Origin of the sequence: Streptomyces sp. NPDC048172 (assembly GCF_043202595.1) — a bacterium.
In the GTDB taxonomy this organism is placed as follows: domain Bacteria; phylum Actinomycetota; class Actinomycetes; order Streptomycetales; family Streptomycetaceae; genus Streptomyces.
On sequence record NZ_JBIDAT010000003.1, the window covers coordinates 168,673 to 281,762 of the forward strand.

Annotated in this window: 101 protein-coding genes and 2 pseudogenes (2 of these 103 only partly in view); 45 read left to right on the forward strand and 58 right to left on the reverse strand. The window is 73.8% G+C overall.

Annotation, left to right across the window (positions count from 1 at the left end; translation table 11 throughout):
• Positions 1–97, forward strand: the final stretch of a protein-coding gene (locus ACGF3A_RS14270) for an FAD-dependent monooxygenase (protein WP_393729404.1). 1,043 nt of this gene lie to the left of the window's left edge; only the last 97 of its 1,140 coding nucleotides appear in the window; the start codon falls outside the window, past its left edge; its stop codon occupies positions 95–97.
• A gap of 77 nt (positions 98–174) precedes the next feature.
• Here ACGF3A_RS14270 and ACGF3A_RS14275 read toward each other — a convergent pair whose 3' ends face one another.
• Positions 175–1,017 (reverse strand): enoyl-CoA hydratase/isomerase family protein, encoded by an 843-nt coding sequence (locus ACGF3A_RS14275; RefSeq protein WP_393729406.1) that lies wholly within the window; start codon positions 1,015–1,017, stop codon positions 175–177.
• A gap of 106 nt (positions 1,018–1,123) precedes the next feature.
• Here ACGF3A_RS14275 and ACGF3A_RS14280 point away from each other — a divergent pair, with 106 nt between their 5' ends.
• Positions 1,124–1,519 (forward strand): winged helix-turn-helix transcriptional regulator, encoded by a 396-nt coding sequence (locus tag ACGF3A_RS14280; RefSeq protein ID WP_393729407.1) that lies wholly within the window; start codon positions 1,124–1,126, stop codon positions 1,517–1,519.
• On the opposite strand, the gene ACGF3A_RS14285 is transcribed toward ACGF3A_RS14280, so the two are convergent.
• On the reverse strand, positions 1,516–2,091 hold the full coding sequence (locus ACGF3A_RS14285) for a TetR/AcrR family transcriptional regulator (RefSeq protein ID WP_393729409.1): 576 nt from the start codon (positions 2,089–2,091) through the stop codon (positions 1,516–1,518). The genes ACGF3A_RS14280 and ACGF3A_RS14285 overlap by 4 nt on opposite strands.
• Positions 2,092–2,277: 186 nt before the next feature.
• Here ACGF3A_RS14285 and ACGF3A_RS14290 point away from each other — a divergent pair, with 186 nt between their 5' ends.
• A complete protein-coding gene (locus tag ACGF3A_RS14290; RefSeq protein ID WP_393729411.1) occupies positions 2,278–3,171 on the forward strand; it encodes an NAD(P)-dependent oxidoreductase in 894 nt (297 codons plus the stop codon).
• On the opposite strand, the gene ACGF3A_RS14295 is transcribed toward ACGF3A_RS14290, so the two are convergent.
• The 5 genes from ACGF3A_RS14295 to ACGF3A_RS14315 form a co-directional block, all read right to left on the reverse strand.
• Positions 3,164–4,756, reverse strand: a complete 1,593-nt coding sequence (locus ACGF3A_RS14295; protein ID WP_393729413.1) for a nitroreductase family protein — start codon at positions 4,754–4,756, stop codon at positions 3,164–3,166. The genes ACGF3A_RS14290 and ACGF3A_RS14295 overlap by 8 nt on opposite strands.
• 23 nt (positions 4,757–4,779) lie before the next feature.
• Positions 4,780–6,876, reverse strand: a complete 2,097-nt coding sequence (locus ACGF3A_RS14300; RefSeq protein WP_393729415.1) for a YcaO-like family protein — start codon at positions 6,874–6,876, stop codon at positions 4,780–4,782.
• Positions 6,873–9,137: a TOMM precursor leader peptide-binding protein gene (locus tag ACGF3A_RS14305; RefSeq protein WP_393729416.1), complete on the reverse strand. Its 2,265-nt coding sequence runs from the start codon at positions 9,135–9,137 to the stop codon at positions 6,873–6,875. Before ACGF3A_RS14305 ends, ACGF3A_RS14300 begins: the two co-directional genes overlap by 4 nt.
• A gap of 49 nt (positions 9,138–9,186) precedes the next feature.
• Positions 9,187–9,936, reverse strand: coding sequence for an MIP/aquaporin family protein (locus ACGF3A_RS14310; RefSeq protein ID WP_393730670.1), 750 nt, complete (start codon positions 9,934–9,936; stop codon positions 9,187–9,189).
• A 266-nt stretch (positions 9,937–10,202) separates the two neighbouring features.
• Complete coding sequence (locus ACGF3A_RS14315) at positions 10,203–10,976, reverse strand: VOC family protein (RefSeq protein WP_393729418.1); 774 nt, start codon at positions 10,974–10,976, stop codon at positions 10,203–10,205.
• A 169-nt stretch (positions 10,977–11,145) separates the two neighbouring features.
• Between ACGF3A_RS14315 and ACGF3A_RS14320 the strand changes: the two genes are divergently transcribed.
• From ACGF3A_RS14320 to ACGF3A_RS14330, 3 genes are all read left to right on the forward strand, one after another.
• Positions 11,146–17,127, forward strand: a complete 5,982-nt coding sequence (locus tag ACGF3A_RS14320) for an SDR family NAD(P)-dependent oxidoreductase (protein ID WP_393729420.1) — start codon at positions 11,146–11,148, stop codon at positions 17,125–17,127.
• Entirely contained in the window at positions 17,124–17,855 is a 732-nt protein-coding gene (locus ACGF3A_RS14325) for a thioesterase II family protein (protein WP_393729422.1), read from the forward strand. Before ACGF3A_RS14320 ends, ACGF3A_RS14325 begins: the two co-directional genes overlap by 4 nt.
• A gap of 63 nt (positions 17,856–17,918) precedes the next feature.
• On the forward strand, positions 17,919–18,686 hold the full coding sequence (locus tag ACGF3A_RS14330) for an IclR family transcriptional regulator (RefSeq protein ID WP_393729424.1): 768 nt from the start codon (positions 17,919–17,921) through the stop codon (positions 18,684–18,686).
• A gap of 382 nt (positions 18,687–19,068) precedes the next feature.
• On the opposite strand, the gene ACGF3A_RS14335 is transcribed toward ACGF3A_RS14330, so the two are convergent.
• Positions 19,069–19,983 carry a LysR family transcriptional regulator ArgP gene (locus ACGF3A_RS14335; protein ID WP_393730672.1) on the reverse strand — a complete coding sequence of 305 codons (915 nt, stop codon included), beginning with the start codon at positions 19,981–19,983 and terminating at the stop codon, positions 19,069–19,071.
• Positions 19,984–20,056: 73 nt separating this feature from the next.
• On the opposite strand from ACGF3A_RS14335, the gene ACGF3A_RS14340 reads away from it, so the two are divergent.
• Together ACGF3A_RS14340 and ACGF3A_RS14345 are read left to right on the forward strand one after the other, a co-directional pair.
• Positions 20,057–20,671 (forward strand): LysE/ArgO family amino acid transporter, encoded by a 615-nt coding sequence (locus ACGF3A_RS14340; protein ID WP_393729426.1) that lies wholly within the window; start codon positions 20,057–20,059, stop codon positions 20,669–20,671.
• Between the two features lie 23 nt (positions 20,672–20,694).
• Positions 20,695–21,264, forward strand: coding sequence for a barstar family protein (locus ACGF3A_RS14345; protein WP_393729428.1), 570 nt, complete (start codon positions 20,695–20,697; stop codon positions 21,262–21,264).
• On the opposite strand, the gene ACGF3A_RS14350 is transcribed toward ACGF3A_RS14345, so the two are convergent.
• Positions 21,255–23,789 (reverse strand): FAD-dependent oxidoreductase, encoded by a 2,535-nt coding sequence (locus tag ACGF3A_RS14350; RefSeq protein WP_393729430.1) that lies wholly within the window; start codon positions 23,787–23,789, stop codon positions 21,255–21,257. The two genes, ACGF3A_RS14345 and ACGF3A_RS14350, sit on opposite strands and share 10 nt — an antisense overlap.
• Between ACGF3A_RS14350 and ACGF3A_RS14355 the strand changes: the two genes are divergently transcribed.
• The 3 genes from ACGF3A_RS14355 (at position 23,728) to ACGF3A_RS14365 (ending at position 27,820) form a co-directional block, all read left to right on the forward strand.
• Complete coding sequence (locus ACGF3A_RS14355; protein WP_393729432.1) at positions 23,728–25,047, forward strand: MFS transporter; 1,320 nt, start codon at positions 23,728–23,730, stop codon at positions 25,045–25,047. The two genes, ACGF3A_RS14350 and ACGF3A_RS14355, sit on opposite strands and share 62 nt — an antisense overlap.
• 44 nt (positions 25,048–25,091) lie before the next feature.
• A complete protein-coding gene (locus ACGF3A_RS14360; protein WP_393729434.1) occupies positions 25,092–26,402 on the forward strand; it encodes a BNR-4 repeat-containing protein in 1,311 nt (436 codons plus the stop codon).
• Between the two features lie 206 nt (positions 26,403–26,608).
• The gene (locus ACGF3A_RS14365) at positions 26,609–27,820 is read left to right on the forward strand and encodes an MBL fold metallo-hydrolase (protein WP_393729436.1); all 1,212 of its coding nucleotides are present in this window, start codon (positions 26,609–26,611) and stop codon (positions 27,818–27,820) included.
• Here the strand turns inward: ACGF3A_RS14365 and ACGF3A_RS14370 are convergent.
• The 7 genes and pseudogenes from ACGF3A_RS14370 to ACGF3A_RS14400 form a co-directional block, all read right to left on the reverse strand.
• The gene (locus ACGF3A_RS14370; protein WP_393729438.1) at positions 27,726–28,430 is read right to left on the reverse strand and encodes an Lrp/AsnC ligand binding domain-containing protein; all 705 of its coding nucleotides are present in this window, start codon (positions 28,428–28,430) and stop codon (positions 27,726–27,728) included. The genes ACGF3A_RS14365 and ACGF3A_RS14370 overlap by 95 nt on opposite strands.
• 98 nt (positions 28,431–28,528) lie before the next feature.
• The gene (locus ACGF3A_RS14375; protein ID WP_393729440.1) at positions 28,529–29,032 is read right to left on the reverse strand and encodes a hypothetical protein; all 504 of its coding nucleotides are present in this window, start codon (positions 29,030–29,032) and stop codon (positions 28,529–28,531) included.
• Between the two features lie 75 nt (positions 29,033–29,107).
• Positions 29,108–29,947: an IS5 family transposase gene (locus ACGF3A_RS14380; RefSeq protein WP_393729442.1), complete on the reverse strand. Its 840-nt coding sequence runs from the start codon at positions 29,945–29,947 to the stop codon at positions 29,108–29,110.
• Positions 29,948–30,575: 628 nt separating this feature from the next.
• A pseudogene (locus ACGF3A_RS14385) lies at positions 30,576–31,400 on the reverse strand (IS5 family transposase).
• Positions 31,401–31,445: 45 nt separating this feature from the next.
• On the reverse strand, positions 31,446–31,868 hold the full coding sequence (locus tag ACGF3A_RS14390) for a RacP protein (protein ID WP_393729444.1): 423 nt from the start codon (positions 31,866–31,868) through the stop codon (positions 31,446–31,448).
• 3 nt (positions 31,869–31,871) lie between these two features.
• Positions 31,872–32,864: pseudogene (locus ACGF3A_RS14395) on the reverse strand (DUF6192 family protein).
• Positions 32,865–32,998: 134 nt separating this feature from the next.
• Entirely contained in the window at positions 32,999–33,274 is a 276-nt protein-coding gene (locus ACGF3A_RS14400; RefSeq protein WP_393729446.1) for a hypothetical protein, read from the reverse strand.
• A 53-nt stretch (positions 33,275–33,327) separates the two neighbouring features.
• On the opposite strand from ACGF3A_RS14400, the gene ACGF3A_RS14405 reads away from it, so the two are divergent.
• Positions 33,328–33,681, forward strand: a complete 354-nt coding sequence (locus ACGF3A_RS14405) for an AbgT family transporter (protein ID WP_393729448.1) — start codon at positions 33,328–33,330, stop codon at positions 33,679–33,681.
• Positions 33,682–33,747: 66 nt separating this feature from the next.
• The gene (locus ACGF3A_RS14410; RefSeq protein ID WP_393729450.1) at positions 33,748–34,950 is read left to right on the forward strand and encodes a M20 family metallopeptidase; all 1,203 of its coding nucleotides are present in this window, start codon (positions 33,748–33,750) and stop codon (positions 34,948–34,950) included.
• Positions 34,951–34,966: 16 nt separating this feature from the next.
• Here the strand turns inward: ACGF3A_RS14410 and ACGF3A_RS14415 are convergent, their stop codons facing one another.
• On the reverse strand, positions 34,967–35,179 hold the full coding sequence (locus ACGF3A_RS14415; protein WP_393729452.1) for a hypothetical protein: 213 nt from the start codon (positions 35,177–35,179) through the stop codon (positions 34,967–34,969).
• Between the two features lie 33 nt (positions 35,180–35,212).
• Complete coding sequence (locus ACGF3A_RS14420) at positions 35,213–36,655, reverse strand: cytochrome P450 (protein ID WP_393729454.1); 1,443 nt, start codon at positions 36,653–36,655, stop codon at positions 35,213–35,215.
• Between the two features lie 158 nt (positions 36,656–36,813).
• Here ACGF3A_RS14420 and ACGF3A_RS14425 point away from each other — a divergent pair, with 158 nt between their 5' ends.
• A complete protein-coding gene (locus tag ACGF3A_RS14425) occupies positions 36,814–37,758 on the forward strand; it encodes an SAM-dependent methyltransferase (protein ID WP_393729456.1) in 945 nt (314 codons plus the stop codon).
• Here ACGF3A_RS14425 and ACGF3A_RS14430 read toward each other — a convergent pair.
• Positions 37,755–38,678: a LysR family transcriptional regulator gene (locus ACGF3A_RS14430; RefSeq protein ID WP_393729458.1), complete on the reverse strand. Its 924-nt coding sequence runs from the start codon at positions 38,676–38,678 to the stop codon at positions 37,755–37,757. The two genes, ACGF3A_RS14425 and ACGF3A_RS14430, sit on opposite strands and share 4 nt — an antisense overlap.
• 70 nt (positions 38,679–38,748) lie before the next feature.
• Here ACGF3A_RS14430 and ACGF3A_RS14435 point away from each other — a divergent pair, with 70 nt between their 5' ends.
• Positions 38,749–40,140, forward strand: a complete 1,392-nt coding sequence (locus ACGF3A_RS14435) for an FAD-binding oxidoreductase (protein WP_393729460.1) — start codon at positions 38,749–38,751, stop codon at positions 40,138–40,140.
• 60 nt (positions 40,141–40,200) lie between these two features.
• On the forward strand, positions 40,201–41,640 hold the full coding sequence (locus ACGF3A_RS14440; protein WP_393729462.1) for a Mucin-2: 1,440 nt from the start codon (positions 40,201–40,203) through the stop codon (positions 41,638–41,640).
• Here ACGF3A_RS14440 and ACGF3A_RS14445 read toward each other — a convergent pair.
• The 3 genes from ACGF3A_RS14445 to ACGF3A_RS14455 all read right to left on the reverse strand — a co-directional run bounded on the left by ACGF3A_RS14445 (position 41,612) and on the right by ACGF3A_RS14455 (position 43,395).
• The gene (locus ACGF3A_RS14445) at positions 41,612–42,319 is read right to left on the reverse strand and encodes a sulfurtransferase (protein WP_393729464.1); all 708 of its coding nucleotides are present in this window, start codon (positions 42,317–42,319) and stop codon (positions 41,612–41,614) included. The genes ACGF3A_RS14440 and ACGF3A_RS14445 overlap by 29 nt on opposite strands.
• Before the next feature lie 47 nt (positions 42,320–42,366).
• Complete coding sequence (locus tag ACGF3A_RS14450; protein ID WP_393729466.1) at positions 42,367–43,104, reverse strand: alpha/beta hydrolase; 738 nt, start codon at positions 43,102–43,104, stop codon at positions 42,367–42,369.
• A gap of 129 nt (positions 43,105–43,233) precedes the next feature.
• Positions 43,234–43,395: a hypothetical protein gene (locus ACGF3A_RS14455; protein WP_393729468.1), complete on the reverse strand. Its 162-nt coding sequence runs from the start codon at positions 43,393–43,395 to the stop codon at positions 43,234–43,236.
• A gap of 98 nt (positions 43,396–43,493) precedes the next feature.
• Here ACGF3A_RS14455 and ACGF3A_RS14460 point away from each other — a divergent pair, with 98 nt between their 5' ends.
• Positions 43,494–44,723 (forward strand): hypothetical protein, encoded by a 1,230-nt coding sequence (locus ACGF3A_RS14460; protein ID WP_393729470.1) that lies wholly within the window; start codon positions 43,494–43,496, stop codon positions 44,721–44,723.
• On the opposite strand, the gene ACGF3A_RS14465 is transcribed toward ACGF3A_RS14460, so the two are convergent.
• Positions 44,717–45,739: an alpha/beta fold hydrolase gene (locus tag ACGF3A_RS14465; protein WP_393729472.1), complete on the reverse strand. Its 1,023-nt coding sequence runs from the start codon at positions 45,737–45,739 to the stop codon at positions 44,717–44,719. The two genes, ACGF3A_RS14460 and ACGF3A_RS14465, sit on opposite strands and share 7 nt — an antisense overlap.
• Positions 45,740–45,940: 201 nt before the next feature.
• Between ACGF3A_RS14465 and ACGF3A_RS14470 the strand changes: the two genes are divergently transcribed.
• Positions 45,941–46,624, forward strand: coding sequence for a histidine phosphatase family protein (locus tag ACGF3A_RS14470; RefSeq protein ID WP_393729474.1), 684 nt, complete (start codon positions 45,941–45,943; stop codon positions 46,622–46,624).
• 67 nt (positions 46,625–46,691) lie between these two features.
• Here the strand turns inward: ACGF3A_RS14470 and ACGF3A_RS14475 are convergent, their stop codons facing one another.
• Together ACGF3A_RS14475 and ACGF3A_RS14480 are read right to left on the reverse strand one after the other, a co-directional pair.
• Positions 46,692–47,411, reverse strand: a complete 720-nt coding sequence (locus ACGF3A_RS14475; protein WP_393729476.1) for an ASCH domain-containing protein — start codon at positions 47,409–47,411, stop codon at positions 46,692–46,694.
• Between the two features lie 14 nt (positions 47,412–47,425).
• Entirely contained in the window at positions 47,426–48,433 is a 1,008-nt protein-coding gene (locus tag ACGF3A_RS14480) for an NmrA/HSCARG family protein (RefSeq protein WP_393729478.1), read from the reverse strand.
• A gap of 138 nt (positions 48,434–48,571) precedes the next feature.
• On the opposite strand from ACGF3A_RS14480, the gene ACGF3A_RS14485 reads away from it, so the two are divergent.
• Positions 48,572–48,934, forward strand: coding sequence for a MerR family transcriptional regulator (locus ACGF3A_RS14485; RefSeq protein ID WP_393729480.1), 363 nt, complete (start codon positions 48,572–48,574; stop codon positions 48,932–48,934).
• A 125-nt stretch (positions 48,935–49,059) separates the two neighbouring features.
• Here ACGF3A_RS14485 and ACGF3A_RS14490 read toward each other — a convergent pair whose 3' ends face one another.
• Positions 49,060–49,332, reverse strand: coding sequence for a hypothetical protein (locus ACGF3A_RS14490; RefSeq protein ID WP_393729482.1), 273 nt, complete (start codon positions 49,330–49,332; stop codon positions 49,060–49,062).
• A 454-nt stretch (positions 49,333–49,786) separates the two neighbouring features.
• Between ACGF3A_RS14490 and ACGF3A_RS14495 the strand changes: the two genes are divergently transcribed.
• A complete protein-coding gene (locus ACGF3A_RS14495) occupies positions 49,787–50,584 on the forward strand; it encodes a S1 family peptidase (RefSeq protein ID WP_393729484.1) in 798 nt (265 codons plus the stop codon).
• Positions 50,585–50,647: 63 nt separating this feature from the next.
• Here the strand turns inward: ACGF3A_RS14495 and ACGF3A_RS14500 are convergent, their stop codons facing one another.
• Together ACGF3A_RS14500 and ACGF3A_RS14505 are read right to left on the reverse strand one after the other, a co-directional pair.
• Positions 50,648–53,008, reverse strand: a complete 2,361-nt coding sequence (locus ACGF3A_RS14500; RefSeq protein ID WP_393729486.1) for a LuxR C-terminal-related transcriptional regulator — start codon at positions 53,006–53,008, stop codon at positions 50,648–50,650.
• Between the two features lie 118 nt (positions 53,009–53,126).
• On the reverse strand, positions 53,127–54,014 hold the full coding sequence (locus tag ACGF3A_RS14505; RefSeq protein WP_393729488.1) for a siderophore-interacting protein: 888 nt from the start codon (positions 54,012–54,014) through the stop codon (positions 53,127–53,129).
• Between the two features lie 265 nt (positions 54,015–54,279).
• Between ACGF3A_RS14505 and ACGF3A_RS14510 the strand changes: the two genes are divergently transcribed.
• A complete protein-coding gene (locus tag ACGF3A_RS14510) occupies positions 54,280–54,876 on the forward strand; it encodes a TetR/AcrR family transcriptional regulator (protein WP_393729490.1) in 597 nt (198 codons plus the stop codon).
• Positions 54,877–54,890: 14 nt separating this feature from the next.
• The gene (locus ACGF3A_RS14515) at positions 54,891–55,562 is read left to right on the forward strand and encodes an enoyl-CoA hydratase/isomerase family protein (protein WP_393729492.1); all 672 of its coding nucleotides are present in this window, start codon (positions 54,891–54,893) and stop codon (positions 55,560–55,562) included.
• 18 nt (positions 55,563–55,580) lie between these two features.
• Here ACGF3A_RS14515 and ACGF3A_RS14520 read toward each other — a convergent pair whose 3' ends face one another.
• The gene (locus ACGF3A_RS14520; RefSeq protein ID WP_393729494.1) at positions 55,581–56,510 is read right to left on the reverse strand and encodes a LysR family transcriptional regulator; all 930 of its coding nucleotides are present in this window, start codon (positions 56,508–56,510) and stop codon (positions 55,581–55,583) included.
• 130 nt (positions 56,511–56,640) lie between these two features.
• Between ACGF3A_RS14520 and ACGF3A_RS14525 the strand changes: the two genes are divergently transcribed.
• Positions 56,641–57,891, forward strand: a complete 1,251-nt coding sequence (locus ACGF3A_RS14525) for an MFS transporter (RefSeq protein WP_393729496.1) — start codon at positions 56,641–56,643, stop codon at positions 57,889–57,891.
• Here the strand turns inward: ACGF3A_RS14525 and ACGF3A_RS14530 are convergent.
• The 4 genes from ACGF3A_RS14530 to ACGF3A_RS14545 form a co-directional block, all read right to left on the reverse strand.
• Entirely contained in the window at positions 57,884–59,248 is a 1,365-nt protein-coding gene (locus ACGF3A_RS14530) for a lanthionine synthetase C family protein (protein WP_393729498.1), read from the reverse strand. The two genes, ACGF3A_RS14525 and ACGF3A_RS14530, sit on opposite strands and share 8 nt — an antisense overlap.
• Positions 59,245–62,403 (reverse strand): lantibiotic dehydratase, encoded by a 3,159-nt coding sequence (locus ACGF3A_RS14535; RefSeq protein WP_393729500.1) that lies wholly within the window; start codon positions 62,401–62,403, stop codon positions 59,245–59,247. The genes ACGF3A_RS14530 and ACGF3A_RS14535 overlap by 4 nt, the downstream gene beginning before the upstream one ends.
• A gap of 89 nt (positions 62,404–62,492) precedes the next feature.
• Entirely contained in the window at positions 62,493–62,657 is a 165-nt protein-coding gene (locus ACGF3A_RS14540; protein ID WP_393729502.1) for a hypothetical protein, read from the reverse strand.
• Positions 62,658–62,806: 149 nt separating this feature from the next.
• Positions 62,807–63,640, reverse strand: coding sequence for an AraC family transcriptional regulator (locus tag ACGF3A_RS14545; protein ID WP_393729504.1), 834 nt, complete (start codon positions 63,638–63,640; stop codon positions 62,807–62,809).
• A gap of 54 nt (positions 63,641–63,694) precedes the next feature.
• Here ACGF3A_RS14545 and ACGF3A_RS14550 point away from each other — a divergent pair, with 54 nt between their 5' ends.
• Positions 63,695–64,924: an MFS transporter gene (locus tag ACGF3A_RS14550; RefSeq protein ID WP_393729506.1), complete on the forward strand. Its 1,230-nt coding sequence runs from the start codon at positions 63,695–63,697 to the stop codon at positions 64,922–64,924.
• Positions 64,921–65,907: an SDR family NAD(P)-dependent oxidoreductase gene (locus tag ACGF3A_RS14555; RefSeq protein ID WP_393729508.1), complete on the forward strand. Its 987-nt coding sequence runs from the start codon at positions 64,921–64,923 to the stop codon at positions 65,905–65,907. Before ACGF3A_RS14550 ends, ACGF3A_RS14555 begins: the two co-directional genes overlap by 4 nt.
• Before the next feature lie 3 nt (positions 65,908–65,910).
• Here ACGF3A_RS14555 and ACGF3A_RS14560 read toward each other — a convergent pair whose 3' ends face one another.
• The 3 genes from ACGF3A_RS14560 to ACGF3A_RS14570 all read right to left on the reverse strand — a co-directional run bounded on the left by ACGF3A_RS14560 (position 65,911) and on the right by ACGF3A_RS14570 (position 68,204).
• Positions 65,911–66,567, reverse strand: a complete 657-nt coding sequence (locus ACGF3A_RS14560; RefSeq protein ID WP_393730674.1) for a formylglycine-generating enzyme family protein — start codon at positions 66,565–66,567, stop codon at positions 65,911–65,913.
• Positions 66,568–66,633: 66 nt separating this feature from the next.
• Positions 66,634–67,437 carry a sulfite exporter TauE/SafE family protein gene (locus ACGF3A_RS14565; protein WP_393729510.1) on the reverse strand — a complete coding sequence of 268 codons (804 nt, stop codon included), beginning with the start codon at positions 67,435–67,437 and terminating at the stop codon, positions 66,634–66,636.
• On the reverse strand, positions 67,434–68,204 hold the full coding sequence (locus ACGF3A_RS14570; RefSeq protein WP_393729512.1) for a GntR family transcriptional regulator: 771 nt from the start codon (positions 68,202–68,204) through the stop codon (positions 67,434–67,436). The genes ACGF3A_RS14565 and ACGF3A_RS14570 overlap by 4 nt, the downstream gene beginning before the upstream one ends.
• Before the next feature lie 177 nt (positions 68,205–68,381).
• On the opposite strand from ACGF3A_RS14570, the gene ACGF3A_RS14575 reads away from it, so the two are divergent.
• Positions 68,382–69,329, forward strand: coding sequence for an ornithine cyclodeaminase family protein (locus ACGF3A_RS14575; protein ID WP_393729514.1), 948 nt, complete (start codon positions 68,382–68,384; stop codon positions 69,327–69,329).
• Between the two features lie 10 nt (positions 69,330–69,339).
• Here ACGF3A_RS14575 and ACGF3A_RS14580 read toward each other — a convergent pair whose 3' ends face one another.
• From ACGF3A_RS14580 to ACGF3A_RS14595, 4 genes are read right to left on the reverse strand one after another with little or no spacing between them, the layout of a single operon-like run.
• A complete protein-coding gene (locus tag ACGF3A_RS14580; protein ID WP_393729516.1) occupies positions 69,340–70,518 on the reverse strand; it encodes a Gfo/Idh/MocA family protein in 1,179 nt (392 codons plus the stop codon).
• 46 nt (positions 70,519–70,564) lie between these two features.
• Complete coding sequence (locus tag ACGF3A_RS14585) at positions 70,565–71,407, reverse strand: carbohydrate ABC transporter permease (protein ID WP_393729518.1); 843 nt, start codon at positions 71,405–71,407, stop codon at positions 70,565–70,567.
• Complete coding sequence (locus ACGF3A_RS14590) at positions 71,400–72,416, reverse strand: carbohydrate ABC transporter permease (protein WP_393729520.1); 1,017 nt, start codon at positions 72,414–72,416, stop codon at positions 71,400–71,402. The genes ACGF3A_RS14585 and ACGF3A_RS14590 overlap by 8 nt, the downstream gene beginning before the upstream one ends.
• Entirely contained in the window at positions 72,413–73,705 is a 1,293-nt protein-coding gene (locus tag ACGF3A_RS14595) for an ABC transporter substrate-binding protein (RefSeq protein WP_393729522.1), read from the reverse strand. The genes ACGF3A_RS14590 and ACGF3A_RS14595 overlap by 4 nt, the downstream gene beginning before the upstream one ends.
• A gap of 304 nt (positions 73,706–74,009) precedes the next feature.
• Here ACGF3A_RS14595 and ACGF3A_RS14600 point away from each other — a divergent pair, with 304 nt between their 5' ends.
• Positions 74,010–74,813, forward strand: a complete 804-nt coding sequence (locus tag ACGF3A_RS14600; RefSeq protein ID WP_393729524.1) for a DeoR/GlpR family DNA-binding transcription regulator — start codon at positions 74,010–74,012, stop codon at positions 74,811–74,813.
• Between the two features lie 94 nt (positions 74,814–74,907).
• Here the strand turns inward: ACGF3A_RS14600 and ACGF3A_RS14605 are convergent, their stop codons facing one another.
• Positions 74,908–75,357 (reverse strand): MarR family winged helix-turn-helix transcriptional regulator, encoded by a 450-nt coding sequence (locus ACGF3A_RS14605; protein ID WP_393729527.1) that lies wholly within the window; start codon positions 75,355–75,357, stop codon positions 74,908–74,910.
• Positions 75,358–75,458: 101 nt separating this feature from the next.
• On the opposite strand from ACGF3A_RS14605, the gene ACGF3A_RS14610 reads away from it, so the two are divergent.
• Positions 75,459–75,929 carry a nuclear transport factor 2 family protein gene (locus tag ACGF3A_RS14610; RefSeq protein ID WP_393729529.1) on the forward strand — a complete coding sequence of 157 codons (471 nt, stop codon included), beginning with the start codon at positions 75,459–75,461 and terminating at the stop codon, positions 75,927–75,929.
• Here ACGF3A_RS14610 and ACGF3A_RS14615 read toward each other — a convergent pair.
• A complete protein-coding gene (locus ACGF3A_RS14615; protein WP_393729531.1) occupies positions 75,890–76,300 on the reverse strand; it encodes a winged helix-turn-helix transcriptional regulator in 411 nt (136 codons plus the stop codon). The two genes, ACGF3A_RS14610 and ACGF3A_RS14615, sit on opposite strands and share 40 nt — an antisense overlap.
• A 102-nt stretch (positions 76,301–76,402) precedes the next feature.
• Between ACGF3A_RS14615 and ACGF3A_RS14620 the strand changes: the two genes are divergently transcribed.
• Genes ACGF3A_RS14620 through ACGF3A_RS14630 form a run of 3 tightly spaced genes read left to right on the forward strand, consistent with a single transcriptional unit; the run spans position 76,403 to position 78,123 of the window.
• Positions 76,403–77,278, forward strand: a complete 876-nt coding sequence (locus ACGF3A_RS14620; RefSeq protein WP_393729533.1) for an alpha/beta hydrolase — start codon at positions 76,403–76,405, stop codon at positions 77,276–77,278.
• Positions 77,275–77,697: a helix-turn-helix transcriptional regulator gene (locus tag ACGF3A_RS14625; RefSeq protein WP_393729535.1), complete on the forward strand. Its 423-nt coding sequence runs from the start codon at positions 77,275–77,277 to the stop codon at positions 77,695–77,697. Before ACGF3A_RS14620 ends, ACGF3A_RS14625 begins: the two co-directional genes overlap by 4 nt.
• A 9-nt stretch (positions 77,698–77,706) precedes the next feature.
• Positions 77,707–78,123, forward strand: coding sequence for a VOC family protein (locus tag ACGF3A_RS14630; RefSeq protein WP_393729537.1), 417 nt, complete (start codon positions 77,707–77,709; stop codon positions 78,121–78,123).
• On the opposite strand, the gene ACGF3A_RS14635 is transcribed toward ACGF3A_RS14630, so the two are convergent.
• Entirely contained in the window at positions 78,101–78,991 is an 891-nt protein-coding gene (locus ACGF3A_RS14635) for an MBL fold metallo-hydrolase (protein ID WP_393729539.1), read from the reverse strand. The two genes, ACGF3A_RS14630 and ACGF3A_RS14635, sit on opposite strands and share 23 nt — an antisense overlap.
• Before the next feature lie 117 nt (positions 78,992–79,108).
• Between ACGF3A_RS14635 and ACGF3A_RS14640 the strand changes: the two genes are divergently transcribed.
• Both ACGF3A_RS14640 and ACGF3A_RS14645 read left to right on the forward strand, forming a co-directional pair.
• A complete protein-coding gene (locus ACGF3A_RS14640) occupies positions 79,109–80,536 on the forward strand; it encodes an amidase (RefSeq protein ID WP_393729541.1) in 1,428 nt (475 codons plus the stop codon).
• Positions 80,537–80,564: 28 nt separating this feature from the next.
• Entirely contained in the window at positions 80,565–81,137 is a 573-nt protein-coding gene (locus ACGF3A_RS14645; protein WP_393729543.1) for a TetR/AcrR family transcriptional regulator, read from the forward strand.
• Here the strand turns inward: ACGF3A_RS14645 and ACGF3A_RS14650 are convergent.
• The gene (locus ACGF3A_RS14650; protein ID WP_393729545.1) at positions 81,121–81,873 is read right to left on the reverse strand and encodes a GAF and ANTAR domain-containing protein; all 753 of its coding nucleotides are present in this window, start codon (positions 81,871–81,873) and stop codon (positions 81,121–81,123) included. The two genes, ACGF3A_RS14645 and ACGF3A_RS14650, sit on opposite strands and share 17 nt — an antisense overlap.
• A gap of 73 nt (positions 81,874–81,946) precedes the next feature.
• On the reverse strand, positions 81,947–82,849 hold the full coding sequence (locus tag ACGF3A_RS14655) for an alpha/beta fold hydrolase (RefSeq protein WP_393729548.1): 903 nt from the start codon (positions 82,847–82,849) through the stop codon (positions 81,947–81,949).
• Between the two features lie 122 nt (positions 82,850–82,971).
• Between ACGF3A_RS14655 and ACGF3A_RS14660 the strand changes: the two genes are divergently transcribed.
• On the forward strand, positions 82,972–84,987 hold the full coding sequence (locus tag ACGF3A_RS14660; RefSeq protein WP_393729550.1) for a BTAD domain-containing putative transcriptional regulator: 2,016 nt from the start codon (positions 82,972–82,974) through the stop codon (positions 84,985–84,987).
• Here ACGF3A_RS14660 and ACGF3A_RS14665 read toward each other — a convergent pair.
• From ACGF3A_RS14665 to ACGF3A_RS14675, 3 genes are all read right to left on the reverse strand, one after another.
• A complete protein-coding gene (locus ACGF3A_RS14665; RefSeq protein WP_393729551.1) occupies positions 84,953–86,665 on the reverse strand; it encodes a serine/threonine-protein kinase in 1,713 nt (570 codons plus the stop codon). The genes ACGF3A_RS14660 and ACGF3A_RS14665 overlap by 35 nt on opposite strands.
• Before the next feature lie 205 nt (positions 86,666–86,870).
• Positions 86,871–88,430, reverse strand: a complete 1,560-nt coding sequence (locus ACGF3A_RS14670) for a sigma-70 family RNA polymerase sigma factor (protein ID WP_393729553.1) — start codon at positions 88,428–88,430, stop codon at positions 86,871–86,873.
• 176 nt (positions 88,431–88,606) lie between these two features.
• The gene (locus tag ACGF3A_RS14675; RefSeq protein WP_393729555.1) at positions 88,607–89,827 is read right to left on the reverse strand and encodes a S8 family serine peptidase; all 1,221 of its coding nucleotides are present in this window, start codon (positions 89,825–89,827) and stop codon (positions 88,607–88,609) included.
• Between the two features lie 438 nt (positions 89,828–90,265).
• Between ACGF3A_RS14675 and ACGF3A_RS14680 the strand changes: the two genes are divergently transcribed.
• From ACGF3A_RS14680 to ACGF3A_RS14710, 7 genes are all read left to right on the forward strand, one after another.
• Entirely contained in the window at positions 90,266–92,134 is a 1,869-nt protein-coding gene (locus ACGF3A_RS14680) for a potassium transporter TrkA (protein ID WP_393729557.1), read from the forward strand.
• Between the two features lie 76 nt (positions 92,135–92,210).
• A complete protein-coding gene (locus ACGF3A_RS14685; RefSeq protein ID WP_393729559.1) occupies positions 92,211–93,455 on the forward strand; it encodes a sensor histidine kinase in 1,245 nt (414 codons plus the stop codon).
• Entirely contained in the window at positions 93,452–94,120 is a 669-nt protein-coding gene (locus ACGF3A_RS14690) for a response regulator (protein ID WP_393729561.1), read from the forward strand. Before ACGF3A_RS14685 ends, ACGF3A_RS14690 begins: the two co-directional genes overlap by 4 nt.
• Positions 94,121–94,213: 93 nt before the next feature.
• Positions 94,214–95,128 carry an ABC transporter ATP-binding protein gene (locus ACGF3A_RS14695; protein ID WP_393729563.1) on the forward strand — a complete coding sequence of 305 codons (915 nt, stop codon included), beginning with the start codon at positions 94,214–94,216 and terminating at the stop codon, positions 95,126–95,128.
• The gene (locus ACGF3A_RS14700) at positions 95,125–95,892 is read left to right on the forward strand and encodes an ABC transporter permease (protein WP_393729565.1); all 768 of its coding nucleotides are present in this window, start codon (positions 95,125–95,127) and stop codon (positions 95,890–95,892) included. Before ACGF3A_RS14695 ends, ACGF3A_RS14700 begins: the two co-directional genes overlap by 4 nt.
• On the forward strand, positions 95,889–96,935 hold the full coding sequence (locus ACGF3A_RS14705) for an alpha/beta hydrolase (RefSeq protein ID WP_393729567.1): 1,047 nt from the start codon (positions 95,889–95,891) through the stop codon (positions 96,933–96,935). Before ACGF3A_RS14700 ends, ACGF3A_RS14705 begins: the two co-directional genes overlap by 4 nt.
• Before the next feature lie 38 nt (positions 96,936–96,973).
• Entirely contained in the window at positions 96,974–97,960 is a 987-nt protein-coding gene (locus tag ACGF3A_RS14710) for a YihY/virulence factor BrkB family protein (RefSeq protein ID WP_393729569.1), read from the forward strand.
• A 7-nt stretch (positions 97,961–97,967) separates the two neighbouring features.
• Here the strand turns inward: ACGF3A_RS14710 and ACGF3A_RS14715 are convergent, their stop codons facing one another.
• The 4 genes from ACGF3A_RS14715 to ACGF3A_RS14730 all read right to left on the reverse strand — a co-directional run bounded on the left by ACGF3A_RS14715 (position 97,968) and on the right by ACGF3A_RS14730 (position 101,577).
• Entirely contained in the window at positions 97,968–98,180 is a 213-nt protein-coding gene (locus tag ACGF3A_RS14715) for a hypothetical protein (RefSeq protein WP_393729571.1), read from the reverse strand.
• 104 nt (positions 98,181–98,284) lie between these two features.
• On the reverse strand, positions 98,285–99,847 hold the full coding sequence (locus ACGF3A_RS14720; RefSeq protein WP_393729573.1) for an amidase family protein: 1,563 nt from the start codon (positions 99,845–99,847) through the stop codon (positions 98,285–98,287).
• A gap of 214 nt (positions 99,848–100,061) precedes the next feature.
• The gene (locus ACGF3A_RS14725; RefSeq protein ID WP_393729574.1) at positions 100,062–100,781 is read right to left on the reverse strand and encodes a S1 family peptidase; all 720 of its coding nucleotides are present in this window, start codon (positions 100,779–100,781) and stop codon (positions 100,062–100,064) included.
• Positions 100,782–100,935: 154 nt separating this feature from the next.
• Positions 100,936–101,577, reverse strand: coding sequence for a TetR/AcrR family transcriptional regulator C-terminal ligand-binding domain-containing protein (locus ACGF3A_RS14730; RefSeq protein ID WP_393729576.1), 642 nt, complete (start codon positions 101,575–101,577; stop codon positions 100,936–100,938).
• 109 nt (positions 101,578–101,686) lie between these two features.
• On the opposite strand from ACGF3A_RS14730, the gene ACGF3A_RS14735 reads away from it, so the two are divergent.
• The gene (locus ACGF3A_RS14735; protein WP_393729578.1) at positions 101,687–102,814 is read left to right on the forward strand and encodes an FAD-dependent monooxygenase; all 1,128 of its coding nucleotides are present in this window, start codon (positions 101,687–101,689) and stop codon (positions 102,812–102,814) included.
• 141 nt (positions 102,815–102,955) lie between these two features.
• Here the strand turns inward: ACGF3A_RS14735 and ACGF3A_RS14740 are convergent, their stop codons facing one another.
• Complete coding sequence (locus tag ACGF3A_RS14740; protein ID WP_393729580.1) at positions 102,956–103,564, reverse strand: DNA-binding response regulator; 609 nt, start codon at positions 103,562–103,564, stop codon at positions 102,956–102,958.
• Positions 103,565–103,731: 167 nt separating this feature from the next.
• On the opposite strand from ACGF3A_RS14740, the gene ACGF3A_RS14745 reads away from it, so the two are divergent.
• Positions 103,732–105,093: a serine/threonine-protein kinase gene (locus ACGF3A_RS14745; protein ID WP_393729582.1), complete on the forward strand. Its 1,362-nt coding sequence runs from the start codon at positions 103,732–103,734 to the stop codon at positions 105,091–105,093.
• A 98-nt stretch (positions 105,094–105,191) separates the two neighbouring features.
• Here ACGF3A_RS14745 and ACGF3A_RS14750 read toward each other — a convergent pair whose 3' ends face one another.
• The 5 genes from ACGF3A_RS14750 to ACGF3A_RS14770 form a co-directional block, all read right to left on the reverse strand.
• Entirely contained in the window at positions 105,192–106,652 is a 1,461-nt protein-coding gene (locus tag ACGF3A_RS14750) for an FG-GAP-like repeat-containing protein (protein WP_393729584.1), read from the reverse strand.
• A gap of 150 nt (positions 106,653–106,802) precedes the next feature.
• Positions 106,803–107,777 carry a PfkB family carbohydrate kinase gene (locus ACGF3A_RS14755; RefSeq protein WP_393729586.1) on the reverse strand — a complete coding sequence of 325 codons (975 nt, stop codon included), beginning with the start codon at positions 107,775–107,777 and terminating at the stop codon, positions 106,803–106,805.
• Positions 107,774–109,282 carry a purine-cytosine permease family protein gene (locus tag ACGF3A_RS14760; RefSeq protein WP_393729588.1) on the reverse strand — a complete coding sequence of 503 codons (1,509 nt, stop codon included), beginning with the start codon at positions 109,280–109,282 and terminating at the stop codon, positions 107,774–107,776. The genes ACGF3A_RS14755 and ACGF3A_RS14760 overlap by 4 nt, the downstream gene beginning before the upstream one ends.
• A 50-nt stretch (positions 109,283–109,332) precedes the next feature.
• Entirely contained in the window at positions 109,333–110,376 is a 1,044-nt protein-coding gene (locus ACGF3A_RS14765; protein ID WP_393729590.1) for an ADP-ribosylglycohydrolase family protein, read from the reverse strand.
• A complete protein-coding gene (locus ACGF3A_RS14770) occupies positions 110,373–111,095 on the reverse strand; it encodes a GntR family transcriptional regulator (protein WP_393729592.1) in 723 nt (240 codons plus the stop codon). The genes ACGF3A_RS14765 and ACGF3A_RS14770 overlap by 4 nt, the downstream gene beginning before the upstream one ends.
• 65 nt (positions 111,096–111,160) lie before the next feature.
• Between ACGF3A_RS14770 and ACGF3A_RS14775 the strand changes: the two genes are divergently transcribed.
• Positions 111,161–112,420 (forward strand): amidase, encoded by a 1,260-nt coding sequence (locus ACGF3A_RS14775; protein WP_393729594.1) that lies wholly within the window; start codon positions 111,161–111,163, stop codon positions 112,418–112,420.
• A 48-nt stretch (positions 112,421–112,468) separates the two neighbouring features.
• Positions 112,469–113,090: the start of a protein kinase gene (locus tag ACGF3A_RS14780; protein WP_393729596.1), read on the forward strand. The gene runs 2,861 nt beyond the window's last position; 622 of the gene's 3,483 nt are visible here — the first part of the coding sequence; it begins with the start codon at positions 112,469–112,471; its stop codon lies beyond the right edge, outside the window.

Here is a 113,090-nt window from a genome sequence, read left to right on the forward strand (position 1 = left end):
CGCCGCCGCGGTCGAACACGCCGACGGGGCCACCGAGAGCGCCGAACGCTACGCCGCCTTCAGCCACTGGATGCTCACCACCGCACCCACGACCTGAGCCGATACCGGCCGGAGCTCCGATCGGCTTCGGCTCTCACCCTCGGATGCGGACTCGTCCGCCGGCGATGCCTCAAGTCATCGGCGCATGGCACCGCGCATCAGTTCTTCGAGGTCGCGTTCACCCCGGGGTGTCTGCGCCCCGTCGCGCAGCCCTCGGGAAATCAATTGCTGAACGGCGGGCAAGGCGATCTGAGTTGCCCACGCCTCGTTCTCACGGCGGAGTCCGTCCGTGAATTGTTCGGCGGGCAATGCGCGCTTGGCCGCTTCGATGACACCATCGGGCAGGGCGGCGATATTGCGGGCGATACGGTCGACATACTCATCGAGTTGACCGGCTGGGAGGGCCCGGTTGATCCAGCCGTAGGACGCCGCGGTCTCGGCGTCGAACAGGTCTGCGGTGAGCACCGCCTCCAGCGCACGGTTGCGGCCCACGCGGTCACGCAGGTACTGCGTTCCGCCTCCGCCCGGGACGATGCCCATGAGCGCTTCGATCTGGCCGATTCCGGCGGTCTCGGCGGCGGCGAATGCCATGTCCGCTGCGGCGATGAATTCCGCCCCGCCTCCGCGGGCCTTACCGGCGACCTTCACGATGGTCACCTGGGGCTGATGGCGGAGGAGCTCGCCCACGGCCTGGAACACATTGACGTCCGTCGGCGTCGGCGCCGACGCGGTGAGCTGCTCCAGAGCGTCCATGCTCTCCCCGATCCGCATGTCCACATGAGCGAGGAAGAACTCCGGGTCGGCGCTGGAGAAGACGATCACCCGGACCGACGCATCGCCCCTCAGGGCGTCCAGCGCCGTGTGGAGCTCGCGCATCATCGTCGCGTCGAGCACGTTCACCGGCGGGTTGTCGAGGACGATCCGGGCGACGCCGTCTTCGACGCTCACGTGCAGCGTCGAATGGACATTGGTGGTCAAGAGACTCTCCATCAGTTACCGGCAGATGTGTAGGTTTGCACTGCATACCTACCGTCGGCGACGCCTTTGGGGCCGTCAAGAACGCACTTTGGGAGAACCTAGGATCATGAGGGATACCGGCCCGCACAGCGTTGACGCGGAAACACCTGTCGTTTTCCGAGCGAACTGCCCCAGTCGGCCGATCCTCGATCAGATAGCGGACAAGTGGTCGATGATGGTCATGGCACTTCTGGAACGGCCCATGCGCTTCAATGAATTGAAGCGCCGCCTGGAAGGCGTGACGCAACGCGTCCTCACTCAGACACTGCGCCGCCTTGAGCGGAACGGAATGATCCAGCGGAAAGTGCTGCCGACCTCACCGGTCGGCGTCGAGTACTCGCTCACGGCACTGGGCGAGTCCCTGCGCGAGCCTTTCGGGCATCTGTACAGCTGGACTGTCGAGCACAGCGAGGAAATCCAGAACTCCCAGCGGGCGTACGACAGCAGGACCGACCGGCCTTAGGGGTGGGCGGCCTCCCAGGCCGCCTCGATCATCGGGAAGATCTCGTCCAGCGCGGCCTCGGGGTCGTCCGCCTCGCGGGCCAGCGAATAGGCGTCGATCACGAACCTCGCGAGCGTCCGGCTGACCGTGGTGCTCAGCGCCAGGCCGGGGTCGTCGGCGATGGCGGCGCCCAGGGAGTCCGCGTGGCGCAGCCGCATCGACTCCTCGTACTCCCGCAGGGCGGGCGACGCGCTGATCATCTTCCAGACCGGGGCCGCGCCCTCCGCCGTGCAGTGCCGCACGAGGACCTCGACCTCGCGGCGCAGCGCGGGGACGAGCGGCTCGTCCGCCGTCCGGCCGGTGACCGCCCCCGTGAGGCGCCGCTCGAAGTCCTGGTCCTGCTCGAAGACCAGGGCCTCTTTTGAGGCGAAGTGGGAGAAGAGCGTGGTGACGGCGACGTCGGCCTCGGCGGCCACGTCGCGGATGCCCACCTCGTCGTACCCGCGCTCCAGGAAGAGCCGCATGGCGGTCTCGGCGATGTTCTGCCGGGTCGCGGCCTTCTTGCGCTCACGGCGTCCGAGCGGTTCGGTCATGCGGTGATGCTAGCAGCCACAAAAACGAAGCTGTTGGAAATTGCTAACGGTTAGTGCTAACTCCGTCACCTGGAGGCACATGGAAGTAACCACGCACTATTTTGTGCGTAGTTGTGGGAGTCCGGGATCGGCACCGAAGGTGAAGAGGCCGTATCCGGTCACACACGTACAGGAACAGGGGCATCCGTGGGCAACGCCGCCGCAGTCACAGTCATCGGTCTCGGCGAGATGGGAAGAGCGCTGGCCGACGCGCTGATCACCGCCGGTCACCCCACGACCGTATGGAACCGCACCGCCGCCAAGGCCGACGATCTGGTGGTCCGTGGCGCCCGGCGGGCCGCGACGGTCGAGGAAGCGGTCCTGGCCAGCCCGTTGACGCTCGTCTGCCTGCTGGACCACGACGTCTCCGACGCGACGCTCCGGCCCGCCGCGGGCGCCCTGCGCGGCCGGACCCTGATCAACCTGACCAATGGCACACCGGCCCAGGCCCGGGAGGCGGAGCGCTGGGCGACGGACCAGGGCGCGGCGTACCTGGACGGCGGGATCATGGCGATCCCCGCGACGGTCGCGACCCCGCAGTCATTTGTGCTCTACAGCGGTCAGAAGCAGCACTTCGACGCGCACAGGGAGACCCTGGAGGCGCTGGGTACGGCCAAGTACCTCGGCACCGACGCGGGCATCGCCGCGCTCTACGACCTCGCCCTGCTGAGCGCGATGAGCGTGATGTTCGACGGCTTCTTCCACGCGGTCGCCATGGCCACCTCGCACAAGGAGGGCAGCGCGGCCGGATTCACCGAACTCCTGGTGCCCTGGCTGACGAACACGGCCCAGGTGATGCCCGCCTTCGCCGCCGACGTGGACGCGGATACGGACGCGGACGCGGAACCGGCGCTCACCCAGGGCCTGGACGTGGTCCTGGCCAGCGCGCGCAACATGGCTCAGGCGTCCCGGGACGCAGGGGTGCGCGCCGACTACTTCGACCACTCCGTGGCGGCCCTGGAGAAGCAGCTCGCCGAAGGGGAGAGCGTCTACAGCGGACCAGGAGTGGTGCGGCGTCTTCGGGTGTCCGGCGTCAGGTGAGGCGGGCGTCGAACTCGGCCTGGGTGGGGCGTTCGTGGCCGGTCATGAGGAGCAGGAGGGGCCAGGTGTCGTTCTCGGGGCCCTTCCCCAGGCGGTTGGCCATCTTCTCGTAGTCGAAGCCCAGGGCCGCGCCGCAGGAGAGGCCGTGGGCGGTGGCGGTGAGGTAGACGGACTGGGCGAGGGCGCCGATCTCGGCGTTGAGGAGGCGGTAGCCGCGCGGGCCCGTCGCGTCGAGGACGGCGTGGGGGCGGGCGCGGGCCACGAGGACGGTGGCGGCCTGTTCGAGGTTGTAGTTGTTGAGCGTGTAGACGTCCTGGAGGAAGGGGTGCGGTCCGGGGCCCGGGATCGGGGTCAGGGCGTGCGCCTCGGGCTCGTACGCGTAGACGCCGGGCGGGACGTCCGTGACGTGGTTGACGAAGACCGCGACGCCGGTCAGCGGTGGCGTGCCGGAGGCCTTGCCGGTGCCGGGGCGTACGTCCGTGCGCAGGTGCGGGGTCTCCGTCGCCGCCCGCAGCAGCGCCGCCAACTCCTCGGCTGCCAGCGGCGTTTCGGCCGAGAGGAGCCCGAAGCTGCTGCGGCGTGTCGCGAGGGAGGCGGAGAGGTCCCGGCGGGGCGGTGCGGGCGGGGGGAGCGGGAGCGGGGCGGTGTCGGTCGGGGAGGTGGGGGAGAGGCGCGGTGATGGTGCGGGTGGGAGGTGTGGCGGGGCCTCCACCGCCGCGAGGTGCGCGCTCTGTGCCTGGGGGAAGTGCCGGACGGCGCGCGAGCGTTCGGCCACCGGCGTGTCGGCCTGCAGTCCTGGATCCGGACCCGGGCTCGTCGGCGCGACACGCCGTCGGGTGTCCGGCTCGGACCAGGGGAGGGGTACGACCGCGAGCACGCTCTCGTCCGCCGGGTCGAGGCCCAGGAGCCGGTTCAGGTCAAGCTCGTCGAACCAGAGGGCCGCGGGGGAGAGGGGCACGTCGTGCGCCGCCGCCCATGTCTGCCAGGTGCCGAGCAGACAGCCGAGGTCCATCGTCACGCAGTGGTAGCTGAACTCCGCGTACTTGAAGGCGTTCTGCCAGAAACGGACCGTGACGAGAAGGAATTGGTCGGGCCCGGTCTGCGTGTCGAAGCCGAGCGCACGCGACACGCGCGCCGATACATCACCGGTGATCAATCGCCGTACCGCGTGGCCGGGCTGGTCGTAGTGGTAGACGCCCGGGAGCACGCCGCCGCCGTCCGCGTGCCCCGCGCCCGTCACGCCCGTCACCCAGTAGATCTCGCACGGGTACAGGCCGCCGCCCGCCGCGCTGCCCCGCCCCCAGGCCGCGCCCCCGTACCGCTCACGCCCGCCCTGGCCGGGGTCGGCGGTGATCCGGAGGCGCCGCGACCGCCAGGCGTACGAGTCGTGGAGCATCCCGGAGAGCGCGGTGAGAGGGGAGGCCGGAGAGGCGTCGCCCGGAGGGAGCGGGTACGCCGGAAGTCCCTCGTACACCTTGTGACTTCGCGGCCCGTCGGCCCAGTCGGGGCGGAACACCTCGCCCTCCATCGGCACCGAGGCCCGTCGCAGCACGGCGTCCAGGTAGGCGTGGACGTGTCCGGTCATCGGCGCGTCGGTCTCCTTCGGGGTCACATGAACGGGTGCGGGGCGGGGTGGAGCGCGGAGGGGGCGAGGTCGGTGTCGCGCAGCCCGGCGCGCCGGAGCGCCGTGCGGGCCCTCGGCATGAGGTGGGCGCGCTGCCGCGCCGCGCCGAAGTCGATCGGGAGGAGGCCCGGCACCAGCACCCGGACCGTGCGCAGGCCGAGGGCCGCCTGCTCGGGCCCTGTCTGGTCGACCACCACCGTGTCGAAGCCGCGCGCCGTCAGCAGGTCGCGGCAGTGGCGCAGGTCGTCGGTGAGGTCGGCGTTGCGGGGGCGGCGCGCGGACCAGTCGCTGTAGACCTCGTCGAGCGGGCGGGCGCGGTCGGGGCCGAGGAGGAAGTCGGCGTGTCGCGCCATCTCGGGGAGCCCGTAGAGCGCGGCGTGGTCGGCGAGTTCGGCGACACGCCCGAAGTCGGCGGCCAGCAGCCGCAGCCGGTCCAGTGAGCGTTCGGTGCGCTCGGGGAAGTCCGACAGCGCGCTGGCGACCTCCCGTGCGGCCGACTCCGCGGCGCGCTCCGGGTCGAGGTGCGCGGCGGAGGAGAGGCAGAGCGCGCCCAGACCGTCGGCATCGCGGCGTGTCGCGACGGCGGTGACGACGGGGATCGGCAGGTCGATCCGGTTGTCGAAGAGCCGCAGCCGGTGGCCGCCCCGTGCGATCCGTGCGGCGAGCCGGTGCAGCGCGGGGGCGCGGCAGCTCGCCACGGCGATCTCGGGCAGCGCGGCCCTGCCGAGCCAGGCGACGAGGAACGCGTCCCGCTCCACGACCTCCAGCAGCCCGTGCAACGCCGCCTCCTCCGCGTTGGAACCGCTGGCGCAGCCGTTGGAGGTGCCCGCGACGAAGACGGGGCCGCCGGGCGCCGGGCCGTACTGGACCAGCTGCTCGGGCACCAGCACCGGCAGCTCGTCCCGGAGCGAGTGGCCCCGCACCCAGGGCAGCACGAGGTCGTCGTCGTACGGGACGACCCGCGGCCCGGCGTCGCGGTGGAACGCCGCGCCGGGCAGCCCGCACACCCGGGGGTCCACCGACCGGTACGGGAGGTCACGCCGGGCCGCGACGACACGCCCGGCGAGTCCGCCGCGCCGCATCCCCGCCTGCCGCTCCAGCCCTTCGGCGAGGGCGAGCGGGGCGCTGTCCGCGTACGTGTCGGCGTGGCCGCTCCAGTGCACGTCGAAGAGGGCAGGCGTGCCGCGTACCGCCGACCTCCCGGTGACCGGCGCCGTCGTCGCCGCCTCGCGGTCCGCGCGGGTCCCGCTGCCGAGCGCGCCGCACACGGGGTTCGCGAGCGCGGCGCGTGCGCGGGGCGGCAGTGCCGTACGGGCGGGGGCCAGCCGCAAGGCGTCGGGGTCCCCGGCGGGCTTGGGGCGGGACCGGAGCGGCAGGATCCCGCCTTCCGGCGTGTCGTACCCGCCTCCGGCGCAGACGGGACACGCCGAGTCGGCGAGCAGCGGGACGGTCTCGACGCGCAGGGTGTCGAGGCGCAGCCGGTACACGTCCGCGAGCGGCTCCGAGGCCCCGGTCCCGGCCCCGGCCCCGGTCCCGGCCCCGGCCCCGGTCCCGGCCCCGGCCCCGGGGCCGGGGCCGGCCCCGGCCCCGGGGCCGGTCCCGGCCCCGGTCCCGGTCCCGTTCCCGGTCTCGCCCTCGGCTCTCTCCCTCTCCCCGTCGAGCGCCAGGCCCACCAGCTCCGTCAGCGTGTCGAGCGCGAAGCCGGTCAGATACGGGCTGGCACCCGTCGCATGCGTACGGCCGGGAGGGCCCAGCTCCAGCCCGTCCCGCTCGATCGCGGGACGCAGCGCCTGCCAGCGGGTCGCCACACAGTTCCAGCACGGCCGGGCGGGGGCTCGCCCGGGGCCGGTCCCTCCGAGGGGCGTCGGCACCACGGGCCCGACCAGCGCGTGCGCGCCGTGCAGATGGACGGGGACGACGCGGGCGGCGCCCTCGTCCGTGCCGGGCGGCCGGGGCGCGGGGCGTTCCGCGTACGCGTCGTCGAAGCCGAGCCGCCGGACGTACGCCCGTGCCGTCGGGTCCCGCGTGTCGAGGACCTCGCGCAGATGGAGCGCGACACGCTCGACGTCCTCGGCCTTCACCGCCCGTCGTCCTCCGGACGGCGGCGCAGCAGGACGCGTACGGTCGCCACACCGCAGGCACGCAGGTCGGGCGTCGCGGTCGGTACGACCAGCGCCTCCCACCCGGAGGAGGCGAGCCGCTCTGTCAACTCCCGTACGGAACGGGCCCCTTGGCGTTCGGACGAAGGAGTCGCCGTGGAGGAGTCGACTGTGGCCCGCAGCGCTTCGGGGCCCGGGCCGTGGAGCAGCGGGTCTCCCATGTCGGGCGTGTCGTCCCCGAGCTGCAGGGTGCCGACCAGGTCGCGCAACGCGTGTTCGGTGGCGGCGGCGCGGTCCCGCCCGTAGCCGAGCGCCCAGGCCGCCCCCGCCCTCGCCGCCCCCGCTGCCCCGGCCGTCAAGGCCGCCACGGCGTGTCCCGGCGCGGCCCCCGGCAGATCGAGCAGCGTCACCTCGTGACCGAGCCCGTCGGCGGCGCGCATCAGGAACGGCAGAGGCCCGTCCCCCGCGCGCGACGGAGAGGGGAGAGACTCCGCCGGGGACAGCCCGCGCAGCGCCGCGACCAGCCCCCGGTGGGCGAGCGCGGACAACAGCCCCGCCTCGACCGCCCCGTCCTCCGCCGCGCCTTCCGTATCCGCGCCGTGGCGCGGGGACGGCGGCTCCGTGGCGGCCTCGGCCACCGACATGCTCGCCCCGGCCCCCGCGCTGCCCGGCTCGAACTGGCGTGCCCGGTTCAGCGCGCCGTCCGGGTGCACGGCGGCGGCCGGGACCGTGCGGGCGATGCCCGAGCCCAGCACCGTCGCCTCAAGCACTGGCTCCGTGGCGGTGGGGGCGGGGAATCCGCTCCAGGTCGACAGCTCCTCGGGGCGGACGTCCGCCGGGCCCACGAGGGCCGGTACGGAGGGCGGGAGGCCGTCCTCGTGCACGCGGGCGAGGTAGACGAGGGCGGCCGTGGCGCGGGCGCGGGCGCGTGCGGTCTCCGTCGTGTCGAGGGCGAAGGCGGTAAGGGCGCGGCGGGCCGGGGAACGGCCGCCCGGCGGGCCCGTCTCCACCCGGCCGACGCGCAGCGGGGTCTGGGCGAGCGTGTCGTCGGCGTACCCCACGAACACACCGACACGCCGTCCGAACAGGGCTTCCGTGGATGCGCCTGGGCCGCTCTCCGGCCCGCCCGGCAAGGACGCGCAGGCGCCGCACGACGGGTGGGGCAGCAGAGGTTCGTGGGAGGTGTCCAGCGTCCCGGCGTCCTGGACCAGCACCGCGTCCTCGCTCTCGGCGGCGAGCGCGCCCGTACGCCAGCGGAACACGTCGAACGCGAGCGCCGTGCCCAGCATCCGTTCCAGGCCGGAGGGAATCGGGCTCCCGGCACCGGCACCGGCACCGGCACCGGCACCGGCACCAGCCCCCGCCCCCGCCCCCGGCGTGCCGAGCGTGCTCCGGAAGAGTGCCGCGGCGGCGTCCCCGTCCAGGTTCGCGGCGAGTCGCAGCAGCGCGCACCGCCGGCAGCCGCGCCGCCCGGGGCGCACCAGCGGCCCGAGCACCGCCGCGCCGTGCACCGGCGTCAGCGGGAGCAGCGCCGGACCGCCGTGCAGGGCGGCCGAGTTGATTCGGTCCAGCGTGTCGCCGTCGACGCCGCACGCGAGCACGAGGTCGTACGCCGCCGCGCCGTCGGAGGCCCACGAGGACGACACGTCGGCCCCGGCATCGGCCCGGGCATCGGCCTCGGCGGCCTCCGCCGCGAGCTCCGGCGGGACTTCCGTCCACCACGGCGCCGCGAGCGTCACCGCGCGCGAACCGTTGCGCAGCAGCCCCAGCGCGGCGGTGAGCGCGGCCTCACCACCACCGGCGATCAGTACGCGCGTGTCCCGGAACCGCTGGAACCGACGGACCGCGTCGGCCTTCGCCGCGCCGCCCGCGAAGTGCTCCACGTACGCGAGTTGGCGCGCGAACCGGTCCCGCACCCCCTCTTCCGGAACGGACGCCTCCGGCACGGGCGGTGGTCCCCCGTCGTGGACCACCCCCCGTTCCAGCAGCGTCCCCAGCATCGTGGTGAGGGTCGCCCGGCGTGGTTCCGGGAGTCCCTCGCACAGCTCGCGGACGGTGTGGGCGCCGGTGAGGTGCGGTGCGAGGCGGCACATCCACTGATATGCCGTGCGTCCCCTGAGCACGAACTGTCCGTCCGGGTGCTGGAGGAGCACCCCCTCCTCGGTCGCGGCGAAGAGCGCGTCGGCTCTCAGCCGTGGTCGTACGTCGAGCAGTCCGAGAAGGGGGTCGGGCTCCCGTTCCACGCGTGCGTCAGCCTCCTTGGCCTCAGAGAACTCAGAGAACTCAGAGGCCTCAGACCTCCGGGTACACGTTGTAGAGCAGCGCGGCCAGGATGCCGCCGAGGATCGGGCCGACGACCGGCACCCACGCGTAGCCCCACTGCGGGGAACCCTTGCCCCGGATCGGGAGGATGAACGCGTAGGCGATACGGGGACCGAGGTCGCGGACCGGGTTGATCGCATAGCCCGTGGGCCCGCCGAGCGAGGTGCCGATCACGAGGACGACGAAGGCCACGCCCGCGTAGCCCAGCGCGGCGTTGCCGAGGTCGAGTACGGCGCCGTCCTTGCCGGTCTTGAGGACGGGTGAGAAGAGCACCCAGGCGACGAGGACGAAGGTCGCGAGGGTCTCGGTGACGACGTTCCAGACCTTGTTCTCGATCTGCGGGATCGTCGCGAAGACGCCGAGCGTGCCGCCCGGGTCGTCATGGTCGTCGAACTGGAGCTTGTAGACCGCCCAGCAGAGCACCGCGCCGATGATGCCGCCCAGCAGCTGGGCGAGCAGGTACATCGGGACGTCCGACCACTCGGTCTTGTCCGCGATGGCCGCGGCGATGGTGATGGCCGGGTTGAGATGCGCGCCCGTCGGGGCGGCGAGACTGGCTCCGGTGAAGACCGCGAACGCCCAGCCGATATTGACGAACAGCACCCCTCCGCCGTTGCCGTTCGTCTTGCGCAGGACGTTGTTGGCGACGACGCCGGTGCCCAGCATGACCAGGACGGCCGTGCCGAGCAACTCCCACAGGAAGATGTCTCCCTGACTCAGATTCATCGGTTACCTCTGCCTCCACAGCGTTGCGGCCCCGCGCGCCCCTGGCATGCGCCAGCGGCATGGCGGCGGCGAATGACCGCGCACCTTACTTCGTGCGGACACCGCCGGGAAGCGTTCGGCGCGTTCGCGCGCGCTTCGTCAGCGCATCGTGATCCGCGCTCCGTCGTCCTGGCTCCGCCCCGTCGTTCCTGGCTCCGCCCCGTCGTTCCTGGCTCCGCCGCGTCGTCCTGGCTCCGCCGCCCGGGCCCCGGCCGCCCGGTTCAGGGGCCGGACGGGACTTCGAGCACCGCGAACGTCGCCCCCCAGGGGTCGGCGAGCACCGCCACGCCGCGCCCCTCCGCGTTGGCGCCGGACCAGATCACCGAGGCGCCCCCGTCCGTCGCCGTCTCCTCCGTCCACCGCGCGTCGGTCACGCCGAAGTACGGCATCCAGAAGGGCTCGACGTCCCGCTGCTCCGGGCCCAGCACCGTACGCCCGGCCACGGGGCCCTCGCGACCCTCCAGGTGGTACGCCGCGTAGCCGGCGTCTCCCGCGGCGGCGAGGGCACCGGAGCTGAGGCCGAGGACCTCGGCGTAGAACCGGTCGGCGGCCGGTGTGTCGCGCACCGCCAGCTCGGCCCAGCACAGCGAGGAGGGCTCGCCGACGAGGCCCGCGCCCATGTGCGCGCGGGGCTGCCAGAAGCCGACGTGGGCGCCCGCGGAGTCGACCGCGAACAGGCTGCGGCCCTGGATGCCGAAGTCGCGCGGACCGTCCTCCAGCTCGCCCCCCGCTGTCGACACCTGTTCGGCAGTGTCGTCCGCACTGGTGGTCGAGAAGGCGACGATCCAGCTGGCCTCGGCATCCTCTGAGGGCGTGATTCCCGCGACCATGTGGCCTTTCGCCGCCGCGTACGTGTAGTGGTCGAACGCGGCGCCCGCGTGCACGTACTCCCAGTCGAAGAGGGTGGCGTAAAACCGCTCCGAAGCGGCGGGTTCCGGGGTGAAAAGGTCCGCCCAGCACAGCTCTCCGGGGCGGTACGACAGCAGCTCAGGCACCGGAACTCTCCTCCCCGCCAGGGTCTTTGACCCTCGTTGGGCCACTTGGACGATCACCTGGTGATCAGGAGGCGACCGTACGTCATTGTCGAACTGTACGCATTGACGTGCGTCAGGAGAGGCATACAGGATGCACGAACATAGGTAACGGGGCTACGGGGTGCACATCATGAACAAGAGGATTTCCGGCGACGATTCGGGCTCTGGGGACACCTTCGGGGACGCTGCCAGAGACACCTCCAGAGACACCTCCAGAGACATCGCGATCGTTGGCATGTCCCTGAAGGTGCCCGGCGGAGGGGATCTGGAGGAGTTCTGGTCCGGCCTCACGGAGGGGGTGGAATCGGTCACCCGTTTCACGGACGAGGAGCTGCGCGAGGCCGGGATCTCCGAGGCCGACCTCCAGAACCCGCACTACATCAAGGCCAAGCCCGTCCTGGACGACGTGGCCGCGTTCGACGCCGCCTTCTTCGGTCTGACACCCCGTGAGGCTCAGGTCAGAGATCCGCAGCACCGGCTCTTCCTGGAGTCCGCGTACACCGCGCTGGAGCACGCGGGCTACGACCCCTTCCGCACCCCCGGCGCCGTCGGCGTCTACGGCGGCGGCGCGCCGAACTTCTACCGCGAGTGGAACGTCAACCACCACCCCGACGCCGCCGCGATCCTCGGCGAGGTCGGCGTCATCGTCGGCAACGCCACGGACTACATCACCACCTCCGTCTCCCACCAACTCGGCCTGACGGGGCCGAGCGTGAACGTGGTGACGGCCTGCTCCACCTCCCTCGTCGCCGTCCACATGGCCTGCCAGGCGCTGCGCGCGGGCGAGTGCGACGCCGCCGTCGCGGGCGGCGTCCAGGTCGAGCTGCCGCGCCGCACGGGCTACCACTCGGCCGAGGGCGGCATGTTCTCCGTCACCGGCCGCGTGCGCCCCTTCGACGCCAACGCGGACGGCACGATCTTCGGAACGGGAGTCGGCACCGTCGTCCTCAAGCGCTGGGCCGACGCCGTCGCCGACGGCGACCATGTGCACGGCGTCGTCCGCGCCTCCGCCGTGAACAACGACGGCAGGCTCAAGGCCGGGTTCACCGCGCCGAGCGTCGAGGGCCAGGCGATCCTGATCCGGCAGACGATGACGGCGTTCGGCATCGACCCCGACGACGTCGGCTATGTCGAGGCGCACGGCACCGGCACCCGCGTCGGCGACCCGATCGAGGTCAACGCGCTCACGCGGGCGTACCGCGACCTCGGCTCCAGCGGCACCGGCACCACCCCGATCGGCTCGGTCAAGGGCAACGTCGGGCACCTCGGCCCGGCCGCCGGGGTCATCGGCCTCATCAAGACCGCGCTCGCGCTCAAGACGGGCCTGATCCCGCCGAGCATCAACTACGCGGACCCGAACCCGGCGATCGACTTCGCCGACAGCCCCTTCTACGTCAACACCGCGCTCTCCCCCTGGCCCGAGCACCAGAAGGACCGGATCGCCGCCGTCAGCTCCTTCGGCGTCGGCGGCACCAACGCGCACCTGGTCGTCGCCGAGGCCCCGCCGGTCCCGTCGTCCCCGCACCCGCAGCACGACACGCCGTCGCTCAACGGCCACGGCGCGGTCAGCCTCAACGGGAAGGCCAGGAAGGGGAAGAATGGAAAGAAGGGGAAGGGCAAGGCCCCCGCGACCGACACGCCCGTGACCGGCCCGGCTGCCACCGACACGCCCGCCACCGGCACACCTGCGACCGACGCACCCGCCACCGACGCCCCGCTCCACCCCCGCCCCGTCGTCCTGCCGCTCTCCGGCCGTACGCCCGAGGCGCTCACCGCCGTGGCCGGGCGGCTCGCCGGGCATCTGGAGGCGCGTCCCGAGCTGGACACGCGCGACGTCGCCGCGACCCTCCGGCACGGCCGTCCCGCGCTCGCGCACCGCGCCGCCGTCGTGCTGGGCGAGGGCGACACGCTGGTGGAGGCCCTGCGCGGGGTGACGCCCGGCAAGCCGGTGGCCAAGGGGGAGCGCTCGCTCGGCTTCCTCTTCCCCGGACAGGGCTCCCAGCACCTCGGCATGGGCCGGAGCCTCTACGCGCATGAGCCCGTCTTCCGCGCCGCCGTCGACCGCTGCGCCGTGCTCGCCGAGCCGTACCTCGGACTCGACCTGCGCGAGGTCATGTTCGCCGACGCCGAGGAGGACGGCGCGAGCGCCCGGCTCACCCAGACGCGGCTGGCGCAGCCCGCCCTCTTCACCGTCGAGTACGCCATGGCCCGGCAGCTCATGAGCTGGGGCCTGGAGCCGGACGCGATGGCGGGGCACAGCGTCGGCGAGTACGTCGCCGCGACCCTCGCCGGGGTGTTCTCGCTGCCCGACGCGCTGCGGCTGGTGGCCCGCCGGGGCGCGCTCGTCCAGGAGCTGCCCGGCGGCAGCATGATGGCCGTGCCCGTACCGGCCGAGGAGGTCGAGGGCCTGGCCGGGATCGACATCGCCGCCTACAACGGCGAGCGGCTGACCGTGGTCTCGGGCCCCGACGACGCGATCGACGCGGCGCGCGCCGTGCTCGCCGAGCGCGGCGTGAACGGGCAGCGGCTGCACACCTCGCACGCCTTCCACTCCGCGATGATGGAGCCCGCCCTCGACGCCTTCGCCGCCGAGCTGGCCGAGGTCGAACTGCGCGCCCCCGAGCTGCCGTTCGTCTCCAACGTCACCGGCGACTGGATCACCGACGAGCAGGCCACGGACCCCGCGTACTGGGTCAGCCATCTGCGCTCACCCGTCCGCTTCGCACAGAGCGTCGCGCTCCTCCTGGAGGACACCGGGCGGCTGCTGGTCGAGTCCGGGCCGGGCCAGGTGCTCTCCGGGCTCGCCCGCGCGCAGGCCGTCGCGACCGGCAGCCGCGACCGCGTCGTCGTGCCGACCATGCCGATGCCGCAGGGCACCGAGGACGGCGAGGTCTGTCTCGCGCGCGCCGCCGCCGCGCTGTGGAGCGCGGGCGCGCCGCTCGACTGGGGCGCCTACGACACGCGGGCGTGGCGCCGCGTCCCGCTGCCCACCTACCCCTTCGAGCGCAAGGAGCACTGGCTCGACCCGGTCGCCACGCCCGAGCGGGGCACGGGGGCAGCATTCGACGCGTACGACACGCCCGAGCCGTACGAGGAGGGCCGCCGCACCATCGACCGCGCCCTCTTCGAGCCGGAGTGGCGCGCGGACTCCGAGGGCTCGGCCTCCGGCACCGGCGCGACGGCCGAGGGCACGCTCGCAGGGCGCTGGCTCCTGCTGCGCAGGGGCGAGGCTCTCGACGACACCGTCAACCGGCTGCGCGAGGCCGGGGCCGAGGTCGTGACCGTCGAGCCGGGGGAGCGGTTCGAACGGCTCACCGGAAGCCGCTACCAGCTCCGCCCAGGGGACCGCGAGGACTACGACCAGCTCGCCGCCTGCCTCGAAGCCGACGGCCAGCTCCCCGAACGCGTCCTGCACGGCTGGCTGTTCGGCCCGCCCACCGATGCCGAGACGACATTCCCGGCGCCGGGCGACCGTACGGCAGGCGACCGTACGGCCGGTGACGTCAAGGGCGCCGAGACGAACCGCTGGCTCGACCTCGGCTTCTTCAGTGTCCTCTTCCTCGCCCAGGCGCTCTCCGAGCGCGGCTCGTCCCTCGCGCCGCGCGTGCGCTGGGACGTCGTCGGCTCCCGCACCCGCTCGGTCTCCGGCGACGAGCACGTCGAGCCCGCGCGCGCCGCCGTGACCGGGGTCTGCGACGTCATGGCCAAGGAGCTGCCCGAGTTCCCGGTCCGCTGCGTCGACCTGGCCGAACACCGCTTCGGCGCGGGCCTGCTGGACGAGCTGCGCCGTACGCTCCGGCCCGGCGTACGGGACCGCTTCGTCGCGCGGCGCGGCCGCAAGCGCTGGACCCTCGGCTACCGGCAGGTGCCCGCGCCGCGCGCGACGGGCGCGGCGGGCCCGCTCCGCGAGCGCGGCACGTACCTGGTCACCGGCGGGCTCGGCGGCCTCGGCCTCACCGTGGCCGAGAGCCTCGCCCGGGCCGTGCGCGCCCGGCTCGTGCTCACCGCGCGCTCCGCGTTCCCGCCCCGCGCCGAGTGGGACCGGGTGCTGGAGGCGGACGGCGCCGACGGCACGCCGGAGGGCGTCCGCGACACGCTGCGCTGGCTGCGGCGCATCGAGGGGTACGGCGCCGAGGTGCTGGTCTGCCGCGCCGACGCCGCCGACGAGGACGCGATGCGCGCCGTCGTCGAGCGCGCCGAGGTGGAGTTCGGCCGCGTCCACGGCGTCTTCCACACGGCCGGTGTCCCCGGCGGCGGGCTGCTGGCCCTCAAGACGCGGGCCGAGGCCGAGCGCGTGATGTCCGCGAAGATCGCGGGCACGCTCGTCCTCGACAAGCTGCTGGGGGACCGGGCGGAGCTGATGGTGCTCTTCTCCTCCATCACCTCCGTCGCCGGGAACCTGGGCCAGACCGACTACGCGTCCGCCAACGCCTTCCTCGACGCCTACGCCCACGCCCGGCACGCCGAGGGACCCGGCTTCACGGTCTCCGTCAACTGGGACGCCTGGGCCGAACTCGGCATGGCGGCCAAGGCCGACGCGCTCGCGCCCGCCGCGTTCCGCGCGCTCCAGACGGGCGCCCCGGCCGGGGCCGGCTCCCTGGCCACCCGGGCCCCCGCCCCCGCTGCCGCTCCCGTCCCCGTTCCCGTACGCGAGCCCGTTCCGGCCCCCGCGCCCGGCACGCACCCCCTCCTGGGCGAGCGCGCCGAGGGCGAGGACGGCGCGCTCACGTACCGCGTCACCATGGACGCCGACGCGCACTGGGTGGTCCGCGAGCACCGGGTGGCCGGGACGGCCGTCTGGCCCGCCACGGCGTACGTCGAGACGGCGCGCGCCGCGGGCGCCGACGCGCTGGACACGGACGGCCCGCTGCGGCTCACCGACATGACGTTCCTGTCCATGCTCACGCTGAACGAGCCGCGCACGCTCCGCACGACGCTCGTCCCCGAGCGGGACGGCTACCAGGTCAGCATCGCCAGCTCGCCCGTCGCCGGTTCGGCCGTAGCCGCCTCGCCCGACGGCGAGGAGTGGACCGAGCACGCCACCTGCCTCGTCCGCACGGCCCCCGCCGCGACGCCGCCGGTCCAGGACCTGGAGGTGCTCCGCGAGTGCTTCCCGGTCGTCAAGCCGGACACCGAGTCCTACGAACCCGAGGTCGGGCTCATCGACTTCGGGCCCCGCTGGACGAACATGGCCGAGATCCGCCGCGACGACTCCTCGACCCTCGCCCGCGTCGAGATGCCCGAGCCGTACGTGGACGAGATCGCCGACTACCCGCTCCACCCCGCCCTGTTCGACGCGGCGACCTCCAACGCCGTCTATCTGCCGGACCTCGGCGCGGCGGGCGAGAGCTATCTGCCGTTCTCCGTCAGCGACATCACCGTACGGGCGCCGCTGCCGCCGACCCTGCACGTCTACTCGCGGCGGCGCGGAGCGCACCAGAACCTGGTGACGTTCGACATCACGCTGACCGACGACGCGGGCAAGGAGGTCGTGGACGTCAGCGGCTACACGGTGCGCTCCTGGAACCCGGCCGAGTTCCGCGAGAACGTCGCGTCCCGCACGGAGGCCCCGCAGCCGGAACCGGAACCGGAACCGGAACCGGAGAAGGGGCCGGAGCAGGAAGCCCCGGCCCCGACCCTCGGCGGCGAGTTCGCGATCCGGCCCGAGGAGGGCGTGCAGGCGCTCTGGCACATCCTCAGCGACCGCGTCGGCCCGCAGGTCGTCGTCGTGCCGGAGGGCATCGAGGCCCGGCTGCGTACGGTCGAGAGGCTCACGCAGGACGTCATCGAGGGCGGCGCGGGAGACGAGGACGCCGGGAACCGTCCGGAACGTGCCTCCGCGGGGACGAGCGCCGCCCCGAAGGACGAAGCCCCAGCGGCAGCGGGCACGTCCGGTGGCAGCACGCACGAGCGGCTGACGCGGCTGTGGGCCGACGCGCTGGGCATCGAGGACGTCGGCGTCGACGACGACTTCTTCGCGCTCGGCGGCAACTCGCTCGTGGGCGTGCAGCTCGCGGCGCGCGTACGCAAGGAGTTCGAGACGGACCTGCCCATCGCGACCCTCATCGAGAACCCCACGGTCCGCGCCATCGCTGGGATCATCGGCGCATGAACCCGTGGACCCCGTTCCCGCCCTCCGGCGCGGGGGAGCTGACGCTCTACTGCTTCCCCTGCGCCGGGCAGGGCGCCTCCGCCTACCGCTCCTGGCAGCGGCTGCTCGGCCCCGAGATCGACGTCGTGCCCGTGCAGCTGCCGGGCCGCGAGGGGCGCGCGACGACCCCGCAGCACTCGGACATGGGCAGCCTCATGGACGCCCTGCTGCCCGTGCTCCAGGAGCAGCTCCCCGAGCGGTTCGCGCTCTTCGGGCACAGCATGGGCGGCACCGTCGCGTTCGAGGCGGCGTGCGGGCTGGAGGCGGCGGGCCGGGCGCCCGAGCACGTCTTCGTCGCCGCCCAGCGCCCGCCGGACGACCCGGGCGGTGAGCTGGAGCTGCACGATCTGCCACACGCCGCGTTCATGACGATGCTCGGGCTCTTCGGACAGGTGACCGTCGAGATGTTCGAGGACCCGGCCGCCGTCGAGCTGGCGGCGGCGACGCTCCGCGCGGACTTCGCGCTCGCGGAGACGTACGAGGCGCCGCCGGGCCAGGTCCTGGCCAGCCCCCTCACGGTGCTGGCCGGACTCGCGGACAGCAGCGTGCCGCCCGCCTCGCTGCGGGGCTGGAAGGAGCGGGCCGGGGGCGGCTTCACGTTCCGGCCGATCCCCGGGGACCACTTCTTCGTCCACGAGCGCGTGGAGGAGGTCACCGGGCTGCTCAGGAACACGCTGCTGGGCGGATGAGTGACGGTGGCGAACGGGTAGGGTCGTGCACGTTGTGCAACGCGCGTGCAGAGGAGGGGCGGCATGGCCGCTGAGCAGGGGAACAACCAGAGCGTGGAGCGCGCGGCGGCGGTGCTGCGCGCCCTGGCGGAGGGGCGGCCCGAGCTGCGGGTGTCCGACGTGGCGTCCATGGTCGGCCTCGGGCCCTCCACGACCTCCCGCCTCCTCGCCACGCTGGAAGCGGTCGACCTGGTCGAACGCGACCCCGTCAGCAACCTCTACCGGCTCGGCCTCGGCACCCTTCCGCTGGCCGCCGTCGCCGCCAACCGGCACCCCGTGCACCGTGCCTCGCGCATGGTCCTCCAGGGCCTCGCGGCCCGCACGGGGCTCGGCGCGAACGCGGCCGTGCGGCGCGGCGACGCGCTGATGTTCCTCTGCAACTTCGAGGGGCCCCGCGCCCCCAAGTCCCAGACCCAGGCGGGCCACACGGCGCCGCTGCACGCGACGGGCATCGGCAAGTGCCTGCTCTCCGGCATGACCGCCGAGGAGCGGCGCGCGCTGCTGGGCGAACCCCTCGCCGCGCACACCGAGTTCACCGCCGTCAGCCACGAGGCGCTGGACGCGGCGGTGGAGGAGGTACGGCGCACGGGGTACGCGGTGGAGGCGAACGAACGCGCCCTCGGCCGCGCCTCCTTCGCCGCCCCGGTCCGCGACGCCGCCGACGAGATCGTCGCCGCGATCTCCCTCTGGGGCCCGGCCTCGGTCCTCGGCGAGGAGGAGACCCGAAGCGTGCTCGCCCGCGAGGTCATCGAGTGCGCGGACGCGGTGAGCCAAGCGCTGGGCGCGCGCTGACCGCCGGGCAGGGGGTGCCCCTTCCCGTGCGTCGCGGACTGCGACTGCGTCGTGACCGGCCGCGCAGTTCCCCGCGCCCCCAAGATGAGCCCCCTTGCGAAGGTGCCCCGTCAGGGGCGCGGGGAACTGCGCGCCCAGCCGTGGCGGACCCGCAGTCAGCGGCGTGCCGGACGGGGCAGTCTCTCCCGGCGGAAGAGGGTGACTCTTGGGGGCGCGGGGAACTGCGCGCCCAGCCGTGGCGTACCCGCAGTCAGCGGCGTGCCGGACGGGGCAGTCTCTTCCAGCGGAAGAGGGTGACTCTTGGGGGCGCGGGGAACTGCGCGCTCAGCCGAGGCGCACCCGCAGCCCGGCACGCGCCGCAAGGGGCAACCCCTTCCCGGCGTCAGGGACCGAGGCTCTGCGACGCCGCAGAGAGGACGGCTTCAGCCGTAACGGCGAGCGCGGGCGAGTCCAGGCGCCACTGCTGCCAGAAGAGGGGGACGCGGGAGTCGCGGTCCGGGTCCAGGCGGATCAACGACCCCGCGCGGAGGCGCGGTTCGGCCTGCTCCTCCGGGACCATGCCCCAGCCGAGGCCCGCCGTGATCGCGTCGACGAAGCCGTCGGACGTCGGGACGTAGTGCCGCCGGGCACTCGCCGCGCGCCGCCCGTCCGTGAGCCGCCGCACGAAGTCGTCCTGGAAGGTCTCCCGGCGGTCGAAGAACATCGCGGGCGCGTCCGGCAGCACCTCCCGCAGCGGCACCTCGGGCCAGGTCCCCAGGTGGCGTTCGGCGAAGCGGGGCGCGGCGACCGGCAGGTACCGCATCGTGCCGAGCCGCCGCACCGTACAGCCCGCGACCGCGACCGACGAGGAGGTCACGGCGGCCATCACCACGCCCTCGCGGAGGAGTTCGAGGGTGTGGAACTCGTCCTCGCGGTGCAGCTCGAAGCAGATGCCCTCGTCCTCCGGGACGCGGGAGAGGGCGGGCAGGAACCAGGTCGCCAGGGAGTCCGCGTTGACCGCGACGGGAAGCAGGAACGGCTCGTCCTCCTCGCTCATCCCGAGCGAGGCCCGCGTGTCCCGTTCGAGCTGCGCGACCTGCCGCGCGAACCGTACGACCGCCTGTCCCGACTCCGTGGGCCGCACCGGCTTGGTCCGCGTCAGCAGCACGCGGCCGGTCCGGCGCTCCAGGGCCTTCACGCGCTGGCTGACCGCAGGGGGCGTCACGTGCAGTGCGGCGGCAGCGGCGTCGAACGTGCCCTCGTCCACCACCGCGAGCAGCGTCCGTACCTGGTCGAGCGGCAGCTCGGAAACCGACATCTTCACGATTGCTTAAGCTACATCAGAATCTTTACCTGTACTTACCCTCGGCCGGTTACCTAACGTCACCGGCATGGGAACCACACTCGCCGCCGGTGCCACAGGATTCGGCACCGGCCTCTCGCTCATCGTCGCCATCGGCTCGCAGAACGCGTTCGTGCTCCGCCAGGGCATCCGCCGCGAGGCGGTCCTCGGGGTCGTCGTCCTCTGCGCGCTCTCGGACGCCGCGCTCATCACGGCGGGCGTCGCGGGCGTGGGCGCCGTGGTCGAGGCGTGGCCGCCGCTGCTGACCCTGGTCGGCCTGGCGGGCGGCGGGTTCCTCCTCACCTACGCGGTGCTGGCCGCGCGGCGCGCGCTGCGGCCCGAGGCGATGACCGCCGAGGGCGGCACGGCGTCCTCGCGCCGGGCGGCGCTGCTCACCTGCGCGGCGCTGACCTGGCTCAACCCGCACGTCTACCTCGACACCGTGCTGCTGCTCGGCTCCGTCGCCAACGGGCACGGCGACGAGCGCTGGGTCTTCGGCGCGGGCGCCGTCCTCGGCAGCGTCGTCTGGTTCGCCGCGCTGGGGTACGGCGCCCGCCTCCTCACCGGCTTCTTCGCCCGCCCCGCCTCCTGGCGCGCCCTCGACGCCGTGATCGCCGTGACCATGGCGGCCATCGGCACGACGCTGATAGCCGGAGCCCTTTAAGGATCACCTGCAAGGATCACCCCATGCCGCCGAAGCCCACGCTGACGGAACGCCGCGCCCCCTGGGTCGTGTTCACCTCCGCCGCCGACCCCTGGCTGACGTCGGAGACGGCCACCCTCGTACGGCGGGGCGGTCTGGTCCTGCGTGTCGACGGCCGTGAGCTGCGGGACGCCGCGTCCGTCTTCCGTACGTTCGCCCGGGAGCTGTCCTTCGCCGGGTACTTCGGCCACAACTGGGACGCCCTGGTCGACTGCCTCCAGGACTGGCACGGCCCCGGCCACGGCAACCAGGACCTCGCGATCCTGATCGACCACGCGGACGGCCTGTGCGAGGCCGACTTCCTGGGGGTGCTCGTCTCGGTCCTCGCCCAGGCGGCCTGGCACTCCAACCTCCGCCTCGACGCCGACGGCAACCTCGACGCATGGCGGCCACGCGTCGCCCAGCACTTCGTCCTCCTGCTGGACCGCACCGCCCCCGCGGCCTTCGCCGAGGGGGCGGCGCGCGGTATGGACGTGGCGGTCGCCCTCGCGGACGGCCGCCTCCTGGCCGGTCTGACCCCCGTCGACTGGCCGCCCGGCCCGGCTCAGGCGTAGGCGCGGACCGCCACGACATGGGCGCGGTCGGCGCCGTGCGTGGCCGTCGTCCGGACGCGGAGGGCGCACAGCCCCAGGCCCTCGTCCACGTCGTGCACGCGGTGCCGCCGCCGGTTGTCCTCGACGCGCGCCAGCTCGTGCCAGTGTCCTGCGGGGTCGCGGCCCTCCAGGACGTACGACTTGACCAGCTCCGGCATGATCTCGAACGGGGTCCGGTGCCGGTGGAGGTTGTTGAGGTACTCGTCGACGTCGTCGTCCAGGACGAGGTGCACCGTGCGCGGCGCCTGGGGCGCGTCCCACTCCAGCAGCAGCCACTCGTCCATGCGGGACGGGTCGGCGACGCGGGCCGAGGACCACATCTGGGGGCCGCCGTACGGGCGCTGGTAGCCGCCGACCGCCTTGTCCGGGGCGAGCGCGCGGGTCTCGGGGGCCGCGCGGAAGCAGAAGGAGCTGCGGCGCAGTTCGCGCGCCGACCACTCGACGACCCGCTGGCCCTCCTCCTCCGGGATGTCGTGGTCGACCGCCGCGTCGCCCTGGGCCTTGCGGCGCAGCGACAGCACGCCGTCCACGCGCTGCCGTACGAGACGGAGCGAGACGTGCGGGTGTGCGCGGACGAGCACGACGACCTGGGCCGGGAGGGACGCCGACGCCGACGCTGACGCCGGGACGTGGCCGAAGTGCGCCGTCGCCCACGCGGCCTGCCCTGCCGTGGGCCCGGCCTTGACCTGTGCCGCCGTGGTGGCCAGGTGGCGCACGGGTACGCCGTTCTCGGGGAGGCCCGTGTCCCACAGCTCGACGCTCAGCTCCGCCCCGTCGGGCAGGTCCGTGGAGGCGAGGAGCGCGACGCTGTCGAGGCGGGGGTCGGCGGGGAGGAGGAGGCCGACGTCGCGGGTGAGGGGGTACTCCTCCTCGGTCCCGTCGGGCTCGGCCGCCAGCACCTCCGTGGTCGAGGAGGCGGTGACCCGGGCCGTACGGGCGAGGTCGGCGGGGTCGGTGTGGGCGAGGCCGATCACGGAGGCGTCCTGGCGGACCAGGGTGTGGCGGAGGAGGTCCAGCCGCTCCGTGGCCAGTCCGCGCGGGGACAGGTCCTCCGACACGCACAGGGCCGCCGCCGTGCCCGCGGCCTCGCCGAGCGTGGCGCAGGTGGCCATGACGCGGGTGGCGCCGAAGGCGACGTGGGTGGCGGAGATGTCGCGCCCGGCGAAGAAGAGGTTGGCGACGTTGGCCGAGTAGAGGCAGCGCAGGGGGATATGGAAGATGCCGTCGGCGTACCGCTGGCGCGCGCCGGGCTCGTTCGCGTACATCCCCTCGACCGGGTGCAGGTCCACCGACCAGCCGCCGAAGGCGACCGCGTCGGGGAACTGGCGCTGCTCCAGGACGTCCCGCTGGGTGAGGACGTGATCGCCGAGGAAACGGCGGTACTCGCGCTTGCCGGGGAGGCTGCCGACCCACTCCAGGGTGAGGTTGTCGGCCTCGAACTCGCCCGAGTTCTTGATGTGGTCCCAGATGCCCATGATCGCGGCGTGCAGCTCGTCGCGTATCCGCTCGTTGTCGTGGACGGTGTCGAGCTCGCCGCCCCACTCGATCCACCAGTAGTCGCAGCCGTTGTCGCCGGTGCGCAGGACGCGGTTGCGGAGGATGGGGGTGGTGGAGAGGTCGCGCGCGTAGGAGGGCGGCACGAACTTCACGGGGCGGCCCGCGTCCTTGGTGTAGAAGAGGATCGTCGAGCCGAGCAGCGCCCCGTCGGCCTCCTCGGGGGCCCACGGCTCGTCGTACTCGGCACGGGCCTCGCGGCCGATGCGGTGACGGGCACCGGCGAGATGGCCGATCAGGCCGTCGCCGGTGCAGTCGAGGAACTGTTCGGCGCGGAAGGTGGTCCGGCGCTCCGAGCCCAGCGTCCAGCCGGTGACGGAGTGCAGCACGCGGGCGTCCTCGGGGCCGCTCGCCTCGGCCTCGCGCACATCGGTGTTGAGGTAGAGGTCGATGAGCGGCTCGGCGAGGACGGCGTCGAGGACCACCTGGTCCCAGTAGTACGGATTGCCCTCGGGGTTGCGGAACTGGTTCTCCGTGTAGAGCTCGCCCATGATGCCGGTCTCCCGGGCGTACCGGTGCACGCCGTGTGCGGTGGCGCCGCAGACCCACACCCGCACCTCGCTGCTGGAGTTGCCGCCCAGCACCGGCCTGTTGTGGACCAGCGCCACCCGGCGGCCGAGGCGTGCGGCGGCGATGGCCGCGCACGTCCCCGCGAGTCCTCCGCCGATGACGGCGATGTCGTGACGGGCCTGTTCCTCGCGCATGGCTCCGGCTCCTTCGCACAAACGGTGCTGTGAAGTGGTTGCTGTCCCATAGGAACGTACATCACTTTCAGATTGTGCAATCACTATGCAGTGTATGGGATCTGTTGTAACTTCTCGCGGCAGATCGAACGGAACCTGGGACTGGCTGGGAACGGTGGAGGCCGCTGTGCAGGACACGCATGACAGAGGGACCACAGAGGCGGAGGACACCGGGGTACCCCCGCGCACGCTGCGCCGGGTGCTGGTCGCGGCCGGGCTGGGCCACTTCGTGGAGTGGTTCGACTTCGGGATCTACGGCACGCTGGCCGTGATCCTCGCGCACAACTTCTTCCCCTCGGGGAACGAGCAGGCCGAACTGCTCTCGACGTTCGCCGTGTTCGGCGCGGGCTTCGTGATGCGGCCGCTGGGCGGGCTGTTCTTCGGCTCGCTCGGCGACCGCATAGGCCGTCAGCGCACCCTCGCCCTCGTCGTGCTCACCACCTCGGCGGCCACCCTCGCCATGGGCCTGCTGCCCACCCACGCCTCGGTCGGCGTCCTCGCGCCCGTGCTGCTCGTCCTCGCGCGGCTGGTGCAGGGCTTCGCGGCCGGGGGCGAGTCGGCGGGGGCCACGACGCTGCTCGCCGAGTACGCGCCCGCCGACCGGCGGGGCCGGGTCACCTCGTGGATCGACGCCACCGGCTTCGCCGCGTTCGTCGCGGGCTCGGGGCTCGTGCTGCTGCTGACCGCCGCGCTCTCCGAGTCCTCGATGGACGACTGGGGCTGGCGCATCCCGTTCCTGCTCGCCGCGCCGCTCGGGATCGCCGGGGTCTATCTCCGTACGCGGCTGGAGGACTCCCCGGAGTTCCGCAGGCTCAAGGAGTCGGGCGGCACCGCCGGTTCACCGCTCAAGGAGAGCCTGGCCACGGCCCGTACGGCCATGCTCTTCTGCATCGGCTTCATGCTCATCAAGGCCGTCGGCCACTGGGCGCTGCAGACGTTCATGCCGGGATACCTCCAGACCACGCTGGACTTCGACCGGGTGCCCGCCTTCGCCATCACCACCATCGGGCTCTTCGTGATCGCCGTGCTGGTGCCGTTCATGGGCTCGCTCTCCGACCGGTACGGGCGCAGGCCGCTGATGATCGGCGGCTGTCTCGGCTTCGTGCTGCTCTCCTGGCCCGCGTTCTGGCTGATGTCCCAGGGACACGCGGTGCTCGCGTGCCTCGCGATGATCCTGCTCGGCGTCTTCATGGCCGCCTTCGACGGCGCCAGCTCCGCCGCCCTCGCCGAGCTCTTCCCCACGCGGGTGCGGTACGGCGCGATGGCTGTCGCGTACAACATCGCGACCGCGCTCTTCGGCGGCATGACCCCGTACTTCGCGACCTGGCTCGTCAGCGCGACCGACTACGACCTCTCGCCCGCCTTCTACCTGATGGTGATCGCCCTGGTCTCCATGATCGCCCTGCTGCGGGCCCGCGAGACGGCCCGTACGCGACTGACGCCCTGAACCGTCCCGACCGCCTGACCCCCCCCACAAGGAAAGAGGCAGCCGTGTCCCGTACGTTCCGCCGCGCCGCGCCCCTCCTCGCGCTCGCGCTGCTCACCCCGCTCGCGGCGACGGCCCCGGCGCGGGCCGCCGCCGACGCCGCCGACGCCGCCGCCGACCCGGCGACCAGCGTCGTGCCCTACCCCATGGACTCCTCCAACCAGGCGGGCTGGTGGTCGCCCGTCGCGACGCACAAGGGCGCGGGCTCGTACACGTACTTCGCCTTCAACGAGCCCGCCGCCGACGAGAGCCGCCACAAGGTCGCCGTCGCGCGCCGCGCGCCCTCGGGGGAGTGGACGAAGCTGCCGGTGCGGCAGCGGGACGGCAAGCAGGCCGAGTACGCCGACGACATCGGCCACAACCAGCCCTCGGTCGCCCGCGACGGCAGCGGGCGGCTGCACGTCTTCGCCTCGATGCACAACGACACCTGGCGCTACTTCCGCTCCGACGCGCCCGGCGGTGCTTCCGGCGACCCCGTGAACCACGCCGGTGACCTGCCCGACCAGGGCAAGGGCATCACCTACCCCGTCGTGACGACGGCCCCGAACGGCGACCTCTACCTGATCGCGCGCGTCGACGTCTCCGGCAGCGCGCGCCACGGCGGGCTCTACCACTGGGACGACTCGGCGTCGAAGTGGAGCAAGGTCGCCGACTTCGCGGGCGCCGAGAACCGCTCCGTCTACCCCGACGACATCCAGACCGACGCGCAGGGCCGGGTCCACCTGCTCTTCGAGTGGGCGAGCCACCCCGCAGCCGTCTTCCGCCACCAGCTCTCCTACCTGCGCTACGACCCCGCCGACGGCACCTTCCGCGACAGCGCCGGGGCGCGCGAGCAGGCCCCCGTCACGCCCGCGACCGCCGACACCGTGCAGCCCGTCACCGCGGGGGAGGAGTGGACCAGCGATCCCGCGTACGCCGGGCCCGCCGTGCAGAGCGCCAAGCTCGCCCTGGACGGCGGCCGCCCCAAGGTCGCCTACCGCTACCGGCACGCGGGCAGCGAGGGACGGTTCGACGTCCGCTACGGCTACCTCCGCGACGGCCGCTGGGCCCGCCAGACCGTCCACGCCGGTGCCCAGACGCGCGCCGCCGTCGGCATCACCTGGGACGAACAGGACGGCAAGCGCGTCTACTTCGCGAAGTCGGCGGGCGCCGACCGCGCCTTCGCCGCGACCGAGTCCGGCGGGAAGTGGACCGCGGCGTCCGTCGCGCCCGGCGTCCCCGCCGAGCGCCTCGCCGTCCGCCGCGACGCCGACGGGGGCGACGTGCTCTATCTGGCCGACGTCGCGGGCGGACGGCTCCACTACGGACGGCGCTGAGAGGGCGGACGGCTCCACCACGGACGGCGCTGAGAGCGTGGACGGCCCCACCACGCGCCGCCGAGCGCGGAGCCGTCCGCCGCCGTCGCCGCGCACGGCGCCCCCGCCGGTCGTACGCTCAGGAACGCACCGGAGCCGGAGCCGTCGGAACAACGGCGGGCGCACGCGCGTTCAGCGAGAGCGGCGGCAGAACGGAGAGCGACCTCGTGAGAGACCTGAGCAGCGTGCGACCCCTGTCCTTCGGGGCCCGGCCCGAGGGCGAGCGGCTCGCCCGTATCGAGCGGTCCCCGCACTACGACAGGGCGGCGGGGCGCTTCACCAACCCCGAGGCGGCCCCGGACGCGCCCCGCGCGACGGGGACGCGCGGCCAGATGATGCGCGCGCTGCTCCGCACCCGGGGCCGTAAGCCCGCGGGCGCGATCCCCCTGGAGCGGCCCGACCTGTCGGCGCCGCCCGCCTCCGGGCTGCGCCTCACCTGGCTGGGCCACTCCACCGTCCTCGCGGAGATCGACGGACGGCGCGTGCTCTTCGACCCCGTGTGGGGGAGGCGCTGCTCGCCGTTCTCGTTCGTGGGCCCGAAGCGGCTGCACCCCGCGCCGGTCCCGCTGGAGCGGCTGGGCCCGCTCGACGCCGTCGTCGTCTCGCACGACCACTACGACCATCTGGACCTCCCCACGATCCGCGCCCTGGCCCGCTCCGGCGCCCGGTTCGCCGTGCCGCTGGGCGTGGGCGCGCACCTGGAGCGCTGGGGCGTCCCCGCAGCCCGGGTGGACGAGCTGGACTGGCACGAGTCGGCCGAGGTGGCGGGGCTGACCCTCACCGCGACGCCCGCGCGGCACTTCTGCGGGCGCGGACTGCGCGACGCGCAGCGTGCGCTGTGGGCCTCGTGGACGGTCACGGGCCCGGAGCACCGGGTCTTCCACAGCGGCGACACGGGCTATTTCCCGGGCTTCGCGGACATCGGCGAGCGGTACGGCCCGTTCGACGCGACGATGATCCAGATCGGCGCGTACAGCGAGGCGTTCTGGCCCGACATCCACATGACCCCCGAGGAGGGCGTCCGCGCCCACCTCGGCCTGGCCCGCGCCGAGGCCCCGGTCCTCCCCATCCACTGGGGCACCTTCAACCTGGCCCTCCACCCCTGGGCCGAGCCCGCCGAGCGCACCCTCGCGGCCGCGGCGGCCGCGGGCGTACGGGCGGCGGTGCCGAGGCCCGGCGGCTCCTTCGAGCCCTCCGCCGAGGAGCTGCCCGCCGAGCCGTGGTGGCGCGCGGTCGCGGCCGCGACCGGCGACCGGGTCAGCCGCGGCGGCCTGGCCGGCCGGGTCAGCCGCCGGACGGCCCCCGCAGCAGCCCGTCGTGGCGGTCGAGCCAGTTCCGGCGCAGCACGTCCAGCACCGGCAGCACCACGACCGCGCTGATCCCCGGCAGCGCCGCCAGGCTCACGTAGCGCGCCGAGGGGTGGCGGGCGAGCACCTCGGCGGCGTGCTCCGTGTCCCCGGGCGCGAGGGTGAGGGTGACGACGGCCTCCAGCGCGTACCCCAGCAGCGCGGGCTCGATCTCGACGCGCGGGCGGACGACGCCGTCCCGCAGGAGCTGCCGCGCCGTGCGGTACGCCGTGGACTGGGCGACGCCCAGCTCGCGGGCGATCTTCGCGGCCGGGGCGCGTCCGGCGGCCGACGGCGGCTCGCCCACCTCCTCGAGGTGCTCCGCCGCCAGGCGCGGCACCCGCCAGCTGTCCGTCCTGGTCAGCGCGCGCAGCACCAGCTCGGAACGGGCCGAGCCCACCCCCGGCATCGACGGCAGCCGCGCCGTCAGCAGCTCGCGCACGGCGCCGCGCGTACCGGGCTGCACGACGGCGTAGATGTCGGTGCGCCCCGCCGTCGTCGCGACGAGCTGGGCCTCGGGCAGGGCGGCCGTACGCCGGGCGAGCTCGTCCGCGCGGCCCGGCTCGGCCGTGAGCCGGACGTGCCAGGGGTTGCCCTCGCCCGTGATCGACCAGTCCGGCTGACTGAGTGTTTGGTCCGACAATTGGTGTTTGCTCCAGCCTCGCGGCGGTGGTCGCACCGCGTAGGGCGGTTGTGCGCTCGCGCTGACTGATGTCACACAGCTCCTGCGTTCGGCAGTTCTCACCCGTGTGGCGCCCACTCAACATCGTTCCGCAATGGCTCGGCACCCACATCCTTTCGCATTTCGGATCTCAGCATTTGCACAGAATCGGCATATTTATTTAGGCAGCTGAGGAACTCCGGGCTGTACCTGTCGCAGCGAAGATTCACAGCCTCCTGCATTTGGAGCAGGCTGTTGAACACCACATTCATAGCGGCTGCCACGGAGTTGGGGGCGAACAGGATGATTCGCTCACGCGTGACGTAAAGACTGCTTTCCTTGAAGACTTGACGACTGGACTCCTGTAGCTGGTCAGGAGGGGCTTGCGCTGCCGTCAGGGCAAGACCGCGGAACGCTCCGGCCGATTCATTCATGGATTGCAGGAAGCTCAAGTAGGCTTCGGTTCGGACTGCCTGATGGAGCTGCAGGCGAGCTTCCTTGCTGCGGAAACGTTCCGATATGAGAGTGCTGGCTACGCCGATAGCTGTCCCTAGGAGCGTCGACAGCAGAGTGAACCACTGCATGGCAAATTCCCATCGGCCAGGCACGTAATGGGTCGGTTGAATTTCCAACAAATCTGACGTTCTGGCGCCTTGTTGTTAAGTTCCGCGCCAGTTGGGGGTGGCTTCGCCGGTGAGACGGCGGGCCATGAGGTCGATCATCGCGAGGTGGATCATGGCCTCGGATCGGTGTGGGTGTCTCTCGTAGTCGCGGGCGAGGCGGCGGTGGTGCATGAGCCAGCCGATGCTCCGTTCGATGGTCCAGCGTCTCGGAATGACCTTGAAGCCTTTGGCTCCGGGCTCGCGTTGGACGGGGTGAACGTCGATGCCAAGGCGGGCGCCGTGCTCGATGGCGGTGGTGCGGTAGCCGACGTCCACCCAGGCTTTGCGGATGTGGGGGTGGGCGGCGGCGATCCGTGAGAGCAGGGTCACGCCGGCCGCGGTGTCGGAGACGCTGGCGGCAGTGACCAGGACGGTCAGCAGCAGGCCGAGGGTGTCGCAGCCCAGATTGCGCTTGCGGCCGATGATCCGTTTCCCGGCGTCGGTGCCCTGGTCGGCACGGTGCACGTTGGCGGAGGTCTTGATGCTCTGGGAGTCCAGCACACAGGCCGACGGCTCTCCGTCTCGGCCCTCGGCCTGGCGGACCAGGCTCCTCAGCAGCCTGGTGAGCTGCGTGAAGACGCCGTCCTGCTGCCACCGTGCGAAGTAGCCGTAGACCGTGGGGTGGGGCGGGAAGTCGTGCGGCAGGTAGCGCCAGGGGATCCCGGTGCGGTCCACGTACAGGATGGCGTTCACGATCTGCCGTAGGTCGTGCTCGGGCGGGCGCCCGATGTCCAGGGCGTACTGACGACGTTTGACCCGCCAGTCCGTGAGGACCGGTTCGATCAGTGCCCAGCGGGCGTCGGAGAGGTCGCTGGGGTAGCCGCGCTGCCCGGTCATGTCTTGGATGTACTGCGGGATGGCCGCCCTGGCCAGTGGTCAAAGGGGACTGTTCAAGGCGTGTCGGAGTGAGACAGGAGGAGGCCGGGCGAAACAAGCCTCTGCTGTCACCGGCTAAACGGGCGCCTCACCCATCCCTCCAGCCCCAGAATAGTAAGGTCAGAAAACTACACCAGGTCGCCTGGAAACAGGACCAAACACTCAGTGAGAACCTGTCTGGAAAGGTGCATGCCAGGTGCTTGATGTCTGGTAGAGAGCCCGTTCGTGTGGCTTCGCGGCCGATTCCGACTCAGGCGGCGGCTCATGGGCAGGACGCCCTCGTCCACACGTTCTCGAACGAAATAGAGGTCACTCGTGCGCAAGAACTCACGTGCTGTTCTCGTCACGCTGCTCGCGGTTGCCGCTCTTGCGGCGGGGGGCACCGCCCATGCCGCGCCGTCCGACGGCCCTCTGGACGGACTGTCCGCACCGACCAGGGAACAGGCCACCGCTGTGCACGACTTCGACAGGCTCCTCGACGCAACGGATGACCTGGCTGACCGCGCCGACCCTGACAGGCAGCCGGGCCTGGAGACTCAGGTCCGATAGCCGCCAACAGCATCGAAGCAGTCAGGTAGGCCGGCGGTATTCACGCTGCTTGCAGCGCTTCAGCCGGTCGGGGTGGGGCGGCGGCGGGATGGCAGCCGGGCTGGGCGAGGCGGCGGGTCATGAGGGTGATGACCGCGAGGTTCACCATCGCTTCGGCGTGGGCGGGTCTGCGTTAACCACGCGAGGCTCCGCTCCACGATCCAGCGGCGGGGCAACAGGACGAAACCCTGCGCTCCCTTCGGGCGCGAGACGGTCTTGACCGTCAGGTTCAGGGTGGTGCTGGCCCAGGTGACCAGGGTTCCGGCGTAGGCGCGGTCGGCCCACACGACCGTGATCTCCGGATGCGTGCGCCGTAGCCGGGTCAGCATCATCCGGGCGGCGTGGCTGTCGTGGACGTCGGCCGGGGTGACACCGACGAGCAGGGGAAGGCCGGTCAGGTCGACGACGACGTGTCGCTTCCGGCTCGTGATCTTTTTCCGGGGTCATAGCCGGACGTCTCACGCCCCACCGTCTCGGCGGCCTTGACCGACTGGCTGTCGATGACTGTGGCGACGCCGTGCGGGGAGGTGCCCATGCGGCGCCGGACCTGGCGGCGCAACTGGTCGCGGACCTGTTCGAGGACTCCGGCCCGGCTCCAGCGCACGAAGAAGCCGTAGACCGTCGGGTAAGGCGGGAAGTCCGCGGGCAGGGCCCTCCAACGGGTGTGCCCGGAGACCACGTAACGGATGGCGTCGAAGACGTCCCGGCGCGGGTGGGTCTCGGGGCGGCCTCCGGCCCGGGTCTGGGACGCGGGTGGCGGTAGCAGGCCCGCGACCAGGGCCCATTCGGAGTCCGTGGTGTCGGACGGGTAGCGGCGAGGGCGCATGTCGCATGCCCTTTCTCCCGGCCCCGGACGGGGCCGGGCGGAGGTTCAGACGATCAGGTCGAGGGTGGCCTCGACCGAGGTGAGATGGGTGACCAGGACGCGGACGCGCTTGTCGTCCGGGGGCAGGCGGGCGTTCGGCGCGAGGGTGGCGGTGATGAACCGCCGCACTTCGGTGACCTTGACCCGCAGCCACGCCACCTCATAACGCTCCAGCTCATCGCCGTCAGAGGTGAACTGGTAGCCGTCGACGCGGGTCCAGATCAGGGGTGGCCAGTTCATCTCGGTGATGATGTCGCGCAGCATCGCCAGCCCGTCCTGGGCCTGGCGCCGGGAGAGCTCGCAGGCGGCCAGTAGCTGTGGGGTGTGCAGCCCGGCGGGTCTCACCTCCATCAGGATCCGGTAGATGCACTCGGCGTGCCGGCGGGCGGCGTCTCCCTTCCGCCGCCCCGGCTCCGAGCGTCGTGCCACGGCCTAGTCCTCTTTCAAGAGCCGGGACAGCTCGGCGTCCATGTCCACCTCTCCGGTGTCCACGGCGTGCTCGATCCAGTCACAGGCGGCGCGGACCTTCGCTATCCGTTCGTGCACGAGGTCGCGCTCGTCCTCGCCGAGCTGTCGGTCGCGCAGGCCGGGAACGGTGCGTCCGGCCTTGGCGACGAACGCGTGGCAGGCCGTGATCAGGTCCAGGAACTCGGCCGTCCGCTCGAAGTGCTTGATGACGGGCGCCAGCTCGTGGCTCTCCTCGAACTCCTCGCGGGCCTGGCGGCCCCGCTCGACCTGCGCATGGTTGACCTGCGTTCTGGCGGTGGGGTCGCTCATGGCCTTGAAAGCGACATCGGGCCTGCGCAGCAGATTCGTGGCGGCCGTCGCGGCGACTGACTCGTCCCGGGTGAATTCCTCGATCACCCGGGCTTTCTCCTCCGCCGGGTATTTGGTCGCCACCTTCGGCCGCCGCAGCAGATCACCGGTCACCTGGGCCGTGACCTCGTCGTCCCGGGCGAGCGAGTGGATCGCGGAGACCTTCTCCTGCGGTGAGACGGGGTTCTCGACCTGGCGCCCCACCCGCCGACTGGCGTCGTCCGCCGTTCACCGGCTCTTCCCCTCCGGCGGCGTCGTGACCGCGGCGAAGCGTTCGGCCTCGTCCTCGATCCCGCCCAGGATGCGGTGCACCGTATAGGACACGCCCGGCTGCCGGTGCTCCTCAGGCCACCTCGACGCCGTCCAGCGCGCGTTGCGCACCGTGCTGTACTTCAACCCGATGTCCTCGGCCAGCTCCGTCAAGGACCGCTGCACCGAGAACTCCGCCTCACCCGGGGCTCCCCCTCGGGAACGCGCGGGCTCGACCTCCAGGGCCCGGTCTCCGATACGGAACTGCCCCCTGGACTGCTGCTCGACCACGTCCCGCAGCTCGGCCACGATCTCGTCGTAACGCTGCCGGGCCACACACCCGACCTTCTCAGCGGGCACCTCGCCCACCCTCAAAAGACCGAGGCGCGGCAGAACCACTTCGCCAGCGACGAACCCCGGCCTCCTGCCCAGCAGCCTTCTCCCGCTGCCAGATCCACAGCAACCCAAGGCCAATGCTCTCCGCCACCGTGGCCTCAACCAGCCTCAACATCCCCGCGAGCAAGGTTCAAATACGGGTTCTGACCGCCGACGCGCAGCACCCGGCGGGACTCCAGCCGGGCCAGCCGCCGCCCCGCCGTGATCGGCGAGACCTCCAGCACCTCGCCGAGCAGGCTGAGCGGGGCGCGCGGGGCGCGCGGGGCGCGCTGGAGCGCAGCCTCCAGGTCGAGATCGGCGTCGTCGAGCACGGGCCGCACCGAAGAGGCACAGAGCCGCTGGCTCGGTCCGCTGCTGCGGGTGCTCGGCGGCATCGAGACTGCCGCACCCCTTCTGGCTGTTCGCCATCCTCAGCGGGCTGCTCGCGGTGCTCAGCTGGGCGCTCGCCCTCGGCGGCGTCTCCGCCGAGTCGCCCGGGGAGGACGGCAAGACCATCGCCGTCCGCAACCTGATCTCGGGCGACGGCATCCGCATGATGGTCACCGACGCGGTCGAGAACTACGCGACGTTCCCGCCGCTCGCGACCATCCTCGTCGTGATGCTCGGCGTCGCCGTCGCCGACCGTACGGGCCTGCTCTCGGCCATGCTCCGCGCGGGCGTCGGCACCCTCGCCTCCCTCACCTTGCCGCTCGCGCTGACCATGCTCGTCGCCTGGACGCTGCTCTTCTACGCCTGGTACGCGCTCGGCATCCCGCTCGGCCCCGGCGTCCCCGTCCGCTGAAGTCCTGTGAACAGGGCACCCGGCACCCCGCCCCGTAACCCTCCGCCCAGGAAGGAACCCGTACCCATGACCGCACCCGCACCCGCCCACGCCCCCGCCGCCGCGCTCGCCGAGGCCGCACGCGAGGCGCTGCCCGCGCTCACCGAGGACCTGCGGCGCCTCGTCCATCTCGACACCCCGAGCGACGACAAGGCGCTCCTCGACGCCGGGCTCGACGCGATCCGCGGCTGGCTGCGCGAGCGGCTCGGCGATCCAGACGAGGAGACCCGGCACGACGGCGGCGCCCACGGCGACGTGCTGGAGGTCCTCTACCGGGGCACCGGGCCCGGCACCGGCGGCACCGTCCTCGTCGTCTGCCACTACGACACGGTGTGGCCCGCGGGGACGCCGGAGGAGTGGCCGTTCTCCGTGGACGCGGACGGCAGGGCCACCGGGCCCGGGCTCTTCGACATGAAGACCGGCCTCGCGCAGGCCGTCTGGGCGGTGGCGCTGCTCGACCGGCTGGGCCTGGAGCGCCCCGCCGTACGGTTCCTGATCAACGGCGACGAGGAGATCGGCAGCCCCGCCTCACGCGCCCACATCGAGCGGGCCGACGAGGACGCGCGCGCCACGTTCATCTGCGAGGCGTCCCACCACGGCGCGCTGAAGACCTCGCGCAAGGGCGTCGGCCTCTTCGAGGTCGAGGTGACCGGCGTCGAGGCGCACGCGGGCCTGGATCCCGACGCCGGGGCCAGCGCCGTCCACGCGCTCGCCGAACTGGTCCCCGTCATCGCGGGCGCGGGCGACCGCGCCCGGGGTACGACCCTCAACGTCGGCCTCATCAGCGGCGGCACGGGCCGCAACGTGGTCGCCGGGCGGGCTCTCTGCGGCATCGACGTCCGCGTCGCCGAGCCCGGCGAGATGGCCCGCGTCGACGCCGTCCTCTCCGGCCTCACCGCGACCGACCCGCGCGTGAAGGTCACCGTCACCGGCGCCTGGAACCGGCCCCCGATGGTGCCCACCCCGGCCTCGCGCCGGGTGTTCGCGCTGGCCCGGCGGGTCGGCGCGGAACTGGGCGTGACCGTCGAGGAGGTCGGCGTCGGCGGCGCCAGCGACGGCAACTTCGTCTCGGCGCTGGGCCGTCCGGTCCTCGACGGGCTCGGCGCGGTCGGCGACGGGGCGCACGCCCGTCACGAGCACATCCTGCTCGACCGCGTCCCCGAACGTACGGCGCTGACGGCGGGCCTCCTGCACGCGCTGGCCGCCGACGACGGGGCCGGAGGCGCCTGAGGCGCCTGAGGCGTCGTCAGCCGTCGCTGCGGGAGGAGACGAAGGCGATGCTGCCGACCGTGCCGATGGCGAAGCCCATGATGAGCCCCACGGCGAGGTTGTCGAAGACCATGAGGCCGAGGACGAGCCCGGCCGGGAGGCCGTACAGCGCGCCCATGGCGAGCACCCGCCCCGTCGTGCTCCGGCGGGTGGTCGTGGGCTCCTGAGGGGTGCCGCTGTCAGCCTGCATACGGCCATTGTGCCCCGGAGGTCCGGGAGACGATCAGGACGGTGCGTCTGTGCGCGGCTCCGGGACCATCCGCAGCGGCCCGGGGCCCAGCGTGCCCAGGGGCCGGGGGCTGAGCGTGGTGCCGCGCAGCGGGCGCAGGCGCCAGCGCGCGGAGATGCCCGCGAGCGCGAGCACCATCTCGGTGAGCGCGAAGTGCTCGCCGATGCACTTGCGGCTGCCCCCGCCGAACGGCACCAGCGCGCCGCGCGGCGTCTCCCGCTCCCGCTCGGGCCGCCACCGGTCCGGGTCGAAGCGCTCGGGCTCCGGGAAGAGCCCGGGGTTCCGGTGCAGGACGTACGGGCTGTAGAGCACCGTCGTGCCGGGCCGGAGGCGGCGGCCCGCGAGCTCGGTGGCCGCGGTGGTGACGCGGGTGAAGAACCAGCCCGGCGGGTACAGCCGCAGCACCTCGGTGACCACGCTCCGGGTGTGCGGGAGGCTGTCGAGGTCGTCGAAGTGTGCGGGGCGCCCGCGCAGCACCTCGTCGACCTCGGCGTGCAGCCGCCGCTCGGCCTCCGGGTGGCGGCTGAGCAGCCAGTACGCGAACGCCAGCGCGTTTGCCGTGGTGTCGGAGCCCGCGCCGATCGTGACGATGAGCTGATCGCGGATGTCGGCGTCGGTGAGCGGCTCCCCGTGGCCCCCGTCGCCGGGGCCGTCCCCGGGGCCGTCCCCGCGCCGCGCGGCGAGCAGCAGCGGCAGGAGCCCGCCGCGCCCACTCTCGCCCCCGGACCCTATGCCCCCGGAGCCCGTGCCGCGCCGCTCCGCGACGGCCGCCTCGGTGACCCGGCGGAGGCGGGAGACGGCACGCCGGTAGGCCAGGTTGCCGGGCGTCGGCAGGCTGTGGAGCAGCGGTACGGGGGTGACGGTGCGGCGGTAGACCCCCTCGACGGCCACCGGCAGCGAGCGCTGGAAGACGGCCACCGCGCGGTCCTCGGCCTCGGCGGACAGGACGCTGCGCGTGACGATCCGCAGCGCCAGCGTGTTCAGCTCGTCCACGATGCCGACCACCCGGCCCGGCCGCCACGCCGCGGTCATCCGTGCGATCTCCCCGCCCATCACCTCCGCGTACTCCGCGAGCCGCGAGGGGTGGAAGGCGGGCTGCATCCGGCGGCGCTGCCAGCGGTGCTCGGCCCAGCGCGCCATGGCCAGGCTGTCCCCGAACAGGGCGCGCGCCTTGTCGAAGAAGGGGCCTCCCTTGTCGAACGTCCGCGAGTCGGCCAGCACCTGGCGCAGCAGCCCCGGCTCGCACACCACGTAGGCGGGGGTCGGGCCGATCCGTATCTCGACCAGGTCGCCGTGCGCGGGCAGTGAGGCCAGGAACTCCAGGGGCCGGGTGCGCAGTTGCCAGGCGTGCCCGAGGAGGGGTATCGCGCCGGGGGCCGCGCCCGTACGGGCGGGCCCGTCGGAGAGGGCGGTGGGGGGCGTCTGGGAACGAGGCATGAAGGATCTCCTCTCGGACAGCGCTTGCCGTCTTCCCACTCGCCCTGCGCGAGAAGCCGCGTGCGCGGGCGCGCTCGATGCGCGGAGGGGGCGCGCAACGCCCGTACTCCTCCGATAAGTTGGGGCCGACCGGACAATGGAGACGCAGGGACGGACGCATGGCTGACGAGGCACCCGAGGCACCTGAGGCACCCGCGCACGGCAGTGACGACGACGGTCTGACGCGGCGCATCGACACCAGCAAGGCCCACCCGGCCCGCGTCTACGACGTCTTCCTGGGCGGCAAGGACAACTATCCGGTCGACCGCGACGCCGCCGCGAAGTCCCTCGCGGTCAACCCCCGGGGTTACCTCGACATCCGGCACAACCGCGCGTTCCTGCGCCGCGCCGTCGCCCACCTGGCGCGCGAGGAGGGCGTACGGCAGTTCCTCGACGTCGGCACCGGCCTGCCCACCCGCGAGAACGTCCACCAGGTCGCCCAGCGTGTCGCGCCCGAGACCCGCGTCGTCTACGTCGACAACGACCCCTCGGTGCTCGTCCACGCCCGCGCCCTGCTCGTGAGCACCCCGCAGGGCGCGACGAACTACATCGACGCCGACCTGCGCGACCCGGCCCGCATCCTGAGCGAGGCCGCCGACACCCTCGACTTCGACCGTCCGGTCGGGCTGGTGCTCGCCGCGATCCTGCACTTCATCGAGGACGACGAGGCGTACGGCATCGTGCGCGAGCTGATACGCGCGCTGCCGCCGGGCAGCCACCTCGTACTGAGCCATCTGACGGCCGACCTCAACCCCGAGCGGATCGGCAAGGTCGCCCGGATCATGCGCGAGCGCGGCGTCTCCTTCGTGCTCCGCCCGCGCGACGCCGTCCTGCGCTTCCTCACCGAGAACGGCATGGAACCCCTCGAACCCGGCCTGGTCCCCGTCCACCGCTGGCGCCCCGACCCCACGGCCGACGCCGACCGCATCGGCGGCCCCGACGGGGACGAGGACACGCGGCCGCCCGAGGGCACGGACGTCCTGGACAGGACCCGCTACCTCGACATCGGCGACGCCACGGACGAGGACATCAGCATCTACGCGGTGGTCGCCCGCAAGTCCTAGCCGGACTGCCCCGGAGGGAGCGCCAGGGCCGCGCGCAGCCGGGTCAGGAGCGCTCCGGCCGCCGGGCTCGTGGGGCCCTCCGTGCGCCAGGCCAGGGCGATACGGCCGAGCGGCCGGGGGTGCGTGAGCGGCAGGGCGCGCAGCCCGGCTACCGGCGCGGCGCCGGTCAGGGGCGCGGGGACCACGGCCACGCCCAGGCCGCGCGCGGCGAGCTGCTCCAGCACCTGCGGCGCCGCCGCCTCGAAGGCGATACGGGGCGTGAACCCGGCCTCGGCGCAGGCGCTTTCGAGCACGCCCCGCAGGCCCGTCCCGCGCGGCAGGCTGATCAGCGGCCGGTCGCGCAGCTCGGCCAGCCGGACGGAGGCACGCCGCCCGCCCGCCACCAGCGGGTCGTCCGCCGCGCACGCCGCGACGAGCGGGGCCTCGATCACCACCTGGTACGAGACCCCGGCAGGCGGCTCGCTCGCGGTGAGGCCGAGCAGCGCGAGGTCGAGGGTGCCGCCGAGCAGCCCGGAGAGCATCCGCTCCGAGGTGTCCTCGGTGAGCGCGATGTCGACGTGCGGGTGGTCGTCGTGGAAGTCCGCGAGCAGCGAGGCCACATCGACCTCGTACGTGGGAGCGCCCGAGACGAGGCCCAGCGTGACGTGGCCGCGCAGCAGCCCGGTGAACTCGTCCACCGTCTGCCGCACTCCCGCCACGGCCGCGAGCGCCGCCCGCGCGTACGGCAGCACGGCCTCGCCCACCTCCGTGGGCGTCACCGAGCCCCCTGTGCGGTCCAGCAGCGGCTGGCCGACCTCCCGTTCGAGCTGGCGGATCTGGGCGCTGACGCCCGGCTGCGCGAGGCGCAGCCGGGCCGCGGCGCGGGTGAAGTTGGCCTCCTCCACCACCGCGACGAAGTACTGAAGCTGCCGCAACTCCATAACTGTCGATTCTAGCCGTGAGACAGAAGCAGCCTTGGACTTATGGCGATCGCGACCGGATGCTGGAGCCATGGACACCACGACCACGCAGCCCCTTCCCGCCTTCACCGGCCCGGTCCTCCGCCCCGGGGACGCCGCGTACGACGAGGAGGTCTCCGGCTTCCAGGCCGCCTACACGCACCGGCCCGCGCTCGTCGTCGGCGCCGCCGACGCGGAGGACGTGCGCGCCGCCGTCGCGTACGCGGGGGCGGCGGGCCTGCCCGTCGCGGTGCAGGCCACCGGGCACGGCCTGTCGGCCGCCGCGGGCGACGGCGAGGGCGTGCTGATCAGCACCCGCCGGATGACGGGGGTGCGGATCGACCCGGAGGCCCGTACCGCGCGCGTCGAGGCCGGGGTCCGGGCGGGCGCGCTGATCGAGGCCGCCGCCGCGCACCGCCTCGCGCCGCTCAACGGCTCCTCGCCGTCCGTCGGCGTCGTCGGCTACACGCTGGGCGGCGGAGTCGGCCTGCTGGCCCGCCAGTTCGGCTACGCGGCCGAGCACGTACGCGCCGTCGAGATGGTCACCGCCGACGGCGAGCTCCGTCGGCTGGAGCCCGGCGAGCCGCTGTTCGGCGCGGTCCTCGGCAGCGGCGGCAACTTCGGCGTCGTCACCGCGCTGGAGCTGGACCTCCTCCCCGTCCGCACCCTCTACGGCGGCCAGCTCGTCTTCGGCGCCCCGCACGTCGAGGAGGCGCTGGAGACCTGGCGCCGCTGGTGCGCCGAGGTGCCCGAGGCGCTGACGTCCTCCGTCACCCTGCTCGGCCTCCCCGACATCCCGCAGGTCCCCGAGCCGATGCGGGGCCGCTACATCGCCTCGGTCCGCGTGGCCTTCAACGGCCCGGAGGAGGAGGGCGAGCGCCTCGTGGCGCCCCTCCGCGCCCTCGGCCCGCGCCTCAAGGACGAGCTGCGCACCATGCCGTACGCCGAGTGCGGCACGATCCACAGCGACCCCGAAGAGCCGCACCCGTACACGGCCACCAACGCGCTGTTGAGCGAGCTGACCCCAGGGGCCGCGCGCGACCTCCTCGCCGTCGCGGGCCCGGACTCGCCGGTGCCGTGCGTCGTGGACGTACGCCACCTCGGCGGCGCCCTGCGCGAGCGCGGGCCGCACGGGATCGCGGTCGACCACCGCGAGGCCGAGTTCGCCGTGCGGATCATCTCCATGCCGGGAACGGGACCCGGCGCCTCGGACCCGGAGGCGCTCCGCGCCCGCCACGCGCTCGTCCGTGAGACCCTCGCGCCCTGGACGCTCGGCCACAGCCTCACGTTCCTCTACGGCGACGGGGAGCACGCCGACGAGGACCAGACGCGCGAGGGCTACGCTCCGGAGACGTACGCCCGCCTCGCGGCGCTCAAGGCCGAGCACGACCCGGACAACCTCTTCCGCTTCAACCGCAACGTGCGGCCCGCGCGCCACGGGTAGGAGCGGTTCGGCGGTTCGGCGGTTCGGCGGTTCGGCAAGTCGGCAGGGGGCAGGGGAGTCATGGTGGCGTTTCACGCGTCCGCGCTGGACGGAGTCGCCCGCAATCCGGCGCTGCCGACACCGCTGCTCCTGCGCCTGCTCGCCGTCGCGGGGGACGGCGGCCGTCCGCCCCGTGACGCCCTCCAGCGGGCCGGGCTCCCCGAGTCGGCCGTCGTGGCGATCCTGGCGCACCCGGACCCGGGCGCCCGGAGCGACTTCGCGATGAGCGCCCGGGCGGAGCCCGCACAGCGGGCCCGGCTCGCGGACGATCCGTCTCCCCGGGTGCGGGCAGCCCTCGCGTACGGACCCGAGGTGTACGACCCGCGCACCGAGGTCGCGCCGCTCCCGGACGCCGTGTGCGCGCGCCTGCTCGACGACCCCGTCCCCTCCGTCCGGACGGCGTTGCTGGAATCGCCCCATCTGCCGCCCTCGTTCGTGGCCTCGATGGCCGCTCATCACAGCGCGGCAGCGCGCCGGGAAGCGGTGCGTGCGTGGGAGATCCTGCCGCCGGACGCGCGGTCGGCGCTGCTGGCCGACCCCGATCCCGAGGTGCGGCGCGCGGCCGCGCTGCGGGAGTGCCGACGGGACGCGCGCGTCACCGCCGGACTCCTGCGCGATCCGGAGTCCGCCGCCGAGGCGCTGCGCCGGGGGCTCCTCGCCCGCGCCGACGCCGAGCGGTGCGTCGCCGCGCGTACGCACCTGCCGGCCCTCGCCGGGAACCCGTCGCTGCCCCCTGACCTCGTGGAGCGGCTCGCCGTCGACCCCGACGAGGCCGTACGGCGCGCCGTCTCCCTCAGGCCCGAGCTGGACGAGGCACGGCGCATGGCGGTCGACTTCACGGCCGAGGACGCCGACAGGGCCCACGACGTGCGGTGGGTGCGGGACGGGCTCGCCGACCCCGGGGTGCTGCGCCGGGCCGCGACCTCCGCCCACCCGCTGCTCCGGCGCGCCGCCGCACAGAGCCCCCACCTGCCGCCCGACCTGCTGCGCCTGCTCGCACGCGTCGAGGACCCGGTGGTGGACAACCACCTGGGCATCCACCACCCCGACACCCCGGAGGAGGTTCTGCTGCGGGTGTTCGCGCGGCTCGGCGGGACGTTCTCCGCCTGGATGGCGGAGACGCACCCCCGCTTTCCCCGAGAGGGTCTCGCCGCCCGCTACGCGGACCACCCGGACGGGCACCACCGTCGGCTCGCCGTCCGGGACCCGGCCGCCACGCCCGCGCTGATCGAACGGCTCAGCCACGACCCCGTGCTCTGGACGCGGCAGGCGGCGGCCCGCGACCCGCGCCTGCCGCTCCACCGGCTCCGCGAGGCGCTCCGTACCCCCGAACTGGCCTCCAGCGCGGGTGCCAACCCGGCCCTCCCCGAGGAGGAGATGGCCGCCGTCCTGGACCGGGCCGGTGTGCACCGCCTTGGTCACACCGCCGGGGTCACATCGCCGGGTAGAGCGCGGCCGTGACTCCGGCGCGTGCGAGGGCCGCGACCGTGTGCGCCTCGGCCGTGCCGGGGTTGGAGCGGACGCCGACCTCGACGCCGTCCCGTACGCCCAGGTCCCGGTAGCGGCCCGGCAGTTCACCGGCGGGGAGGAACCTGCCGTCCCGCGCGAGCCCGGCGCCCACGGGCGCGGGGGAGTCCAGCAAGACGCCCGTACGGGCCACGCGTGCCGCCTCCTTCGCGTCGAGCACCGGCAGCTGCCCCGGCGTGAGCGCGAGGTCGCCGCCCGGCTCGGGCGCGGTGGGCTCGCCGGTCGCGACCGGCAGCAGCCCGCCGTCGCGCCACGCGTCCAGCGCGCCGTCCAGCAGCGTGACGTCCCGGGCGCCCGCCCAGCGCAGCAGCCACCAGGCGCGCGCCGCCGTCCTGTTGCCGTGGTCGTCGTAGAGCACGACGCGGCGGCCCTCGGCCAGGCCCCAGCGGCGCGCGGCCTTCCGGAGCCGGTCGAGGTCGGGCAGCGGGGAGCGCTTCGTGCGCGGCAGTTCGGACTCCAGGTCGACGAGGACCGCGCCCGGCACGTGCGCCTCCCGGAAGCGGGCGCGGCTCTCGGCGCCGCACCGCCCGGGCCGTCGGCGTACGTCCAGGACGAGCGGCGGCCGGATCTCGGAGCGCAGCCGCGCGTACAGCTCGCCGACGCCGGTGGTCACGGGTGAGGTCGTGGGAAAGGCAGGGGCAGGGGCGGGTGCGGTGAGAGTCATGAGCCGTCCTCCGTCATGGCGATGAGGGGAAGTTCGGGGGCGAGCCGCAGCCGTTCGAGGAAGAGCACGACGGTCGCGGCGACGGTGCGGTGGGTGTGGTCGTTCAGGACGTCGTGCCGGGTACCGGCCACGCTCACCAGCTCCGCGTCGGGCAGCGCGCTGAAGGCGCGCCGGGCCTCGTCGAGCGGGCTGACCGTGTCGTCGGCGCCGTGCAGCCCGAGCACCGGCACCGCGATCCGGTCCAGCGCGGGGAGTTCGCCCGTGGGCGCCTCCTCCAGCGCGCCCCGCGCGAACGCGGGGTCCGAGGTCAGCAGCGCGCGGTGCGCGGGACACGCCGTGCGCTGGTCCAGCTCCTCCAGCCACGGCGGTACGGGCGCGGAGCGCGGCCGGGTCGGCAGCCCCGCGAGGATCAGCCCGTCGAGGCCCGGGGTGCCGCGCGCGGCGAGGCGTGCGGCGCACAGCGCCCCGGTGTCGGAGCCCGCCAGGACGCGCGGCCCCGGCAGGGTCTCGTCGCGGAGTAGCTTGGCGGCCCGGTCGAGCACCGACTCCGGCTCGCGCTGCGGGCGCGTCGCGTCGTGCAGGGCACGCACGCGGTACCCGTCGGCGGCGAGTCGCAGGCCGAACCGCTCGTACACGCCGCCGTGTTCGCCGCGTCCGGGCAGGACGAGCACGGTGCCGCGCGGGGCGATTCCATCCGGTTCGTCCCAGGAGTGGGGAGGGTGAGGGGAGGTCATGGTGCCTCGATTCGTCAGAGGACGGCACCCCGTGCCTGCGGCGTACGAGGGCAGGCGTACGGACGGGGAGGAAGGAAGAAGGAGGAGCGCGCGCGGGAAGAGGGGTTCGCTACGGAACGGCCCGCGGGGTCAGCGACAGAGCGAGGCGCCCACGCGGCGCAGGTCGACGACGCGCCGACGGGTCAGCCAGGTGTCCGCGCCGCAGCCCGAGGCGGACTCGACGGCCAAGTGCCGGAGTCCGCCGCTGCGGCGATGCGGCCCGGAGGCCGCCGCGATGGCTGTGTGCGGCATGCGCTCAGGATGCAGGAGCAGGACGTCATTCGTCCATCGGCGGCTTCCGGAAGGGAAGGAAGGAGACGGAGTGCCCCTGGAGTGGTTACCGTGCAGGGGTGGTGATCGCTGAGTACGACATAGCATCCGGGACCGCGCTGTTGCTGGCGGCGGCCCCGAACGGCAAGAGCCGACTCATCGACGCGGCCTCCGTGCTGCCTGCGCTGGCGGCCGTACCCCCGCCTTCCCTGACCGGCGCGGCCGCCTCGACCGTCGTGGAGCTCGCCGATCCCGTGGACCCGCAGACCGTGCTGACCCGCCTCCGCGCGGCCGCTGCCACGCCGGGCCCGCTCTTCGTCTGCCTCGCCGGACAGCTCCACTTCGACCAGAAGCAGCGGCTGCCCCACCTGGCGCTCGCCCGCACGACGCCGTCCACCGTGCGCTACACGGGACTGCCCTGGCACTGGCTCGCCAGCGAACTGGGGTCCCGCGCCGCCGGGACCACCACCGTCGTGGCCGATCTCGTGGCCGACGCCACCGCCTTCCAGCGGGTCGGCGCCGAGGGCCTCTCGCTCGGCCACGGGATCGATCTGTACGGGCACGTGGCCCCGCCGCCCCGCCAGCGGCGTACGACCGCGACGCCGGTCTATCTCCAGGCGTGCGCGGCCGTCTGGCGCGAGGGCGGCCGTCCGCCCGTCGCCGAGGTGCACGAACTGGCCGTGGCGCAGGCCGCGCACCCGGAGGCGCTGCTCCTCACCCCCCAGGCGCACGCGAGCGCCGCGGTCCCGGCCCCGACCCCCGTCCTCGCCCAGGATCCGGCTCCGGCTCCGGATCCCGAGACCGTCCTGCCCGCCGTCCCGAACGGGGCGGCCGCGCCGAACGGCCACGGGCCGCAGACCACCCCCGCGGAGGTGCCCGACCCGCATCCGGCGATCCTCGCCGCCGCCCACGCCGGGCGGCACGGCGAGGCCGCCGCGATCGTGGCGCTGTGGGAGAGCGCGGCGCTGCGCACCCACGGCGCGGGCTCGGTCCAGGCGGTGCACTGGCTGGAGGTGCGCGCCGACCTCGCGCGGATCGGCGAGGACCCGGCGCGGAGCTGCGAGCTGTGGACGGCCGCCGCCGAGTCACGGCTCGCGCTCCAGCAGCCGCCGGACGACCCGGAGGTACGGGCGGCGGCCGACCGCGCCCACCATCAGTGGACGCTGGTCCACCAGCCGGAGCGGGCCAAGGAGTTGGGCGAGGGCCTCCTCGCGCTGCGCGACCAGGTTCCGGGCACGCAGCCCGGGGCGCTCCAGGCGATCCGCCAGCGCCTGGACACGCTGGGGTCCGCGTCCACCGCGCCCTACTGAGCCGCGGGCGCCCAGGCGCGGAGGAAGGGCAGCAGACGGGCGTTGACCTCGTCCGGGCGCTCCTGCTGGGCCCAGTGCCCGCACCCCGGCAGGAGGGTGATCTCGCGCAGCCCGGGTACGCCCGCGCGCAGCGCGTCCAGCGAGGTGAAGCGGAAGGCGGAGTCGAGGTCACCGGCGATCAGCAGCGCGGGCTGCTCGACCTTGAGCGCCCCGACCTGCGGCAGGTCCGACCAGTCGAAGTCCATGGCGCGGTACCGCCGTACGGCCCCCGTGAATCCGGTCCTGGTGAACTCCCGTACGTAGACGGCGAACTCGGCGTCCGTCAGCCAGTCGCACCAGCGCGAGGGCGGGCCGGGGTCGGGCAGCGGCTCCAGGTAGCCGGAGCCCTCGGGCGTGCCGAGGAGCCAGCGTTCGACGAGCCCGCGCGGGGCCTCGCCCGCCAGCGCGTGCAGCGTCATCCGCAGCGTGCGCGCGGGGTCGGCGTCGAGCTCGGCCTCGGCGACGCCGGGCTCCTGGAAGTAGAGGGCGACGTTGAACTTGCCGGGGAAGTTCTTCCGGAGGATGTCGGAGAGCGGCCGCTCGCCGCGGGGCGCGTAGGGCGAACCGAGCGCCGCCACCGCGGGGAAACGCTCCGGATGGATCTGCGCCGCCGCCCAGCCGATCGTGGCCCCCTGGTCGTGGCAGACGAGCGCGGCCTGTTCCACGCCGAGCGCGTCGAGCATGCCGGTGAGGTCCGCGAGGTTGTCGCGCAGGGTGTAGCCGGTCGCGGTGTCGGGCGCTTCCGTGCGGCCGTAGCCCCGTAAGTCCGGGGCCAGGGCGCGGAATCCGGCCTCCGCGAGGGCCGTGAGCTGGTGCCGCCACGAGTACCAGAGCTCCGGGAACCCGTGGACCAGCAGCACGGCGGGGCCCTCGCCCGCCTCGGCGACATGCATGCGGATGCCGTTCGTCCGCACCGTCCTGTGCCGGATGCCCGGCACGTCGTCGGGGGCTTCCTCCGCAGGGGAGTTCGGGTGCATGGCACACTCCTGTCTCTCGTTCGTCTCCGTCGTGGGCCACCAGGATCGGCGCGTCCGCGGCCGGGTCGCGTCCGCTGGGGGAAGGCGCTTGGGCTGCGCCGCGCGGAGTAGGGCACCATGGTCAACTACGCCGCGCGCCGGACGGTCCGACGCCGTGCGCCGTGCGGCCGTACGCGGAGATCATCCCGACAGAGAGGTGCCATGGAGCCCACGCGCGTACTACTGGTCAAGCACGGCGACTCGCACCACAGGCACGAGGGCGTCCACGGCGGTCCCCAGGGCTGCCGGGGGCTGACCGACCTCGGCCGGTGGGAGGTCGGACGGCTGCGTGACCGGTTGATGGGGACGCTCGACGGACCGGTGACCGTCTACAGCTCGATCATTCCCCGGGCGATCGAGACCGCCAGAATCCTCGCCGAGGCCGTCGGCGGCGCTCACGGCATGCAGGAGGGAACGGAGGTCGTCGAGGACTGCGGCCTGTGCACCTTCCACATGGAGGAGCACCTCGACGGGATGGCGTGGGACGAGATACGGCGCGAGCACAGCGCGCCCAACGGCGGGGTCTATCTGCCGTTCGAGCAGGGCAGCGAGTCCTGGAGCGATCTCGTCAACCGCGTCAGCAAGGCCCTCACCCGGATCACCACGCGGCACGCGGGGGAGACCGTGATCATCGCGGGTCATGAGGAGACCGTCGAGACCTCGCTGATCGCCTTCGGCGCGCTGCCCGTCTACCGGACGTTCGACCTCCAGGTCCACACGGGGTCCGTCACCGAGTGGTTCACGACCGACGACCCGGCCGCCGAGTGGGACACCACCGACAGCGCCTGGCTCCCGGCCCGCTGGACCCTGACCCGGCTGGCGGACAGCGCCCACACGGAGGACTGAGGCCGGAGGACTGAGGCCCCCGACGAGCAGGGACTGACGGCACCACGCTGTCGGTCCCTGACACCTCCTAGGCGAGGCGGAAGTCCACGACCTCGGCCTCGGCCGCCGGGTCCAGGCCCGGGTGGCGGCGGGCGAGCGCCTCGCGCAGGGCCGCGCGGTCCGGGAAGCCGTCGCGCCGCGCGTCCTCGTCGCTCAAGGCGTCCACGCGCGCGGTCCGTACGCCCGTGATCTCGGCCGGAAGCGTCGTCGCCGTGCCGTCCCGGTGCGGGAAGACCAGCCGGACCGGGCCCGGGAGCGCCGGGTCGTGGACCCGTACGGTGACGCGCCTGGTGCCCGCGCGGACGGCCGCCAAGTGCCGCTCGTCGAAGAAGAGTTCGGGCCCGCCGCCGGACGGCTCGTAGGCCCGCCAGTCGTAGGCGTACGGCAGGAGGTCGCGGACGGCGACGGACTCCAGGCCGTTCCTGCCCCGGACGACGACGCGGGTCTCCGGGTGGTAGTCGAAGAGCATCTGGCGGCAGCGTCCGCAGGGCGGGAGCACGGCGGCCGGTTCCTTGAGGCAGGCCACGACCGTGTCCAGCCGCACCGGCATCCGCCGCTCCGCCGCCCGCCCGATGAGCACCTGCTCGGCGCAGGGCCCGCCGCTGAAGTGGTGGGCGTTGACGCCGGTGACCAGCGTGCCGTCCGCGTCGTAGGCGGCGGCGACCACGGTGTGGTCGTCGTCCTCGCCCAGCCCCGCCGCGACCTCGGCCGCGTGCCGTACCAGTGTCCAGTCCCGTTCGCTCAGCACGGCGCCAACCTAGGTCACTGCTCGGCGCCGGGCACCCGGATAAATCGCCGTCCGGCGTCGTCCGCCACCCGGGCAGGTCCTCCGAGCCGACCAGCACGAAGCGGAACCGCTGGTTGGGTTCCCGTGTCCGTGGAACGGAGCGCCTCATCGAGGAGGCCCGCGCCAGGGCCCGCCAGCCAGCGGTCGAAGCACAGCAGGAACGGGAACTCCGTGCGCAAGGCGTCGAGGTCCGCGTTTCCCGCCAGCCTGCCGTCGTCCACGAGTGCTTCCAACTTGCTGAGGACCTCGTCCTGTGCCGACAGGGTCGTCGGCAGGCGGCTGTAGCTGATCGGTCGGCCGGCGGCCCGGGTCAGATGCCCGGCCAGGGCGTTGCCGGTGAGAGCGTCACCGGCGATCTCCATGGTGCGGCCGGCGTAGCTCTCGGGTGAGCCGAAGACCGCGGCGACGATGCGGCCGATGTCGCGTACCGCGATGAACTGCATGGCCTGGTCGGGGCGCATCAGGAAGGACAGGTGTCCCCGGTCGAGGCCGATTTCGGGGGTCACCAGGAGCTCCATGAACGTGGCGGGCCGAATGATGGTGCTGGCGATGTCCAGATCCCGGACATGGGCCTCGATACGGCTCTTGGTGTCGAGATGGTCGACGCCCGTTGTCGAGCCCGCGGTGACCGCCGAGCTGTAGACAAGGTGGGCGACGCCGCAGCGCTCGGCGATGTCGGCCACCGCCGTGCCGAAGCGGACCTCGTCCTCGTCGGTCACGCCGGCGTCGGCCTGGCCGGAGTTCGGCTGGACGCTGAAGACACCGTGGGCGTCGGCGAAGGCCGCGCGGAGCGACTCCGGATCCCCGAGGTCACCGCGGACGGTTTCGACGCCGGAGGCGGAGAGGGACCGGGCCCGGTGGCCGGACGGATCGCGCACGACCGCGCGCACCACCCAGCCGTCGGCCCGCAGCGCGGCGGCGACCGATCCTCCCTGCTGCCCCGTGGCGCCCAGGACGACGACGGTTCTGTCGATGTCGGTCATACCGACCACGCTGCGCTTTCGGCGATCACGGACGTGCTCCAGAGTCAGTAAGGGGTGGTTCGCGTCGTGTTCGCTACGCTAAAACCTGACGCCAACGTCAGGTGCAAGCGAGACGTGGAGTCGGGTCAGGAGGCCGGGATGCGGATCGGAGAGGTCGCCGCGAAGGCGGGCGTCAGCGTCAGGGCGCTGCGCTACTACGAGCAGCAGGACCTGCTGCACTCCACCCGGAATCCGGGTGGCCAGCGCCAGTATCCGGCCGGTGCCGTCGAACGGGTCAGGCTCATCCAACGGCTCTACTCCCTGGGCTTGCCCAGCAGAACCGTCCGCGAGGTGCTGCCGTTCGCCGACTCCGGTGAGGCGTCACCGGAACTGCTGGAGCTGCTCGCGGCCGAACGCGACCGCCTCGACCGGCGGATGACGGACCTGCGGGACATGCGCGACCGGCTGCACGACTGCATGACCGAGGCGCGGAATCAGGACGGAACAGGAAGTCCGTCCTGAAGCAGGGGCGGCCACCCGCGCACGGCCCGAATCGTGATCGAGAACGCGCGCGGACGGCATCCACTTCTCCGCCTCCGGTCAGGCCGTGATGGCCGCCGAGATGGTCAGAGGGCTCGCCGCCCGCGTCAACGGCCCTTCCCCGAGCTGAAGGTGACGGGGTACGAGACCGTGTCGCCCGGCTTCCCGTGGGGGGACTTCCGCGGTTTCTCGTCGTCCTTCCCGGGGGACTTCTTCTCGTCGAACCTGACGGGGTAGCTGCCCGAGGTGTGCGGGCTCGGCCGCCGCTGGCCGTCCCCGCCGCCGGACCCGTCCCCGTCGTTGGTCAGCGCGAAGACCGCCACGACGGCCACGGCCAGCGCGACGAACTGCTGCTTCCTGGTCCCCGGAATGGCCGGCACGGTACGTCCCCCCTCCGCATGCGCCCTCGCGCAACTCGCCCTCGTACACGCGACGTTCGTCTTCCATCGTGCCCGAAGGAGCGGCCCGGCGGACCGCCCCGGCGAGGGGCGCTCTCCGGTCGCGTCGGTGCACCGCGCGGCGGCGGGACGGGGGAGGGGGCGGCGGGTGTGCGCCGGGGTCAGCGCTGGTGGCGTGGCGGCCCGGCCGAACCGGCATTGATCTTGCCTATCCGGACGGATAGTGTGCTCCGCGCCCAGCCGGTCATCGGCTGTCCAGACCGCTCAACTGCGGTCCAACGGGGCAGACTTCACGTCTGAAAGGAACAGGCACATCACTACGTCCACAGGTTCCGCGGGGCGTCACTCCCGCCGGAAGAACAAGACCATACGCACCGCCGCCGTCGCGGTCGCCTCCCTCGGCCTCGTCGCGGGCGCCACCGTCGCCTACGGCGCCGTGGACTCCGGCTCGCCGGACGCTCCCGGCTCCGGGGGCGACAAGCAGGCGAAGATCATCGGCGGCGGCGAGTCCACGGAGAAGTACCCCTTCGTCGCCTCCCTCCAGTGGGAGCGCGACGGCGACCCGAACAGCCACTACTGCGGCGGCACGCTCGTCACCTCCGACTGGGTCGTCACCGCCGCGCACTGCGTCACCTCGCCGGGCAAGGACGGCAAGCCCTACGAGATGCGCGACCCCGCCAAGTACCACATGCGGATCGGCTCCAACGACCGTACGAGCGGCGGGACCGTCGCCAAGGTCAAGCAGTTCAAGGTCCTCCCCAAGTGGAAGTACGACGAGAACAGCAACAAGGGCCAGGACCTCGCGCTGATCCAGCTCGCGAAGAAGGTCCCGCAGCGGCCCGCGCCAATGGCGAAGAAGCTGCCCGCCGTCGGCAGCACCGTGAAGACCATGGGCTGGGGCTACACCAACGCCTCCGACAGCGGCGCGGAGAAGCTGCCCAAGAAGCTCCGCGAGATCGACCTCAAGGTCCTCGAACCGACCGCCAAGGTCTGCAAGGAGGACGCCAACGGGGACGGCTCGTACGGCATCGGCGCCGGTGACTTCTGCTCCGACGACGGCGCGGACGGCGGCACCTGCGGCGGCGACTCGGGCACGCCCGCCGTGCAGAAGGTGAAGGGCCGCTGGCAGCTCGTCGGCCTCAACAGCCGCGCGCCCGGCGACTGCGGCACGAGCACCGACATCTTCACGGGCGTCGGTGACCACCAGAAGTGGATCAAGAGCCAGATCGGCTGACACGCTCCGGACGCCGGGGCGCGCCACCGGATCGAACCGGACCGGACGGGCCGGGGATCGCCCTCAGGGACTCTCCGTACCTCCCGGAAGCGCCCCGGCGACCTCCGTACGGGAGGCCACCGCCAGCTTGCTCAGGATCCGTTCGACATGGCTGTCCACGGTCCGCTTGGACACCGTCAGCCGGGCGGCGATCTCCCGGTTCGTCAGCCCCTCGCGCACCAGCAGTGCGACCTCCGTCTCGCGCTCCGTCAGCCCCCGGCCCGTCTCGCGGGGCGTGAAGCGGGAGCCGGAGAGGGCCTGCTGGACCACCTCGTCGAGGGGCCGGGCCGCGGCGTCGGCGGCGTAACGGGCGTAGCGCGTGGCACCCAGCGCGATACGGGCGCCCCGCGCGGCCTCCTCGTGCGCCCGCTCCATGATCGTCGTGCCGCCGAGCCGCGCCCCCGCCCGCTTCCACAGCGGGTCGGCGGCGCCCAGCAGCAGCGCCGTACGCTCGTGACGGCGCTCGCGCGCGGCCAGCCAGCCCAGCAGCTCCAGGCAGTACGCGGTGCCGACCGCGTCCCCCAGGCTGTGCTTGAGGTCGAGGGCCCTGGCGCCGACCTCGGCGCTCCGCTCGTACGCGCCGCGCCGGAAGAGGGCCGCGCCCCACACGTAGTGGAGGTAGCCGCGCACCCAGGCCTCCGCGCTGTCCGGCGGGAAGCGGTCCAGGCCCCTGCGGCACCACTCCACGGCGCTGTCGACGCTGCCGCGCAGCAGGTGGAGATAGCCGATCTGGGTCTCCAGGGTGACGAGGCCGACCCTGTCGTCGGCCTCCTCCAGCATCGCGCGCGCCTCCCGCGCCGCCTCCTCGGCCTCCTCGTGCCGCCCCCGGAACGTCAGGGAGAGGTTCAGATAGGCCCGCCCGCGCCCGGCGAGCCGCCGGTCGCCCAGCATGTCCGCGATCTCGGCGCACTCGCGGGCCTCGTCGGCGGCGGCCGGGTCGGCCTGGAACGCGCCCAGGTACGCGCTCTTGGCCAGCGCCCAGGCCCGTTCCGGCACGGGCGCGGGGTAGCGGGCGCGGACCTTGGCGTACCAGTGGCGGCCCTCGGTGTGCAGGCCCGCGATGTGCCAGTACCCCCACAGCGCGGTGGACAGCGCGGCGGCGGTGCCGCGCAGCTCCGGGCGCGCCAGGGCGTGTTCGAGCGCGCGCCGGACGTCGGCCTGCGCGGTCCGCAGCGCCCGGTACCGTTCGACCTGCCCGTCGGTGAGGAACGCGGCGTCGAACTCCTCGGCCAGCGCCAGATGCCGCCGCACGTGCCGCTCCCGTACGGCCTCCGCGTCGCCCAGCGCCTCCAGCCGGTCCGCGCCGTACTCGCGGAGCATGTCCAGCAGCCGGTAGCGCGCGCCGCGCGCGTCGTCGGCGCGCAGCACCAGCGACTTCTCCACGAGCCCGACCAGGCCCCGCACCACCGCGTCGCCGTCCAGCTCCCCGAAGGCGCACACCTCCCGCGCGTCCTCCAGCCCGAAGGTGCCCGCGAAGACCGAGAGCCGTGCCCAGACGAGGCGTTCGGACGCGTCGCAGAGCTCGTGGCTCCAGTCGATCGTCGTCCGCAGCGTCTGATGGCGCGGCAGCACGCCGCGCCGGGTGCCCGTCAGCACCCGGAACCTGTCCTCCAGCCGGTCGGCCAGCTCGCTCAGCGGCACCGCGCGCAGCCGCACGGCCGCGAGTTCGACGGCGAGCGGGATGCCGTCCAGCCTGCGGCAGAGCCGGACGACGTCCGCGCGGTTGGCGGGCGTGACGCGGAAGCCGGGCCGCGCGGCGCGGGCACGCTGGACGAAGAGCTCCACGGCGTCGCCCGTGGGGACGGGGCCCGTGGGCGGCGCCGCGGGGCGGCCCAGGTCCCCCGGGTCCGGCACCGGGAGGGGCGGCACCGGCAGGACGTGCTCGCCCGCGATGTCGAGCGGCTGGCGGCTGGTGGCCAGGACGGTGAGCCCGGGGGCCTCGCGCAGCAGTTCCCACGCCAGGTGCGCGCAGGACTCGACCAGGTGCTCGCAGGTGTCCAGGAGCAGCAGCAGCCGGCGGTCCGCCAGATAGGAGCGCAGGGCGCCGAGCGGGGAGCGCCCGCCCTGCTCGGGCAGGCCGAGGCGGGCGGCGAGGGTGTGGGGGAGGAGGTCGGGGTCGCTCAGCGCGGAGAGTTCGAGGAGGCAGACGCCGTCCTCGAAGCCTCCGGCGGCGCGAACCGCGGCGCGCAGCGCGAGCCGGGTCTTGCCGACGCCGCCGGGGCCGGTCACGGTGACCATGCGGTCCGTCCCCAGCAGCTCCAGGAGCCGGGCGAGTTCGGCCGTACGGCCCACGAAGCCGTTGCGTTCCGCGGGAAGGCCCCCCGTCGGGAGGCCCCCGTCGGGGAGGGCTCGTACGGCCTCGGCGTCGGTGGATGGCAAGGTCATGGCCACCGGAGCATAGTCCGCGCGGGGCCTTCGGCGGTGGATCCGATCTTCCGCCGTACGGAACGGCGTTCAGCCGGGCGCGGCGCGAACGGCCCGTTCCGCCGCCCGTGATCCTCAACTACCGGGCACTGTCGGCCTGTTCGGCCCGCGCCGCCAGCTCCTCCATGTCGGTCATGATCTCCTGCCGCTCGACGGCCTCGTCCGCCGTCGGCCCGTCGTCCTGCGTGAGGTCCCGGCGCCAGTAGCCGGAGAAGGCCACGGCGCGCTTGTCGAGGCCGCGCTCGTCCACCAGGTGCCTGCGCACCGCGCGTACGGCCCCGGCCTCCCCGGCGACCCACGCGAAGACCGGGCCCTCGGGGAGCGGGGCGGCGCGCACCGCAGTGACCAGGGGCTCCCGCTGCCCGCGCGGGCCCCCGTTCCGGTGCACCCAGCGGTACTCGACCTCGCCCCGGGTCTCCCAGCGCTGCTCCTCCCTGGCGTCCTCCACCTCGGCGCAGACCAGCGCCCGTTCGCCCGGCTCCAGCGCCTCGACCGTCGCGGCCATGGCGGGCAGCGCCGTCTCGTCGCCGACGAAGAGCTTCCACGCGCCCTCCGGGGGCGTCTTGTAGTGGCTGCGCGCGGGGCCGAGCAGGCCGACGGCGTCCCCCTCGCGCGCCGCGTACGCCCACCGCGAGGCGGGCCCCTCGCCGCCGCCCTCGCCGTGCAGCGCGAAGTCGACCTCGATCCTGCGGCGGTCCGCGAGGTGGCGGCGGATCGAGTACGTGCGCATCCACGGCCGTTCGGGCTCGGGGATCGCGAGATACCGCGCGTGCCAGCGCCCGACATCGCCGTCCTCCGGCGCCTCCGGCACCCGGGGCACGCCGCCGTCCCGCGCGAAGAAGAGCTTCACCTGCTGGTCGGGCGCCACCGAGGCGAACCGGGCCAGATCCTCCCCGCCGAAAGTGATCCGCCGCATGTGCGGGGTCACGTCCTCGGCGGCGACCACGTGCAGGAGGGCGAGGGACATCGGGGGCTTGAGCGGATTGGGGCGGGGGCGGGGACGGGGACGGGGGCTGGGACGGGACGCGGGGGCATTGCGGGACGGCACGGGTGGCGTTCCCTTCTCACGGAAGTCAGGTAAGGCTTACCTTAGTGGATAGAGGGCCGGAGTCGTCACCCATGCGGCGAACGCCCGGAGCGTGAAGGGATCTTGACCTGGCGCGCGGCCCATGTACTATGTCATTCATCATAGTTACTCGACGGTATGCGAGGGGCCGGGCGAGAGGGCGGGCATGGGGGCACGGAAGAGCGACACGCGTGAGCGGATGCTGGAGAGCGCCGTCGCCCTGCTGCGGGAGCACGGCGCGCGGGCGACCAGCATCGACCGCGTCCTCGCGCACAGCGGCGCCCCGCGCGGCTCCTTCTACCACCACTTCCCCGGCGGTCGGGCGCAGCTCGTCGAGGAGGCGGTGGCGCGGGTCGGCGGCTTCGTCGCCGGGCTGCTCGACGAGGCGGCCGCTTCCGGCGACGCGCTGCGCGGCGTCGACGCCTTCTTCGCGCTCTGGCGGGAACGGCTCGTGGAGAGCGGCTTCCGGGCCGGATGCTCGGTCGTGGCGGTGGCCGTGGAGACGAACGACGAGGCGCCGCAGCTCGCCCGGTCCGCCGCCGCGGCCTTCGCGCGCTGGACGGACGCGCTCGCGGACCTCTTCGCCGGGCAGGGCCTGCCCGCCGCACGCGCCCGGCGGCTCGCCGCGTTCACCGTCGCCGCCGTCGAGGGCGCGGTGATCATGTGCCGCGCGGAGCGGAGCGCCGCCCCGCTGGACGCCGCGGCGGCCGAGATCCACGACCTGCTGAGCAATACCCTCCGTCCGCCTCGGTCCACCATCTGACCCCGGGAGCAGCCATGCCCACGCTCGACCGCCAGGACGACGTCTTCGTCCTCGACATAGGCGCCACCGAGAACCGCTTCCACCCGGACTGGCTCACCGCCGTCGAGGCCCACCTCGACGAGGTCGAGGGGGCCGAGGGGCCGCGCGCGCTCGTCGTCGGCGCCACCGGCAAGTTCTTCTCCAACGGCCTCGACCTGGACTGGCTCTTCGCGCACGCCGACGAGGCAGGCACCTATGTGGCGCGCGTCCAGGAGCTGTTCGCGCGGCTGCTGTCCCTCCCCGTGCCGACCGTCGGCGCGCTCCAGGGGCACACCTTCGCCGCGGGCGCGATGCTCTCGCTCGCGCTCGACTTCCGGGTGATGCGCGCCGACCGCGGCTTCTGGTGCCTGCCCGAGGCCGACATCAACATCCCGTTCAGCCCCGGCATGTCCGCGCTGATCCAGGCCCGTCTGCACCCGCAGACCGCGCACGAGGCCATGACCACGGCCCGCCGCTACGGGGGCCACGACGCGCTCGCCGCCCGCATCGTCGACCGTACGGCCGACGAGGACGCCGTACGCTCCACCGCCGTCGAACTCGCCGCCGCGCAGACGGCCAAGGCCGGGCCGACGCTCGGCACCATCAAGTCCCGGCTCTATCCCCGGGTGACCGAGCTGCTGCGCGAGAAGGACGTCCCGCTCGGCTGAGCGCGGCCGCCCCGCCCGTCACCGCGCCCAGTGCGGGGCCCAGGTCCCCGCGCGCTCCTGCCCCTCGTACGCCGCGGCCAGGTGCGCGCGGAGCGCGGCGAGCGCCGGGTGCGGGTTGTCGGCACGCCAGACCAGCGAGTGCGGGTAGACCGGCGCCGGACCGCGCAGGGCGATCCGGCGCAGGTCGTCGTCGACCGGCCACACCATGCTGGTGCCCTCGCCGACGAGGGTCGCCAGCGTCGCGGATCCGGCGATCGTGTCGAGGAGCGGGTCGGCGCCGAAGTCGGGGCCCGTCGCCTCGATGGTGAGCCCGAAGGCGGCGGCGAGGTCGTCGTAGTACGTCCCCCACTCGGTGCCCGCGACCAGCCCCGGCATCCAGATCCGGTGCCCCGCGAGCCGCCCGGGCGGCACCGCGTCCGCCGACGCCAGCGGGTGCGCGGGGCCGGTGAGGAGCTGGAGCGGCTCGTCGTGGACCCGGGCGGTCCGCACGCCGTCCGGGAGCTGCCGCGCGGGCACGGTGACGGCGCGGACGGTGGCGTCGATCGTGCCGGAGTGCACGGCGGCGACGGCGGTCTCCGCGTCGAAGAGGGTCACCACGTCCAGCTCGGCGCCGGGGTGCGCGCGGTGGAAGCCGCGCAGCAGCCCGGCGGGCCGCAGGCGGCGGCCGATCACGTCGACGCGCAGGGCGCGAGTGCCCGGCCGTACGGAGGCGGCGGCGCGCTCCTCGGCCCGGAGGAGGGCGCGGGCGTGGGGCAGGAACGCCTGCCCGTCGAGCGTGGGCCGGGCCCCGCGCGCGGTGCGCGTGAACAGCCGCACGCCCAGCTCCCGCTCCAGCGCGGCGATCCGCTTGGAGACGGCCTGCTGCGTCACCGAGAGCTGCGCCGCCGCCTCCTGGAACTGCCCCGCGTCGGCGGCGGCGACGAAGGTGCGTACGGCGTCGAGATCCACCCGCGGCACCCTACGCGTACAACCGCTGGTTGTGTCCCGGAGGGCCGTCCCGTTGTTTGATCAGCGGCGCCCGTCCCCGCTTGGATGACCCGGTCGGCGGGGGAGCGGGGTCAGCGTGGAGGGTGCGGGCATGGGGGAGCGGCGGTCGCTGGGGCGGGGATTCGGGTGGCTGTGGGCCGCGTACGCGGTGAGCACGCTCGGCACGTATCTGGCCCTCGACGCCTTTCCGCTGATCGCGGTCCTCGTGCTGCACGCCGGGCCCGCGCAGGTGTCGCTGCTCGCCTCGGCGGGGCTCGCGGTCGGCGCGGTGGTGGCGGTGCCGCTGGGGCCCTGGGTGGAGTTCCGCCGCAAGCGCCCCGTGATGGTCGGCATGGACGTGGCGCGGTGCGTGGCGCTGCTGAGCGTCCCCGCCGCGTACGCGCTCGGGTGGCTCACCTTCGCCCAGCTCCTCGTGGTGTCCGTCGCCGTCGCCGCCGCCGACATCGCCTTCAGGTCCGCGAGCGGGGCCTGCCTCAAGGCGCTCGTACAGAAGGAGGACCTGCTCGTCGCGAACGGCCGCTTCGAGTCCACGACCTGGACCGCCTCCGCGCTCGGCCCGCCGCTGGGCGGCGCCGCGATCGGCGTGCTCGGCCCGGTGACGACGGTGGTCGCCAACGCGGTCAGCTATCTCCTCTCGGCGCTCGCCCTCCGCGCGATCCCGGGTGGCGAGCCGCGCCCCGCGCGCCGGGAAGCGGCGGCGGGGGCGCGCGCGGGCGAGCTGCTCGAAGGGTGGCGGTACCTGCTGGGCCACGCCACGCTGCGCCCCCTCTTCCTCCACACCGTCCTCTTCAACGGCCTGCTCATGGCGACCTCGCCGCTGCTGCTCTCGCTGATGGTCGGCGACCTCGGCTTCGCGCCCTGGCAGTACGGGCTCGCGTTCGGCATCCCGTGCCTCGGCGGGCTCCTCGGCTCGCGGCTCGCGCCTCCGCTCGTCGCCCGCCACGGACGGCGCAGGGTCCTGTACGCCTCCGGGACGCTGCGCGTGATCTGGCCGGTCGCGCTGGTCCTCGTCGGGCCGGGGGCCGCGGGGATCGCCCTCGTCATCGCCGTCGAGTTCGCGCTCATCACCTGCATCGGCGTGTTCAACCCGGTGCTCTCCACCTACCGGCTCGAACTGACGCCGGACGACCGCGTCGCCCGTACGCTCGCTGCCTGGACGGTCTCCGCCAACGCGGCCCGCGCGGCGCTCACCGCGCTGTGGGGCCTGCTCGCGGGCGCAGTCGGGGCCCGCTCCGCGCTCGGCGTCGCCGGGCTCCTGCTGCTGGCCACCCCGCTGCTGCTGCCGCGCCGCCGCGACGGTGACCGCAGCGAGGAGAAGCAGCCCGAGGCGGAGCTCAGCTGAGCAGCAGCAGCGAGTCCCAGCCGCTCGCGGGCGCGCGGCCCGTGGCGTACGTCTGGAGGGCGAGCGCGATGCCCGCCGCGCCGTCGAGGAACCCCGGCATGTCCAGGTGCAGCCCCCGCGGACCGGCCGCGGGCTGGAAGTAGCGGTAGCCGAACGGGGCTTCGGGCTCGAAGCCCGCCAGCAGCCGCCCGGCGACCGTGTCGGTGGCGGCGGAGAGTCCGGCCTCCGGATGCTCCAGCTCCCACCGCGTCAGCAGGAGGAGCGTGCTCGACCAGCCGTGGCAGAGCGCGTGGTCGTCGATGCCCCAGCCGTCCATGGGCCGCCGCACCATGGCGCGTACGGCCTCGACCCCGGCCGCCGTCCACTCCGGGCGGCCGAGCGCGCGGCCCGCCATGACCAGGGCGCGCCCGGTGCCCGCCGCGCCGTAGCACCAGGAGGGGCGCGCGGGGTCAGGTGTCGGATGGCCGTCGAGGTCGGCGTACGTGGGCAGCGGCAGGTACGGCGTCCAGTACGGCCCGTCCTCGTCCCGCAGGCGCCACCGCAGCAGCCACTCCGCCATCGCCGTGATCGCCTCGTCCTGCCCGGCCACCCTCACGCCCTCGTCCCAGGCCAGCGCGAGGACGCCCAGCGGGCCCGGAATCCCGTGCCCGAGGCCGAAGTTGGCCTGCCCCTCGGCGAAATCCTCGGCGACGAGGGTGCGCTTCGTCGGCCCGAACCACCAGCCCGGCACCTCCACGCCCCGCACGGTCAGCGGGGCGCGCAGCGCGGCGAGGGAGGAGAGCGCCGCGCGCAGCGCCTCGTCCCGCGTGCGCCGGTGCAGCAGATAGCGGGCGACGCCGCTCAGCCCGCTGAGCACGTCCACGACCGCCGGGTACGTCGGCAGGCCCGCGTCCCGCGTCGAGGCGTGCAGCGCGGCCAGGTGGTGCGCGTAGTCGGCCATGCGGGCGTCCGTGCGTTCCAGCAGCGAGGCGTACTCCCCCTCGCGCGCCGCCGCCACCCGCACCGCGCTCGCCAGCGCCCCGGCGCCGGAGAACGCGCCCTGCACCGGGACGTCCTTCGTCGCCTGTGCCGCGAGCGCGAGGCAGCGGTGCGCGGTCAGCCGGTGGTGCTCGGTGTCGCGGTCCGGGTCGCGGCCCAACTCGGCGTGGAGCAGCACGAGCGCGGGGTAGCCGCGGTTGAGGGAGCCCGGCTCCCAGACGGGGGAGCGGACGTCGTCGACCTCGGCGTGCGTGCCGTTCGCGACGGTGGCCGTCACCACGGCCTCGGGGTCCTGGAGCCGCGCGGCCACCTCGGTGACGACGTCGGCGGCGGTGCCGCGCAGCGCGGAGCGCGCCGTCGCCTCGTGCGTCGTGCTCATGCGTGCTCCGCTCTGCCGAGGTGGGTGCGGACGACGCCGCGCAGCAGCCCGTACGCGCGCTGCTCGGCGGCCGGGTCCGTGCCGAGCAGCCGGTTGGCGTGCATGTGCAGCACGCCCGCGACGGACGAGCCGCGCTCGGTGGAGGGCGCGCCGCCCGCGCCGATGCCGAGCGCCTGGCCGTACGCGCGCGCCGCGCGGGTGAGTTCGGCGCGGCAGGCGGCGAGTTCGTCGGTCCCGGCCGTGGCGTCCGGGGTGTCGGCCAGCTTCACGGCGGCGCGCCGCTGGGCCGCCGGAAGCGCGTTCGTCAGCTCGATCGGATAGGCGTCCAGGACCCAGCGCCACCAGTCCCAGTCGCCGAGCGCGGAGAGCAGCGCCGCGTGGTTGAGCGCGGCCAGGGTGTCCAGCGGCATGGCGAGCCGCCCGCGTGCGCGGGCCGCGAGCTGCGCGGTGACCAGGCGGCTGTCGGCGTGGAAGAGCCGCTCGGCGGGTACGAGCGCGTCCGGGCCGCCGTACCGGTCGGTCTCCGGCTCGTACGTGTCGAGGACGAGCTTGCGGATCGCGCCCTCGGCCGCCGCCGAATCGGCCCACTCGTGCAGCGCGGGCAGCACCCGTTCGCGGACCGCGGCGGGGTCGCCGTGGAACCGCACGCGCAGATGGGCGCCGGGGTCGCGGTAGCGGAGGAAGAACCAGCGGTCCACGTCGGGCCCGACCCGCGCGAGCAGCGGCGGCAGCTCCTTGGCCAGCAGGGAGTCGAGCCGGTCGGGCGCCGCGTACACCTTCGCGTACAGCCACTCGCCGCCCGGTGCGTGCCGGACACGCGGTGCGGCGGGGCGCGGGGCGCGCGGCGCGGCGGGCCGGGGGCGCGTGGGCGTGAGCGGCACGACGACCTCGGTGGCGTACCCGTCCGACCAGCCCAGCTCGCCCGGGTCGGCGAGCGGCGACTCCTGCACGTGCGGCACCGCGTGCCCGGTGAACTGGGCGTGCAGCAGCCGCTGGTGCGCGGGCGCCGTCAGGTCCAGGTCGAGATGGTGGTCGAGGACGGTGACGCGGAGCAGGTCCGGCACCGCGTACGCCGCGCGCCACCGCTCCAGCGCCCGCAGCCACTCCTTCTCGCCCAGCCCGGCGTCGCGCAGCTCGGCCGGGGGCCGCCAGCGCGCGAGCGAGAGGACGGCGCGCCCGTGGCGTACGCGCGGCAGGTACGGCAGGACGTCGAGCCTGCCCCACTGCCACGGGGCCCACGGCTTCAGCCCGCTGGTGCCGATCCCGGCGAGGAAGCGGGCGGCGTTGGGCGCCTCGGTCGCGATGTTGAGCATGTGCGGGCGCAGCACCGCGACCTCGCGACCGGTGACCGCCTGGACGAGGAAGAGCCGGTCGCCGTCTGCGCCGACGGCGAGATCGTCCAGGGTGAGGTCCGTGTCCCCGTCCCTCTCCGAGTAGCAGCCGACGGCGACGGCGTGGCGCGTGAGCCGGGGCACGCGGGCGACGTTGCTGGAACGCGCGTGCAGCGGCTGGAAGAAGAGCTGCACGGGCAGCGGTCCCTCGTCGTCGCCCCCGTCGCCCTCGTACAGCCCGGCCAGGTCGCGCCCGGCGCCGAGGACATGGGTGAAGCGGCCCGCCATGGCGCCCGCGCTGTACGAGCCGTTCGCCACCACCAGCCGGAAGTCCCCGGACTCCAGGTCCCGCACGGAACGGGCCAGCGGCTGTACGCACAGGTCGAGCGAGCCGGAGGGGAGGGGCGGGGCGCCGTCGCCGGGGGAGAGGCGGGCGATCAGGGCCTCGTCCAGGACGAGTTCGCCCCGGCCGCCCGGAACGGCCAGTGCCTCGTGCAGGGCCAGGCCCAGCGCCTCGTCGCGCTCCGCCGGGTACGCCACGGCGGGTGCGCCGCCCGCGCTCCGGTCGCTCGCCGGGACCTTGTACCCGGCGGGCGCGCCCAGCCCCCGGTGCGGGTCCAGCACCTCGCGCAGCGGGACGGGGTGATCGGTGCCGTACCGGTCGAGGAACGCCCGGTGGTACTCGGTCAGATGGGGGTACTGCCCCTCGTCGGGCGCCAGCCGCCACAGCACCTCGGCGGCGCGCGCGACCTCCTCCGTGACCGCGTCGGGCAGCCGTACGTCGGCGTCCACGCGCAGGTCCACATGGACGGGCGGGCGGCCCGCCCCCGGCCGTGCGCCGGTCGCGGCGGCGTGCGTCTCGCGCATCGCGGCGACGGCGGCGTGCCAGGCCCCGAGGCCCGCGCCGGGCGCGCTGTCCGCGTAGGCGCCGAGCAGCTCACCGACGCGGCGCAGCCCGGCCGCTGTGGGCGAGGAGACGTCCGCCAGCCGGGAGTTGACGTGGGCGAGCTGGTCGGGCCGGTCCTGGCGGGCCGTGACGTCGGTGAGCAGCACCTCGCGGTCCACGAGTCCGGTGAGCAGCCGGTCGACGTCCGCGTCCGCCGCCTCGGGGAAGCGCTCCTGGACGGCCCGGCGCAGCGCGGCGAAGGTCAGCGGGCGCCGCGCGGCCTCCACGGTGGCGCCGACGACGGGGCTGAGGCCGACCGTCATCTCGTGCGGCACCTGGGCGGCGGGGCCGCCGGACGGGGCCGTGCCGCGCGCGGGGCGTACGTAGGGCAGGACGAGGCGGTCGCCGCGCACGGCGCAGAGGTCGTTGGCGACGACGAGCAGGGCGTCCCGTGCCGCGTCGTCGTGGTGGAGCCGTCCGGCGATCTCGTCCAGCCAGCCGGCGTCGGGCCGCGCGTGCTTGCGGTGCGCGGAGCCCGTCCGTACGGCGGCGGTCTCCCCGCCGAGCCGCGCGGCGCGCACCCCCGCCAGCAGGCCGAAGGGGGTGGGGCGGCCGGTCATCCGCAGGACGTAACGGGTCACGGCGAGCGCGGCGCGGCGCAGCTTGGCGTCGCCGACCGGGACGCCGTTCTCGACCTTGGCGAGGGTGTCGGCGAGCGAGGCGCTCGACACCTCCAGGGCCTCGCGTACGGCCGGGTCCTTCACCAGCTCCAGCAGGTACGGGCCGAGTTCGCCGGGCAGATCTCCCAGGGTGCGGGCCGCCGCCGGGTGCGTGACCGGCAGCGCGGCCATCCGCACCACGCCGAAGTCCGCCGCCCGGAACGCGGCTCCTCCGCCCTCGTCCCCGCCCTCGTCCCCGTTCGTCCGCGGCACTGCCACCCCGTTCCCTCCGTACCGTGGGCGCCGCCCACCCGCGGGCCGGGGCCGGTGGGTGGGCGGCGGTCTGTCAGCGGTGCGTCAGCGCGCGCTCAGCAACAGGGCACGCACATCGCGACGCCGAGCCCGTAGGTGTTGACGGTCGTCGGGGTCAGGCCTGCGGTCTCGTCGAGCTCACGGGCGTCGTCGGGGGCGACGGTGCCGGTCTGGGCGGACTCCACGAGCTCCACATCGAGATCGAACATGGTGCTGGGCATATAGGACCTCCCGTTGTGAATGAACCGCTTCAGCGTCATGTCTCGCTGAAGACACGTCACCATAAGACGGTCAACCGACGGAGATCAACGGTCTGTTGGTGTGCAGAAATATGCAACGTGAGGACAAGTAGAGGCAGTTGTCCGTCAAGTCATGGCCGGTGGTGGGCGCTCGGGACGTGGCCGAAGGCGCGGCGGAAGACCTCCGTGAAGGCGCTCGGGGAGGACCAGCCGCAGCGGTGCGCGACCGTGGTCACCGGCAGCCCCTCGGCCAGCATCCGCAGGGCGTGGTAGAGGCGCAGCTGCGTGCGCCACTGCGGGAAGGTCATGCCGAGTTCGCGGCGGAAGAGGCGGCTCAGCGTCCGTTCGCCCGCGCCCGCCTCGGCGCCGAACTCCGCCAGCGTGCGCGGGTCGGCCGGGTCCCGGTGGAGGAGGCCGCAGACCGCCGCCAGCCGGGGATCGGCGGGCGCCGGGAGCTGCACGGGCTGCTGCGGCGAGGCCCGCAACTGGTCCAGCAGCACCGCCCGCAGCCGCAGCCGCTCCGGGGACGGTGAGCCCTCCTCCGGCGCGCGGGTGTACGCGAGGATCAGCTCCCGCAGCAGCGGCCCCACGGTCAGCACGCTCGGCGCGTCGAGGCCCAGCGGATTGGTGTCGGGCGGCAGGCCGAGCAGGTGCAGCTCCAGATGGCCGTACGCCCGGTGCGCGTGCACGCAGCCCGCCGGGACCCAGATCGCACGGGTGCCGGGCGCGAACCACGTCCCCGCGTCGGTCGAGACGGCCAGCACGCCCGAACCCGCGTAGATGATCTGGTGGTTGTCGTGCCGGTGCGCCTCGATGCCCTCCCCGGCGGCCAGGACGCGGGTGTCGGTGGGCGCCTCGGGCGTGTGGCGGACCGGCCGCCCCCGGAACCGGGCCTGGCGGTCCGGGCGGTCTGCGTGCGGAGGCTGGCGGGGTTGGCGGGGTTGGGGTTGGCGGGTTTCCGGCATACCTTGGCACTTTATCGGAAGCGCGCCACCCCGGCCCCCCGCGACGATCGAGGCATGCCGAAGCCGCACACCCGCTCCCTCGCCCTGCTCTCCGTGAGCCACGCCTGCGTGGACGTCTACCAGGGCGCGGTCGCCGCGCTCATCCCCTTCTTCGTCGCCGAACGGGCCTACAGCTATGCCGCGGCCTCCGGCATCGTGCTCGCCGCGTCCCTCCTCTCCTCCGTCGTCCAGCCGCTGTTCGGGGCGCTCACCGACCGCTGGCCCCTGCCCTGGCTGCTGCCCGTGAGCACCCTCGCGGGCGGCACGGGCGTCGCGCTCGCCGGGGTCAGCGGCTCGTACGCGGTCACGCTCGTCGTGGTCGCGGTCTCCGGCGTCGGGGCCGCCGCGTACCACCCGGAGGCCGCCCGCGTCGCCCGGCGGGCCAGCCGGGGGAGCCACACCGCGATGGGCTGGTTCTCGCTCGGCGGCAACCTCGGATTCGCCACCGCGCCGCTGCTCGTCGCCGCGGTCGTCGCCACCGGCGGGCTGCGGGCCTCGCCCCTCCTCGTCGTCCCGGCCCTGGCGGGGACCGCGCTGTGCGTGGCGGCGCTGCGCACGGCGGGGGCACGCCCGCCCGCGCCCAAGGGGGGTCCCGGGGAGCAGGCGGGCCGGGACGACTGGGCGTCCTTCGCGCGGCTCTCGGGCGCGATCGTGTGCCGCTCGATCGTCTTCGTCGGGCTCAGCACGTTCCTCGCGCTGTACGTGCGCGAGCGCACCTCCGGCGGCGAAGTCTCCGGCACCGTCGCGCTGTTCGTGCTCTACGCCGGGGGCGCGGTCGGCACCGTGGCGGGCGGACGGCTCGCCACGCGCTTCGGCCGTCTCCCCGTGGTCCGCTGGTCGTACGCACTGACCGCGCTGGCCGTCGCCGGGGTCGTCCTCGTTCCCGGGCCGCTCCTCTACGGGTGCGTGGCCCTCACCTCGGCCGGGCTCTACGTCCCGTTCTCCCTGCACATCACCCTCGGCCAGGACTATCTGCCGCGGCGCGTGGGCACGGCGGGCGGCGTCACCCTCGGGCTCACCGTCAGCATCGGCGGCATCGCCAGCCCCCTCATCGGCGCCCTCGCCGACGTGACCTCTCTGCAGGTGGCGCTCGCGCCGCTGATCGCGCTGCCCGCCGTCGGCTGGTTCCTCCTGCGGCCCCTGCGGGAACCGGCCGTTCCGGAGTCCGTGGCGGGGCCGGAGGCCGAAGAAGGCGGGCAGGGGGTTGCCCTGGAGAGCGCTCGAAGCCGTACGTTCCGGGCATGACGACTCCTCAGCACGGCATCGGCTCGGGCTTCGGCCCGCACAGCACCGCGCGGGACGTCCTGCGCGGGACCGACCTCACCGGGCGGCTCGCCGTGGTCACCGGCGGCTACTCCGGGATCGGGCTGGAGACCACGCGGGCCCTCGCCGAAGCGGGCGCCGAGGTCGTGGTGCCCGCGCGGCGTCCGGCCGTCGCCCGTCACGCGGTGGCGGGCCTCGGCCGGGTCACCGTCGACGAGCTGGACCTCGGCGACCAGAACAGCGTCCGGGACTTCGCGGAACGCTTCCTCGCCTCCGGGCGGCCCCTCGACCTGATGGTCAACAGCGCCGGGATCATGGCCTGTCCGGAGACCCGGGTCGGGCCCGGCTGGGAGGCCCAGTTCGCCACCAACCACCTCGGCCACTTCGCGCTCGTCAACCGGCTCGGGCCCGCTCTCACCCGCGCCCGGGACGGCGCGCGCGTCGTCTCCGTCTCCTCCAACGGCCATCAGCTCGGCGGCATCCGCTGGAACGACACGCACTTCACGCGGCACGACTACGACAAATGGCTCGCGTACGGCCAGGCGAAGACGGCCAACGCGCTCTTCGCCGTGGGGCTCGACGCGCTCGGCAAGAGCTCCGGGGTACGGGCGTTCGCCGTCCACCCGGGCATGATCCTCACCGAGCTCGGCCGCCATGTGCCCCGGGACGAGCAGATCGCCGCGGGCTGGATCGACGCCGAGGGGAAGCCGCTCGACCCCGCCGTCAAGACGCCCGAGCAGGGCGCCGCCACCCAGGTGTGGGCGGCGACGTCCCCGCTGCTGGCGGAGCGGGGCGGGGTCTACTGCGAGGACTGCGACATCGCGGAGCCCCGCGACGAGAAGGCGGAGGGGCTCACGAGCGGCGTGAGCGCCCACGCCACGGACCTCGGCGAGGCGGCGCGGCTGTGGGAGCGGTCGGCCTCGCTGACGGGCGTGGACGCGTTCGGCCCCGCGATGACCTTCTGACGGTCACGCCGACCGGGCGAGCCGGAAGCCGAGGTCGTCGATGCGGAACGTCGGATGGCTCTTGCGGCGGCACGAGGCGCGGCAACCCCGGGGCGGGTCCTGCCAGCCGCCGCCCCGGAAGACCCGGTACGGCCCGTACACCTCCGGGTCGTACACGTCCCAGCACCACTCCCACACGTTGCCGATCGTGTCGTACAGGCCCCAGGCGTTGGGCTCCTTGGCGGCGACGTCCTTGATCCGGCCGCGCGAGTTCCCCCGGTACCAGCCGATCGCGTCCAGCTCCCCGTACCGCACCTCGCGCGAGCCTGCCCGGCAGGCGTACTCCCACTCGGCCTCCGTCGGGAGCCGGTAGCCGTCGGCGGTCCAGTCGCAGACCACGCCCTCCGCGTCGGGGCCGTACGCGTCGAGCGGTCCGTAGCAGGGCGTGAGTCCCTCCGCGCGGGAGAGCAGGTCGCAGAAGCGGACGGCATCGAGCCAGGAGACCTCGGTGACGGGGGTGTCGGGACCCGCCGCGCTGGCCGTCGCGTCGCCGCGTACGGCGTGGTACTCCGCGCGCGTCACCGGACACGCCGCGATCCGGAACGGGCGGACGGCGGCGCGCCGGTCCGTCTTGGCGCTCTCGTCCCGCAGGACGATCTCGCCTCCGGGGATCTCGATCATGTGCGGGGACGTCAGGGGCGGTTCGATGGGTGTCACGGGTGCCTTCCTACCTCACGGCCGTGCGGCTCAGGAGTGCAGGGCCAGATACGGCGCCAGCGCCACCAGCGTCGCGGCCAGCGCGAACTTGAGCCGGCGGGTGGGGACGGCACGCGCGATGCGCACGCCGATGAGCACGCCCGCCAGCTCCGGCACACCCACCAGGAGCGCGAGGCCCCAGTCCAGGGAGCCGTGCAGGAGATAGCCCGCCGTACCCACGCTCGCGACGACCACCGACTGGGCCTGCGCCGCCGCCAGCGCGGGCAGCACCGGCAGCCCGCACAGCACGAGCAGCGGCACGCTCAGCATCGGCCCGCCCAGCCCGAAGAGCCCGGCGGCGACCGAGACGAGCAGCCCGACGGCGACGGTCACGGGGGCCGTCAGCGGGCGCGGCCCACCGGCCTCCGCCGTTCCCGTCCCCTCCTGTTCCTGCTCCTGCTTCCGCTCGCGGCGGTCGCGCACCCACACCAGCACGCCCGTCACCGCCACGGCCGCCGCGAGGAGGAGCCCGAACACCCGGCCGGGCAGCAGCGTGTTGAGCAGCACGCCCAGCGGCGTACCGGCCACGGCGGCGGCCGAGAGCAGCAGCGCGGTGCGCCGCGTCGCGGGCTCGCGGAGGTGTCCCGAGCGCGTGTACGCGTACGTGCCGAGCGCGCCCGTCGCCACATGGGTGGCGATGGCCGTGCCCGCGACGGTCGTGGGCGAGAGCCCGGTCAGCAGGAACATGCCCATCGTCGGCAGCACCCCGCCCGGCCCGACGGCGGTGATCCCGATCCCACCCGCGAGCCCGAAGAGCGCGAGCCCGACGAGGGTCATCGTGCCGAGGTCCGTCATCGTGTGGCCTCCTCGTCCGTGGCGACGGACCCGGCGTGCGCGCCCCTGTGCAGGACGGCGCGCAGGGTGAAGCGGTCGGCGCGTACGCGGAGCCACTCCGTGTCCACGGGGCGGCCGTCCGGGAGGCGGGTGAGGCGGTCGATCGCGAACAGGGCCGCGCCGTCGGCGATGCCGAGCAGCCGCGCGGTGTCCGGGTCGGCCGTGACCGCGTGCACGGTGATCTCCGCGCGGCCCAGCCGCAGCCCGCTCGTCTCCTCGATCAGGTCGAACACGTCGCGGTGGGCGAGGTCGCTCTCCAGCAGCGGACGGCCGATGTCCGGCGCGAGCCATGTCGTGTCGACGGAGAGCGGGGCCCCGCCCAGGCGGCGCAGCCGCTCCAGATGGACGGCCTCGGAGCCGTCCGGCAGGCCCAGCCGCTCGGTGATCGCGCGGGGCGCGCGGGGGACGACGCGGGCCGTGCGCACCTCGTTGGTGACCGTGCCGTAGCCGGTCAGGGTCTCGGCGAGGCCCGCGAGCCGGTCCAGGCCGTGCCCGTACTTCGGCGTCACCACCCGCGTCCCCAGGCCCCGTCTGCGGGTGATCAGCCCTTCGTCGCGCAGCAGCGCGAGGGCCTCGCGCACCGCGTTGCGGGACGCGCCCAGCGAACGGGCCAGCGCGGCCTCGTCCGGCAGCCAGCCGTCCTCGAACGCGCCCTCCGTGAGGTGCCGCCGCACCACGTCCGCGACCTGCCGTGCCCGCTCGGCGCGGGAGGTGACCGTCCGGCTCACGCTCGTTCGCCTCCTCCGTGGGGCCCTCCGGCGGGGCCCGCCACGGCGGCAGACGCTACCCCCGCGCGTGTTTCGCCGGAGTTACGCCACCCCCGCCGACCTGCGAAGACGTCTCAGCAGGGACGATGCCGCAGACGCGGGGCACAACGCCGGGTCCGTTCCGGGGATCATGGCGGGGTGACGCTGATACTGACCCGGAGCGACCTGCTGGCCCTCTTCGACCCCGGCGCGTGCGCGGCGGCGCTGGAGGAGGGGTTCCGCGTGGCCGACCGGTCCCCCGTGGAGGGCGTACGGGCCCGGACCGACCTGCCCTTCGCCGGGACGGCCACGGCGCTGCTGCCGGGGGTCCTGCCCGGTGTCCCGGCGTACACGGCCAAGGTCAACGCGAAGTTCCCCGGGGCGCGGCCCGCGCTGCGCGGGGTGGTCTGCCTGCACGACGGCGCTGACGGCGCGCTGCTCGCGCTGCTGGACTCCGCGACGCTCACGGCCTGGCGCACCGGACTGGCCGCGGCGCTCGGCACGCATGTGCTCGCGGCGCCCGACCCGGACGGGGAAGCGGTGCTCGGCGTGGTCGGCGCGGGCGCGCAGGCCGAGGTGATGGTGCGCGGCCTGGACGTGCTGCGCCCCCGCGGCGGACTGGTCGTGCACGACAGCGACCCGGAACGTGCGGCCGTGTTCGCCGCGCGGCACGGCGGACGCGTTCTCGATTCGGCGGCCGACGTCGCGCGCGCCGCCGACACCGTCCTGCTCGCCACCTGGTCCCGTACGCCCGTGCTGTCCCTCGCCGACACCCGCGAAGGGCAGCACCTCACGTCCCTGGGCGCCGACGAGCCCGGCAAGCGCGAACTCGCCCGCGATCTGCTGACGTCCGCGCTCCTCGTCGTCGACCACCGCGAACTGGCCGCCGCCTCGGGCGTCCTGGCCACCGCCGGACTCCCCGCCGGGGCGGCCGAAGCGACCCTCGGCGAGATCCTCCGCCGCGACCGCCCGGGCCGTACGCCGACGACGGACCGCACCGTCTACGCCCCGGTCGGCCTCCCCTGGCAGGACCTCGCGCTGGCCTGGGCGGCGTACGCGCGTGCGGAACGCGAGGGCGTCGGCACGCGCGTCGACCTGCTCTCCTGAAAGCGCACGGTCAGCCCCTCGACTGGCCCCCGTCGAAGTACGCGGTCAGCGCCGGGTCGAGCGCGGGGACGTCGTAGGGGGTGCCGTTCTCGCGGAGGGAGCGGGTGGCCATGACGCCCGCCGCGACGCTCATCCGGGCGGCGACCGGCGAGGTGTCGGTGGTGCCTCCGTCGCGGACGAAGCGGCAGAACTCCCCGATCATCCGCCCGTCGGCGCCGCCGTGCGAGCCCGTGGCCTCGGGGACGCGGTGGACGATGTCGGCGTCGGCGCGGTAGTCGCTCGGGCCCGTGTTCCAGACGCGGACCTCGTCGCCGGGGCGGTCGCCGAAGTTCTCCAGGCGGCCTTCGGTGCCGATGACCGTGTAGTTGCGGAAGTAGTCGGGCGCGAAGTGGCACTGCTGGTAGGTGGCGATGACCCCGTTGTCCAGGCGCATGTTCATCACGGAGACGTCCTCGACGTCCACCACGTGGTTGAGGTTCTCGCGCGCGGTGGGCGGCCACTCGAACTCGCGCAGCCAGGACTCGGGGCGGGGCGTGCCCGGCTCGCGGCGCGGCAGGCCGCCGTAGACCATCAGGTCGCCCAGCGCGTTGACGCGGCTCGTGTAGCCGCCCGCCAGCCAGTGGACGACGTCGAGGTCGTGGGCGCCCTTCTGGAGCAGGAGGCCCGTGGTGCGCTCCCGTTCGGCGTGCCAGTCCTTGAAGTAGTAGTCGCCGCCGTAGGAGACGAAGTGGCGCACCCAGACCGTCTTGGGCTCGCCGATGTCGCCGCGCGCGATGAGATCGCGCATGGTGCGGACGACGCCCATGTGCCGCATGTTGTGCCCTACGTAGAGCCGGGTCCCGGTCTCGTAGGCGGTGCGCAGGATCGTGTCGCACTGCTCGACGGTGATGCCGAGCGGCTTCTCCAGGAACACGGGCTTCCCGGCGCGCAGCGCCGCGCAGGCCAGCTCCTCGTGGGTGTCGTCCGGGGTGGCGATGACGACCGCGTCCACGTTCGTGTCGTCGAGCAGCTTGCGGTAGTCGTCGTGACCCGCCGCGCCCTCGAACCGTTCGAGGGCGGCGGCGAGGACCGCGGGGTCGGTGTCCGCGACGGCCGACACGACCGAGCCCGCGCCGGGCCGGTGCGCCGCGTGGGCGAGGCTGCGGCGCAGGCCGTATCCGATGACGCCGATACGGAGGTCGTCGTTCACGTGAGGGTTCCTGTTCTACGCGGAGGGGTTCGGGACGGGGGCGCGCTCAGCCCTTCATGCCGGAGAAGGCGATGCCCTGGATGAACTGGCGCTGCATCGCCATGAAGACGACGATCACGGGCAGCGTGGCGAGCAGCGCGCCCGCCATCAGCACCGGGTAGTCGGTGAGGTGCGCGCCCTGGAGGGAGGCGAGGCCGACCGAGAGCGGCATCTTCGCGGGGTCGGTGTTGACCACCATCGGCCACATCAGGTCGTTCCAGGACCACAGGAACGTGAGGATGCCGAGCGCGAGCAGTCCCGGCCGGGCCAGCGGCAGCGCGATCCGCCAGTAGATGGTGAACGGGTTGGCGCCGTCGAGCCGCGCGGCCTCCTCCAGCTCGCCCGGCAGCCCCAGGAAGAACTGGCGGAGCAGGAAGGTGCCGAACGCGCTGAACATCCCCGGCACCACCAGCGCCTGGAGCGAGTTGAGCCAGCCGAGGTCCTGCATGATCTGGTACTGCGGCAGCAGGAAGAGCTGGCTCGGCACCATCAGCACCGCGAGGAAGCCCAGGAAGATCACGTTCCGCCCGGGGAAGCGGATCCGCGCGAAGGCGTACGCCGCCATCGAGCAGAGCACCAGCTGCGCCACGGTGCGCAGCCCCGTCATCGCGAAGGTGTTCCAGAACTGCTGGGTGAACGGGATGGACTCCAGGACCTTGGAGTAGTTCGACCACTCCCAGTGCTGGGGCCAGATCGTCGGCGGGACGCGGGTGGACTCGCCGAAGGTCTTGAAGGAGGTCAGGAGCTGCCACAGCAGCGGGAAGACGGTGACGAGGGCACCGACCGAGAGGAGGACGTGCGCGGGCCACAGCCGGCCATGGCGGCGCGAGGGCCGTGCGGTGTCAGCCATAGTGGACCCACCTCTTCTGGAGCCGGAACTGGAGCGCGGTCAGGGCCATGATCAGGACGAAGAGCAGACAGACGATGGCCGCGCCGTAGCCCCGCTGGTTGTCGAAGAACGACTTCTGGAAGAAGAGCATCACGATGGTCTGCCCGTCCGCGTAGGCCGGGTTGGTCAGTCCCGCCTGGGTGTTGCCGCCCAGGATCAGATAGATCAGGTCGAAGACCTGGAGGGACTGGATGATGGAGAGGACGGTCGTGAAGAAGAGCGTCGGGCTGAGGAGCGGCATGGTGACCGAGAAGAACTGCCGCACGCGCCCGGCGCCGTCGAGCGACGCGGCCTCGTAGTAGTCCTGGGGAATGCCCTGGAGCCCGGCGAGCAGCAGGATCATGTTGTAGCCGACGGTCATCCACACGCCGATGGCGGCGATGGCGAAGCGCACGGTGGTGGGGTCGGAGACCCAGTACGTGCCGTCGATGCCGATCGTGTCCAGCGCCTGGTTGAGGATGCCGATGTCGCCGTTGTAGAGCCAGCGCCAGACGACGGCGACGGCGGCGGGCATGGTGACGACGGGCAGGAAGTACAGGGTGCGGTAGATGCCCGTGCCGCGCATGCCCTTCAGGTTGAGCATCACCGCCAGGGCCATCGAGACCGGTATCCCGAGCAGCACCAGTGCCGTGTAGATCAGCGAGTTGCCCAGCGACTGCCAGACCTCGGGGTCGTGGATGAGGGTGCGGTAGTTCTCCAGCCCGATCCACGTCGTACCGCCGAACGCGCCCCACTCGGTGAAGCTGTAGTACATCGTCTGCACGACGGGCCACAGGTAGAAGACCAGCAGTCCGAGCCCGGCGGGGGCGATGAGGAGGTAGCCCCACCACTTGTCGCGGTGGTGGAAGCGGCGCTCGCGGCGGCGCAGTTCCCGCTGGTCCGGTGCCTTGCCGGTGGCGGACGTACCGCCTCCCGCGTCGGCGGGCCGTGCGCGCGTCGGCGGCGCGGGCGTGCTCGTGTTCACGCTCATGACCTCGCGGCCTTCCCTTCCTGGGCGAGCAGTTGGTCCATCGCCCTTGTCAGGGACCGGGTGGCGCTGTCGAGACTCTCGTCCCCGCTCCATGCCCGGGAGAGCCACTGCTGCTCCTTGTGGCTCCAGGCGGCGGTGTTGGTGGATATGGGGTACGGGACCGCGTAGTCGAGCGCGTCCAGGTGGACGTCGAGACTGAAGCGGGGCTTGGCGTCGGCCCAGGGTTTCTGGGTGCCGTTGCGTGCGGGGATGGCGGGCCCGTGCCGGGCCTGGGTGAGCGCGGCCTTCTTCCCGGAGAGGAAGCGCACGAAGTCCCGGGCCAGCTCGGGCTGCTGCGTACGGGCGTAGACCACGTTGCTCAGTCCGTGCAGGATGCTGGCGCGGCGCCTGCCCTTCGGGAGCGGCGCGAGGTCGACCTTGGCGCGGAATTCGGGGTCGGCCCAGAACGTCTCCACGTTGTACGACGCCTCCTGCGCCATTGCGAGCTTGCCGGACTGGAACATCTGCGTCGTGTCCGTGTCCGTGAGCTGCTGCAGGGTGGGGGAGGCGTGGTAGCGGTGGATCATGTCCACCCACAGCTTCAGTCCCTCGCGGGTGCGCGGGTCCGAGTATCCGGAGCGCTTGCGGTCCTTGGAGATGACGTGGCCGCCGGCCTGGGCTATCGAGTTGTAGTAGTTCTCCTGCGCCCAGACGGGGGCCGCGATGCCGTAGACGCCCTTGCGGCGGTCGGTGAGCCGCTGCGCGTTGTTGATCAGGTCCTGCCAGGTCCAGCTCGCGTCCGGGTAGTCGACCCCGGCCTTGTCGAAGATCTCCTTGTTGAACCAGAGGGCGACGGTGTCGAAGTCCTTCGGCGCCCCGTACTGGGTGCCCTCCCAGCGGTAGAGCGAGACGAGGTCGGACGGGAAGTCGGACGGGTCGAAGACGGCGTCCGCGCCCTCGGTCTCCAGCGGCAGGAACTGCCCCGCGTTCGCGTAGAGGCCGAAGTTGGGGCCGTTCATCCAGAACACGTCGGGCGCGGTGCCGCTGGTGCAGGCGGTGCGCAGTTTCGTCCAGTACGTGGTGGTGTTCGGGGTGAGCTGCACATCGACCGTCACCCCGGGGCGGCTGCGCTCGAACTCGCGGGCGACCCGTTTCATCGCGGGCACCTGGTAGACGTCCCACACCCCGTACGTGAGGTGGCCGCGCCGCTTCGCCGAGGAGCCGCCGCCGGTCAGGGCGCCGCAGCCCGCCGTGAGCGCGGCGGTGGCGGCCGTGGTCGCGGCCGTGGTGAGGAGGGAGCGCCGACGCATGCGGGGGCCTTTCTGAACGACCGGGCTGCACGAGGAGTACGGGGCCCGAGACGGAGGAGGCGATCACTTTCGCTGTGCGGCGACGCTAAATGTTCAAACATGCCGCGTCAATAGTCGTTTCAATCAACTTCTTGCATGCGATCGCGCGCTCACGGAGAGGTGCGAGCAGAGGTGCGAGCAGAGGTGCGAGCAGAGGTGCGAGCGGGGCCCGCACGGGCACGAAGTGCCTGGCTGTGGCCTCACGGGCTGTGATATGCCTTCACCCACCCTCGTACCCTCGTCCGCGACCTGAAGGGGAGTGTCCGTGTCCAAGGACGCCCGGTGGAGCACTCTCCTGGAGATGCTCGCCCAGCACGGCCGACTGGGGGTCGAGGACGCCGCCGCCGCGCTCGACGTCTCGTCCGCGACCATCCGCCGCGACCTCGACGAGCTCCATGAGCAGCAGCTCCTCACGCGCACCCGCGGCGGCGCCGTCGCGCACGGCGTCTCCTACGAACTCCCGCTGCGCTACAAGAAGTCGCGCCAGGCCGCCGAGAAGGAGCGCATCGGGCGCGCCGTGGCCGAACTGGTCGCGCCCGGCGAGGTCGTGGGCCTCACTGGCGGCACCACGATCACGGAGGTCGCGCGGGCGCTCTCCGTACGCCCCGACATCGTCGGCGACGCGGACGCGGGCGGAAAGGGCCGCCCGCCCGCGCTCACCGTGGTGACGAACGCGCTCAACATCGCGCACGAGCTGACCATCCGCCCGCAGATCAAGATCGTGGTGACGGGCGGCGTCGCGCGCTCCCAGTCCTACGAGCTCACGGGGCACCTCGCCAGCGGCGTGCTCGCCGAGATAGCCATGGACGTCGCCGTCCTCGGCGTCAACGCGCTCACCGTCGAGAGCGGCGCCTACGTGCACCACGAGGGCGAGGCCAACATCAACCGGCTGCTCGCCGAGCGCGCCCAGCGCACCATCGTGGCCGCCGACTCCTCGAAGATCGGCAAGCGCGCCTTCGTCCGCGTCTGCGCCCTCGACCAGGTCGACGTCCTGGTCACCGACGACGCCCTCCCGGAGGCCGCCGCCGCCGGATTCCGCGACGCGGGCGTGACCGTGGTGACCGTCTGACGACTGACCTCTGCGCGCTACGCGCGGAGACGACTGCGGAGACGACTGCGCGGTTCTGCGCGATACCGCGCACTTTCGCACATGACCGGAACGGTTATGTGCCCGATGCCGCACCGTGGTGGTCGACGAGGCGGCCGAGCAGCGCGACGAGCGCGGCGCGGTCGGACTCCGGGAGCGGGGCGAGCAGTTCGTCCTGGACCCCTTCGAGCACGCGGTCCAGCCGCTGGAGGCGCCGCGCGCCCGAGGCGGTGAGCGTGACCAGGCTCCGCCTGCCGTGCGCCGGGTCGGGGGAGCGCTCCACGTGCTCCTCGTCGGCGAGTTGGGCCAGGGCGGTGGTCACGTCGCTGCGGTCCATGCTGCACCGGCGCCCGAGCGCCGCCTGGCTGGAGGGCCCGTACTCCTTGAGCGCCGCGAGCAGCCGGTAGTGGTACCCGCGCGCGCCCTCCTCGCTGAAGGCGTCGGAGACCAGGCGGCGTACGTGCACGGAGAGCTGGCTGATCAGCCAGCTCGGCTTGGATGTGAGACGGGCGGGTGCGGATTCCATGGGGAGAGCCTAGGCGGCGAGTGTTGGCGTGACCAATGTTGGCGCGACCAACAAAGCACGCTATGTTGGTGCGACCAACATGCTCCAGGGAGGGAAACACCATGACCACGACCCAGCAGCTCGCCGACCGCGCCGCGATAGCCGACCTCGTGGCCCGGCTCGGGCACTGGCTGGACAGCGGGGACCCCGGCACGGAAGCCCTGCGGGACATCTACGCCGAGGATGTCGTCGTCGAGACGGTCCGCGGCACCCTGTGCGGGCTCGACGACGTCATGACCCATGTCGGGCGGGCCCGGACCGGCGACGAGCGCACCCAGCACTTCAACACCGACCTGCTCATCGACCTCGACGGCGACCGCGCCGAGGTCGCCGTCCAGCAGCTCGTCCACTTCTTCCGGCCCGGCGGCACGCCCCACCGCACCGCCGGGGTGCGCTGCGCGTACGGGGCCGTCCGTACGGGCGAGGGGTGGCGCTTCGCGCGGGCCGAGTTCGCGCCGCGCTGGATCGAGCACGCGGAGGCGGAGGCACAGGCTCAGTCCGTGACGGCCCCGTCCTCCGCCTCGGCCTCGTAGCGTTCGTTGGCGCGGTCGATCTCCGCCATGTGCTCCTCGGCCCACGCCCGTACGAGCGCGAGCGGCTCCTCCAGGGAGAGGCCGAGCGGGGTGAGGCGGTAGTGGACGCGGGGTGGGACCGTGGGCTCCACGCGGCGGGCGACCAGCCCGTCGCGGGCCATGCTCCGCAGCGTGGTGGAGAGCATCTTCTGCGAGACGCCCGGCATCCGGCGGCGCAGCTCCGCGAAGCGGACCTCGTCCGGCGCCGACTCGGCCAGCACCTTCACCGCCATCGACGTCCACTTCGTGCCGATCCTGTCGAGCAGGCGGCGCGTTGGGCACTCCGGCGAGAAGAGGTCGCCACGTGCCGGGAAGGACGGGGAGGGGGTCACCTTGGGCTCACCACCTGTCGGGGAAGTGCCGTCTTACGGCGGCCACGGTAGTCACCTAGCGTGCGGTTGTCACCATTGGTTACCGCCCCGCCGGGAGGCCCCGTGTCCGCCGAGCCCCAAGTCGCCCTCCGTACCGTCCCGGTCGCCGACGGCGTCGAACTGAACGTCGCCGTCGCCGGTACGGGCCCCGCCGTGCTGCTCCTGCACGGCTTCCCGCACACCTGGCAGGTGTGGACCCGCGTGCTGGGCCCGCTCGCCGAGCGGTACCGGGTGATCGCCCCCGACCTGCGGGGCTTCGGGGCCAGTACACGCGCGGCCGGGGGCTACGACGCCGCGACGCTGGCCGCCGACGCCGAGGCGCTGCTCGGTGCCCTCGGTGTACGTTCCGCCGCCGTGGCCGCCCTCGACGCGGGCGTGCCCCCGGCCTTCCTGCTCGCCCTGCGCCGCCCTGACCTGGTGCGGCGGGTGGTGCTGATGGAGTCCCTGCTCGGCACTCTCCCCGGCGCGGAGGACTTCCTCGCCGGGGGACCGCCCTGGTGGTTCGGCTTCCACGCGGTCCCCGGCCTCGCCGAGTCGGTCCTGACGGGGCACGAGGGACGGTACGTCGACTGGTTCCTCGACAGCGGGACCCTCGGTGAGGGCGTTCCGGGCTCCCTTTCCGGTGTACGTGACGCCTTCGTCCACGCGTACACCGGGGAGGAGGCCCTGCGCTGCGCCTTCTCGTACTACCGCGAACTCCCCACGAGCGACCGGCAGATACGCCGGGCGCTGGACGAGGGCCTGCGGCTCACCGTGCCCGCCATGACCGTCGGCGCCCGGCCGGTGGGGCGGGCGCTGGAGCGGCAGCTGAGTCCGTTCGCCGATGAGCTGACCGGACACCTCGTCGAGGACTGCGGCCACCTGATCCCCCTCCACCGTCCCGCCGCCCTCCTCTCCCTTCTCCGTCCCTTCCTCGCGCATGGGAAGCTGGAGGCGTGACGACGCTGGAGGATCTCCGCCGGCTGCGCCGGGCCCGCGACATGATGGACCGCGACTACGCGCAGCCGCTCGACGTGCCCGCGCTGGCGCGCGAGGCGCTGATGTCGCCGGGCCACTTCTCGCGCGGCTTCCGCGCCGCCTACGGCGAGACGCCGTACAGCTATCTGATGACGCGCCGCATCGAGCGGGCCAAGGCGCTGCTGCGGCGGGGCGATCTGTCGGTGACGGAGGTCTGCTTCGAGGTGGGCTGTACGTCGCTGGGGTCCTTCAGTTCGCGCTTCACGGAGCTGGTCGGCGAGAGCCCGAGCGCGTACCGGGCACGTGATCACGCGGAGGGCGCGGCCGTCCCCGCCTGCCTCGCCAAGATCTATACGCGACCGGTCAGGAACGGAGAAGCGAAACCCGCACCCCGCTCGTAGCGTGAACGCATGGACATCAACCTTTCCACGTGCTTCATCGCCGTCGACGACCACGACAAGGCCCTCGCCTTCTACCGGGACGTGCTCGGGATGGAGGTGCGCAACGACGTCGGGTTCGAGGGGATGCGCTGGGTGACCCTCGGCTCCCCGGCCCAGCCCGACGTGAACATCGTGCTGGAGCCGCCGCTCGCGGACCCGAACGCCTCGCCCGCCGACCGGCAGGCCATGGCGGAGCTGCTGGCCAAGGGGCTGCTGCGCGGGGTCATCCTCACCACCGAGGACGTCGACGCGACGTTCGAGCACATCCGCGCGGCGGGCGGCGACGTCCTCCAGGAGCCCACCGACCAGCCCTACGGCGTCCGCGACTGCGCCTTCCGCGACCCCGCGGGCAACATGCTGCGCATCAACCAGCGGCCGAAGCAGTGACGTCGGGGGCCACGTCCTCCAGCCGGTAGCCCGCGCCCTCCCGGTGGACCCGGCCCGCCGTCGGCGGCGGGAAGTGGGAGCCGAGGAGCAGGGCCCCGGTGTCCGCGGCGCGCTCCAGGAGGGCGCGACGGCTGCGGACCGCGCCCTCCGGATCGGTGTCGACGCGGCTGGTGAGGGCGGGGTCGGCGAGCTGGACGGGGTGGTGGACGCAGTCGCCCGTGATGACGGCGGTCGCGCCGCCGTCCCCCGGGCCGCCGTTCCCCGAGCCGCCGTCGGTCAGTTCGACCGCGATCTGCCCGGGTGTGTGGCCGGGCGTGGGTAGCAGCCGTACGCCGGGGGCGATCTCCGTGCCGTCCTCCCCGACGTCGACGAGGTCGAGCAGCCCCGCGTCCCGTACGGGGAGCACCGCGTCGCGGAACATCTGGCGGCGCGACTCCTCCATGTCCACGGAGGCCCAGTGGTCCCACTCCGTGCGCGAGGTCAGATAGCGGGCGTGCGGGAAGGTCGGGACCCAGGTGCCGCCGTCGTCGCGGGTGTTCCAGCCGACGTGGTCGGTGTGGAGATGGGTCAGGACGACCAGGTCGACGGAGTCCGGCGCGAAGCCCGCCTCGGCGAGCCGGTCGAGGTAGGGGGTGTCGAGGCCGTGCCAGGCCGCGTTGGCGCGGGTCCTGCCGTTGCCGACCCCCGTGTCGACCAGGACGCGCCGCCCGTCCGCCGTCTCGAAGGCGAAGGTGTGGCTGGACATCAGGAGCCCGCCGTCGGAGGCGGCCTCAGCCCCCGGGAGGATCCAGGCGCCCACGGCGGGCGGGAACACCGTCTCGTCGACGCGGTGGACGCGCAGGCCGCCGACGGTCCAGGAATGGGGCATGGGGTGGATCCCTTCTGAAGCTGAAGCCTCTAAAGCTCTTTCTTTGCGTTAGTGGCAACCGTATGCCTAGGCTGCGGCTAACGCAAACATTGAGCTTTAGTAGCGGAAGGACCTTCCATGTCCCACCCCGAGCCGCCGTACGAGCTGACCCTCGCCGAGGCCTCCCGCGCGCTGGCCGCCCGTGAACTGTCGCCCGTGGAGCTGACCGACGCGGTCCTCGGCCGGATCGCCGAGGTGGACGGCCACCTCGGCGCGTACGTCACCGTCGTCGCGGACGCCGCCCGCGAGGCCGCGGCGCGCGCCGAACGGGAGATCGCCGCGGGCGGGCACCGGGGACCGCTGCACGGCGTGCCGATGGCGCTCAAGGACCTCATCGACGTCGCGGGCCTGCCCACCACCGCCAGCTCCCGGGTCCGCGAGGGCCACCGGGCCGAGCGGGACGCCACCGTCGCGGCGCGGCTCTCCGAGGCCGGGGCCGTGCTGCTGGGCAAGACGCACACCCACGAGTTCGCCTTCGGCCTGACGACGCCGCAGACCCGCAACGCCTGGGCCGCCGACCGCGTCGCCGGGGGATCGAGCGGCGGCTCCGCCGTGGCCGTCGCCTCCGGCACCGCCACCTTCGCGCTCGGCACGGACACCGGCGGCTCGGTCCGCGTCCCCGCCGCGCTCAACGGCGTCGTGGGCCTCAAGCCCACCTACGGCCTCGTCTCCCGGCACGGCGTCACCCCGCTCTCCCGGTCCCTGGACCACGTCGGCGTCCTGGCCCGCACCGCCGAGGACGCCGGGCTGGTCCTCGGCGCCCTCGCGGGGTACGACCCGGCCGACCCGGCGTCCCTCCCCGGCGCCTCGTTCGCCCTCCCCGGAGGTGCCCCGGGGGACCTGCGAGGGCTGCGGGTCGGGGTGCCGCGCACGTACTACTTCGACCGCGTCGCGCCCGAGGTCGAGGAGGCCGTCCGGCGTGCGATCGACGAGCTGCGCGAGCTGGGCGCCCGGCTCGTGGACGTCGACATCCCGATGGCCGGTCGGGTGCGGGAGGCGCAGTTCGGCCTCCTGGTCCCGGAGGCCGTCGCGTACCACGAGGAGACGCTGCGCACCTCCGCCGACCTGTACACGCCCGAGGTCCGCGCGCTGCTGGAGGGGGGTGGCCAGGTGCTCGCGGGCGACTACCTGCGGGCCCAGCGCACGCGGGAGCGGATGCGGGAGGAGTGGGCGCGGCTCTTCGGGACGGTCGACCTCGTCGCCGCGCCCACGGTGACCGGCACGGCGGCCCGCGGCGACCAGGAGGCCGTGCGCTGGCCGGACGGCACGGAGGAGAGCGTCTCCGACACGTACGTACGGCTGTCGGCACCGGCGAACCTCGCGGGCGTGCCCTCGCTCTCGCTGCCCGTCGGCCTCGACGGCGCGGGGCTCCCCGTCGGCATGCAGCTCATCGGCGCCCCGCTCGCCGAGGCCACGGTCCTGCGCGCGGCGCGGGCCTACGAGACGACCCGGGAGACCGTCGTGGGGCCGCCGAGCGCCGTCACCGCGCCCGCCCTCGCGCAATGACTTTGCCTTAAGGCGTTAAAGTGGGGGCATGACTTCCCGACCGGCAGCCCGCCCAGGAGGCCGCAGCGCCCGCGTCCAGCACTCCGTCCACGAGGCGGTCCGCGCGCTCCTGGACGAGAAGGGGCGCGACGGCCTCACCGTCCCGCTCGTCGCCGCGCGCGCGGGCGTCACCCCCTCGACGGTCTACCGCCGCTGGGGCGACCTCCAGGAGCTCCTGGGCGACGTCGCCGTCGAGCGGCTCCGCCCCGAGGGCGAGCCCGCCGACCTCGGCGGGCTCCGCGAGGACCTGGAGCACTGGGCCGTGGCGTTCCTGGAGGAGATGTCCTCGGAGGCGGGCCGCCAGTACATCCGCGACGCCCTCGCCGGGGACCCGGACGGCGGCAACGCCGGGCGCTGCTCGGCGTACGCCGTCGAGCAGATCGAGACGCTCCTCGCCCGCGCCGGGCGGCGCGGCGAGGCCGCCCCGGCCCTGGACGTCGTGCTCGACCACGTCGTGGCCCCGATGATGTACCGGATCCTCTTCCGCCCGGGGCTGCTCGACCCGCAGTACGCGCGCGACCTGGTGCTGACCGTCTTCTACCGGTTCATGCCCCTGCCGTGACCCCGGGGCCCGGCGGCCCCCCGGCCGCCCCGGGGATCTCGCCGGTCCTGGCGACCGTACGGGCGATGTCGCGGAGCTTGACGTTCCGCTCCTGCGAACTCCTGCGCAGCACCGTGAACGCCTGCTCCTCGGTGAGCTTGTAGCGCTCCATCACGATGCCGAGCGCCTCGCCGATCTCGTTCCGCGTCTCCAGCGCCTCGCCGAGCTGCGCGTGCGTACGGGCGCTGGAGAGCGCCACGGCCGCGTGCGAGGCCAGCAGCCAGCCCACGCGCTCGGACCGCTCGGTGAACGCCCGCCTGCGGGTGGAGTACATGTCCAGCGCCCCGAGGTTGTCGTCCTCGGTGAAGAGCAGGAAGCCCATCACCGAGCCGATGCCCAGCCGCCGGGCCCGGGGCGCGTACTTCGGCCACCGGTGCAGGGAGGCGTTCATGTCCGCGATCCGGAACACCTCGTTCTTGCGGCGGGTCGCGTCGAAGCACGGCCCCTGCCCGACCTCCTCCTGCAACTGGTCCGAGGCGTGCACCAGTTCGCTGGTCGCGGCCAGCGTCCGTACCTCCCGCCGCCCCTCCACCACCAGGATCCCCGCCTGCTCGCAGCCGCCGACCAGCGTCACCGCGTGCCGCACGATCTGGTCCAGCGTGTCCTGCACGGTCTCCTGGCTCAGCAGCGTCCGGGCCATGTCGGCGAGCCGGACGGCGAGTTCCTCCCAGAGGCCGTCACCGAGGTCGTCACCCATGCCGCGCGCGTGCCTCCTCCCCGCCCTGGCGGGCGTTACGGGCCCGGGTGCCCCCTCCGGGCCCGTACAGGCGTCAGCGGGCGAGGAGTTCGCGCAGCGCCTCCGTGACGGTGGCGGGGTCCTCCTCGGCCATGAAGTGGCCGCTGGTGACCGTGGTGTGCCGCAGGCCGGGCGCCCACGCGCGCCACAGCGCCGTCGCGTCGTAGCCGAGCGCGGCGCCCCAGTCCTGCTGGAGGACGCTGACGGGCATCCGCAGCGTACGGCCCGCGGCGCGGTCCGCCTCGTCGTGCGTGACGTCGATCCCGGCGGAGGCGCGGTAGTCGGCGACGATCGACGGCACCGCGGCGCGGCAGGCGTCGAGATAGGCCGCCCGTACATCGGCCGGGATCGCCTCGGAGTCCTGGCCCCACAGATCGAGGAAGTGGCCGAAGAACGCGTCCGCCGAGGCCTCGATCAGCTGCTCCGGGAGGCCGGGCGGCTGGGCCATCAGATAGAGGTGGAAGCCGACGGCCCCGGCCGTGCCGTGCAGCGCGTCCCACATGTCCAGCGTCGGCAGGACGTCGAGGCAGGCGAGATGGGTGACCGCGTCGGGGTGGTCGAGCCCGGCGCGGAACGCGACGAGCGCGCCCCTGTCGTGACCGGCCAGCGCGAACCGCTCATGGCCCAGCGCGCGGGCCACGGCCACGACGTCGGCGGCCATCGTGCGCTTGGAGTAGACCTCGGGCCCGGTCTCGGCGGGCTTGTCGCTGGCGCCGTAGCCGCGCAGGTCGGGGCAGACGACGGTGTGGTCCGCCGCGAGCGCGGCGGCGACATGGCGCCACATCAGATGGGTCTGCGGAAAGCCGTGCAGCAGGACGACGGGGCTGCCGGAGCCGCCGACGGCGACGTTCAGCGACACGCCGTCGGCGCCGGGCACGCGCTCGTAGGCGAAGCCGGGCAGGGCGGGAGAGGGGGACGGTTCGGGGGTCGGTGCCATGGTGCGCCTTCTCGTACGTACGGGACGGGCCGCGCGCCCGCCGTTCACAGGGACCCCTTCAGCCTCCCGGCGCCGGATGAGCGTCCGATGAGCGTCCGCGCCCGGAGCTGTACGGTGACTGCGTGACCAGGCAGAACGAGGGGAGAACCGGAGACTCCGTGACCTTCGGGGTGCTCGGACCGGTGACCGCCTGGGACGCGCGCGGCGAGGCCCTCGCGCTCAAGGGGCCGCGCCACCGCGCCGTGCTCGCCCGGCTGATCGTCGCCCGCCGCCGCGTCGTCCCGGTGACCCGCCTCGTCGACGACCTGTGGGAGGACCCGGGGCCCGGCGCCGTCGTCTCCGTCCGTACGTTCGTCGCCGCGCTGCGCCGCGCGCTGGAGCCCGGCCGCGCGCCCCGCACCCCGGCCCGGCTGCTGGTCACCGAGGGGCCCGGGTACGCGCTGCGCGCCGGAAGCGACGCCGTGGACGCCTGGCGCTTCGAGCGGGCCGTGGCGGACGCCGTGGCCGACGCCGGTGCCCTGCCGCCCGAGGCGCGGACGGAGGCGCTCACCGCCGCGCTGGGACTGTGGCGCGGACCCGCGTACGCCGGGTTCGCCGAGGAGTCCTGGGCCGCCGCCGAGTGCGCGCGGCTGGAGGAGCTGCGGCTGCACGCCCTCGAACGCCTCGCCGCCGCGCGCCTCGACCTCGGCCACGCCGCCCGCGCCGTACCGGACCTGGAGGCCCACACCGGGGCGCACCCCTGGCGCGAGGAGGGCTGGCGGCTGCTGGCCCTCGCGCTCTACCGCACGGGGCGCCAGGCCGACGCGCTCGCGGTGCTGCGCCGGGCCCGTGCCCTGCTGACCGAGCGCCTCGGCGTCGAGCCGGGCGCCGGGCTGCGCCGTCTGGAGACGGACGTGCTCAACCAGGCCGGGCACCTCGACGCCACGGAGGGAGCGGACCAGGTGTGGGAGCGCGCCGCCGCCGCGTACGAGCGCGCCGTACCGCCCGGCGCGGGCGCCCGGCTGGAGTCGGCGGCCGGGCTCCTGCGGAACCTCGCGGTCACCGGGGGCGGCGGCCTGGAGGCGGCCCGTACGCACCGGGTCGCGGCGGTCGAGGCCGCCGAGCGCACCGGCGACCCGGAGCTGACGGCGCGCGTGATCGGCACCTACGACGTCCCCGCGGTCTGGACCCGCGCCGACGACCCGGCCCAGGCCCGCTACCTCGCCGACGCCGCCGCGCGCACCCTGCGCCGCCTCCCCGCCGGAGCGGGCGCCGCGACCCGCGCCCGGCTGCTCGCCACGGTCGCGCTGGAGACGCGCGGCCCGGCGCCCGGCGACACCGCGGCGCTCGACGCGGCGCGCGAGGCCGAGCAGCTCGCGCGCGGCCTCGAAGAGCCCGGGCTGCTCTGCTTCGCGCTCAACGGCCTGTTCATGCAGAGCTGTCACCGCGCCGGGCTCGCCGCCGAGCGGGACGCGATCGGCGCGGAACTCGTCGCGCTGGCGTCCCGCCACGACCTGGACACCTACGAGGTGCTGGGCCACCTCGTCCGGATGCAGGCCCGCGCCGCGCTCGCCGACTTCCCCGCCGCCGACCGGCACGCGCGCGCCGCCGACGGGCTCGCCGCGCGCCACGAACGGCCGCTCGTCGCGGTGTTCACCCGCTGGTACGCGGCGCTGCGCACCGCCGAGACCGACACGGACGGAGCGCGGGCCGAGGCCGCGTACCGGGACGCCGCCGCGCTGCTGGACGGCTCCGGCATGCCAGGCCTCGCCCAGGGGCTCCCGGCCCTCGCGCGGTTGACCCTGCACGTACGGCACGGCCGCCCGCTGCCCGAGGTGCCGAGCGGGGAGTGGGGTCCGTACGAGCCGTGGGCCCGGCCCCTCGTCCTGCTGGACCAGGGGCGGCGCGCGGAGGCCGCCGCCGCGCTGCGCGCCGTCCCCGAACCGCCGTGCGACCTGCTGCAGGAGGCGCTGTGGTGCCTGACCGGGCACGCCGCGCTCGCGCTCGGCGACCGGGAGACGGCGCGGCGCGCGTACGAGCGGCTCGCCCCGGCGGCGGGCGAACTGGCGGGCGCCGGAAGCGGACTCGTCACCCTCGGGCCGGTCGACGAGCATCTCGCCGCGCTCAGCAGCGGGTCGAAGGGCCGTTCTGGCGGGTGAGGTTGTCGTTGGACATCCAGCCCACCGTGTTGGTGCCCGCGAGGCGGACGTAGGTCCAGTTGTGGCCGTGCGCGTTGACGACCGAGCAGTGGTACCAGAGCTTCTGGCCGGACTTGGCCAGCTTGATGTCCGCGCACTTCTGGTAGGGCCCGCTGACGATGTTGAAGCTGCCGGACATGGTGCCGTACGTGCCCGGGCTCGGGTTCCGGTGCTTCCAGCCGTCGCAGCTCTCCGAGGCCGACGTGGGCTGCGGCGTCGGCGTGATCGGGGGCTTCCCGTCGTCGCCGTCCCCGTCGCCAGGGCGGGTCTTGGAGCCCGGCTTCCGGCGCTCGCCCTTCCCCTGGTCCTTCCCGTCCCCGTCGTGGGTGGGGCGGGCGGAGGGGGAGCGGGGCGGCCTCTCGCGCTCGCGCGGCGAGGGCGAGGCGCTCCGCGCCTTCTTCCGCGCGTGCTCGGCGTCCCGCTCGCCCTTCTGCGCGCCCTCGGCGGGCGACCCCGACCGGGTCGGGGCCGCGTTGGCCTCCCCGTCCTTGTCGGCGCCGCCGCCCTGGCTGGTCAGCGCGTACGTCACGCCGCCCCCGGCGAGCACCACGGCAGCGGCGGCGGCCGCGATCACCGCGCGGCTGCGGCGCCGCGCCCGGCCGGACGCGGCACGCGGATCCGCGGCGTACGGACCCTGCTGCGGGCCGGGACCGGAGGCGTGCTGCCCGTACGGCGACGGGGGCGTCTGCGCGGGCGGCGGTCCGAACCCCGCCGCCGCGGGGGCGGGCTGAGGGGAAGGAGGAGGGGACATCGCCGACGGCGGCGGTACGACGTCGGCGGTGCCGCCCGCCGCGACCTGGTCCAGCAGTTCGCGCGCGCGTGCCGCGTCGGGTCGCGCGTCCGGGTCCTTCGCCATCAGCGAGAGCAGCACCGGCGTGAGCGGTCCCGCCCGCCGCGGCTCGGGCAGCGGCTCGGTGACGATCGCGGTCAGCGTGGACCATACGGACGTACGGCGGAACGGGGAGGTGCCCTCGACCGCGGCGTACAGCGTCATGCCGAGCGACCAGATGTCCGAGGCGGGGCCGGGATCCCTGCCCTGCGCCCGCTCCGGCGGCAGGAAGTCGAGGGAGCCGACGAGGTCGCCGCTGCGGGTCAGCTTGGCCATGGCGTCGTCGCCCGCGGCCTCCATGCTGGCGATGCCGAAGTCCGTGAGGACGACCCGTCCGCCGTTCTCCAGCAGCACGTTGCCCGGCTTCACGTCGCGGTGGAGGACGCCGACGCGGTGCGCGGCGTCGAGCGCGTCCATCAGCCGCGCGCCGATCGCCGCCGCCTCGTGCGGCTCCAGCGTGCCGCGCTCGGAGAGCACCGTGTCGAGCGAGGGGCCGTCGACGAGTTCCATGACGATGACGGGCAGGCCGCGTTCCTCGGTCACGTCGTGCACGGTGACCACGCCGTTGTGCCGGATGCGCGCCGCCGCCTGCGCCTCGCGGCGCATCCGCGCCCGCAGATCGGCGAGTTCGGGGCCGCCGCTGTCGGTGAACGCGCGGAGCACCTTCACGGCGACCTCGCGGTTCAGCAGTTCGTCCACGGCCCGGGCGACCACGCCCATCCCGCCCCGGCCGATCATCGAGGTCACCCGGTACCGCTCCCCGAGCACCTTCCCGACCAGCTCGCCGCCGCTCTCCTCCCCGGCCTCCACCGTGCACGCTCCGTTCCTGTGACTGGTCGTCAGTTCCCCGTATCCGGCAGGGATAAGACTAACGTTCGAGGACAGCGGCCCGTGGCCGGGCGGTGCCCCCGCGCCCTGGTCCCGGCGATGCGTCATGGGGGGCCGCATCGCCGGGGCCGGGACGCGGGCGCGGCCCGCCTCTCCCTCCCCTGTCCCTGTCTCCCGCGCTTCGCCGTCAGCGTGGCGTCGCGAGGACCTGCGTCCAGTACGGGCCGTTGGGCGATTCGGCGAGGCCGACGCCCGCGTGCTGGAAGTCGCAGTTGAAGATCTCGTTGTCGCGCATCGCGCTGCGCTGCCACTCGGACGCGACGGCCTTGGGGCTGCCCTGCTGGGTCGCCACCGTCTCGCCGACCGCCGACCACTCGTACCCGGCGGCGCTGACGCGCTGGCCCAGGTCGCGGCCGGAGGCGTCGGTGTGGCCGAGCTGGTCGCGCGCGGCCATCTCCTCGGCCTGCCGCTGCGCGACGCGGGTCAGCCTGGGGTCGGTGCGCAGTCCGGTGCAGCCCTGGCGCGCCCGCAGCACGTTGATCTGCCGGACGAGCCGGGTCTGCTTGCTGGGTGCCTTGGTGCGCGGGGGGCGCGGGGAGGACGAGGTCGGCTTCGGGCGCGGCGCGGGCGCCGCCGCCCTGGCGGTCTCGGTGCTGGGGGACGGCTTCGCGCGGGACGGGGACGGCGAGGGGGACGCGGGGGCGGGGGAGGAGCTGGCGGGGCGCGGCGACGGCTTCGCCTCGTCCCGCTCCGCGGGCGGGGACGGCCAGACGAGCACGGCGAGCGCCACGGCAGCGGCCGACCCCGCGGCTATCAGCCCGGCCGCCTGCTTCCCGTGGAAGAGGGCGTGCGTCGTGCTCTGCGAGGCGGAGTGGGAAGCGGCGTGCGAGGCGGTCTGCGCAGTGGTTTGCGACACAGTGGCGGCGGCCGCCTGGGTCCCCGTCTGCGTCGTCGCCGTCGCGGCCTGCGCGGCGACGAACCGGGAGATTCCCTCGTAGAGCGGCAGCACCAGCCCGATCCCGGCGAGGAGCCCCTCGACGGGCATCTGGTCGCGGGAGTGCGGCGCGCACTGCCCGCAGTCCCGCACATGGCGGGCGATCCGCTTGCGCCACAGCGGGGACGGCACGCCGTCCCAGCGGTCGGTGAGCGAGGCCAGCTCGGGGCAGCGGGGCTCGGCGGCCAGCGCCCGTACGACCGCGCGCGAGAGGGCGAGCTGCTGCTTGACGCGGTGGACGCGCACCGTGGCGTGCTGGTTCGGCAGACCGAGGGCCTCGGCCAGCTCGGCGCGGGTCAGCTCCCCCGAGGACTCCAGCCACCACAGGGACAGCACGTCGCGGTCGTCGTCGTCCAGCCACCGGGTCGCCTCGGCCACCTCGCGGCGCTGGCCGGAGAGCTGGAGGCGCAGGATCGTGAGGTCCGCGAAGTCGGTGGCCGGATCGGTGTGCTCGCCGAGCTCGGCCAGCGGCGCGGGCTGCTGGCGGCGCGCGGACCAGCGGGTGCGGACCTGGTTCATGGCGATGGCGATCAGCCAGGAGCGGAAGCGGGTGAGGTCGCGCAGGTCACCGAGGCCGTCGAGGGCCCGGAGCATGGTCTCCTGCACGACGTCGTCGACGTCGGCATGGCCGTCGAGGGCGCGGCCGACCACGTTGTAGACGAGCGGCAGGTACTCCGCCGCGAGCCTCTCCCTGGCCGTGCGGTCCCCGTCCCGGGCCGCGGCGACCACGTCAGCCCAGTCCACGTTCTCCACCGGGTGCCTTCTCCCTCTCGCCTCGCGGTGTGCGCCCCCGAACGCTCCAGCGTCCGTTCCGGAGACTCACCGGGCGTTCCCGGATAACACTTTTCCAGCCAGAGCCTAACCAGAGACTTCCGAAGCCCCGGGGACGGCCGTCCGGGGCCCGCGAGAGGGACCCGGACGGCCACAGGTCACTTCGTGACCCGGAGGAGCTTGTTCGGCGTACCGGCGCTCGGGTTGGAGATCGCGCCGGGGGTCGCGGCCTTGGTCAGGCCGGAGGCCACCTGCTGCGGGGTGGCGCTGGTGTGGCCCGCCAGGTAGAGCGCCGCGGCGCCCGCCACGTGCGGCGCGGCCATGGACGTACCGGACATGGTGGCGTCGCCGCTGTCGCTCTTGTTGCTGGCGGAGACGATGTCCACGCCCGGCGCGTACACGTCGACGTTCTTGCCGAAGTTGGAGAATTCGGCCTGCTTGTCCGTCTTGTCGCTGGCCGCGACGGTGATCGCCTCGGGGATCCGGGCCGGCGAGGACTGCGAGGCGTCCTGGCTCTCGTTGCCCGCCGCGACGGAGTACGTCACACCGGAGGCGATGGACTTCTTCACGGCCGCGTCCATGACCTGGTCGACGCCGCCGCCCAGGCTCATGTTGGCGACCGAGGGGCCCTTGTGGTTCTTGGTGACCCAGTCGATGCCCGCGACGACCTTGTCGGTCGTGCCCGAGCCGTTCTCGTCCAGCACGCGGACGGCGACGATCTTCGACTTCTTCGCCACGCCGTAGCTGGAGCCCGCGACGGTGCCCGCCACGTGCGTGCCGTGGCCCTGCGGGTCGTCGGCCTTCTTGTCGCCGTCGACGGCGTCGAAGCCGTACGAGGCACGGCCGCCGAAGTCCTTGTGGCCGATGCGCACGCCCGTGTCGATCACGTACACGGTCACGCCCTTGCCCGCCGAGGCCGGGTACGTGTAGCTGCCGTCGCCCTGCGGCTTCTTCTGGTCGATGCGGTCCAGGCCCCAGTTCGGCGGGTTCTTCTGGGTGCCGTTGATGGTGAACCGCTGGTTCTGGAAGACCTTGGCGACCTTGTCGTCGGCCGCGAGCTTGCGGGCGTCCTCGGCCGAGAGGCCCGAGGTGGCGAAGCCCTTGAGCGCCGCGCTGTAGGTGCGCTTGACCTTGCCGCCGTACTCCTCGGCCAGGTCCTTGCCGAGACCCGTCGCGCTGACGGTGCCGCCGCCCTTGAGCTGGACGATGTAGCTGCCCTTCACCGCGTGCTCGGACCCGGCACCGATGACGGTGCCCTCCGCCGGGGCCGAGGCCCCCGCGGTGGTGGCGATCACGCCGGCGCCCCCGGCGACCGCGATGGCCGCACCGAGGGCGAGGGTTATGTGACGCCTCGTCTTTCTGGACGCATGACTTGACATGCGGAGGGGTCCTCCTTGGACGTGGGGGATCAAGTTCCGTTTGTTTTCCGGAACGTGGGGCGAAACATTGGCGGATTACCGGGTGGAACCTCAAGTTGAGACGCGCATTGTGGCGCACGCCACAGGAATTCGGCCCTCAATTCCCCTGGAAACGGGCCTAATCGGCGCGCTGAGCCCCAGTTCAGCGACCTGATCCTGAGTCAGAAAATTCCTCGCGGATTTTCTGTAATCCGCGCGGCGCCGCGCAGTCTCCCTCTTATTGGTGTGCCCTGCTTTTGTTGTGGAGAAAGGAGAGGAAAAGCCTCCCGGCGCTTCCCGGTGGAATATGCGGCGGGTGGCCGGAGTGCGACCCCCGTCCCCGCGGCCAGGGGAAGATCGAAGCCGCCCGCCAGGGTGTGGGATCGGAACGTGTGCGGGACGGAAGCGGGGCGGGCTCGGGTGAGGTTGCGGGAGCGGCTGCGGTACTGGTTCGACGGGACCATGGACCGGGGGACACCGGCGCTGATCGGCTGGCTGGGGCTGGCCTCCGTGGGGCTGATCACGCTCGTCGCCACGCTGGTGGTGCTCTTCACGAACGAGGACACCGAGGCGCACGGCGGCTGGCTCGGCGTGGCCTGGATGAGCCTGCTGCGCACCCTCGACCCCGGGACGATGGGCGACGACTCGGGACGCCCGGTGTTCCTGGGGCTGATGCTCTGCGTCACGCTGGGCGGCATCTTCATCGTCAGCGCCCTCATCGGTGTGCTGACGACGGGGCTGAACCACCGGATCGAGCAGCTCCGCAAGGGCCGCTCACGGCTCATCGAGCACGGCCACACCATCGTGCTGGGCTGGTCGGAGCAGGTCTTCACGGTCGTCGAGGAACTGGTGGAGGCCAACCAGAGCGAGCGCCGCTCCTGCGTCGTCGTCCTCGCCGACCACGACAAGGTCGACATGGAGGACCAGATCCGCACCCGCGTCCCCGACACCGGCCGCACCCGGGTCATCTGCCGCTCCGGGAACCCGCTGCACCGCGCGGACCTGGAGCTGGTCAGCCCCGACACCAGCAAGTCGATCATGGTGCTGCCGCCCGCGGGGCCCGACGCCGACACCATGGTCATCAAGTCCCTGCTGGTGCTCAACAACCGCCCCTGGCACGGTGAGCGCCCCCATGTGGTGGCCGCGGTGCAGGATTCGGACAACCTCGCCGCCGCCCGCCTCGCCGCGGGGGACCACGGCCTGGTCATCGACGCGGACGACATCGCCGTACGCCTCATCGTCCAGTCCCACCGCCAGGCCGGACTCTCCACGGTCTGCAACGAGCTGCTCAGCTTCTTCGGCAACGAGCTCTACATCCGCCACGAGCCCTCCCTCGTCGGACGCGCCTACGGCGAGGTGCTCAACCGCTACGAACTCGGCGTCCCCGCGGGCCTCCACACCGCGGACGGGCGCATTCTGGTCAACCCGCCCATGCACACGGTCATCGGCGCGGGCGACGACGTCATCGTCATCGCCGAGGACGACCTGCTGATCAAGCTCGCGCGCACCCCGCCCGCCGTCCACGACGCGGCCCTCGCCGCGCTCCCCGGCAACCCCAGGACCGCCGACCGCACCCTGCTGATCGGCTGGAACTCCCGCGTCGCCAGGATCATCGAGCTGCTCGACAGCTTCGCCGAACCCGGCTCGGTGCTCGACATCGCCTGCGCCCACCGCCCGGACGGCGTGCTCGGCACCGACCGCGCGCACCTCGTCGTCGGCCACAAGCACTGCGAGCCGACGAGCAGGCGCTCCCTGGAGGCCCTCGACCCCGGCGCCTACCAGCACATCCTGGTGCTCTCCGACGAGAGCACCGACCCCGAACAGGCCGACAACCGCACCCTGGTGACGCTGCTGCACCTGCGCGACATCGAGGAGAAGCTCGGCGACCCGTACTCGATCGTCACGGAGATGAACGACGACAGCAACCGCGAGGTCGCCCAGGTCACCAAGGCCGACGACTTCATCGTCAGCTCCAAGCTCATCAGCCTGATGCTGACCCAGCTCACCGAGAACCGGCATCTGCACGAGGTGATGCTCGACCTCTTCGACCCCGCGGGCTCCGAGATCTACCTCAAGCCCGCCGCGCGGTACGTCCTGCCGGGCGCCGGGGCGAACTTCGCGACCGTCGTCGAGGCCGCGCGCGGACGCGGCGAGACCGCGATCGGCTACCGGCTCGGCACCCACCGGGACACCCCGCCCTCCTACGGCGTCCGCCTGAACCCGCCCAAGGGCGAGCCGCTGCGGCTCGGCGAGGCGGACCACGTCGTCGTCCTGGCCGAACAGGAGTAAGCGGGGCGCCCCCTCCGGATCCCGGCTACTCCCGCGGGCGTACGCGCGTACCCCGCACCGCTCCTATCGTGAGGGCGTGACGACCTTCGAGAGCCTGCTCGGCGGGCTGCGCGACCGGCCGTGGGACCGTGTGCGCGCGCTGCCGCGACGGACCGTGGACCTGCTGGTGGTGGCCGTGGTCGGGGCGCTCACCGCGTCCGACGCGGCGGTCAACGACCCCGGGTACCGGCAGGCCGACCGGTTCACCTGGCTGCTGCTGGCCGTGTCGCTGCTGGCGCTCCTGGGCCGCCGCAGGTGGCCGGTGCCGGTGGTCGTGGTGACGGGCGCCGCCTGCGCGGGGTGGGCGCTGTACGGGCACATCGGTGAGCTGCTCAACCTCCCCGTCCTCGTCGCCCTCTACACGCTCGCGGCCGACGGCAGCCGGCGGCGGACACTGCTCACGGGGCTCGCCGCCTCGCTCACCTCGGGCGCCGTCGCCTTCGCCGTCGGGCAGGACGTGGCCAACCCGCAGGGGCTGCCCGTCCTGGAGATGCTCTGGCCCCTGGTGCCGCTGCTGCTGGGCGCCGTGGTCCGCACCCGGCGCCAGCTCCTCGACGCGTACGCGGCCCGCGCCGCGCGCGCCGAGGAGGAGCGCGAGCGCGAGGCGGAGCGCCGGGTCCACGCGGAGCGCGTCCGTATCGCCCGCGAGCTCCACGACATCGTCGCGCACACGGTCGCCGCCATGACCGTGCAGGCCGGGGTCGCCCTCGACGCCCTCGACGTCCGCCCGGAGCTGTCGCGCCAGGCCATGCGCCAGGTGCGGGACTCCGGCAAGGAGGCCGTACGGGAGCTGCGCTCCACGGTCACCGTGCTGCGGGCGAACGACCGCGACGGAGAGCCGAGGGCCGCGGCGCCCGGACTCGGCGAACTGCCAGCCCTGGTCGCACGCTTCGAGGGCGGCGGCCTCACGGTCGCCCTCACCCGCGAGGGACCCGAGGAGGGCCTGTCGGCCGTCACCGGACTGACCGCCTACCGCATCGTGCAGGAGGCCCTCACCAACGTCGTACGGCACTCCGGGGCGCGGCACGCCGCGGTCTCCACGGCGCGGCGCGACGGCAGCCTCACCGTGGAGGTCGTCGACGACGGCGACGGTCCGCCCGAGGCCCCGGCCCCGGCCGCCCCGGGAGGCTTCGGCCTCGTCGGGATGCGCGAGCGCGCGGCGGCGGCCGGGGGCGCCGTCGAGCACGGCCCGGCGCCCGGCGGCGGCTTCCGGGTCCGCGCCCGGCTGCCCGTGCACGTCGCCACGGAGCACGAACTCATCGGTGAGGGGCGGCGCGCGTGACCGTACGACTCGTGCTCGCGGACGACCAGACCGTCGTACGGGCCGGATTCCGCGCCCTGTTCGACCTCACCGACGACCTCGTCGTGGTCGCCGAGGCCGCCGACGGGGAGCGGGCCGTCGAGGCGGTGCGCACCACCCGGCCCGACGTGGTGCTGATGGACATCCGCATGCCCGGCACCGACGGCATCGAGGCCACCCGCCGGATCGCCGCCGACCGCTCCCTGGACGCCGTGCGCGTGGTCATGCTCACCACCTACCAGGTCGACGCGTACGTCTTCGAGGCGCTGCGGCACGGCGCCGCGGGCTTCCTGCTCAAGGACATCGACCCGGACGGGCTGCGCGCCGCCGTCCGTTCGGTCGCCGCCGGGCAGAGCCTGCTCGCGCCCGCCGTCACCCGCTCCGTGGTCGAGGAGTTCGCGCGGCTCAAGGTCCCCGAGACCGAGGGCGCCGCGCGCCTCGCGCACCTCACGGAGCGGGAGCGCGAGGTGATGGCGCTGGTCGGGCGCGGCCTGAGCAACGAGGAGATCGGCCGCGCCCTGGCCATGAGCCCCCTCACCGCGAAGACCCACGTCAGCCGCGCCATGACCAAGCTCGGCGTGCGCGACAGGGCCCAACTGGTGGTGTGGGCCTACGAGACGGGACTCGTACGGGCCGGGGAGCGCTGAGGCACCGCCGGACCCGCCCGTACGCCGAGGGGAGCAGTGCCCGTCTCCCCGTGGCGGATTCCGTCACGCGCGGCCGTCCGTAGCGTCCCCCGCATGATCGAAGCGAGCGAACTCACCAAGCGGTACGGCGAGAAGACCGCCGTCGACCGCCTGACCTTCACGGTGCGCCCGGGCCGGGTGACCGGCTTCCTCGGCCCGAACGGCGCGGGCAAGTCCACCACCATGCGGCTGATCCTCGGCCTGGACGCGCCGACCTCCGGCAGCGTCACCGTTGGCGGGCGCCGTTGCTCCGAGCTGGCCGCGCCGCTGCGCGTGGTCGGCTCGCTGCTGGACGCCAAGGGCGTGCACGGCGGGCGCTCCGCCTACGACCACCTCGCGGGTCTCGCGGCGGGCAACCGCATCCCGCGCCGCCGCGTCGACGAGGTCCTGGAGACCGTCGGCCTCCCGCCCGCCACCGCGCGCCGCCGCGCCAAGGGCTACTCGCTCGGCATGGGCCAGCGCCTCGGCATCGCGGCGGCCCTGCTCGGCGACCCCGAGGTGCTCATCCTCGACGAGCCCGTCAACGGCCTGGACACCGAGGGCATCCGCTGGATCCGGGACACGATGAGGTCCCTGGCCGCCGAGGGCCGCACGGTGTTCCTCTCCAGCCATCTGATGAGCGAGATGGAGCTGACCGCCGACCACCTCGTCGTCATCGGACGCGGCAGGCTCCTCGCGGACACGAGCACGCGCGCGTTCCTGGAGTCCCACTCCCAGGCCCATACGCTCGTCCGCACCCCGGAACCGGAGAAGCTGCGGGCGCTGCTGGAGGCGCGCGGCGCGACCGTACGCGTCACGCCCCACGGCTCCTGGCGCGTGGACGGGCCCGACGCCGCCACCATCGGCGGCCTCGCCCGCGAGCACGGCCTCGCCCTCCACGAACTCACGCCCGCCCGCTCCTCGCTGGAGGAGGTCTACACGGCCCTGGCCCGGGACGAGGCCGAGTACCGGACGGAGGCGCTCCGATGACCGGCATCGATACCGCGCGGGCCGGGTTCCCGCAGGCGCTCGCCCATGAGTGGATCAAGTTCCGCAGCTTGCGCTCCACTGTCCGGACCGCGCTCGCGGCCGCCGCCGTCCCGCCCGTGGGCGCGGCGTTCGTCGCCGGCACGGGCAGCCTCCAGGACGACGACACGGTGCTCGGCGGCAGCCTCACCCTCTCCGTCGTCGCGCAGGTGCTCGCCGCCGTCCTCGGCGCGCTGCTGATCACCGGCGAGCACGGCAGCGGCACCCTGCGCACCACGTTCGCCGCCGACCCCCGCCGCACCCGGGTCCTCGCCGCCAAGGCGACGCTCACCGCCGGCCTCCTCGCCCCGCTGTCGCTCGCCGCCTGCGCGCTCGCGTACGGCCTCGGCGGCGCGCTGCTCCCCGACGGCGAGCACGAGCGGGGGGAGCCGCTGCCCGCGCTGTTCGGCGTCGCGGCCTGCTTCGCCGTCGCCGGGCTCCTCGGCCTCGCCGTCGGTACCCTCGTACGCCACTCCGCCGGGGCCGTCCTCACCGTGACCGGACTGCTCCTGCTCCCCTCCCTGCTCGGGCCGGTGCTCGGCGGCGCCGGGCGCTGGGTCGCGGGCGTCTCGCCCACCGCCGCGCTGGAGAAGCTGACGCAGACCTCCGACGCGGACGCCGGGACGGTCGGCAGTCTCGGCCCGTGGCCGTCGCTGGCGCTCGTCGCCGCGTACACGGCGGTGCTGCTCGCCGTGGCCGCCGCCGTCCTGCGCGGACGTGACGCATGAGGCCCGCGCGCCCCCGTGGGCCCCGGACCTGGGCCACGCTCGTCCTCGCGCTCTCCCTCGCCCTGCTGCTGCCGGAGGCCCGTACCGGCGCGGCCGAGCCGCCGTCCGCACCGCCGTCCGAACGGGCGCGCGTCGTCGCCGAGGAGCGCACCGGGCACCGTCAGGTGGACCTCACGCTCGACTCGCCCGCGCTGGGCCGCGAGGCGAAGGTGCGGCTGCTCACCCCCGACGGCTGGGAGACCCGGCGTCCCGGCGAGAGCTGGCCCGTCCTCTACCTCCTCGTCGGCGGCGACGGCGACCACCGCGCCTGGACCGAGGGGTACGAGGCGGGACTCGACCGGATCCGCTCCCTGCGGAACGTCCTCGTGGTCATGCCGGAGATGCCGTTCTTCGGCTTCTACAGCGACTGGCACAACGGCGGCGGGGGTGGCCCGCCCGCCGTGGAGTCCTTCCACCTCAAGGAGGTACGGCCGCTGCTGGAGCGCGAGTACGGCGCGGGCACCCGACGCGTCGCGGCGGGGGAGTCGCAGGGCGGGTTCGGCGCGCTCTCGTACGCCGGGCGCCACCCCGGGCTCTTCGACGCCGTCGCCTCCTACAGCGGATTCGTCCACCCCTCCCAGGACCCGCACGCCGTACGCGCCGGAATGTCGTACGTCGGCCTGGACTGGCGGGCGCTCTGGGGCGATCCGGTGGACCAGCGCTCCGTCTGGCGTGCCCACGACCCGTACCACCTGGCCCACCGGCTGCGGAACATCCCCGTCCATCTCTCCAGCGGCGACGGCAGGGCGGGCCCCCTCGACCCGCCGGACGTCGAGCCCGACCCGCACATCCCCGGACTGGAGGACCCGGAGGAGCCGTTCCCCGAGGACGCGATCTCCCCGACGGAGACGGTGATGCTCCGGGAGTCGCGTGCCGTCGCCGCCCGTCTCCGCTCCCTCGGCGCCCCCGTCACCACGCACTTCACCGCCGGGACGCACTCACCGGCGTACTGGAGGCGGGAGTTCCGCCGCTCGCTGCCCCTGCTGGTCGGCGCGCTGCGGTGACAGCGTGTGAGCCATGCCGCCGGGGAAACCCGGGGGGCATGGCTCACAAGACGGAAGCGGGCCCGTCGGCCGAGGTCGAGCGCCGGGCGCCCGACACCCCGGCGGGCCTCCCCGCGCGCTCGTGGTGGGCGGTGCTCAAGGGCACCGTGAAGGAGTTCAGGGAGGACGAACTGACGGACCGCGCGGCGGCCCTCACGTACTACGCGGTGCTGTCGCTCTTCCCCGCCCTGCTCGTGCTCGTCTCCCTGCTCGGGGTCGCGGGCAGGAAGGCGGGCGACGCACTCCTCGCCAACCTGGGGGAGCTGGCCCCGGGACCGGCGCGTGACGTCCTCACCAGCGGCGTCGAACAGGTCCGCGACCACGGCGGGCTCGGCTCCGTCATGGTCCTCGTGGGCCTGGCGCTGGCGGTGTGGTCGGCCTCCGGGTACGTCGGCGCGTTCATGCGCACGGCCAACGCCGTGTACGACATGCCCGAGGGCCGTCCCCTGTGGAAGGTGCTGCCGGTACGGCTCGGCGTGACCGTCGCGCTCATGGTGCTCACCGTGCTCATCGCGCTCATCGTCGTGTTCACCGGCGGGCTGGCGCGCCAGGCCGGGAGGGCGCTGGGCATCGGCGACACGGCTCTGACCGTGTGGTCGGTCGCCAAGTGGCCGGTGCTCGTCGTCCTGGTGACCGTCGTGCTCGCGCTGCTGTACTGGGCGGCGCCCAACGCCAAGGTGCGCGGCCTGCGCTGGCTCACCCCCGGCAGCGCCCTCGCTCTCGCGGCCTGGCTGCTCGCCTCCGCCGGGTTCGCGTTCTACGTGGCGAACTTCGGCTCGTACAACAAGGTCTACGGCACGTTCGCCGGGGTCATCGTCTTCCTGGTCTGGCTGTGGATCAGCAATCTGGCGGTCCTGCTGGGCCTGGAGTTCGACGCGGAGACGGCCCGCCAGCGCGCGGTCGCGGGCGGCCACCCGCCCCAGGAGGAGCCGTACGCCGAGCCGCGCGACACCCGCGCGTGGGACGACGGCGAAGGCGACGCGTAGCCCGAGGTCAGGCCGCGTCTCGGCCCCGCGTCTCCTCGCGGGCTCGGGCCCCGCGGACCAGGCGCAGATGGCGTGCGCGCCGGGCGTGGCGGGGCGGAGCGGACCGCTGGTCCGGGGCCGGTTCCGTCCGCGAGGTGTCGAACAGGCGCTCTTCGAGGCGGGCCATGGCGAAGAGCAGGAACGCGAGAACGGGCAGCACGAGCACGGCGACATACATCACGACAAAGCACCCTTCAGCGCTACAGCACCTGTCGGGTGACCCCGCTCCGCGTCCTGAACCCCGTCGGGGCCCGGTCGGCGCGGAGCGGGGTGTCGCCGTCCCTGCTACCGGGTGGAGTCCGGGCCCGTGGACGGCAGGTAGCGCGGGGCGCGCCAGGCGTCGAGGCGGCGCTCGACCGCGGCGCCCAGCGAGAGCAGCCCGGCGTCCTCGCGGTCACCGGCCATCAGGAGCAGGCCGACGGGCAGTTCGTCCACGGAACCGGCGGGCACCGACAGCGACGGGTACCCGGCGACGGCCGCGGGGGTGGAGGACGGGATCACGTCGTTGTCGCCCCGGGCGCAGTCGGTCGTCCAGGCGGGCGGGTTGGTCGGCGAGGCGATCGCGTCGAGCCGGTGCTCGGCCATCGTCTCGTCGATGGAGCGGCTGGAGAGGTCCTTCAGCTCGGCCCGCATCGCCCGGTACTTCGGGTCGGTGGTCGGCGGCGCCTCCAGCGCCTGCTCGAAGAGCTCCTGACCGGCGAAGCACTTCTGCTCCTCCGGGTGGGAGCGGTTGAACTCGACCAGTCCGGCCAGGTCCCGCGGCCCCTTCCGGGTGGCGAGATACGCGTCGATGTCCCGGTGGAACTCGCTGAGCAGCGCGGGGAACTCCAGCTCCGCCAGCCGCTTCTGGTACGGCGGCGTCACCTCGACGACCTCGGCGCCCGCGCCGCGCAGCTTCTTCGCCGTTCGGGTCATCACGGCGTCGACCTCCTTGCCGAGCGAGGGCAGCCGCCACAGGCCGATCCGCTTGCCGCGCAGACTGCCGGGGCGCGGGGTCCGCACCGCCGCGCGGTCCTCACTGAGCACGGAGAGGGTGAGTGCCGTGTCCGTCACGTTCCGCGCCATGGGCCCCGCGGTGTCCTGCTCGGCCGAGATCGGCACCACGCCCGACTGGCTGACCAGCCCGAGGCTGGGCTTGTGGCCGACGACGCCGCTCATCCCCGCCGGGCAGACGATCGAGCCGTCCGTCTCGGTGCCGATCGCGACCTGCGAGAGCGAGGACGCGAGCGCGGCGGCCGAACCGGACGAGGAGCCGCAGGGGTTGCGGTCCAGCACGAACGGGTTGCGGGTCTGCCCGCCCACCGCCGACCATCCCGAGGTCGGCTTCGCCGCGCGGAAGTTGGCCCACTCGGAGAGGTTCGTCTTGCCGAGGACGACGGCGCCCGCCTCCTTGAGCCGGGTCACGAGCTTCGCGTCCGCGTCCGGCGGGCTCCCGGCGAGCGCGAGCGAACCGGCGGTCGTCGGCATGTCGCGGGTGTCGACGTTGTCCTTGAGCAGGACGGGTATCCCGTCGAGCGGGCCGAGGGTCTCGCCCTTCCGGTGCCGCGCGTCGCTCTCCGCCGCCTGGCGCAAGGCCTTCGGATTGGTGCGCAGCACGGCCTTGATCTTCGGGTCGACGTCCTTGATGCGCCGCAGATACGCCTGGGTCAGCGCCGACGAGGTCAGCGAGCCCTTCGCCATCCGGGCCTGCAACTGGGGGATGGTCACGGTGTCCAGGTCCACCCCCGCCGCGGACGGCGGCCCTCCCTCACCGGTCCCGGCGGCCTCCGCGCGCGGATGCGGGGCACTCGTGAGCAGGGAACCCGCCACCAGGGCGGCGATCAACGCGGCAACGCTCCTCTTCGCCATGGGCAGCACCCGACTACACGCCGCATCCCCCGCGCAAGAGCGTCATCGCGCCACACGCGCACCCTCCTTCCCGCCGCTCCCGGGGCATGCCGAACCGCTCCGCCACCGCTGACCGGCCAGGCAGCGGTGACGGAGCGCGGGCCGCGCGGAGCGCCGCCGTGACGCCAGGTGTCGAGGCGTTCAGGCGTTCAGACGACGGCGCCCGCGGGACCGGTCAGACGCCCGCGATCGACTGGATCCAGGAGCGGTAGCGGGTCACGTTCGTGTAGGCCGTGGTGGTCTGGCGGTCGCTGGTGGAGGCGACTCCGACCTGGGCGCCGTTCGCCATCATCGGGCCACCCGAGTCGCCGCCCGCGGTGATGCCGTCGCCGCGCCGGGCGCAGATCGCGTTGCCGCCGTACGCGTCCGAACAGCCGCCGGTCACGGTGACGTTGGCGTACTTCAGGAGCCGCGACTGACAGTTGATCTCCGGGCTGCACTGGCTCGTGGCGCCCCAGCCGTAGACCTGTACGGACTGGCCGACCTGCACCGAACCGGGCTGGCCGAGCGTGGCGTAGGTGCCGGAGACCGAGCGGTCGAGGCGGACCAGCGAGAGGTCGGCCGTCGGGTGGCTCTGGACCTGCGTGCCGTTGGCCGTGGTGCCGCCCGAGGTCTGGTCGAGGCTGCCGATGCGGAACGACAACTGGCCGCCGCTGACGCAGTGCTTGGCGGTGAGGATCCAGGTGGGGGCGATGATCGTCGCGCTGCACGTCTGTCTGCCCGCCGAGAACAGCCGTGCCGCCCAGGGACCGCTCTGCGCGTATCCGCCGCCGATGATCGGGTTCTTGCCGTCCGCGGCGGTGGGGGAGCGGTCCGACGCGGTCGCGCTGGTGCTGAGGGTGAGTGCGGCCAGTAAGGCCGCGAGGAGTGCGGGGAGTATCCTGGTGATTCGCAAGGTTCCTCGTTTCCGAAGGCGCGCGAGAGCCCGCGAGTTCCGTGGGTTCCGTGGGTTCCGTGAGTTCCCGCGCGTGGCGTCCAGGGAAGTACCAGGAGTCAGGATTCCGGAAGCGGACGGCTTCGGGTAATAGCAATTTGCCCATACCACGCGGTTATGGCTGGTCCTCCCGTTCCGCCGTGGCGCGCAGTCCCGCGAGCACCACATCGACGATGCGCTCCGCTTCCGCGCGGGGCAGCGGCCGTCCGGTGCGGAAGCGGTGGAAGTGCACCGGGCCCGAGAGCATCTGGAGCAGGAAGCCGGTGTCGACGCCGGGCGGCGGCCGCTCCTCGTCCGCCGCGCCCTCGACGCGTTCCCGTACGGCCGCGACGCGCTCCGTGTAGTACGCGTCCAGGACCCCCTTGACCGCCTCGCTGGCGGCGCCCGGCTGCAGGGCGTGCTGAAGCGCGACGCCCGTCGGCGTCAGCAGGGCCACGGAGTGGGAGACGAGGAGTCCGGCCAGGTCGCGGCGGAGGTCGCCGGTGTCCTCGACGGGGGATTCGCGCTCGCCGACCTGGAGCAGCGCCTCGCTCACCAGCTGGTCGCGGTCGGGCCAGTTGCGGTACACGCTCGTCTTGTGGACCCCGGCCAGCTCGGCGACCTGCTCGTAGCGGAAGCCGTCCACGCCGTGGCGGGCGACGAGTTCGAGCGTGGCCTTGAGCGTCTTCTCCCGTACGCGCGCGGTGCGCCCGCCCGGCCGCCGCCGGGGCCGCTCCGCCGTGTCCGCGCCTTCTGCCCTGTCCGCCCTGCCTGTCATGGTCCCCTCGCCCTTGCCGTCGCGTCCGGCCACAGATGCTACATCTGGTTGCTTTAAGACTGGCGGCCGCTGTACGTTGAAGCAACTATCCGTTGCATTAAGGGGCAGCATGCGCATACTCGTTTCGGGCACCGGAGTCGCCGGGCTCGCCCTCGCCGTCGAGCTGACCGCCCGGGGGCACGACGTCTCCCTGATCGAGCGCGCCCCGGAGTTCCGCACCGGCGGCACGCCGATCGACATCCGCGGCGACGCCCTCGGCGTCGTCGACAGGCTGGGGCTGCTGCCCCGCCTCCGCGAGCTGAGCGTGGACGCCACGGAGAGCGGCGTGTTCGTGGACGCGGACGGCACGGCCGTCGCCCGCGTCCCGGCGGAGCAGATCAGCGACTCCGACGACGACCTGGAGATCACCCGGGACGACCTCGCCCGCGTCCTCACCGACCAGCTGCCGTCCGGCACGCCGGTGCGCTACGGGGACTCGGTGACCGCATTGGAGGAGCCGGACGGCGGCGGCCGTGTCGACGTCGGCTTCCTCTCCGGGCACCGCGAGAGCTTCGACCTGGTGCTCGGCGCCGACGGCCTCCACTCGGCCGTACGCCACCTCACCTTCGGGCCCGAGTCCGGCCACGCCCGTCACCTCGGCGTCTACCTGGGCATCAGCAAGCTCCCGCCCGAAGGCGCCCAGGTGCCGAGCCAGTTCTACAACTACCCCGGGCTCATGGCCGGGATCATGCGCTTCAAGGGTGAGGCCCTCGCCTTCTTCGCCTTCCGCTCCGGATGGATCGACCACGACCATCACGACCTCGCGGCCCAGAAGCGGATCCTCGCCGACGCCTTCGCCGGGCACACGGAGTGGGAGATCCCCCGCCTCCTCGACGCCGTACGCCGCGACCCCGCCTTCTACTTCGACGCCGTCAGCCAGATCCACCTGCCCGTCTGGCACTGGGGCCGGACCGCCCTCGTCGGCGACGCCGCACACTGCGCGAGCCCCCTCTCCGGGCGCGGCACCTCCCTCGCCCTGACCGGCGCCGCCTTCCTCGCCGAGGCCCTCGACCGCCACCCCGGCGACCACACCGCCGCGTTCGAGGAGTACACCGCCCGCCAGCGCCCCTACGTCGACTTCGCCCAGGCCAGCGTCGAGGAGGGCGCCGACGTCGTCGTCCCGGCCACCTGGGAGACGATCCATGCCCGCAACGCGTCGGTCGGCGGGCCGGAGGCGCCTGTGGAGTCGGTCCGATAGCGCTGTGAGTGGTGGAGCGGGGCCGGGGGGACCGGCTCTTAAGAGGGTGGCCGGGGGAGCGGGGCGGGGACCAGTGCGCGGGGCACCGGTGGAGCGTGCGGAACGCATGGGCCGGGGCGAACCGGGCGGTTCCGGGCCTGGTCAGAGCCAGTCGGCGTCCTTCGCGATACGGACGGCGTCGAGGCGGTTGCGGGCGTTGAGCTTGGTGACGATGATGCCGAGGTAGTTGCGGACGGTGCCCTTGGAGAGGTGGAGCCGGGCGGCGATCTCGGAGGGTTCGGAGCCCTCCGCCGCCAGCCGCAGGACCTTCAGCTCCTGCTCCGTCAGCGGGTTCGGCCGGCTGGTGAGCGCCGCGGCGGCCAGCGCGGGATCGACGACGCGTTCCCCGGCGGCGACCTGGCGGATGGAGACGGCGAGTTCGGCCGTCGGCGCGTCCTTCACCATGAAGCCCTCCACCTCGGCGTCCCGCAGCGCCCGGCGCAGCATGCCGGGGCGGCCCATCCCCGTCAGGATCAGCACCCGGCACTCCGGCGCTCGCTCCTTGACACGGGCCGCGGCCGTCAGCCCGTCCATGCCGGGCAACTGGATGTCGAGGACGGCCACATCGACCCCGTGCTCCAGCACCGCCGGAACGATCTCGTCCCCCGAGGAGACCTCCGCGACGACCTCCATGTCCTGCTCCAGGTCCAGGAGCAGCACGAGTGCGCCGCGGACGAGGTGCTGGTCCTCCGCCAGCAGAACCCGGATCACTTCACTTTCCCCCTCTGATCGCCGATGCCTGTACGGACGCCGACGGCCGAACTTTCCCTCCCGGTCGGGAGGATGGTACGAATGTGAGCGGTGGAGCCGTACCGGGGGACCGGCGGACCGGCGCCGTCGAAGAGCGACGGGGCCTCCGTCTGGGAGGGACCACCACCGTGTTGCAGCTCAGCGCGGAAGATCCGCGCGCCATCGGCCCGTACGAGATCGTCGGCAAGCTCGGCGAGGGCGGTATGGGCACCGTGTACAAGGGCCGTTCGCGCGGCGGCCGTTCCGTCGCGGTGAAGGTGGCCAAGCGCGAACTCGCGGCCGATCCCGACTTCCGCGCCCGTTTCCGTACGGAGATCGAGGCGGCGCAGCGCGTCGGCGGCTTCCACACCGCGCAGGTCATCGACGCGGATCCGGACGCGCGCCCGCCGTGGATGACGACCGCGTTCATCCCGGGCCGTACGCTCGCCGACGCCGTCGCGGAGGACGGCCCGATGGACGAGACGCGGCTGCGCTCGCTGGGCGCGGCGCTCGCCGAGGCGCTGCAGGCGATCCACGGCAACGGCCTGGTGCACCGCGACCTCAAGCCCGCCAACATCATCCTGAGCGACGACGGGCCCCGCGTCCTCGACTTCGGCATCGCGCGGGCCCTGGCGGCGACCCGGTTCACCCACACCCATGTCTCCGTGGGCACCCCGGGCTTCTTCTCGCCCGAACAGGTCCAGGGCGACCGCGAGATCGGGCCCGCCGCCGACGTCTTCGCGCTCGGCGCGGTGCTGGTGCACGCCGCCGGGGGCCGCCCGTTCGGCGAGGGCGACTCGATGACGCTGATGTACCGGGCCGTTCACGACCGGCCCGACCTCTCGGCGCTGCCCGGCGCGCTGCGCCCCCTGGTCGAATCGTGCATGGCGAAGGAGGCGGACCTGCGGCCCACGCCGGAAGAGGTCCTGACGCGGATCGCCCCCGACCCCGTACGGCGGCCCGCACCCGCACCCGCACCCGTACCCGCCCCGCCCGCGCCCGGCGCCTTCGGCCCCGCGCCGAGCACCTTCACGGACGTACGCTCGGAACCCGAACCCCCGGCGCAGGTGTTCCAGCGGGGGTGGACCGTCCGGACCGTCGAGTACGTGCTCTGGTTCATGGCCTTCTCCGCGGTCGCCGCCCCCTTCATCACGCTGGAGGCGGTGAACGCCGACAACCCCGGCTCCGTCTTCCACGACGAACTCCCCCTGCTGCTCCCCGCCAAGGCCCTCTACTCCCTCCTGTTCCTGCTCTCCCTGCGCGCCTTCTACCCGTACCGCGTCACCGTGGACGCCGACGGCATCCGGTTCCGGAAGTGTCTGCGGACCGTCCACCACCCCTGGCACCGCGTCGCCTCGGCCGAGCCGCGCGCCTCCTCGCTGGTGCTGCGGCTGAAGGGGAAGGGCGGGGGAGTGCGGCGCCGCACGGTGCGGCTGCGGTGGCCCGCGCGGGGACGCGGGCACGAGGGGCTGAGGGCCGCGCTGCGGACGTACGCGCCTCCCGGCGCGTGACGGCGCATGACGCCCCATGACGGCGCATGACGAAGGCCCCGCCGCCCCTGGCCGGGGCGGCGGGGCCGACACCGTCCGGTGTCACCTGTCCAGCGCCGTCAGCGGGTGCCGGGGTTCGTCAGGTCCGTGCCGAAGCGGGCCTTCGTCTTCGGGGAGCCGAGGTCGCCCGGGCCGATGAGCGCCGAACCGTCGGCGCCCAGGCCGTCGGTGCCCGCGTAGAGGAGCGCCACCGCGCCCGCGCCCTCCGTGCGGTTCGGGACGCCGACCGCGAGGTCGGCCTTGCCGTCACCGTTGTAGTCGGCCGGCGAGACGGACGAGCCGAACTTGTCGTTGCCCTCCATCTCGCCGGGGACGCCCTCGGTGTCGAGCGAGAAGGTCTGCGCGCCCTTGTCGGTCAGCCAGTTCTCGGTGCCCTTGAGGACGTTGACGGCACCGGCGCTGTTGTAGCCGCCGGGGGCCTCCGCGTCGGTGTCGCTGACCACGAGGTCGTCGTGGCCGTCACCGTCGAAGTCGGCGAGGCGGATGGCCTCGCCCTGCTGCTTCTCGCCCTTCCAGTCCACCGGCTTCGCGGTGTCCATGCCGCCGGTGGTGCCCGGGTAGGTGCGGAGCTTCTGCTCGTCCGGACCGTCCTCGAAGCCGGTGTCCGTGACGACGTCGTCCTTGCCGTCGCCGTTGATGTCGCCCACCACGGCGCGGTACTGGCCGAACATCAGGGACACGGTCTTGCCCAGCGGCGTGCTCTTGACGCCGCCGGACGAGCCCGGCAGCACGCCGAGCGTGCCCTCGTCCGAGGGGGAGTCCTGGGAGGCGACGCTGACGAGGTCGGCGTAGCCGTCGCCGTTGATGTCGCCGGAGGCCAGGTGGCCGACGGCGACGCCGCCGCCGGGCGGGGTGACGGCCTTCATCTTCGGGGTGGTCGTGTCGCGCAGGTTCGCCGCGCCGTTGACGAGCTGCACCTTGTCGCCGTCGGAGACGGCGATGTCGTCGCGGCCGTCCTTGTTGTAGTCGCCGACGGCTATCTGGTCGCTGAAGTGGGCGTTCTCGGTGACCTTCGGCGCGTGGAAGGCGATGGCGTCGCCGGACAGGCCGCCCTTGCCGCCGAAGACGACCGTGACGGAACCGGCCTGCCCGGTGCTCCCGATCGCCTCGTTGTTCGCGGCGACGACCAGGTCGGTGTAGCCGTCGCCGTCCACGTCGCCGCGCACGACGGCCGAGCCGAAGGCGTCCTTGGCCTCCGGGGTGCCCGGGACGCCCTTGCTGGCCTGGGTCAGCGTGGTGTGCCGCGCGGTGTCGACGCCGTCCTTCGCGCCGTAGGTCACGCCCACGTAGCCCGCCTTGGACTTGCCCGAGACGGTGCCTTCGGGGGCGCCCACGCCGAGGTCGGCGTAGCCGTCACCGTCGATGTCGCCGGGAGTGGTCTTGCCCTGCTTGGCGGCCTTGGCGGAGGGCTGGTCCTGGCCGTCGCCGTCCGTGACGACCGCGTTCGCACCGGCTGCCACGGCCGCTACGACCGCGGCGCCGACGGCACCGGCCACCACGCCTCTCGTTCTGTTGCGCAAAATTCCTCCATCGGGTCACGCATCGGTCGCCCTCCGGCCCGACCTCGTTCCGTGGCCCCCGCAGGCCAGGCATGAAGGGATGTGGAAGGAGACATAACCGAAAGCCGAACGGTTGCGGAATCGATAGAAAAATTACGGAGGACAACACATCTACCCAAGACCGAGCAGCGCCACGATGTCCCCGGCGCCCTTCTCCCGCGCGAAAGCGCACAGTTGGTCCCGCGTCGGGGCCGTCGCGGGACCGCGCCGCATGACCGCGTACGCCGCGGCGGCGTTGGCCACGCGCGCCGCCGCGTACGGCTCGGCGCCCTCGCCCAGCAGCGCCAGGAACGCGCCCACGTGCGCGTCGCCCGCGCCGCTGCTGTCCACGGCCGTCACCGGGACGCCCGGCACCCGCACCGGCGCCGAGCCGTCGGGCGGCGCCAGCCGGCAGCCGTCCCTGCCGTCACGGACCAGCACCCCGGCCCCCGCGCGCGGGAGCCGTTCGCGCAGCGCGGCAGCGGCGCGTCCCGGGTCGGCGGCGCCGCACATGAGGGCCGCCTCGCGGGCGTTCGCGCTCAGCCAGTCCGTACGGTCGAGCACCGGGCCGAGCACCTCGGCGGGGATGTCCGCGACGAGCGGCGCCGGGTCGAGACAGACCGTCGCGGCGTCCGGGAGCCCGTCCACGAGGGAGGCGAGCAGCGGGCCGTTGACCGGCATCACCAGGCCGTAGCCCGACACCTGCACGAGGTCCCCGGCGCGCACCTCGGCCGCGATCTTCTCCGCCTCGGCGGGGGTCATCCGGGCGTCGACGCCGAAGCTCGTCACGAACGTCCGTTCCCCGTCCGCGTCGACCAGCGCCACGGTGAAGCTCGTGTCGCCGTCCGTACGGGGCGGCAGCAGCGTCCGTACGCCCTCGGTGTCGAGGGCCTCGCGGACCAGGTCGCCGTAGGGGCCCGTGCCGTGCAGCCCCGCGAACACCGTCGCCGCGCCGATGCGGCCCGCCGCGGCCAGGGTGTTGAAACCGCCGCCCGCCGTCAGCTCCGTACGGGTGCCGATGACGTCGCCGCCGCGCTCGGGCAGCGCGGGCACCTCGATCACCAGGTCGGCGATCACATTGCCCGCGAGGACCAGCCGTCCGCTCATCGGGCCACCTCCTCGACCTCGGCCGTCGCGGACGCACCGGGCGCACCGGGCGTACGGGCCGGGCCCCCGCCCCCGCTCCCGCCGCTCACCGCGTACAGCAGCGCGCCCACGGCCATCGCGATCGCCCAGCCGAGCCCGTTGGTGCCCAGCCACGTGTGCGCCCACGGGCCGGTGAACCACACGTCGTCCGCGCTGGTCGCCGCCTCCGTGAAGAGCAGGCCCGTCACGATCGCCGCCGCCCACGCCAGCACGGCGTGCGGCCGGAAGCCGCCCGTGTACCAGTAGCGGCTGCCGCGCCCCGTGTCCATCAGCGCCGCCGGGTCGTACGTACGCCCGCGCGCCGAGTCCACCAGGACCACCCCGACCCAGGCCGAGATGGGCACCGCGAGCAGCGTCAGGAACGTGGTGAACGGGCCGTAGAAGTCCTTCGCGATCAGCATGAAGTAGATGCCGCCGAGGAACATCAGCGCGACGTCCAGCGCCACCGCGAGCGCGCGCGGCACCCGCAGGCCCAGCGTGAGCATGGTCAGGCCCGCCGAGTACGTGGAGAGGTGGTTGGACATCAGGAGCCCGCCGAAGGCCGCTATGAGATAGGGGACCGCCATCCAGGACGGCAGCATCCCGTTGATCGCGGCGACCGGGTCGGCCGCCTGTGCCAGTGTCCCGTCCCCCGCCGACAGCAGCGAACCGAGCGAGATCAGCAGCACCAGCGGGATCCCGGCGCCGAACGCCGAGGCGGTGATCAGCCTGCCGCCCGGGACGCTGCGCGGCAGATAGCGCGCGTAGTCCGCGCCCGCGTTGGCCCAGCCGATGCCCGTGCCCGCCGCGATGAAGCCGACGCCCGCGACGACGCCGCTCACCGGACCGGCGGGCGCGTCCAGCACCTTGTCCCAGTCGACGGTCGCGACGAGGAAGCCCATCACGATCAGGTTCAGCACCCCGAAGACCACCGTCGCCCACTTGTTGATCCACATGATGGTGGCATGGCCGAGGCCGCTGATCAGCAGCGTGCAGCCGATGAAGACCAGCAGGCACAGCAGCGTCAGCACGGTGTTCTGGTGCCAGCCGAAGACCCAGCGCACCAGCGCGAGCAGCGCGTACGCCGCCGTGGTCGTCGAGATGGTCTCCCAGCCGATGCGGCTGAGCCAGCTCACGAGCGTGGGACCGGCGTTGCCGCGCTGCCCGAAGACGGCGCGGGAGAGGGTCAGCGCGGGCGCTCCGCCCTTCTTGCCCGCCAGGCTGAGCACGCCGACCAGCGCGAACGAGCCGACCGAGCCGAGTACGGCGACGAGGACCGCCTGCCAGATGTTCAGTCCCCGGAAGGCGACGAGGGTCGCGCCGAGCGGCAGTCCGAGGAGGGAGATGTTCGCCGCGAACCAGGTCCAGAACATCTGGCTCGCGTGGCCGTGGCGCTCGTCGTCCGGCACGGGCTCGATGCCCCGTGTCTCGACGGCGCCGACTTGCCCTTGGGTTCCCGCGTGCTCGTTCGTCGTCGAACCGGCCATGGCGGAACCTCCTTGCGTGGTGCGGAGGGAGTTGCGTGTGTGGGGTGGGATCAGCGCAGCGCGAGCAGGCGCTCCGTGAGGGGCTCCAGCTCCAGGTCGTTGACGGTGCGGAGGGTGGCGACGGCGTCGGCCGGGAGCGCGGCGAGGCCCGCCACGGAACCGGCGACCGCGCCCGCGATCGCGCCGATGGTGTCGCTGTCGCCGCCGAGGTTCGCGGCCAGCAGCGCGCTGCGCCACGGGTCGCCGTCCGCGACGGCGAGGACCGCGAACGCGGCCGGTACGGACTCCTGGCTCGCCACGCTCGTCCCCACGAGCGAGCACACCAGGTCGAGCGCCTGCTCCTCGGGCACGCCCGCGACCAGCTCGGACGCCCAGGCGATACGGGCCGCGATGTCCGCGCCCGCGACCCAGTGGCCCCGCTCGGCACCGGCGCGCGCGGCGCCGACGGCCGCGGCCACGGCGTCGTCCAGCGTGCCGCCGCCGACGCCCGTGCTGACGGCCGCGGCCACGGCCGCCGCGCCCGCGATGCCGAGCGTCGTGTCGTGGGTGACCTGGCACGACTCCACGACGCGGTCAAGGAACGCGCCGCTTGGCCCGTCCTCGCCGTCCCCGGCCCGGGAGGCGATGCCGACCGGGGTGACGCGCATGGCCGCGCCGTTCGTCGTGCCGGTGCGCCCCGCCTCCCCGGGCGGCACTCCGCGCGCCACCGCGTCCAGCGCGGCCTTGGTCGAGGGTCCGAGGAGATCGAGCGAGCCCCTGGCCCGCATCTCCTTCTCCCAGTCCAGGAGTTCGTGCGCGAGGCGCAGCGGGTCGATGTGCCCGCCGCCCTCCGCCAGCAGCCTGCCGACGAGGACGGCCTGCTCGGTGTCGTCGGTGACGGAGCCCGCGGGCATCCCGGCGCTCACGGGGTTGCCGGGCCCGGCGGGCTCGAAGCCGGTCAGCGTGCCGTACGCCCGTACGACGTCGCGGCGGGACATGACCTGGGTCGGCATGCCGAGCGCGTCGCCGAGCGCGAGCCCGTAGAAGGCGCCCAGGGCGCGGTCGCGGGTGGGGGGATCGACGGTCGCCGGTGCGGGTGCTTCGTCGGTGGTCACTGGTGCTCTCCTCGCCCCGAGCGGACGTGCAGTTGGAACCTGGCGGGGTCGAGGAGGCTCGTCACCTGCTCGACGACGGAGCCGTCGGCGGCCCGGTAGACCTGGGCCAGCCGCAGGAAGGGCTCGCCGGGGGAGCGGCGCAGCGTCGCCGCCTCGTCCTCCTCCAGCCCCCGCATGGAGACCACGCCCTCGCCGGAGTCGGTGATCCGTCCGGCGGCGAGCAGGGTCTTGTGGAGCGAGCCGTCCGTCAGCCCGCGCCGGGGCAGCTCCGCGAGGGTGCCCACGGCGGGCACCCTGCTGTGCTCCAGCGAGACGCCCCGGCCGTCCTCGGCGAGCCGCCGCACCCGGTCGAGCGCGACGAACGCCTCGGCCCCCGTGCCCAGCTCGGCGGCGAGCTCCGGGTCCGCGACGGTCTCGAACCGCAGCACCTCGGTGACCAGCTCGGTCGCCTGCCCCTGGAGGGCCCGCGTCCAGCCGAGCCGGTTGTCCAGCGGCGTCCCGTCGAAGGTGACGAACGAGCCGATGCCGGGGTGCGTGGCGATCAGCCCCTGCTCGCCGAGGACCTGGAGCGCCTGCCGCAGCGTCGTACGGCTGACGCCGAAGCGCTCCCTGAGCGCGTGCTCGCCGGGGAGGCGCTCACCGGAGGTGTGCACCCCGGCCCTGATCTCGTCGGCGAGGGTGCGGGCGATGCGCTGATGCTTATGAACCTGTCCAGGCATGTCCGCACTGTAACTAGACAGGACTGGACAGGTCTAGGGGGTGCCGGGGCCTATATTGGCCCGCCATGGAGACATCCGTCGACGACACGTGCGATGCCATCGAGGAACAGGACCCGGAGCTGCGCGCGTTCGTCGATGGCGCGGAGTCGTACGGGGAGCGGCGCCGTCGGCTGCGCGGCGAGCTGCGTGCCGCCCGTGCGCGCTGGCCCGGGGAGGCCGGGCGCCCGCCGCTGTTCGGCGTCCCGGTCGGGGTGAAGGACATCGTGCGGGTGGACGGACTGCCCACGCGGGGCGGCTCGCGGCTGCCCGCCGAGGTGTTCGCGGGGCGGCAGGCGACGGCCGTGGACCGGCTGCGCGCCGCCGGGGCGCTCGTCGCGGGGAAGACGGTGACGGCGGAGTTCGCCATGAGCGCCCCGGGCCCGACGCGGAACCCGCACGATCACGCCCGTACGCCGGGCGGCTCCAGCAGCGGTTCGGCGGCGGCGGTGGCGGCGGGGCTGGTGCCGCTGGCACTCGGCACCCAGACGCTGGGCTCGGTGGTCCGCCCGGCGGCGTACTGCGGCGTCGTCGGCTTCAAGCCGACCGTGGACCGTGTCCCGTACGACGGCGTGCTCCTCAACGTGCCGTCCCTCGACACCCTCGGCGTCTTCGCCAGGTCCCTCGCCACGGTCACCACGGCGGCCGCCGTCCTCTGCGACGACTGGGGGCGCGGGATCGCGGCGCGGGCGGGAGAGCCACCGGTCCTCGGCGTCCCCGACGGGCCCTACCTGGAACGGGCGGGCGACGAGGCCCGTACGGCCTTCGAACGCGAGGTCTCCGCGCTCGCGGACGCCGGGTTCACGGTGCTGCGCGTGCCGCTCCTCGCGGACTTCGCGCGGACCGCCGAGGACGTGCACGTCCTCAACCGCTACGAGGCGGCACGGAGCCACGCCGACTGGTTCGCCCGCTACGGCGCGCTCTACGCGGAGCGGTCCGCGGCGACCGTACGCCAGGGCCAGGCGCTCACCCGGGGCGCGTACGCACGCGCGCACAGCCGCCGGACCTCCTTCCGGCGCGGCCTCCTGGAGGCCACGGACGCGGCGGGCGTCGACGTCTGGCTCAGCCCCTCGGCCACCGGGCCGGCCCCGCACGGTCTCGCCTCCACCGGCGACCCGGTGATGTGCCTGCCCTGGAGCTTCGCGGGCTGGCCCGCCCTCTCCCTCCCCGCCGGACACGCGGCCGACGGCATGCCCCTCGGCCTCCAGTGCGCCGCCCGCGCCGGGAGCGACGAGGCCCTGCTCGCCTGGGCCGGGCGGCTGCGCACTAGCCTGACCCCTGATCCGTGACGCGCCCGTACGGCGGGCCAACCGCAGGCGGGACATGGGGGGTTGTGGGTGACCAGCAGGGCGGCGGACGGAACGGGACGGCCATGGCGGCCCGGTGAGCGGATCGACGGGCGCTACGAGGTGACGCGGCTGCTCGGCCGCGGCGGCATGGGCGCCGTGCACCAGGTGCGCCACCTGGACTGGGACACCGAGCTGGCGGTGAAGAGCCCGCTGCCGGAGGTCTTCGCGGGGACGGCGGAGCGGGAGGCGTTCGTCGCCGAGGCGGAGCGCTGGGTGTCGCTGGGCCTCCACCCGCACGTCTGCGCCTGCTACTACGTGCGCACGCTCGACGGGGTGCCCCGGGTCTTCGCCGAGTACGTGGCAGGGGGCAGCCTGCACGACTGGATCACCGAGGGGCGGCTGTACGCCGGGGAGCCGGACGAGGCGCTCGCCCGGATCCTGGACGTGGCCGTCCAGATGGCCTGGGGCCTCGGGCACGCGCACTGGTGCGGCCTGGTGCACCAGGACGTCAAGCCCGCCAACGTCCTGGTCGACGCCGACGGCGCCGTCAAGGTCACCGACTTCGGCCTCGCCCGCGCCTTCGGCGCCGCCTCCGCGCCCGGCATCAGCGCGCACGCGCCGCACGGCGGGCTGATGACCCGCGAGTACGCCTCGCCGGAGCAGCTCGCGG

Bases quoted from the DNA above. Each gene is read 5' to 3' on its own strand.
- ACGF3A_RS14435 (WP_393729460.1), top strand. From the start codon at position 38,749: ATGGACACCACGACCACGCAGCCCCTTCCCGCCTTCACCGGCCCGGTC.
- ACGF3A_RS14280 (WP_393729407.1), top strand. From the start codon at position 1,124: ATGAGGGATACCGGCCCGCACAGCGTTGACGCGGAAACACCTGTCGTT.
- ACGF3A_RS14695 (WP_393729563.1), top strand. From the start codon at position 94,214: ATGATCGAAGCGAGCGAACTCACCAAGCGGTACGGCGAGAAGACCGCC.
- ACGF3A_RS14485 (WP_393729480.1), top strand. From the start codon at position 48,572: ATGCGGATCGGAGAGGTCGCCGCGAAGGCGGGCGTCAGCGTCAGGGCG.
- ACGF3A_RS14320 (WP_393729420.1), top strand. From the start codon at position 11,146: ATGAACAAGAGGATTTCCGGCGACGATTCGGGCTCTGGGGACACCTTC.
- ACGF3A_RS14530 (WP_393729498.1), bottom strand. From the start codon at position 59,248: ATGAGCACGACGCACGAGGCGACGGCGCGCTCCGCGCTGCGCGGCACC.
- ACGF3A_RS14295 (WP_393729413.1), bottom strand. From the start codon at position 4,756: ATGACCGGACACGTCCACGCCTACCTGGACGCCGTGCTGCGACGGGCC.
- ACGF3A_RS14585 (WP_393729518.1), bottom strand. From the start codon at position 71,407: ATGGCTGACACCGCACGGCCCTCGCGCCGCCATGGCCGGCTGTGGCCC.
- ACGF3A_RS14500 (WP_393729486.1), bottom strand. From the start codon at position 53,008: ATGACCTTGCCATCCACCGACGCCGAGGCCGTACGAGCCCTCCCCGAC.
- ACGF3A_RS14705 (WP_393729567.1), top strand. From the start codon at position 95,889: ATGAGGCCCGCGCGCCCCCGTGGGCCCCGGACCTGGGCCACGCTCGTC.
- ACGF3A_RS14420 (WP_393729454.1), bottom strand. From the start codon at position 36,655: ATGCCTCGTTCCCAGACGCCCCCCACCGCCCTCTCCGACGGGCCCGCC.
- ACGF3A_RS14440 (WP_393729462.1), top strand. From the start codon at position 40,201: ATGGTGGCGTTTCACGCGTCCGCGCTGGACGGAGTCGCCCGCAATCCG.
- ACGF3A_RS14645 (WP_393729543.1), top strand. From the start codon at position 80,565: ATGACTTCCCGACCGGCAGCCCGCCCAGGAGGCCGCAGCGCCCGCGTC.
- ACGF3A_RS14430 (WP_393729458.1), bottom strand. From the start codon at position 38,678: ATGGAGTTGCGGCAGCTTCAGTACTTCGTCGCGGTGGTGGAGGAGGCC.
- ACGF3A_RS14325 (WP_393729422.1), top strand. From the start codon at position 17,124: ATGAACCCGTGGACCCCGTTCCCGCCCTCCGGCGCGGGGGAGCTGACG.
- ACGF3A_RS14455 (WP_393729468.1), bottom strand. From the start codon at position 43,395: ATGCCGCACACAGCCATCGCGGCGGCCTCCGGGCCGCATCGCCGCAGC.
- ACGF3A_RS14285 (WP_393729409.1), bottom strand. From the start codon at position 2,091: ATGACCGAACCGCTCGGACGCCGTGAGCGCAAGAAGGCCGCGACCCGG.
- ACGF3A_RS14425 (WP_393729456.1), top strand. From the start codon at position 36,814: ATGGCTGACGAGGCACCCGAGGCACCTGAGGCACCCGCGCACGGCAGT.
- ACGF3A_RS14700 (WP_393729565.1), top strand. From the start codon at position 95,125: ATGACCGGCATCGATACCGCGCGGGCCGGGTTCCCGCAGGCGCTCGCC.
- ACGF3A_RS14605 (WP_393729527.1), bottom strand. From the start codon at position 75,357: ATGGAATCCGCACCCGCCCGTCTCACATCCAAGCCGAGCTGGCTGATC.
- ACGF3A_RS14650 (WP_393729545.1), bottom strand. From the start codon at position 81,873: ATGGGTGACGACCTCGGTGACGGCCTCTGGGAGGAACTCGCCGTCCGG.
- ACGF3A_RS14410 (WP_393729450.1), top strand. From the start codon at position 33,748: ATGACCGCACCCGCACCCGCCCACGCCCCCGCCGCCGCGCTCGCCGAG.
- ACGF3A_RS14555 (WP_393729508.1), top strand. From the start codon at position 64,921: ATGACGACTCCTCAGCACGGCATCGGCTCGGGCTTCGGCCCGCACAGC.
- ACGF3A_RS14450 (WP_393729466.1), bottom strand. From the start codon at position 43,104: ATGACCTCCCCTCACCCTCCCCACTCCTGGGACGAACCGGATGGAATC.
- ACGF3A_RS14415 (WP_393729452.1), bottom strand. From the start codon at position 35,179: ATGCAGGCTGACAGCGGCACCCCTCAGGAGCCCACGACCACCCGCCGG.
- ACGF3A_RS14525 (WP_393729496.1), top strand. From the start codon at position 56,641: ATGGGGGAGCGGCGGTCGCTGGGGCGGGGATTCGGGTGGCTGTGGGCC.
- ACGF3A_RS14340 (WP_393729426.1), top strand. From the start codon at position 20,057: ATGGGAACCACACTCGCCGCCGGTGCCACAGGATTCGGCACCGGCCTC.
- ACGF3A_RS14775 (WP_393729594.1), top strand. From the start codon at position 111,161: ATGGAGACATCCGTCGACGACACGTGCGATGCCATCGAGGAACAGGAC.
- ACGF3A_RS14345 (WP_393729428.1), top strand. From the start codon at position 20,695: ATGCCGCCGAAGCCCACGCTGACGGAACGCCGCGCCCCCTGGGTCGTG.
- ACGF3A_RS14545 (WP_393729504.1), bottom strand. From the start codon at position 63,640: ATGCCGGAAACCCGCCAACCCCAACCCCGCCAACCCCGCCAGCCTCCG.
- ACGF3A_RS14710 (WP_393729569.1), top strand. From the start codon at position 96,974: ATGGCTCACAAGACGGAAGCGGGCCCGTCGGCCGAGGTCGAGCGCCGG.
- ACGF3A_RS14655 (WP_393729548.1), bottom strand. From the start codon at position 82,849: ATGGCACCGACCCCCGAACCGTCCCCCTCTCCCGCCCTGCCCGGCTTC.
- ACGF3A_RS14480 (WP_393729478.1), bottom strand. From the start codon at position 48,433: ATGACCGACATCGACAGAACCGTCGTCGTCCTGGGCGCCACGGGGCAG.
- ACGF3A_RS14400 (WP_393729446.1), bottom strand. From the start codon at position 33,274: ATGCCGCCGAGCACCCGCAGCAGCGGACCGAGCCAGCGGCTCTGTGCC.
- ACGF3A_RS14610 (WP_393729529.1), top strand. From the start codon at position 75,459: ATGACCACGACCCAGCAGCTCGCCGACCGCGCCGCGATAGCCGACCTC.
- ACGF3A_RS14640 (WP_393729541.1), top strand. From the start codon at position 79,109: ATGTCCCACCCCGAGCCGCCGTACGAGCTGACCCTCGCCGAGGCCTCC.
- ACGF3A_RS14560 (WP_393730674.1), bottom strand. From the start codon at position 66,567: ATGATCGAGATCCCCGGAGGCGAGATCGTCCTGCGGGACGAGAGCGCC.
- ACGF3A_RS14330 (WP_393729424.1), top strand. From the start codon at position 17,919: ATGGCCGCTGAGCAGGGGAACAACCAGAGCGTGGAGCGCGCGGCGGCG.
- ACGF3A_RS14470 (WP_393729474.1), top strand. From the start codon at position 45,941: ATGGAGCCCACGCGCGTACTACTGGTCAAGCACGGCGACTCGCACCAC.
- ACGF3A_RS14675 (WP_393729555.1), bottom strand. From the start codon at position 89,827: ATGTCAAGTCATGCGTCCAGAAAGACGAGGCGTCACATAACCCTCGCC.
- ACGF3A_RS14505 (WP_393729488.1), bottom strand. From the start codon at position 54,014: ATGTCCCTCGCCCTCCTGCACGTGGTCGCCGCCGAGGACGTGACCCCG.
- ACGF3A_RS14590 (WP_393729520.1), bottom strand. From the start codon at position 72,416: ATGAGCGTGAACACGAGCACGCCCGCGCCGCCGACGCGCGCACGGCCC.
- ACGF3A_RS14550 (WP_393729506.1), top strand. From the start codon at position 63,695: ATGCCGAAGCCGCACACCCGCTCCCTCGCCCTGCTCTCCGTGAGCCAC.
- ACGF3A_RS14730 (WP_393729576.1), bottom strand. From the start codon at position 101,577: ATGACAGGCAGGGCGGACAGGGCAGAAGGCGCGGACACGGCGGAGCGG.
- ACGF3A_RS14760 (WP_393729588.1), bottom strand. From the start codon at position 109,282: ATGGCCGGTTCGACGACGAACGAGCACGCGGGAACCCAAGGGCAAGTC.
- ACGF3A_RS14510 (WP_393729490.1), top strand. From the start codon at position 54,280: ATGGGGGCACGGAAGAGCGACACGCGTGAGCGGATGCTGGAGAGCGCC.
- ACGF3A_RS14375 (WP_393729440.1), bottom strand. From the start codon at position 29,032: ATGCAGTGGTTCACTCTGCTGTCGACGCTCCTAGGGACAGCTATCGGC.
- ACGF3A_RS14630 (WP_393729537.1), top strand. From the start codon at position 77,707: ATGGACATCAACCTTTCCACGTGCTTCATCGCCGTCGACGACCACGAC.
- ACGF3A_RS14465 (WP_393729472.1), bottom strand. From the start codon at position 45,739: ATGCACCCGAACTCCCCTGCGGAGGAAGCCCCCGACGACGTGCCGGGC.
- ACGF3A_RS14515 (WP_393729492.1), top strand. From the start codon at position 54,891: ATGCCCACGCTCGACCGCCAGGACGACGTCTTCGTCCTCGACATAGGC.
- ACGF3A_RS14540 (WP_393729502.1), bottom strand. From the start codon at position 62,657: ATGCCCAGCACCATGTTCGATCTCGATGTGGAGCTCGTGGAGTCCGCC.
- ACGF3A_RS14720 (WP_393729573.1), bottom strand. From the start codon at position 99,847: ATGGCGAAGAGGAGCGTTGCCGCGTTGATCGCCGCCCTGGTGGCGGGT.
- ACGF3A_RS14770 (WP_393729592.1), bottom strand. From the start codon at position 111,095: ATGCCTGGACAGGTTCATAAGCATCAGCGCATCGCCCGCACCCTCGCC.
- ACGF3A_RS14335 (WP_393730672.1), bottom strand. From the start codon at position 19,983: ATGTCGGTTTCCGAGCTGCCGCTCGACCAGGTACGGACGCTGCTCGCG.
- ACGF3A_RS14380 (WP_393729442.1), bottom strand. From the start codon at position 29,947: ATGACCGGGCAGCGCGGCTACCCCAGCGACCTCTCCGACGCCCGCTGG.
- ACGF3A_RS14735 (WP_393729578.1), top strand. From the start codon at position 101,687: ATGCGCATACTCGTTTCGGGCACCGGAGTCGCCGGGCTCGCCCTCGCC.
- ACGF3A_RS14595 (WP_393729522.1), bottom strand. From the start codon at position 73,705: ATGCGTCGGCGCTCCCTCCTCACCACGGCCGCGACCACGGCCGCCACC.
- ACGF3A_RS14755 (WP_393729586.1), bottom strand. From the start codon at position 107,777: ATGAGCGGACGGCTGGTCCTCGCGGGCAATGTGATCGCCGACCTGGTG.
- ACGF3A_RS14565 (WP_393729510.1), bottom strand. From the start codon at position 67,437: ATGACGGACCTCGGCACGATGACCCTCGTCGGGCTCGCGCTCTTCGGG.
- ACGF3A_RS14635 (WP_393729539.1), bottom strand. From the start codon at position 78,991: ATGCCCCATTCCTGGACCGTCGGCGGCCTGCGCGTCCACCGCGTCGAC.